General features: G+C 59.4%; 98 protein-coding genes, 1 tRNA gene and 1 pseudogene (2 of these 100 cut by a window edge). 36 read left to right on the forward strand and 64 right to left on the reverse strand.

Going from position 1 to position 114,558, the window contains the following annotated elements:
- Positions 1–500: the 5' portion of a phosphoserine phosphatase SerB gene (gene serB, locus B9Z33_RS10235; protein WP_108286866.1), read on the reverse strand. 223 nt of this gene lie to the left of the window's left edge; the window shows 500 of its 723 coding nt (coding positions 1–500); the start codon lies at positions 498–500; the stop codon falls past the left edge of the window.
- 32 nt (positions 501–532) lie between these two features.
- A complete protein-coding gene (mfd, locus tag B9Z33_RS10240) occupies positions 533–4,039 on the reverse strand; it encodes a transcription-repair coupling factor (RefSeq protein WP_108287102.1) in 3,507 nt (1,168 codons plus the stop codon).
- 358 nt (positions 4,040–4,397) lie between these two features.
- Between mfd and ispD the strand changes: the two genes are divergently transcribed.
- The gene (gene ispD / locus B9Z33_RS10245) at positions 4,398–5,120 is read left to right on the forward strand and encodes a 2-C-methyl-D-erythritol 4-phosphate cytidylyltransferase (protein WP_108286867.1); all 723 of its coding nucleotides are present in this window, start codon (positions 4,398–4,400) and stop codon (positions 5,118–5,120) included.
- Complete coding sequence (ispF, locus tag B9Z33_RS10250) at positions 5,117–5,596, forward strand: 2-C-methyl-D-erythritol 2,4-cyclodiphosphate synthase (RefSeq protein ID WP_108286868.1); 480 nt, start codon at positions 5,117–5,119, stop codon at positions 5,594–5,596. Before ispD ends, ispF begins: the two co-directional genes overlap by 4 nt.
- Before the next feature lie 134 nt (positions 5,597–5,730).
- Here the strand turns inward: ispF and B9Z33_RS10255 are convergent, their stop codons facing one another.
- The 3 genes from B9Z33_RS10255 to B9Z33_RS10265 are packed head-to-tail and all read right to left on the reverse strand — an operon-like array spanning position 5,731 to position 8,617.
- Positions 5,731–7,113: an ATP-binding protein gene (locus B9Z33_RS10255; protein WP_108286869.1), complete on the reverse strand. Its 1,383-nt coding sequence runs from the start codon at positions 7,111–7,113 to the stop codon at positions 5,731–5,733.
- Positions 7,110–7,841 (reverse strand): two-component system response regulator OmpR, encoded by a 732-nt coding sequence (gene ompR, locus B9Z33_RS10260; RefSeq protein ID WP_108286870.1) that lies wholly within the window; start codon positions 7,839–7,841, stop codon positions 7,110–7,112. Before ompR ends, B9Z33_RS10255 begins: the two co-directional genes overlap by 4 nt.
- A gap of 5 nt (positions 7,842–7,846) precedes the next feature.
- Positions 7,847–8,617, reverse strand: coding sequence for a 3-hydroxybutyrate dehydrogenase (locus B9Z33_RS10265; protein WP_108287103.1), 771 nt, complete (start codon positions 8,615–8,617; stop codon positions 7,847–7,849).
- 101 nt (positions 8,618–8,718) lie between these two features.
- Between B9Z33_RS10265 and B9Z33_RS10270 the strand changes: the two genes are divergently transcribed.
- The 3 genes from B9Z33_RS10270 (at position 8,719) to B9Z33_RS10280 (ending at position 12,056) form a co-directional block, all read left to right on the forward strand.
- Positions 8,719–9,648, forward strand: a complete 930-nt coding sequence (locus B9Z33_RS10270; RefSeq protein ID WP_108286871.1) for an alpha/beta fold hydrolase — start codon at positions 8,719–8,721, stop codon at positions 9,646–9,648.
- Between the two features lie 40 nt (positions 9,649–9,688).
- A complete protein-coding gene (locus B9Z33_RS10275) occupies positions 9,689–11,914 on the forward strand; it encodes a bifunctional (p)ppGpp synthetase/guanosine-3',5'-bis(diphosphate) 3'-pyrophosphohydrolase (RefSeq protein WP_108286872.1) in 2,226 nt (741 codons plus the stop codon).
- 65 nt (positions 11,915–11,979) lie between these two features.
- Positions 11,980–12,056: transfer RNA gene (locus tag B9Z33_RS10280), tRNA-Val, on the forward strand.
- 172 nt (positions 12,057–12,228) lie between these two features.
- On the opposite strand, the gene B9Z33_RS10285 is transcribed toward B9Z33_RS10280, so the two are convergent.
- From B9Z33_RS10285 to B9Z33_RS10305, 5 genes are all read right to left on the reverse strand, one after another.
- A complete protein-coding gene (locus B9Z33_RS10285; protein WP_108286873.1) occupies positions 12,229–12,612 on the reverse strand; it encodes a DUF2237 family protein in 384 nt (127 codons plus the stop codon).
- Positions 12,613–12,695: 83 nt separating this feature from the next.
- Positions 12,696–14,735, reverse strand: a complete 2,040-nt coding sequence (locus tag B9Z33_RS10290; protein ID WP_108286874.1) for a M3 family metallopeptidase — start codon at positions 14,733–14,735, stop codon at positions 12,696–12,698.
- 37 nt (positions 14,736–14,772) lie between these two features.
- Positions 14,773–15,624 (reverse strand): bifunctional methylenetetrahydrofolate dehydrogenase/methenyltetrahydrofolate cyclohydrolase FolD, encoded by an 852-nt coding sequence (gene folD, locus B9Z33_RS10295; protein ID WP_108286875.1) that lies wholly within the window; start codon positions 15,622–15,624, stop codon positions 14,773–14,775.
- 77 nt (positions 15,625–15,701) lie between these two features.
- Positions 15,702–16,328 carry a response regulator transcription factor gene (locus B9Z33_RS10300; protein ID WP_108286876.1) on the reverse strand — a complete coding sequence of 209 codons (627 nt, stop codon included), beginning with the start codon at positions 16,326–16,328 and terminating at the stop codon, positions 15,702–15,704.
- Positions 16,325–18,856 (reverse strand): PAS domain-containing sensor histidine kinase, encoded by a 2,532-nt coding sequence (locus B9Z33_RS10305; RefSeq protein ID WP_108286877.1) that lies wholly within the window; start codon positions 18,854–18,856, stop codon positions 16,325–16,327. Before B9Z33_RS10305 ends, B9Z33_RS10300 begins: the two co-directional genes overlap by 4 nt.
- A 173-nt stretch (positions 18,857–19,029) precedes the next feature.
- On the opposite strand from B9Z33_RS10305, the gene aceE reads away from it, so the two are divergent.
- The 4 genes and pseudogenes from aceE to B9Z33_RS15735 all read left to right on the forward strand — a co-directional run.
- Positions 19,030–21,747, forward strand: a complete 2,718-nt coding sequence (gene aceE / locus B9Z33_RS10310; protein ID WP_108286878.1) for a pyruvate dehydrogenase (acetyl-transferring), homodimeric type — start codon at positions 19,030–19,032, stop codon at positions 21,745–21,747.
- Positions 21,748–21,762: 15 nt separating this feature from the next.
- Positions 21,763–23,412: a dihydrolipoyllysine-residue acetyltransferase gene (gene aceF, locus B9Z33_RS10315; RefSeq protein WP_108286879.1), complete on the forward strand. Its 1,650-nt coding sequence runs from the start codon at positions 21,763–21,765 to the stop codon at positions 23,410–23,412.
- 9 nt (positions 23,413–23,421) lie between these two features.
- Entirely contained in the window at positions 23,422–25,266 is a 1,845-nt protein-coding gene (lpdA, locus tag B9Z33_RS10320; RefSeq protein ID WP_108286880.1) for a dihydrolipoyl dehydrogenase, read from the forward strand.
- A 286-nt stretch (positions 25,267–25,552) separates the two neighbouring features.
- Positions 25,553–25,645 (forward strand): annotated as a pseudogene (locus B9Z33_RS15735) (succinyl-CoA--3-ketoacid-CoA transferase); the annotation flags it as partial.
- A gap of 607 nt (positions 25,646–26,252) precedes the next feature.
- Here B9Z33_RS15735 and B9Z33_RS10335 read toward each other — a convergent pair.
- The gene (locus B9Z33_RS10335) at positions 26,253–27,152 is read right to left on the reverse strand and encodes a hypothetical protein (protein ID WP_108286882.1); all 900 of its coding nucleotides are present in this window, start codon (positions 27,150–27,152) and stop codon (positions 26,253–26,255) included.
- Positions 27,153–27,371: 219 nt separating this feature from the next.
- Here B9Z33_RS10335 and B9Z33_RS15445 point away from each other — a divergent pair, with 219 nt between their 5' ends.
- Positions 27,372–27,968, forward strand: a complete 597-nt coding sequence (locus tag B9Z33_RS15445; RefSeq protein WP_146183853.1) for a hypothetical protein — start codon at positions 27,372–27,374, stop codon at positions 27,966–27,968.
- A gap of 6 nt (positions 27,969–27,974) precedes the next feature.
- Here the strand turns inward: B9Z33_RS15445 and B9Z33_RS10345 are convergent, their stop codons facing one another.
- The 5 genes from B9Z33_RS10345 to B9Z33_RS10370 all read right to left on the reverse strand — a co-directional run bounded on the left by B9Z33_RS10345 (position 27,975) and on the right by B9Z33_RS10370 (position 31,883).
- On the reverse strand, positions 27,975–28,586 hold the full coding sequence (locus tag B9Z33_RS10345) for a 3'-5' exonuclease (protein WP_233252791.1): 612 nt from the start codon (positions 28,584–28,586) through the stop codon (positions 27,975–27,977).
- A 14-nt stretch (positions 28,587–28,600) separates the two neighbouring features.
- On the reverse strand, positions 28,601–29,527 hold the full coding sequence (gene ylqF / locus B9Z33_RS10350; protein ID WP_108286885.1) for a ribosome biogenesis GTPase YlqF: 927 nt from the start codon (positions 29,525–29,527) through the stop codon (positions 28,601–28,603).
- A 125-nt stretch (positions 29,528–29,652) separates the two neighbouring features.
- On the reverse strand, positions 29,653–30,234 hold the full coding sequence (locus B9Z33_RS15615; RefSeq protein ID WP_199220324.1) for a hypothetical protein: 582 nt from the start codon (positions 30,232–30,234) through the stop codon (positions 29,653–29,655).
- 176 nt (positions 30,235–30,410) lie between these two features.
- On the reverse strand, positions 30,411–30,692 hold the full coding sequence (locus tag B9Z33_RS10365; RefSeq protein WP_108286887.1) for an HU family DNA-binding protein: 282 nt from the start codon (positions 30,690–30,692) through the stop codon (positions 30,411–30,413).
- A gap of 291 nt (positions 30,693–30,983) precedes the next feature.
- Positions 30,984–31,883, reverse strand: coding sequence for a DNA-binding protein (locus B9Z33_RS10370; RefSeq protein WP_108286888.1), 900 nt, complete (start codon positions 31,881–31,883; stop codon positions 30,984–30,986).
- A 124-nt stretch (positions 31,884–32,007) separates the two neighbouring features.
- Here B9Z33_RS10370 and B9Z33_RS10375 point away from each other — a divergent pair, with 124 nt between their 5' ends.
- Together B9Z33_RS10375 and B9Z33_RS10380 are read left to right on the forward strand one after the other, a co-directional pair.
- Positions 32,008–33,081, forward strand: a complete 1,074-nt coding sequence (locus tag B9Z33_RS10375) for a tyrosine-type recombinase/integrase (protein ID WP_233252806.1) — start codon at positions 32,008–32,010, stop codon at positions 33,079–33,081.
- Positions 33,082–33,131: 50 nt separating this feature from the next.
- The gene (locus B9Z33_RS10380) at positions 33,132–33,449 is read left to right on the forward strand and encodes a YnfA family protein (protein ID WP_053176984.1); all 318 of its coding nucleotides are present in this window, start codon (positions 33,132–33,134) and stop codon (positions 33,447–33,449) included.
- Positions 33,450–33,555: 106 nt separating this feature from the next.
- Here the strand turns inward: B9Z33_RS10380 and cadR are convergent, their stop codons facing one another.
- Positions 33,556–34,005: a Cd(II)/Pb(II)-responsive transcriptional regulator gene (cadR, locus tag B9Z33_RS10385; protein WP_108287104.1), complete on the reverse strand. Its 450-nt coding sequence runs from the start codon at positions 34,003–34,005 to the stop codon at positions 33,556–33,558.
- A gap of 89 nt (positions 34,006–34,094) precedes the next feature.
- Between cadR and B9Z33_RS10390 the strand changes: the two genes are divergently transcribed.
- The 8 genes from B9Z33_RS10390 (at position 34,095) to B9Z33_RS15450 (ending at position 44,084) form a co-directional block, all read left to right on the forward strand.
- Complete coding sequence (locus tag B9Z33_RS10390; RefSeq protein WP_108286890.1) at positions 34,095–36,341, forward strand: cation-translocating P-type ATPase; 2,247 nt, start codon at positions 34,095–34,097, stop codon at positions 36,339–36,341.
- Between the two features lie 103 nt (positions 36,342–36,444).
- Positions 36,445–36,798 carry a hypothetical protein gene (locus B9Z33_RS10395; protein WP_108287105.1) on the forward strand — a complete coding sequence of 118 codons (354 nt, stop codon included), beginning with the start codon at positions 36,445–36,447 and terminating at the stop codon, positions 36,796–36,798.
- Between the two features lie 152 nt (positions 36,799–36,950).
- Entirely contained in the window at positions 36,951–38,231 is a 1,281-nt protein-coding gene (locus B9Z33_RS10400; RefSeq protein WP_108286891.1) for a TolC family protein, read from the forward strand.
- Positions 38,232–38,263: 32 nt separating this feature from the next.
- A complete protein-coding gene (locus B9Z33_RS10405; RefSeq protein ID WP_233252793.1) occupies positions 38,264–38,800 on the forward strand; it encodes a hypothetical protein in 537 nt (178 codons plus the stop codon).
- A gap of 11 nt (positions 38,801–38,811) precedes the next feature.
- Complete coding sequence (locus B9Z33_RS10410) at positions 38,812–39,942, forward strand: efflux RND transporter periplasmic adaptor subunit (RefSeq protein WP_108286893.1); 1,131 nt, start codon at positions 38,812–38,814, stop codon at positions 39,940–39,942.
- A gap of 12 nt (positions 39,943–39,954) precedes the next feature.
- Positions 39,955–43,074, forward strand: a complete 3,120-nt coding sequence (locus B9Z33_RS10415; RefSeq protein ID WP_053176211.1) for an efflux RND transporter permease subunit — start codon at positions 39,955–39,957, stop codon at positions 43,072–43,074.
- Between the two features lie 49 nt (positions 43,075–43,123).
- A complete protein-coding gene (locus B9Z33_RS10420) occupies positions 43,124–43,498 on the forward strand; it encodes a hypothetical protein (protein WP_053176209.1) in 375 nt (124 codons plus the stop codon).
- A gap of 16 nt (positions 43,499–43,514) precedes the next feature.
- On the forward strand, positions 43,515–44,084 hold the full coding sequence (locus B9Z33_RS15450; protein ID WP_146183854.1) for a hypothetical protein: 570 nt from the start codon (positions 43,515–43,517) through the stop codon (positions 44,082–44,084).
- Between the two features lie 223 nt (positions 44,085–44,307).
- On the opposite strand, the gene B9Z33_RS15455 is transcribed toward B9Z33_RS15450, so the two are convergent.
- The 9 genes from B9Z33_RS15455 to mltG all read right to left on the reverse strand — a co-directional run bounded on the left by B9Z33_RS15455 (position 44,308) and on the right by mltG (position 53,773).
- On the reverse strand, positions 44,308–46,161 hold the full coding sequence (locus B9Z33_RS15455; protein ID WP_146183855.1) for a hypothetical protein: 1,854 nt from the start codon (positions 46,159–46,161) through the stop codon (positions 44,308–44,310).
- A 4-nt stretch (positions 46,162–46,165) separates the two neighbouring features.
- Complete coding sequence (locus tag B9Z33_RS10435) at positions 46,166–47,179, reverse strand: ATP-binding protein (protein WP_108286895.1); 1,014 nt, start codon at positions 47,177–47,179, stop codon at positions 46,166–46,168.
- Positions 47,179–48,507, reverse strand: coding sequence for a hypothetical protein (locus tag B9Z33_RS10440; RefSeq protein WP_108286896.1), 1,329 nt, complete (start codon positions 48,505–48,507; stop codon positions 47,179–47,181). The genes B9Z33_RS10435 and B9Z33_RS10440 overlap by 1 nt, the downstream gene beginning before the upstream one ends.
- A 97-nt stretch (positions 48,508–48,604) precedes the next feature.
- Positions 48,605–49,249, reverse strand: a complete 645-nt coding sequence (locus B9Z33_RS10445; RefSeq protein ID WP_146183856.1) for a hypothetical protein — start codon at positions 49,247–49,249, stop codon at positions 48,605–48,607.
- Positions 49,250–49,415: 166 nt separating this feature from the next.
- Complete coding sequence (locus tag B9Z33_RS10450; protein WP_369916730.1) at positions 49,416–50,249, reverse strand: ankyrin repeat domain-containing protein; 834 nt, start codon at positions 50,247–50,249, stop codon at positions 49,416–49,418.
- A gap of 6 nt (positions 50,250–50,255) precedes the next feature.
- On the reverse strand, positions 50,256–51,062 hold the full coding sequence (locus tag B9Z33_RS10455; protein ID WP_108286898.1) for a TatD family hydrolase: 807 nt from the start codon (positions 51,060–51,062) through the stop codon (positions 50,256–50,258).
- Positions 51,063–51,065: 3 nt separating this feature from the next.
- A complete protein-coding gene (locus B9Z33_RS10460) occupies positions 51,066–52,070 on the reverse strand; it encodes a DNA polymerase III subunit delta' (protein WP_108286899.1) in 1,005 nt (334 codons plus the stop codon).
- Complete coding sequence (gene tmk, locus B9Z33_RS10465) at positions 52,067–52,708, reverse strand: dTMP kinase (RefSeq protein WP_108286900.1); 642 nt, start codon at positions 52,706–52,708, stop codon at positions 52,067–52,069. The genes B9Z33_RS10460 and tmk overlap by 4 nt, the downstream gene beginning before the upstream one ends.
- A gap of 48 nt (positions 52,709–52,756) precedes the next feature.
- Positions 52,757–53,773 carry an endolytic transglycosylase MltG gene (mltG, locus tag B9Z33_RS10470; protein ID WP_108286901.1) on the reverse strand — a complete coding sequence of 339 codons (1,017 nt, stop codon included), beginning with the start codon at positions 53,771–53,773 and terminating at the stop codon, positions 52,757–52,759.
- A 70-nt stretch (positions 53,774–53,843) separates the two neighbouring features.
- Here mltG and B9Z33_RS10475 point away from each other — a divergent pair, with 70 nt between their 5' ends.
- Positions 53,844–54,800: a folate-binding protein YgfZ gene (locus B9Z33_RS10475; RefSeq protein WP_108286902.1), complete on the forward strand. Its 957-nt coding sequence runs from the start codon at positions 53,844–53,846 to the stop codon at positions 54,798–54,800.
- A gap of 3 nt (positions 54,801–54,803) precedes the next feature.
- Here the strand turns inward: B9Z33_RS10475 and B9Z33_RS10480 are convergent, their stop codons facing one another.
- A complete protein-coding gene (locus tag B9Z33_RS10480) occupies positions 54,804–55,661 on the reverse strand; it encodes a YbgC/FadM family acyl-CoA thioesterase (protein WP_108286903.1) in 858 nt (285 codons plus the stop codon).
- 4 nt (positions 55,662–55,665) lie between these two features.
- Entirely contained in the window at positions 55,666–56,628 is a 963-nt protein-coding gene (locus B9Z33_RS10485; protein WP_108286904.1) for an alpha/beta hydrolase, read from the reverse strand.
- Between the two features lie 190 nt (positions 56,629–56,818).
- On the opposite strand from B9Z33_RS10485, the gene B9Z33_RS10490 reads away from it, so the two are divergent.
- Positions 56,819–57,955 carry an iron-containing alcohol dehydrogenase gene (locus tag B9Z33_RS10490; protein ID WP_108286905.1) on the forward strand — a complete coding sequence of 379 codons (1,137 nt, stop codon included), beginning with the start codon at positions 56,819–56,821 and terminating at the stop codon, positions 57,953–57,955.
- Positions 57,956–58,018: 63 nt separating this feature from the next.
- Here the strand turns inward: B9Z33_RS10490 and B9Z33_RS10495 are convergent, their stop codons facing one another.
- From B9Z33_RS10495 to B9Z33_RS10515, 5 genes are read right to left on the reverse strand one after another with little or no spacing between them, the layout of a single operon-like run.
- A complete protein-coding gene (locus tag B9Z33_RS10495) occupies positions 58,019–58,414 on the reverse strand; it encodes a TfoX/Sxy family protein (protein ID WP_108286906.1) in 396 nt (131 codons plus the stop codon).
- A gap of 25 nt (positions 58,415–58,439) precedes the next feature.
- The gene (locus tag B9Z33_RS10500) at positions 58,440–59,393 is read right to left on the reverse strand and encodes a rhodanese-related sulfurtransferase (RefSeq protein ID WP_108286907.1); all 954 of its coding nucleotides are present in this window, start codon (positions 59,391–59,393) and stop codon (positions 58,440–58,442) included.
- Positions 59,394–59,421: 28 nt separating this feature from the next.
- A complete protein-coding gene (locus B9Z33_RS10505) occupies positions 59,422–59,709 on the reverse strand; it encodes a DUF1330 domain-containing protein (protein WP_108286908.1) in 288 nt (95 codons plus the stop codon).
- 9 nt (positions 59,710–59,718) lie between these two features.
- A complete protein-coding gene (locus tag B9Z33_RS10510) occupies positions 59,719–60,804 on the reverse strand; it encodes a phospholipase (RefSeq protein WP_108286910.1) in 1,086 nt (361 codons plus the stop codon).
- 5 nt (positions 60,805–60,809) lie between these two features.
- A complete protein-coding gene (locus B9Z33_RS10515; protein WP_108286912.1) occupies positions 60,810–63,176 on the reverse strand; it encodes a Tex family protein in 2,367 nt (788 codons plus the stop codon).
- Positions 63,177–63,392: 216 nt separating this feature from the next.
- On the opposite strand from B9Z33_RS10515, the gene B9Z33_RS10520 reads away from it, so the two are divergent.
- Positions 63,393–63,782, forward strand: coding sequence for a hypothetical protein (locus B9Z33_RS10520; protein WP_233252794.1), 390 nt, complete (start codon positions 63,393–63,395; stop codon positions 63,780–63,782).
- Between the two features lie 50 nt (positions 63,783–63,832).
- On the opposite strand, the gene B9Z33_RS10525 is transcribed toward B9Z33_RS10520, so the two are convergent.
- The 16 genes from B9Z33_RS10525 to B9Z33_RS10600 all read right to left on the reverse strand — a co-directional run bounded on the left by B9Z33_RS10525 (position 63,833) and on the right by B9Z33_RS10600 (position 82,086).
- A complete protein-coding gene (locus B9Z33_RS10525) occupies positions 63,833–64,738 on the reverse strand; it encodes an SDR family oxidoreductase (RefSeq protein WP_108286913.1) in 906 nt (301 codons plus the stop codon).
- On the reverse strand, positions 64,735–65,670 hold the full coding sequence (locus B9Z33_RS10530; protein ID WP_108286914.1) for a glutathione S-transferase family protein: 936 nt from the start codon (positions 65,668–65,670) through the stop codon (positions 64,735–64,737). Before B9Z33_RS10530 ends, B9Z33_RS10525 begins: the two co-directional genes overlap by 4 nt.
- 10 nt (positions 65,671–65,680) lie before the next feature.
- Entirely contained in the window at positions 65,681–66,697 is a 1,017-nt protein-coding gene (locus B9Z33_RS10535; RefSeq protein WP_108286916.1) for an NADP-dependent oxidoreductase, read from the reverse strand.
- 26 nt (positions 66,698–66,723) lie between these two features.
- Complete coding sequence (locus B9Z33_RS10540; RefSeq protein WP_108286918.1) at positions 66,724–67,146, reverse strand: PaaI family thioesterase; 423 nt, start codon at positions 67,144–67,146, stop codon at positions 66,724–66,726.
- 17 nt (positions 67,147–67,163) lie between these two features.
- Complete coding sequence (locus B9Z33_RS10545; protein ID WP_108286920.1) at positions 67,164–67,955, reverse strand: SDR family oxidoreductase; 792 nt, start codon at positions 67,953–67,955, stop codon at positions 67,164–67,166.
- 11 nt (positions 67,956–67,966) lie between these two features.
- Complete coding sequence (locus B9Z33_RS10550) at positions 67,967–69,280, reverse strand: serine hydrolase (protein WP_108286921.1); 1,314 nt, start codon at positions 69,278–69,280, stop codon at positions 67,967–67,969.
- 40 nt (positions 69,281–69,320) lie between these two features.
- Entirely contained in the window at positions 69,321–69,623 is a 303-nt protein-coding gene (locus tag B9Z33_RS10555; protein WP_108286922.1) for a Dabb family protein, read from the reverse strand.
- Complete coding sequence (locus B9Z33_RS10560; protein ID WP_108286923.1) at positions 69,623–71,437, reverse strand: acyl-CoA dehydrogenase; 1,815 nt, start codon at positions 71,435–71,437, stop codon at positions 69,623–69,625. The genes B9Z33_RS10555 and B9Z33_RS10560 overlap by 1 nt, the downstream gene beginning before the upstream one ends.
- 149 nt (positions 71,438–71,586) lie before the next feature.
- Positions 71,587–72,762 carry an acetyl-CoA C-acyltransferase gene (locus tag B9Z33_RS10565; protein ID WP_108286924.1) on the reverse strand — a complete coding sequence of 392 codons (1,176 nt, stop codon included), beginning with the start codon at positions 72,760–72,762 and terminating at the stop codon, positions 71,587–71,589.
- Positions 72,763–72,821: 59 nt separating this feature from the next.
- Positions 72,822–74,933 carry a 3-hydroxyacyl-CoA dehydrogenase NAD-binding domain-containing protein gene (locus B9Z33_RS10570; protein WP_108286925.1) on the reverse strand — a complete coding sequence of 704 codons (2,112 nt, stop codon included), beginning with the start codon at positions 74,931–74,933 and terminating at the stop codon, positions 72,822–72,824.
- 120 nt (positions 74,934–75,053) lie between these two features.
- Positions 75,054–75,749, reverse strand: coding sequence for an ABC transporter ATP-binding protein (locus B9Z33_RS10575; RefSeq protein WP_108286926.1), 696 nt, complete (start codon positions 75,747–75,749; stop codon positions 75,054–75,056).
- The gene (locus B9Z33_RS10580) at positions 75,749–76,525 is read right to left on the reverse strand and encodes an ABC transporter ATP-binding protein (RefSeq protein ID WP_108286927.1); all 777 of its coding nucleotides are present in this window, start codon (positions 76,523–76,525) and stop codon (positions 75,749–75,751) included. The genes B9Z33_RS10575 and B9Z33_RS10580 overlap by 1 nt, the downstream gene beginning before the upstream one ends.
- Positions 76,522–77,814: a branched-chain amino acid ABC transporter permease gene (locus B9Z33_RS10585; protein ID WP_108286928.1), complete on the reverse strand. Its 1,293-nt coding sequence runs from the start codon at positions 77,812–77,814 to the stop codon at positions 76,522–76,524. The genes B9Z33_RS10580 and B9Z33_RS10585 overlap by 4 nt, the downstream gene beginning before the upstream one ends.
- 3 nt (positions 77,815–77,817) lie before the next feature.
- Complete coding sequence (locus B9Z33_RS10590; RefSeq protein WP_108286929.1) at positions 77,818–78,852, reverse strand: branched-chain amino acid ABC transporter permease; 1,035 nt, start codon at positions 78,850–78,852, stop codon at positions 77,818–77,820.
- A 246-nt stretch (positions 78,853–79,098) separates the two neighbouring features.
- A complete protein-coding gene (locus tag B9Z33_RS10595; protein WP_108286930.1) occupies positions 79,099–80,331 on the reverse strand; it encodes a branched-chain amino acid ABC transporter substrate-binding protein in 1,233 nt (410 codons plus the stop codon).
- Between the two features lie 126 nt (positions 80,332–80,457).
- The gene (locus tag B9Z33_RS10600; RefSeq protein ID WP_108286931.1) at positions 80,458–82,086 is read right to left on the reverse strand and encodes a 3-(methylthio)propionyl-CoA ligase; all 1,629 of its coding nucleotides are present in this window, start codon (positions 82,084–82,086) and stop codon (positions 80,458–80,460) included.
- Between the two features lie 121 nt (positions 82,087–82,207).
- Between B9Z33_RS10600 and B9Z33_RS10605 the strand changes: the two genes are divergently transcribed.
- The 6 genes from B9Z33_RS10605 (at position 82,208) to B9Z33_RS10630 (ending at position 88,262) form a co-directional block, all read left to right on the forward strand.
- A complete protein-coding gene (locus tag B9Z33_RS10605) occupies positions 82,208–83,755 on the forward strand; it encodes a YdiU family protein (protein WP_108286932.1) in 1,548 nt (515 codons plus the stop codon).
- Positions 83,752–84,159, forward strand: a complete 408-nt coding sequence (gene msrB / locus B9Z33_RS10610; protein WP_369916731.1) for a peptide-methionine (R)-S-oxide reductase MsrB — start codon at positions 83,752–83,754, stop codon at positions 84,157–84,159. Before B9Z33_RS10605 ends, msrB begins: the two co-directional genes overlap by 4 nt.
- 43 nt (positions 84,160–84,202) lie before the next feature.
- Positions 84,203–84,745: a septation protein A gene (locus B9Z33_RS10615; RefSeq protein ID WP_108286934.1), complete on the forward strand. Its 543-nt coding sequence runs from the start codon at positions 84,203–84,205 to the stop codon at positions 84,743–84,745.
- Complete coding sequence (locus B9Z33_RS10620; protein WP_108286935.1) at positions 84,742–85,014, forward strand: BolA family transcriptional regulator; 273 nt, start codon at positions 84,742–84,744, stop codon at positions 85,012–85,014. Before B9Z33_RS10615 ends, B9Z33_RS10620 begins: the two co-directional genes overlap by 4 nt.
- Before the next feature lie 83 nt (positions 85,015–85,097).
- Positions 85,098–85,871 carry a peptidylprolyl isomerase gene (locus B9Z33_RS10625; protein WP_108286936.1) on the forward strand — a complete coding sequence of 258 codons (774 nt, stop codon included), beginning with the start codon at positions 85,098–85,100 and terminating at the stop codon, positions 85,869–85,871.
- 420 nt (positions 85,872–86,291) lie between these two features.
- Positions 86,292–88,262: a U32 family peptidase gene (locus B9Z33_RS10630; RefSeq protein ID WP_108286937.1), complete on the forward strand. Its 1,971-nt coding sequence runs from the start codon at positions 86,292–86,294 to the stop codon at positions 88,260–88,262.
- A 37-nt stretch (positions 88,263–88,299) separates the two neighbouring features.
- On the opposite strand, the gene B9Z33_RS10635 is transcribed toward B9Z33_RS10630, so the two are convergent.
- From B9Z33_RS10635 to purL, 3 genes are read right to left on the reverse strand one after another with little or no spacing between them, the layout of a single operon-like run.
- On the reverse strand, positions 88,300–88,680 hold the full coding sequence (locus B9Z33_RS10635; RefSeq protein WP_108286938.1) for a cystatin domain-containing protein: 381 nt from the start codon (positions 88,678–88,680) through the stop codon (positions 88,300–88,302).
- A gap of 9 nt (positions 88,681–88,689) precedes the next feature.
- Positions 88,690–92,103: a DEAD/DEAH box helicase gene (locus tag B9Z33_RS10640; protein ID WP_108286939.1), complete on the reverse strand. Its 3,414-nt coding sequence runs from the start codon at positions 92,101–92,103 to the stop codon at positions 88,690–88,692.
- A gap of 27 nt (positions 92,104–92,130) precedes the next feature.
- Entirely contained in the window at positions 92,131–96,129 is a 3,999-nt protein-coding gene (purL, locus tag B9Z33_RS10645) for a phosphoribosylformylglycinamidine synthase (RefSeq protein WP_108286940.1), read from the reverse strand.
- A 136-nt stretch (positions 96,130–96,265) separates the two neighbouring features.
- On the opposite strand from purL, the gene map reads away from it, so the two are divergent.
- A complete protein-coding gene (map, locus tag B9Z33_RS10650) occupies positions 96,266–97,081 on the forward strand; it encodes a type I methionyl aminopeptidase (protein WP_108286941.1) in 816 nt (271 codons plus the stop codon).
- Position 97,082: 1 nt separating this feature from the next.
- On the forward strand, positions 97,083–99,722 hold the full coding sequence (locus tag B9Z33_RS10655; RefSeq protein ID WP_108286942.1) for a [protein-PII] uridylyltransferase: 2,640 nt from the start codon (positions 97,083–97,085) through the stop codon (positions 99,720–99,722).
- Positions 99,723–99,794: 72 nt separating this feature from the next.
- Here the strand turns inward: B9Z33_RS10655 and B9Z33_RS10660 are convergent, their stop codons facing one another.
- Positions 99,795–102,299, reverse strand: coding sequence for a YgiQ family radical SAM protein (locus B9Z33_RS10660; protein WP_108286943.1), 2,505 nt, complete (start codon positions 102,297–102,299; stop codon positions 99,795–99,797).
- 148 nt (positions 102,300–102,447) lie between these two features.
- Between B9Z33_RS10660 and B9Z33_RS10665 the strand changes: the two genes are divergently transcribed.
- Genes B9Z33_RS10665 through B9Z33_RS10675 form a run of 3 tightly spaced genes read left to right on the forward strand, consistent with a single transcriptional unit; the run spans position 102,448 to position 104,270 of the window.
- A complete protein-coding gene (locus tag B9Z33_RS10665; protein ID WP_108286944.1) occupies positions 102,448–103,047 on the forward strand; it encodes a YigZ family protein in 600 nt (199 codons plus the stop codon).
- An 18-nt stretch (positions 103,048–103,065) separates the two neighbouring features.
- Positions 103,066–103,671 (forward strand): chromate transporter, encoded by a 606-nt coding sequence (locus tag B9Z33_RS10670; protein ID WP_108286945.1) that lies wholly within the window; start codon positions 103,066–103,068, stop codon positions 103,669–103,671.
- Positions 103,668–104,270: a chromate transporter gene (locus B9Z33_RS10675; protein ID WP_108286946.1), complete on the forward strand. Its 603-nt coding sequence runs from the start codon at positions 103,668–103,670 to the stop codon at positions 104,268–104,270. Before B9Z33_RS10670 ends, B9Z33_RS10675 begins: the two co-directional genes overlap by 4 nt.
- Before the next feature lie 18 nt (positions 104,271–104,288).
- On the opposite strand, the gene B9Z33_RS10680 is transcribed toward B9Z33_RS10675, so the two are convergent.
- From B9Z33_RS10680 to B9Z33_RS10690, 3 genes are all read right to left on the reverse strand, one after another.
- The gene (locus B9Z33_RS10680; protein WP_108286947.1) at positions 104,289–104,639 is read right to left on the reverse strand and encodes a hypothetical protein; all 351 of its coding nucleotides are present in this window, start codon (positions 104,637–104,639) and stop codon (positions 104,289–104,291) included.
- A gap of 152 nt (positions 104,640–104,791) precedes the next feature.
- On the reverse strand, positions 104,792–105,526 hold the full coding sequence (gene rlmB, locus B9Z33_RS10685; protein WP_108286948.1) for a 23S rRNA (guanosine(2251)-2'-O)-methyltransferase RlmB: 735 nt from the start codon (positions 105,524–105,526) through the stop codon (positions 104,792–104,794).
- A gap of 62 nt (positions 105,527–105,588) precedes the next feature.
- Entirely contained in the window at positions 105,589–106,278 is a 690-nt protein-coding gene (locus tag B9Z33_RS10690) for an ABC transporter ATP-binding protein (RefSeq protein ID WP_108286949.1), read from the reverse strand.
- Between B9Z33_RS10690 and B9Z33_RS10695 the strand changes: the two genes are divergently transcribed.
- Both B9Z33_RS10695 and mnmH read left to right on the forward strand, forming a co-directional pair.
- The gene (locus B9Z33_RS10695; RefSeq protein WP_108286950.1) at positions 106,277–106,927 is read left to right on the forward strand and encodes an arylesterase; all 651 of its coding nucleotides are present in this window, start codon (positions 106,277–106,279) and stop codon (positions 106,925–106,927) included. The two genes, B9Z33_RS10690 and B9Z33_RS10695, sit on opposite strands and share 2 nt — an antisense overlap.
- The gene (gene mnmH / locus B9Z33_RS10700) at positions 106,924–107,985 is read left to right on the forward strand and encodes a tRNA 2-selenouridine(34) synthase MnmH (RefSeq protein ID WP_108286951.1); all 1,062 of its coding nucleotides are present in this window, start codon (positions 106,924–106,926) and stop codon (positions 107,983–107,985) included. The genes B9Z33_RS10695 and mnmH overlap by 4 nt, the downstream gene beginning before the upstream one ends.
- Positions 107,986–108,027: 42 nt before the next feature.
- Here the strand turns inward: mnmH and B9Z33_RS10705 are convergent, their stop codons facing one another.
- The 8 genes from B9Z33_RS10705 to hflC form a co-directional block, all read right to left on the reverse strand.
- Entirely contained in the window at positions 108,028–108,228 is a 201-nt protein-coding gene (locus B9Z33_RS10705) for a hypothetical protein (RefSeq protein WP_108286952.1), read from the reverse strand.
- Positions 108,229–108,238: 10 nt separating this feature from the next.
- Positions 108,239–109,114, reverse strand: a complete 876-nt coding sequence (locus B9Z33_RS10710) for a DUF2189 domain-containing protein (RefSeq protein WP_369916732.1) — start codon at positions 109,112–109,114, stop codon at positions 108,239–108,241.
- Between the two features lie 106 nt (positions 109,115–109,220).
- Positions 109,221–110,468 (reverse strand): PLP-dependent transferase, encoded by a 1,248-nt coding sequence (locus tag B9Z33_RS10715; RefSeq protein WP_108286953.1) that lies wholly within the window; start codon positions 110,466–110,468, stop codon positions 109,221–109,223.
- Positions 110,469–110,541: 73 nt separating this feature from the next.
- Positions 110,542–111,066, reverse strand: coding sequence for a phosphoribosyltransferase (locus B9Z33_RS10720; RefSeq protein WP_108286954.1), 525 nt, complete (start codon positions 111,064–111,066; stop codon positions 110,542–110,544).
- 61 nt (positions 111,067–111,127) lie between these two features.
- Positions 111,128–112,456 carry an adenylosuccinate synthase gene (locus tag B9Z33_RS10725; protein ID WP_108286955.1) on the reverse strand — a complete coding sequence of 443 codons (1,329 nt, stop codon included), beginning with the start codon at positions 112,454–112,456 and terminating at the stop codon, positions 111,128–111,130.
- A 17-nt stretch (positions 112,457–112,473) separates the two neighbouring features.
- Complete coding sequence (locus B9Z33_RS10730; protein WP_108286956.1) at positions 112,474–113,634, reverse strand: ATP phosphoribosyltransferase regulatory subunit; 1,161 nt, start codon at positions 113,632–113,634, stop codon at positions 112,474–112,476.
- Between the two features lie 66 nt (positions 113,635–113,700).
- Positions 113,701–113,886, reverse strand: coding sequence for a DUF2065 domain-containing protein (locus B9Z33_RS10735; RefSeq protein ID WP_108286957.1), 186 nt, complete (start codon positions 113,884–113,886; stop codon positions 113,701–113,703).
- Positions 113,887–113,889: 3 nt separating this feature from the next.
- On the reverse strand, positions 113,890–114,558 hold the 3' portion of the coding sequence (hflC, locus tag B9Z33_RS10740) for a protease modulator HflC (RefSeq protein ID WP_108286958.1). Its footprint extends 231 nt past the window's final position; 669 of the gene's 900 nt are visible here — the last part of the coding sequence; the start codon falls outside the window, past its right edge — the gene reads right to left on this strand; the stop codon is at positions 113,890–113,892.

Consider the following 114,558-nt stretch of genomic DNA (forward strand, 5'->3'; position numbering starts at 1 on the left):
CAAATGTCGCCCCAGCTTTGCATCACCAGGCCGCCTGTGAGTTCACCGTTGACCACCTCCAGCCGGTTGGAGCGGGCAAAGTCGATGTTCAGACGTGCTTTGACACGGTCGGCAAAGAAGGTGAAGCCACCTGACACCAACAGCACCTTCATGCCCACCTTCTGGCAAGCGGCGATCAGCTCGGCCGCGCCGGGATTGATCTTCATGCGCTCGGTGTACACGCGCTCCATGTCGGCCAGCATCACGCCTTTGAGCAGGGCCAAGCGGCGGCGTAGGCTCTCTTTGAAGTCGGTGATCTCGCCTCGCATGGCCGCTTCTGTGATGGCGGCCACCTCGGCCTTGCGGCCCACAGCGTCGGCGATCTCGTCGATGCACTCGATGCTGATGAGCGTGGAGTCCATGTCAAACGCGATGAGCTTGAACTGGGACAGCGAAAGAGGGGCGGTGAAGCCTTGGATGGCAAGGCCGGGGGCGAATTCGGTGGCGTTGGCGTTGGTCATGGGTCAGGATTATCGAAGATCGTTGAATGGACTCAGGCGATGGCTGTTTCGGTTTTGGGTTGACCCAATGAGCGCAAAACATCCCGCACCATCTGCGCCCGCGCCTTGGGGTCGGGCAGTTCGCGTTCGATGCGCAGCTTGTCGTTGCCTGCCAGCTTGATGTGTTTGTTCTTCTGGATCAGGTCGATGATGGCCATGGGGTCCACGGGCGGGTTTGGCTTGAAGGTGATCTGGATGACGCCCGGGGCGGCGTCGACCTTGATCACGCCATAGGGCTGGGTCAGCACGCGCAGACGGTGCACGTCCACCAGCGTTTGCGCTTGGGGGGGGAGTTTGCCAAAGCGGTCGACCAGCTCTTCGAGCAGGGCGTCGATCTGGTCGCTGGTTTTGGCGGTGGCCAGCTTCTTGTAAAACGACAAGCGCAGGTGCACGTCGCCGCAGTAGTCGTTGGGCAGCAGGGCGGGGGCGTGCAGGTTGATGTCGGTCGTGACCGACAGGGGGCTCAGCAAATCAGGCTCTTTGCCTGCTTTGAGGCTGCGCACCGCCTCGGACAGCATCTCGTTGTAGAGCTGGAAGCCCACTTCGAGCATGTTGCCGCTTTGGTTTTCGCCCAGCACCTCGCCCGCGCCGCGAATTTCCAGGTCGTGCATGGCGAGATAAAAGCCGCTGCCCAGTTCTTCCATCTGCTGAATGGCGTCTAGGCGCTGTGCGGCTTGCTTGGTGAGGCCCTCGATCTCGGGCACCATCAAATAGGCATAGGCCTGGTGGTGCGAGCGGCCCACGCGCCCGCGCAGCTGGTGCAGCTGGGCCAGGCCGAACTTGTCGGCACGGCTGATGACAATGGTGTTGGCCGTGGGCACGTCGATGCCGGTCTCGATGATGGTCGAGCACAGCAAGATGTTGTAGCGCTGGGCCACAAAGTCGCGCATGACCCGCTCCAGCTCGCGCTCGGGCATCTGGCCGTGGGCCACGGCGATGCGGGCTTCGGGCAGGATTTCTTCGAGCTTTTGGCGGCGGTTTTCAATCGTCTCGACCTCGTTGTGCAAAAAGTAGCACTGGCCGCCGCGCTTGAGCTCGCGCAGCACCGCCTCGCGGATCACGCCCGTGCCCTCATTGCGCACAAAGGTCTTGATGGCCAGACGGCGCTGCGGCGCGGTGGCGATCACGCTCAAGTCGCGCAGACCTTCGAGTGCCATGCCCATGGTGCGGGGGATGGGCGTGGCCGTGAGCGTCAGCACATCGACCTCGGCGCGCAGGGCTTTCATGGCCTCTTTGTGGCGCACGCCAAAGCGGTGTTCTTCGTCAATGATCAAGAGGCCCAGGTTCTTGAAGTGGGTCTTCTCGGACAGCAGCTTGTGCGTGCCGACCACGATGTCCACCGTGCCGTCCTCGATGCCTTTCATGGCCGCCGTGACTTCCTTGCCAGAGCGGAAGCGCGAGACCTCGGCCACCTTGACGGGCCATTTGGCAAAGCGGTCTTTGAGCGTCTGGTAATGCTGCTCGGCCAGCAGCGTGGTGGGCGCCAGCAGGGCGACCTGCTTGCCGCCCGTCACGGCCACAAAGGCGGCGCGCAGGGCGACTTCGGTTTTGCCAAAACCCACGTCGCCGCAGACCAGACGGTCCATGGGGCGGGGGCTGATCATGTCTTGAATGACGCAGTGGATGGCGGCCTTTTGGTCGGCGGTTTCCTCAAAGCCGAAGTCGTTGGCAAAGGTCTCGTAGTCCTGCGGGCTGTAGCGGAAGGCATGGCCCTCGCGTGCGGCGCGGCGGGCGTAGATGTTGAGCAACTCGGCGGCCGAGTCGCGCACCTGCTCTGCGGCTTTGCGTTTGGCTTTTTCCCACTGGCCAGAGCCCAGTTTGTGCAGAGGCGCTTCGTCGGCGCTCACGCCCGTGTAGCGGCCAATCAGTTGCAGCTGGCTCACGGGCACATAGAGGGTGGCTTTGTCAGCGTATTCGAGGTGCAGAAACTCTTGCAGCGCAGACGTCCCGTCTTCGTTTTTCTGGCCCATGTCCATGTTGATCAGGCCCCGGTAACGGCCAATGCCGTGCTGGCTGTGCACCACCGGGTCGCCCACGTTCAGCTCGCTGAGGTCTTTGATGAGCGCTTCAACGTCGCTGACCTGTTCCTGCTTTTTGCGGCGGCGCGTGGTGGGGCCCGCGGCAAAGAGCTCGGTTTCGGTGACCAGATCAATGCCATGCTCAAACCAATGGAAGCCGCTGACCAGCGCCGCCGTGGCCATGCCGACTTTTTCGTCGCTGGTCAAAAACTCTTCCAAGCTGTCAAACACGGGCGGCGTGAGGCCGCTGGAGCGCACGAAGTCGAGCAGGCTTTCGCGTCGTCCATCGCTTTCGGCCAGGATCAGCACGCGGTTTTTGCCGCTGTGGATGTGCGCTTGCAGCCGTGCCAGCGGGTCTTCGGCACCGCGCACCACCGTCAGTTCGGGCAGGGGCTGGACCAGGGCGTTGTTTTCAACATCATCGGTCCCTGGGCGCAAAGCCAGTTGCGCGTGGCCGTTGGTCAGGGTGTAGAACTGCTCGGCGCTCAAAAACAGCGCATCGGGCGGCAGCACGGGCCGCTCGGGGTCGCCTTGCACCAGGCGGTAGCGGTCGCGGGTGTCTTGCCAAAAGCGCTGGAAGGCCGGCTCCAGATCGCCGTGCAGCACCAAGGTGGCGGCATCGCTTTTGGACGAACCTTCGCCTGCACCCAGGTAGTCAAACACCGTGGCGGTTTCTTCAAAGAACAGCGGCAGGTAATACTCGATACCCGCCGTGGCCACACCGTTGCCCATGTCCTTGTAGATGCGGCTTTTGGTCGGGTCGCCTTCGAGCAGTTCGCGCCAGCGGCTGCGAAAGCGCGCACGGGCTGCCTCGTCCATCGGGAACTCGCGCCCGGGCAGCAGGCGCACTTCGGGCACGGGGTAGAGGCTGCGCTGGCTGTCGGGGTCAAAGGTGCGGATCGAGTCGATTTCGTCGTCAAACAGGTCCACGCGGTAAGGCACCAGCGAGCCCATGGGGAACAAATCGATCAGGCCGCCGCGCACCGCGTATTCGCCTGGGCTGACCACCTGGCTGACGTGCGAATAGCCTGCCAGCGTGAGCTGCGCCTTGAGCTGGGCTTCGTCGAGCTTTTGCTTGACCTTGAACTCGAAGGTGTAGCCCGCCAGAAAGGACGGCGGGGCCAAGCGGTAGAGCGCGGTGGTGGCGGGCACCAGCACCACATCGGCGCTCTCGGCATGGTTGCGCTGCTTGATGCGCCACAGGGTCGCCAAACGCTCGGAGATCAAGTCCTGGTGCGGCGAAAACGTGTCATACGGCAGGGTTTCCCAGTCCGGGAACATCACGCAGCGCAGGCCGGGCGCAAAAAACACCAGCTCGTCCATCAGGCGCTGCGCATCTGCCGCGTCGCTGGTCACGATGGCCGTGAGCTTGCCCGCCTTTTTCTCGCGCTCGGCCAGCTGGGCCAGCAACACGGCATCGGCCGAGCCGACAGGGCGGGGCAGGGTGAAACGTTTGCCGGTGATGAGGCTGGGCAGTTGCATGGTGGCGTTGGGCAAAGGCGATGAAAAAAGCAAAACACCCCCCGCCGGGAAGGAGGGGGGTGGGGAAATCATTGAACGCCTCGATTGTAGAAGCGAGACTGCATAGCCCAGGGGAGGTCGTGGGCATCCACGAATGCAGCCGCTCTGCTTGTGAGCCGCTGCTGCTGAATACGTGTCATGCCACCTCACACATTCGGCCGCAGGGGCAGCCTCCCGCAAAGTCAAAAAATGTGATCGACTGATCTTCGTAGGAGCGAGCCCCCGCTCGCGAATGCCTGCTGTGGCAAAAGAGGCATTGTGCTGCAGGGGCAGCCTCCCACAAAAATGGGGCAAGGGGCGAGCTCTACAATCAAACGCCATGTCATTGACTCCAGAATATTCCCGTTTTCACGCCCTGATTCCCTGTGCGGGCACAGGCAGCCGTGCGGGCACGGCACAACCCAAGCAATACCAACTTGTGGCCGGACAGCCCATGGTCATGCACACCTTGCAGGCGCTAGCTCGTGTGCCGCAACTGGCCAGCGGTTGGGTGATCCTGTCGCCGGGTGATGACTTTGCATGGCCACAAGATTCTTGGCCCGCACATTTCAGGCGAGAGGCCTGCGGAGGTGCCACCCGCGCCGAAAGCGTTTTCAACGGCCTCAAGGCAATGCTGGCCGCTGGCCTTGACCCGGAGGACTGGGTGCTGGTGCACGATGCAGCGCGTTGCCTGGTTTCACCCGAATCGGTGGTGGCGCTGATCGACGCTTGCCGCGATGACCCGGTGGGCGGTTTGCTGGCCTTGCCCTTGCCTGACACGCTCAAGACCCAGAAGCCTGGTGATGTGCCGCGTGTGGACGCCACCGTGCCGCGAGAGGGCAAATGGCTGGCCCAGACGCCGCAGATGTTTCGTCTCGGGGCCTTGCACGAGGCGCTTGCGCAGGTGGCGGGCACCGATTTTGCAGGCATCACCGACGAAGCCAGTGCCATGGAGCGGCAGGGCCTGTCGCCCCGGTTGGTGCCGGGTTCGGCAATGAATTTGAAAGTCACTTACCCGGCAGACTTTGCGTTTGCCGAGGCTGTTTTAAAGGCAAAGTCATGAACATCCGCATTGGCGAAGGCTGGGACGTGCACGCCCTGGTGCCGGGGCGCAAACTCATTTTGGGTGGCATTGAAATTCCCCACACGCTCGGCCTGCTCGGCCATTCAGACGCCGATGTGCTCTTGCACGCCATCACCGACGCGGTGTTGGGCGCAGCCGGTTTGGGCGACATCGGTCGGCATTTTCCGGACACGGATGCGCAGTTCAAAGGGGCCGATTCGTCGGTGCTGCTGGCCGAGGCCATGCGCCGCGCGCGCGACAAAGGCTGGGAGCTGGTGAACGTGGACAGCACTATCGTGGCGCAAGCGCCCAAGCTGGCCCCGCACATGGCGGCCATCAACGCATCGGTGGCCAAAGCGCTGGGTGTGCAGCCCGATCAGGTCAATGTGAAGGCCAAAACGGCCGAAAAGCTCGGCCCCGTAGGCATGGGCCAGAGCATGGAAGCACGGGCGGTGGTGTTGCTGAAAAAGGCTTGATGAGCAAAGCCGAGCCCTGACCTTGGTGTTCAGCGAACTTTCGCGAGCAGGGGCTCGCTCCTGCCGAATACAAATCTTGCCTCTTTGTGAGAGGCTGCCCCTGCAGCCGAATGTCTGCGTTGGCTAAAGCCTTTTCAAGTGGCTTCGGCCTGGCGAAATTTCATCAGCGCCATCAAACCACCGGCGCTGTTGTTGAACACCGAAAACGTGCCGCCCATGCGTTGCACCGAGCGCTCCACAATGGCCAAGCCCAACCCGGAGCCTGTGGCCGATGTTCTGGCAGCGTCGCCACGGAAAAACGGTTGCGTCAGGTTTTTCAGGGCTTCGTCAGACACGCCTGGGCCTTGGTCGCGCACGCGCAGCAGCACCCAGCCCTCGTGCACACGGGCCACAATTTCGACCCGAGTCACACCATCAGATGGGCTTTGGCCATAGCGGCGGGCGTTTTCAAGCAGGTTGGACAGCACGCGGCCCAGCTCAACAGTCTCGGCCTTGACGTGCAGGTCTTCGTCCACATCCACCGTGATTTCAAAGCGCTGGTTGTTGCGCCAAGGGCCGATGCTTCGGCTGATGACGCCCGACAACAAAACCGGCCCCAACTCGGTGGGCTCTGGTCTGGCGTAGTCCAAAAACTTGTCAATGATCGCGTCCAGTTGGGCGATGTCAGCGGCCATCAGATCGCGTGTTTCGAGGTCGGCCACACTCAGTTCGGTTTCAAGCCGCAAACGGGCCAATGGCGTGCGCAAGTCATGAGAGATGCCGGCCAGCATCAAGGCCCGCTCTTGTTCAATTTTGGCCAAACGCTCGGCCATGCGGTTGAAGCCGATGTTGACCTCGCGGATTTCGCTGGTGGCCGCGTCTTCGTCCAGGGTCGAGGTGTTGAAATGACCCTCGCGCACTTGGCTGGCGGCAAATGACAGACGCTTGAGCGGGCGGTTGATCAGTCCGGCCATCATGGCGGCGCCCCCCAAAGACAGCGCCAGCGTGATGCCCAACCAGGTCAGCCAAGCCGAACCACCCAAGGGACGCAGACGTTCGGGGTCCATTTGCAGCCAATAGCTGTCACGCTCGATCTGAAAACCCACCCACAGCCCTTCGGCATCGTTCACGCGCGAGGCGATCACGGTGCCCGGCCCCAAGCGCTTGACCATCTCTTCGATCAGTCGCTTTTCCATGCCAGAAGAACCGAACGGCACCACGCTGTCACCGGGTTCACGCGTTTTGATGCTGACGTCTTCTTCGTCCGCCAGCATTTTGAGAAGCGCCACCCGAGCGATGGCGTCGGAGTGCATGAGCGCCGTTTTGGTCAAATTGACCACGGTGGCAATTTGATGCGCATTGCGCAGAATGCGGGGCTCGTATTCCTGCGTGCGAAACATTTGCAGCCATGCTAGGCTGCTGCACAAAATCAACAAGGCCAGCAAAAAAAACGTGCGCCAAAACAGACTCACTTTGAGCCTGCGCGGCACCCGTTCAAACTCCGTACCTTGAGTAATACCGACGTCAGTGGTGCTCACGGTTGACCATCGGGAACGAACACATAACCCACCCCCCAGACCGTCTGGATGACTTTGGGCGATGCAGGATCGGTTTCGATCATTTTTCTCAGTCTCGAAATTTGCACATCCAGACTGCGGTCAAAAGGCTCGAAGTCGCGACCGCGCGCCAGTTGGGCCAGCTTGTCCCTTGTCAGGGGCTGCTTGGGGTGCCGTGCCAAGGCCTTGAGCATCGCAAATTCACCACTGGTCAGGGCGATGTCCTCGCCGTCTTTGGTCAAAGAACGTTTGCCAAGATCTAGGGAGAAGGCACCGAACACGATGACTTCGTTGTCAGCCGCTGACGGTGCACCGGGCACCTCGCCTTGCGGCCTGCGGCGCAAAACCGCATGAATGCGCGCCAGCAACTCGCGGGGGTTGAACGGTTTGCCCAGGTAATCGTCAGCCCCGATTTCAAGGCCAGTGATGCGGTCCACATCTTCGACTTTTGCGGTCAGCATGATGATGGGGGTCTTGACACCCGAGTGGCGAAGGCGACGGCAAATGCTGAGCCCATCTTCGCCGGGAAGCATCAAGTCCAACACCATCAGGTCAACGGTTTCCCGTTGCAAGATGCGGTCCAAAGCGCGGCCATCTTCGGCCAGCAAGACATCAAAACCTTCTTGCGACAGAAAACGGCGCAACAGGTCGCGGATGCGGGCGTCATCGTCAACGATGATGATTTTGTCTAAGCGTTGTGATGTAGTCATGGGTTTTACTGGGCTGTCCAACCGCCATCCATGTTCCAGGCCACGCCGCGCACGTTGTTGCCTGCAGGGGAGCAGAAGAACACGGCCAGATCGCCCAGTTCATCCGGTGTGGTGAATTGCATGGAGGGCTCTTTCTCCTGGAGCAAGACTTTTTTGGCTTCCTCGTTGGACAAACCCATGGCTGCAGCTTTGGCATCCACCTGCTTTTGCACCAGAGGGGTCAACACCCAGCCAGGGCAAATGGCGTTGCAGGTCACGCCGGTGGTGGCGTTTTCAAGGGCGGTGACTTTGGTCAGCCCTACCACCCCGTGCTTGGCGGCCACATAGGCCGATTTTTCAGCCGATCCCACCAAGCCGTGGATCGATGCCACGTTGATGATGCGTCCCCAGTTGGCCGCTTTCATGGCGGGCAGTGCCAGACGGGTGGCATGGAACGCACTGGTCAGGTTGATGGCGATGATCGCGTCCCAGCGCTCGACCGGGAAGTCTTCGATCTTGGCCACATGCTGGATGCCGGCGTTGTTGACCAGGATGTCCACACGGCCAAACGTGTCGGCCGCAAACTTCATCATGGCCTCGATCTCGCTGGCTTTGCTCATGTCGGCACCGTGGTAGGCCACCTTGACGCCCAGCGCAGCGATCTCGGCTTTGGGGCCTTCTGCATCGCCAAAACCGTTCAAGACAATGTTGGCACCTTGTTTGGCCAGTGACTTGGCAATGCCCAAACCGATACCGCTTGTTGAACCCGTGACCAACGCTGTTTTACCTTGCAACATGATTTCCACTCCGAAAGATGAATTAGGATGTTCAAAAGTCCATTATGGCGCTGCTCAAGGTCGGTTTTCACTGACAAGCGCCCAGATTGTTTCCTATTGTCATGACCTCAAAGCCAGCTCAACCTTTGCTCGAATACGTGTCTTGCCCCCACCCCGAGGGCCAACACCGCATGGCGTATTGGCGCTGGGGCGATTTGCAGGCGCGCCATGTGGTGGTGTGCGCCCACGGCTTGACGCGCCAAGGCCGCGACTTTGACCGACTTGCCCAAGCCCTGATCGAAAAAAGCTCCCAGCCCTTGCAAGTCATTTGCCCCGATGTGGTCGGACGTGGTCGCAGCGAGTGGCTGAGCCAGCCTGCCGGATATCAGATTCCTCAATATGCAGCAGACATGCTGGCCATGCTGGCTCAGGTGAATGCGCAATCGGGTGCTGAAAACGCCTTGCAAACGCTGGACTGGGTAGGCACCAGCATGGGGGGCTTGATTGGCATGGTGCTGGCTGGGCAAGCGGGCTTGCCTTTGCCTGCGCCCATCCGCCGCCTGATTTTGAACGACGTGGGGCCAGCGATCACCTGGAGTTCGGTTGAGCGCATGCAAACTTATGTCGGTCAATACGGCCAATACCGCGACCTGGATGAGGCCGAGGCCGCCATGCGGGCCTTGTCATCGGGCTTTGGCCCGGTGCCCGACGATGTCTGGCGCACCATGTCTGCCCACATGACACGGCCCGGCACCGACGGGGCCTTGACCCTGCATTACGACCCGGCCATTGGTGTGCCTGTGCGCGCCATGACGCCCGAGGCCGCCGCCGCTGGCGAAGCGGCACTTTGGGCTTTGTATGACCAAATTCAGGCCCAAACGCTGCTGATTCGTGGGCAAGACTCGGACCTGCTCACCGCAGAAACCGCCACCGCCATGACGCAGCGTGGCCCACATGCGCAACTGGAAACCTGGCCCGGCTTTGGCCATGCCCCCACTTTGACGGGTGATGACCAGATGGCCGTGGTGGCCCAATTCTTGTTGGGCGTCTGACACCATGGTCAGTCCCACCTCCAGCCATTCCGCGAGCCCGATGTCGCCATCGAGCCGCTTGCACGCCTCGCATCTTCCGCCCGTGATGCTGGCCACGGCCGATGCATCCGAACAGTCTGAAACCCTGGCCAAAGCCCGCGCCTTTGCCGAGCCCCTGATCGCTTGCGAAACGCTGGACACGGGCGAAAACATCCTGGCCCATGCCGACGCCGTGGCCGCGATCCTGGCCAGCATTGGCGGCTCGGTCGCCATGCAGGCGGCCAGTTACCTAGTTTACGCCTGTCCACACCTGAACAAGCCCGAAGAGGTGATGGCCAAGGCCTTTGGCCCGCATCTGGCGCAACTGGCCATGCAAACCAACCAGCTGGTGCATGTGCAGCGCTTGTCCCGAGCGGCCGAGCCCCACACGCAGGGGCCCGACAACACGCCACTGAGCCCCCGTTTGCAGACCGAAAACGTGCGCAAGATGCTGCTGGCTTTCAGCCGCGACTTGCGCGTGGTCATGCTGCGCCTGGCCTCGCGCCTGCAGACCCTGCGCAATTACGCGGCCACCAAATTGCCCGTACCCTCGGCATTGGCCAGCGAATCGCTGCAGGTGTTTGCGCCCTTGGCCAACCGCTTGGGCATCTGGCAAATCAAATGGGAGATGGAAGACCTGTCCTTCCGTTTTCTGGAGCCAGCCACCTACAAGGACATTGCGAAGCTGCTGGACGAAAAACGTGCTGAGCGCGAACGCTACATGGTGGCGCTGCGTGAGCGCCTGCAGCAAGCCTTGGCCAGTCAAGGCATTCAGGCCACGGTAGAGGGGCGTCCCAAGCATATTTACAGCATCGTCAAAAAGATGCGAGGCAAGTCCCTGCCGTTTGAGCGCGTGTTCGACGTCCGCGCACTGCGCGTCGTGGTGCCCAGCGTGGCCGATTGCTACCAGGTCCTGAGCTGGGTGCATGAGCATTTCACGCCGATCTCGGAAGAGTTTGACGACTACATCGCCAAGCCCAAAGCCAACGGCTACCAGTCGCTGCACACCGTGGTCCGCGATGCCGACGGCGGCCCGATCGAGGTGCAAATTCGGACACAGGCCATGCACGAACACGCCGAGCATGGCGTGGCAGCGCACTGGGCCTACAAGGAAGCAGGTGCCAAAGGCTATGCAGGGGTGTCGGCCAACAGCGATTACGACACCAAAATTGCCGTGCTGCGGCAATTGCTGGCCTGGGAACGCGATCTGTCGGGGGCCGCGCAGGGGCAGACCCAAGACAAAGGTCTGTTTGACGACCGCATCTATGTGCTCACGCCAGACGCCGCCGTGGTCGAGCTGCCGCAAGGCGCCACGCCCATTGACTTTGCTTACACGGTGCACACCAACTTGGGCCACCGGTGCCGAGGCGCCAAGGTCGACGGTGCCATGGTGCCGCTCAGCACCCAACTGGCCAACGGCCAAACGGTGGAAATCACCGCCGTCAAAGAGGGCGGGCCGTCTCGCGACTGGCTCAATCTCGAATTGGGCTATCTGGCGAGCCCGCGTGCGCGGTCCAAAGTACGTGCCTGGTTCAATGCGCAGATCAGCGAAGAAACCATTTCCCGAGGTCGCGAGGCGGTCGAAAAACTGCTGCAGCGATTGGGGCGAACCGCCATGCGTCTCGATGACCTGGCCAGCCAGCTGGGCTTCAAGTCGGCCGACGGTTTGTTTGAAGTGGTGGGCAAAGACGAATACTCCCTGCGCAACATCGAGGTGTTGCTCAATCCGCCCGAGCCTGCGCTGCAGCCCGACGACTACTTTCAAAAGAAGTTCAAGGGTGCTGTGGCCCGCAAATCACCCTCGGGCGTGCTGGTGGTGGGGGTCGATTCGTTGCTCACGCAACTCTCGCGCTGCTGCAAACCCGCGCCACCCGATGCGATCAGTGGCTTTGTCACACGCGGCAAGGGCGTCAGCATCCACCGCCAGGACTGCAGCAACTTGCGAGAACTGGCTTCGCGCCACGCTGAGCGCGTGATTGACGTGCGCTGGGGTGACCACAAAGGCCCCGATGCCTCGGTTTACCCGGTGGATGTGGCGGTGGAGGCTTTTGACCGGCAAGGCTTGCTGCGCGACATTTCCGAAGTATTTGCCAAGGAAAAGATGAACGTGATCGGTGTGCAAACCCAATCCGTCAAAGGCACAGCCTGGATGACCTTCACGGTCGAAATTGGCGATGCCGTCACCTTGAACAAGGTTTTGGGCAGCGTGCGCGGCGTGAAAGGGGTGAGGGCGGCGCGAAGGCGCTAAAACACGTGAAATTGGAAAGCGTCACGAAAAAGGTGTTTTTTGCCGCTATAATTTGAGGCTACAACAGGCGCGTAGCTCAGTTGGTTAGAGCACCACCTTGACATGGTGGGGGTCGCTAGTTCGAATCTAGTCGCGCCTACCAAATTTTTTGGTAGATAAATCAAGCACTTAGCGGAAACGCTCGGTGCTTTTTTTTCGTTTGCGCGTCTTTAAATGCCTTTTAAAGACACCGCTCCGTCATTTCTCCGCCACTCACCGCCCAGCACGCTTCGCCAATGAAGCCCGTGCAAGGGGTCATCCCATACCGATCGGCGTCAGGGCTTGTCCACGGGTTTGAACGCGCAGGACTGCAACTGCGCCAGTGTCACAAACTGCAGCGCGCGCTCGTGCGTGCATTCCAGAACCACGGGAGGCGCAGCGCCCGCGTTCAGCGCTTCTTTCCAGCGCATGGCGCACAGGCACCAACGGTCGCCCGCTTTCAAGCCGGCAAAGCGGTATTCGGCGCGTGGCGTAACGAGGTCGTTGCCGCGAGCCAGCGAAAAATCCAGAAACTCTTGCGTGACTTTCGCGCAGACCACATGGCTGCCTTGGTCATGGTCGTCCGTGTTGCAGCAGCCATCCCGGTAATACCCGGTCAAAGGGTCATAAGAGCAGGGGACCAGTTCCTCACCCAAGACGTTCAGTGCGTTTTCGCTCATTTTTTGACCTAGATAAAGCCGAATGACAGATCAGAACCCCAGACGCCGGGGTCTGGCGTCTGGGTTTGCATCGGGGTTGAGGTTCAAGCTGCAACCATGCCCTGATGGCGCAGCAAGGCGTCCAGGCTCGGCTCTCTGCCTCGGAAGGCCTTGAAAGATTCAATCGCTGGCCGGCTGCCGCCCGCTTCCAAAATGGCTTGCCGGTACAGGCGGCCGGTTTCCACGCTGGGCGTGCCGTCTGCGGCTGCAGTTTCTTCAAACGCGGCGTAAGCGTCTGCGCTCAGCACTTCGGCCCATTTGTAACTGTAATAACCGGCGGCGTAACCGCCAGCAAAGATGTGGCTGAAGGTGTGGGCCATGCGGTTGAAGGCGGGCGGCTGCATCACGGCGACTTCGTCACGCACTTGGCGCAGGAGCGGCATGAAGTCTTGCGCCGGGTCATGCTCAGAGTGAACCAGCATGTCGAACAATGAAAACTCGATTTGGCGCAGGGTTTGCAAGCCGCTTTGGAAGTTTTTGGCAGCCAGCATCTTGTCGAAGAGCGCGCGGGGCAGGGGCTCGCCGGTTTCCACATGGGCGGTCATGTGGCGCAGCACCGACCATTCCCAGCAGAAGTTTTCCATGAACTGGCTGGGCAGCTCGACCGCGTCCCACTCGACGCCGCTGATGCCCGAGACATCGCGCTCGCTCACCTGGGTGAGCATGTGGTGCAGGCCGTGGCCAAACTCGTGGAAAAGGGTGATCACATCGTCGTGCGTGAGCAAAGCGGGCTGGCCGTTCACGCCTTCGGCAAAGTTGCACACCAGGTGCGCCACGGGCGTTTGCAGCACGCCGGTGTCGGGGCGCTGCCAGCGGCCGCGCACATCGTCCATCCAAGCGCCGCCGCGCTTGCCTGCGCGGGCTGGGGGGTCGAGGTAGAACTGGCCAATCAGCTTGCCATCACGCTCAATACGGTAAAAACCAACGGCGGGGTGCCAGACCGGCGCTTGGTCGGCGCGAATATTCACCTCAAACAGGGTCTCGATGATCTTGAACAGACCCGCCAGCACCTTGGGCGCGGTGAAGTACTGTTTGACTTCTTGTTCGCTGAAGCTGTAGCGGGCTTCTTTGAGTTTTTCAGACAAATAAGGCACGTCCCAGGCATTCAGCGGGCCGGTGATGCCCAGTGCATTGGCGGCAAATTCGCGCAGATCGGCCAGGTCTTTTTCGGCAAACGGGCGGGCTTTGACCGCCAGGTCGCGCAAAAAGCCGATGACTTTTTCGGGGGATTCGGCCATCTTGGGCACCACCGACACTTGGGCGTAGTTGTCAAAGCCCAGCAGGCGGGCTTCTTCTTGGCGCAGGGCCAGGATTTCTTGCATCAAGGCGGTGTTGTCGAACTGCTGGGTCTCTTCCGGCGCTTGGTCCGAGGCTCGGGTGACGTGGGCTTTGTAGAGTTGTTCGCGCAAGGCGCTGCTGTCGGCAAACTGCATCACCGGCAGGTAAACCGGCATCTTGAGCGACAAGCGGTGGCCTTCTTGGCCTTCTTTTTGGGCGGCATCGCGCGTGGCTTGAACCACATCGGCAGGCACACCTTTGAGCTGGTCTTCGCTCACGTACAGCGCAAACTTGTCGGTTGCGTCCAGCGTGTTTTCGCTGAACTTTTGCGTGATTTCGGCCAAGCGCTCTTGGATGGCGGCGTAGCGTTCTTTGGCCGCGCCTTGCAGTTCGGCGCCGCCCAAGACAAAGCCGCGCAGGGCGTTTTTGCGGGCTTGTGTTTGCTCGGTGTTGAGGCTGGCCGCGTCAATGGCTTTGTATTTGGCATACAGGCGCTCGTCGCTGCCCAAGCGGGTCCAGAACTCGGTTACGCGGGGCAGGGCGGCGTTGTAGGCGGCACGCAGCTCGGGCGTGTCGGCCACGCTGTTGAGGTGACTCACCGCCCCCCAGGCCAGACCCAGTCGCTCTGTAGCCACGTCCAAGTTGCTGGCGATGGCTTTCCAGTCGGCCGGAAACTCAGCGGCGGTCACCGTTTCGAGTGCCTTGTCGGCTGCGGCCAGCAATTCGTCCATGGCCGGGGCCACATGTTCGGGCGCGATGCGGTCAAACAGGGGCAGGCCAGAGGTGTCGAGCAAGGGGTTGGTCATGGGCAGTTCCAGAGGGTCAAGTACGGGTGTGATGTTCTCACTTGGAGGCGCGTTCTGCAGCTTCAAGGGTATTGACCAGCAGCATGGTGATGGTCATGGGGCCGACGCCGCCGGGCACAGGGGTGATGTGGCTGGCGACCTCTTTCACGCCATCAAAGTCCACATCGCCACACAGCTTGCCTTCGTCGTTGCGGTTCATGCCCACGTCCAGCACCACCGCGCCAGGCTTGACCATGTCGGCCGTCAGTACGTTGCGCTTGCCCACGGCGGCCACGATCACGTCGGCTTGCAAAGTCAGAGCTTTGAGGTTTTGGGTGCGAGAGTGCGCCACCGTCACCGTGGCGTCTTTTTGCAGCAGCATCAGCGCCATGGGCTTGCCCACAATGTTGCTGCGGCCAATGACCACGGCGTGCTTGCCACGCAGGTCATAGCCGATGCTTTCCAGCATCTTCATGCAGCCATAGGGCGTGCAAGGCCAAAAGCCGGGCATGCCGGTCATCAGGGCGCCTGCGCTGGCGATGTGAAAGCCGTCCACGTCCTTGGCCGGGCTGATGGCTTCGATCACTTTTTGCGCGTCAATGTGGGCGGGCAGGGGCAGTTGAACCAGGATGCCGTGGATTGCCGGGTCGTTGTTCAGCGCTTCCACGCGGGCCAGCAAGTCCGCTTCGGTCATGGTGGCTTCGTATTTCTCAAGCACCGAATGCAGACCACTGTCTTCGCAGGCTTTGACCTTGTTGCGCACATAAACCTGGCTGGCCGGGTTGTCGCCCACCAGCACCACCGCCAAGCCTGGGGTGACGCCTTTGGCCTTGAGGGCTTGGGCGCGGGTGGCGACCTCGGTGCGCAGTTGTTTGGACAGGGCGTTGCCGTCGATGAGTTGTGCGGTCATGTTGGAAAACTCGAAAAGTCAGAGAAAAAATGCAAAACGCCCGGCGGGTGCGGGCGTTTCGGTCAGGGGTGGTTGGATCAGGCCTTGGGTGCGTTTTGCCCCAGCGCGATCTTGAGCAGGTCGGCCACGGTGTTGGCGTTGAGCTTTTCCATGATGTTGGCGCGGTGCGCCTCCACCGTCTTGATGCTGATGCCCAGATCGTCGGCGATTTGCTTGTTCAGGCGACCGGCGACGATGCGCTCGAGCACCTGAGCTTCGCGGCCCGTGAGCTTGGACAGCAGGGCGTCGCGGCTGGCGGCTTGTTGGTAACCCGCAAACGCTTCACGCGCTTCGTCGAGCATGCGCTCGACCAAACCCAGCAGCTCTTCTTCCTTGAAAGGCTTCTGGATAAAGTCCATCGCGCCTTTTTTCATGGTGTTCACGGCCATTGGCACGTCGCCGTGGCCGGTGATGAAAACGATGGGCAAGGGCGAACGGCGTTCGATCAGGCGGTCTTGCAACTCCAGACCGGTCATGCCACCCATGCGGATGTCGGCGATCAGGCAGGCCACTTCACGGGGGTCGTAGCGGCTGATGAAAGATTCGGCGCTGTCAAAGCAACGCACACGGTAGTCTTTGCCTTCGAGCAACCACTGCAGGGAGTCGCGCACCGCTTCGTCATCGTCAACGACGTAAACAGTGCCTTTTTTCGGAATCAAACTCATTCATTTACCCCGGTGGGTTGTTGTGTGGTCAAAGTGGTTTCGACCGGAATCCAGAAGGAGAACCGGCAACCGGTCACCTCGCCGGCATTGTAGAGGTTCTCGGCAGCGATCCTGCCCTGGTGCGACTCGATGATGCTGCGGCACAAATTGAGGCCAATGCCCATGCCCTCGACCTTGGTCGAGAAAAATGCTTCATAGACGCGTTCAATGTCTTCCGGGGGCAGGCCCTGACCCGTGTCCGTGACAGAAAACTCGACCACCGACTGGTTGTCGATCTGCTTGGGCACGATGCGCAATTCGACTTGGCGCTGCCCCGGAGCACGGTTGGCGTTGTCGATGGACTCGGCGGCGTTTTTCATCAGGTTGATCAGCACCTGCTCGATCAGGATGGGGTCGACCATGAGCTGCGGCAGCCGGGCAGCCACGTGGTGGGTCAGCCGCACATGGCGTCTGCGCATTTCGATTTCGGCCAGCTCCAGCGATTCACTGACCATGGCCGAGACATCCGACAAGGTCCGATTGGGCTCGCTGCGCTTCACAAAGCTGCGGATTCGCAAAATGATTTGCCCGGCCCGCTGGGCCTGCCGTGCGGTTTTGTCGAGGGCAAACAAGAGGTCTTCTTCTTTGACCTGTTTGGCCTTGATGCGCGAAATCATGCCGCTGCAGTAGTTGCTGATGGCCGTGAGCGGCTGGTTCAGCTCGTGCGCCACGCTGGAGGCCATCTCGCCCATGGTGATCAAGCGGCTGGCGGTCTGGGCGCGTTCGGCTTGCTGTGCGGCCAACTCTTCGGCCTGGCGGCGGGGCGTGATGTCGCTGGCAATCACCATTTGGGCCAGGCGACCATCGGCCCAGTTGATGTAGCGGGAGCGCACTTCCAGCCATTTGCCCAATTCAGAGACAAAGATTTCGGCGTTTTCCGAGGTGGCCACCGTCAGGCTCTCGGTGGGCAAGCCCACCATGTCGTCCACCTCATCCATTTGATCGGCCGCATTGCTGGCACCCGCTTGCTGAACCAAGCGCAAATGCCCCTGGGTGTTTTGCCCAAACCAGAGCCGATAAAGCTTGTTGGCAAACAGCAGCTCCTCGCTGCCCAAAGGGGCCACCGACACCGAAGCGTCCAGCGCTTCCAACACGATGGTGAACCGCTCGTGCGAACCGGCCAGCTGTTCCCGAATCCGGTTGGGCTCGGTGATGTCGGTCATCGACGTCATCCAGCCCGTTTGCTTGCCCGTCGCATCGATCAACGGCGACACGTACATGCGGGCATCGAACAACTGGCCGTTTTTGCGCTTCACACGCACCTGAAAGCCGCCCGCTGAGTGCTGACCGCTGATTTCTTCTTCGAGCCTGGTCATCAGCAGTTCCCGGTCCTGGTCGGGCCAGTAAGGGAAGGGCGCCACCGCGCCGACCAGATCGGATTCGCTCCAGCCGGTCATCTGGCAAAAAGCCGGGTTCACATAAGTGATGCGGCCGCGCAGGTCCAGGGCGCGCATGCCCGTGAGCATGGAGTTTTCCATCGCCCGGCGAAAGTTGGTTTCGGCCACCAAAGCTTTTTGCGCCTGAATGCGCCTGCGGGTGTGACGCCAGTTGCCAATCAGCATCCACGCAGTCATGACACTCAACACACCGACCAACCAAAACAAGCCGCCGCCCACCAAGCCTTGCGACGTGCGCCAAGCCTGAGCGCGCAAGATCAGGTCGTTGCCCACGGGGGACACCGGCACTTCGTAATCGTTGTTGGGTTTGTCACTGCCAGGCAGCAAACTCCAAAGCGCAATGCGCCCCGGAATGGTTTGCCCTGCCAGCAAATGGCCTTTGCCGTCTTGCAAAGCCACCGCGTACTTGGCCAGCACCTCGGTGGGAATGCCGTAACGCAGCAAGCCCTCCATGGTGTATTCGGCCAGGAGCACACCGCTGAACCGCCCTTGGTCGTTGCTCAAAGGGGAGTGCAGTTGCAGCACGGCCATTTGAGCGTCCCTGTCTGCATCGGCATCGACCTTGCCGTAGATCGGCTGCATCAGATCGCGCGCCAAGCTGAAGTGACTTTCTGTTTCGCCCACTTTGAGCACCGTTCCAGCCCGCAAGTGCTGGCTGGGTGAAATGCTGGAAACACTTTGGTTGGCGATGATGCGCCGACGGTCGTCAATCCAGGTCAGCGACATGAATTCCGGGTATTGCTGCACCAAGGCTTCGGCCCGCAACAGGAACTGGTCAGCCCGTATCTCCTTGTTGGAGACATCACGCGCCAAGCGCATGACCTGCTCTTGTCGCTCCAGCAAACGCAAGCGCAGGCGTTGCTGTGCATATTCGACATCGCGCTTGATGGCTTCTTGTTCGCGCTCGATTTCCTCGACACGCAAATACCAAAAAGCACTGGCAATGGCCGCCAGAAACAGCACCACAGCGGCCACGGGTGCCAGGTTGGCAAACCGGTCTTGCCTGTTGGGGGATTGGCGTTGCCACCATGTGCGCCACCACGCCCAAGGCCCGACTTTTTTCACAACCGACGCTGCTCTGTTCAATTCCATGCCGCCGAGTTTAGGTGACAACCCTTGCGTATTTGCCCTGAAGGGCTGTTTACGACACACCAGAATAGTCATCATATTTCACAATGCAAAACAGTTAAGCACAATTTGAAATTCATCAGAAAATATGTGAAAATTCGGGCATCATTTCTGAACAACATCAACAGGAGACAAACATGACCGCGGCAACACCTCAACAGCCGGCTCTGGACATGGACAGCCAAGAGACCCGTGAATGGATGGACGCACTGTCCGCCGTGATTGAAAAAGAAGGCGGCGAACGTGCGCACTTCTTGATCGAGCAACTGCTCGAACATGCCCGCGAAAACAGCATCGACATGCCGTTCTCGGCCAACACGGGTTATGTGAACACCATCGAGCCCAACCAAGAAGCCCGCTGTCCCGGCAACATCGAGATCGAAGAACGCCTGCGCGCCTACATGCGCTGGAACGCCATGGCCATGGTCGTCAAGGCCAACCGGCACAACCCTGAAGACGGTGGCGACTTGGGCGGTCACATCGGCTCATTCGCCTCGCTGGCCCACATGTTTGGTGCCGGTTTCAACCACTTCTGGCACGCAGAAAACGAAAACCACGGCGGCGACTGCCTCTACATCCAGGGCCACGTGTCGCCCGGCGTGTATGCCCGCGCTTATCTGGAAGGCCGCCTGACCGAAGAGCAGTTGCTCAACTTCCGCCAAGAAGTCGATGGCAAAGGTTTGTCCAGCTATCCACACCCCAAACTCATGCCCGAGTTCTGGCAGTTCCCCACCGTGTCGATGGGCCTGGGCCCATTGATGGCGATTTACCAAGCGCGCTTCTTGAAGTACTTGCACGCACGCGGCATTGCCAACACCGAAAACCGCAAGGTCTGGGTGTTCTGCGGTGACGGCGAGATGGACGAAGTCGAATCGCTGGGCGCGATCGGCCTGGCCGCACGCGAGAAGCTGGACAACCTGATCTTTGTCGTCAACTGCAACCTGCAACGTCTGGACGGCCCGGTGCGCGGCAACGGCAAGATCGTGCAAGAACTCGAAGGCGAATTCCGTGGTTCCGGCTGGAACGTGATCAAGCTCTTGTGGGGCAGCGAGTGGGACAAGCTGTTGGCCCGCGACAAGGATGGCGCTTTGCGCAAGCTGATGATGGACACGCTGGACGGCGACTACCAGGCCTTCAAAGCCAACGACGGTGCCTATGTGCGCAAGCATTTCTTTGGCCGCGACCCTCGCACGCTGGAGATGGTCGCGCACATGAGCGACGACGAAATCTGGAACCTCAAGCGCGGCGGCCATGACCCGCAAAAGGTGTATGCGGCCTACCACCAGGCCGTCAACACCACAGGTCAACCCACCGTGTTGCTGATCAAGACTGTCAAGGGTTTTGGCATGGGCAAAGCCGGTGAAGGCAAAAACAACGTCCACCAGACCAAAAAACTGACCGACGAAGACATCCGCTACATGCGTGACCGCTTCAACATCCCGGTGCCAGACAGCGAATTGGCCAATGTGCCGTTCTACAAGCCAGCGGACGACACCCCTGAAATGCGCTACCTGCACGAGCGCCGCAAGGCCTTGGGCGGCTACTTGCCGCACCGCCGCACGAAAGCCGAAGAAAGCTTCACCGTGCCGTCGCTCGACATCTTCAAATCGGTGATGGAGCCCACTGCCGAAGGCCGTGAAATCTCCACCACCCAGGCGTATGTCCGCTTCTTGACCCAACTGCTGCGCGACCAGGCCCTGGGCCCACGTGTGGTGCCCATTTTGGTGGACGAAGCCCGTACCTTTGGTATGGAAGGCCTGTTCCGCCAGATCGGCATTTACAACCCTGCGGGCCAGCAGTACACCCCGGTCGACAAAGACCAGGTCATGTACTACAAGGAAGACAAAGCCGGTCAGATTCTGCAAGAAGGCATCAACGAAGCCGGTGGCATGTCCAGCTGGATTGCTGCGGCCACCAGCTACAGCACCAGCAACCGCATCATGGTGCCGTTCTACGTGTACTACTCGATGTTCGGTTTCCAGCGCATTGGCGACTTGGCTTGGGCTGCGGGCGACATGCAAGCACGCGGCTTCTTGCTGGGTGGCACCTCGGGGCGGACAACGCTCAACGGCGAAGGCTTGCAGCACGAAGACGGTCACAGCCACATCATGGCCAACACCATCCCCAACTGCGTGTCTTATGACCCCACCTTCGCGCACGAAGTCGGCGTCATCCTGCACCACGGTTTGAAGCGCATGGTCGAGAAGCAAGACAACGTCTTTTATTACCTGACGCTGCTGAACGAAAACTACGCCATGCCCGGCCTCACGCCCGGCACAGAAGAGCAGATCATCAAAGGCATGTATTTGTGCAAGCCCGGCGTAGCATCGAGTGGCACCTCCGGCGCGGGCGAAAAGCGCGTGCAACTGCTGGGCTCGGGCACCATCCTGCGCGAATCCATTGCGGCGCAAACCCTGCTGGCCACCGACTGGGGCATCCAGGCCGACGTGTGGAGCTGCCCAAGCTTCAACGAGCTGACCCGCGACGGTCAAGACGCCGAGCGCTTCAACCTGCTGCACCCACTGGAAACACCTCGCGTGTCTTTCGTGGGCCAACAGTTGGCCAAGCACAACGGCCCCGTGGTTGCATCGACCGACTACATGAAGGCCTATGCCGAGCAAATCCGTCCTTTCATCCCGAAGGGTCGCACCTACAAAGTGCTGGGCACCGACGGCTTTGGCCGCTCCGACTTCCGCAGCAAGCTGCGCGAGCACTTCGAGATCAACCGCCACTACATCGTGGTCGCGGCCCTCAAGGCGCTGAGCGAAGACGGCACAGTGCCCGCCACGCAAGTGGCCGAGGCCATCAAGAAGTACGGCATCAACACCGACAAGATCAACCCGCTGTACGCATAAATCCGGGAGACACACATGGCATTGGTAGAAGTACAAGTCCCGGACATCGGGGATTTTGATGAAGTGACCGTCATTGAGTTGATGGTCAAAGTGGGCGACACCGTGAAAGCCGAGCAATCGCTGATCACGGTCGAGTCCGACAAAGCCTCGATGGAAATTCCGTCGAGCACGGCGGGCGTCGTCAAGGAAATGCGCGTCGCTTTAGGCGACAAGGTCAAGCAAGGCTCGGTCGTGCTGGTGGTGGAAGCCGCTGGTGCTGTCGCAGCTCCCGCCGCTGCCCCCGCAACTGCCGCGACACCTGCACCCGCCGCTGCCCCTGCGCCAGTGGCGGCACCTGTTGCCGCTGTGGCCTCTGGCCCTGTGGAAGTGCGCGTCCCTGACATCGGTGACTTCAAAGACGTCGCCGTCATCGAAGTCATGGTCAAGCCTGGCGACACCATCAAAGTAGAGCAATCGCTGATCACCGTCGAGTCCGACAAGGCCTCCATGGAAATCCCATCCTCGGCGGCTGGCGTGCTCAAAGAGCTCAAAGTCAAAGTGGGCGACAAGGTCAACATTGGCGACCTGCTGGCGATTCTGGAAGGCACCGCTTCAGCGGCTGCGCCCGTGGCTGTCGCTGCTGCCCCTGTGGCTGCATCCGTGGCTTCGGCACCTGCTGCTGCGCAACCCACCGTGGCGGCTGCTGCCGCTGCCGTGGCAGCGCCTGCCCACGCCCCCGGCGGCACCACGCTGGGCTTGCCCCATGCGTCGCCATCGGTGCGCAAGTTCGCCCGCGAGTTGGGCGTTCCGCTCGAAGAAGTCAAAGGCAACGGCCTCAAGGGCCGCATCACCCAAGACGATGTGCAAGCCTTCACCAAGGCCGTCATGTCGGGCGCTGCGCAAACCAAGGCGCAGGCCGCCAAAGCCCCTGCTGGCGGCGGTGGTGGCTCTGAGCTGGGCCTGATCCCCTGGCCCAAGGTCGACTTCGCCAAGTTCGGCCCCATCGAGCGCAAGGAGATGGGCCGCATCAAGAAGATCAGCGGTGCCAACCTGCTGCGCAACGCGATCATGATTCCGGCCGTCACCAACCACGATGACGCCGACATCACCGACCTCGAAGCCTTCCGCGTTTCCACCAACAAAGAGAACGAGAAGAGTGGCGTCAAAGTCACGATGCTGGCGTTCTTGATCAAGGCCTGCGTGGCCGCGCTCAAGAAATACCCAGAGTTCAACAGCTCGCTCGACGGCGATGCACTGGTCTACAAAAACTACTGGCATATCGGCTTTGCCGCTGACACGCCCAATGGTTTGATGGTTCCCGTCATCCGCGACTGCGACAAAAAAGGCGTCCTGCAGATTAGCCAGGAAATGGGCGAGCTGGCCAAGAAGGCGCGTGACGGCAAACTGGGTCCCGCAGAAATGACCGGCGCAACCTTCACCATCTCCAGCCTCGGCGGCATTGGTGGCAAGTACTTCACGCCCATCATCAACGCGCCCGAAGTGGCCATCTTGGGTGTGTGCAAGAGCACCATGGAACCCGTGTGGGACGGCAAGCAGTTTGTGCCCCGCCTGATGCTGCCTTTGTCTTTGACGTGGGACCACCGCGTCATCGACGGCGCCGCAGCGGCACGCTTCAACGCGTTCCTGGGTCAAATCCTCAGCGACTTCCGTCGCGTGTTGCTCTAAGGACTTGATATGGCACTGATTGATATTCAAGTCCCCGACATTGGTGACTTTGACGAAGTGGCCGTGATCGAGTTGCTGGTCAAACCCGGCGACACCGTCAAGCCCGAGCAATCGCTCATCACCGTGGAGTCCGACAAGGCCTCGATGGAAATCCCGTCCTCGCACGCTGGCGTGGTGAAGGAGCTCAAAGTCAAGCTGGGCGACAAGGTCAAGCAAGGCTCGGTGGTGTTGGTGCTGGAAGGCGAGGGCGCTGCGGCGGCCCCGGCTACCGCCACTGCTGCTCCAGCGGTTGCGCCTGCTGCTACCACTGCCGCACCCGTGGCCGTAGCCCCAGCCGTTGCAGCCCCCGCAGCCTCCAGCTTTGGCGGCTCTGCAGACATCGAGTGCGATGTGCTCGTGTTGGGCGGTGGCCCCGGCGGTTACTCGGCAGCGTTTCGTGCGGCTGACCTCGGCTTGAACGTGGTCATCGTTGAGCGCTACGCCACCTTGGGCGGCGTGTGTTTGAACGTGGGTTGCATTCCATCCAAAGCCTTGCTGCACGTCGCAGCCGTCATGGACGAAGTCAGCCACATGGCCGACCTTGGGGTTGACTTTGGCAAGCCGGTGGTCAACATCGACAAGCTGCGCGGCCACAAAGAAAAAGTCATTGGCAAACTCACAGGCGGCTTGGCGGCCATGGCAAAGATGCGCAAGGTCACCACCGTGCGCGGCTTGGGCCAGTTCGTGGGTGCCAACCACCTCGAAGTGAGCGAGACCAGTGGCACAGCGCAAGAGCAAACCGGCAGCAAAAAAGTGATCGCGTTCAAGCGCGCCATCATCGCTGCTGGCTCGCAAGCCGTGCGTTTGCCTTTCATGCCCAATGACCCACGCGTGGTCGACAGCACAGGTGCTTTGGAACTCAAAGAAGTGCCCAAGCGCATGTTGATTTTGGGCGGCGGCATCATCGGCCTAGAGATGGGCACCGTTTACAGCACGCTGGGCGCTCGCCTAGACGTGGTGGAGATGATGGACGGCCTCATGCAAGGCGCTGACCGCGACTTGGTCAAAGTCTGGCAAAAGATGAACGCCAAGCGCTTTGACAACATCATGCTCAAGACCAAGACCGTGTCCGCACGCGCCTTGCCCGAAGGCATTGAAGTCACATTTGCACCAGCAGAAGAGGGCGGCACAGCCCCCGCACCGCAGGTGTACGACCTGGTGTTGCAAGCCGTGGGCCGCACGCCCAACGGCAAAAAGCTCGCCGCTGAAAAAGCTGGCGTGGCTGTGACCGACCGCGGCTTCATCAACGTCGACATTCAAATGCGCACCAACGTGCCGCACATCTTCGCCATTGGCGACATCGTGGGCCAGCCCATGTTGGCGCACAAAGCGGTGCACGAAGCACACGTGGCGGCTGAGGTGATTGCGGGCGAACTGCAAGGCAACAAAGAGCTGGCAGCTGCTGCGTTCAACGCACGCGTCATCCCCAGCGTGGCCTACACCGACCCCGAAGTGGCATGGGTGGGCTTGACCGAAGACCAGGCCAAAGCCCAAGGCATCAAGGTGAAAAAGGGCTTGTTCCCCTGGACGGCGTCTGGCCGCGCCATTGCCAACGGCCGCGACGAAGGCGTGACCAAACTGCTGTTTGACGATTCACCCGAGGCCCACGGCCACGGCAAGATCTTGGGCGGCGGCATGGTGGGCACGCATGCGGGCGATATGATTGGCGAGATTGCTTTGGCCATCGAAATGGGCGCAGACGCTGTGGACATCGGCAAAACAATCCACCCACACCCCACGCTGGGCGAAAGCATCGGCATGGCGGCAGAAGTGGCGCACGGGTCTTGTACTGATTTACCGCCAGCAAAGAAGTAAACGACCTCGGCTCTCAAAGCATTAAAGCCCCTGACAGGAAACTGTCCGGGGCTTTTTAATCGGCATAACGGGATGTGGGTTGGAAAATATTGTGTATTTGAAAAGTATTTATGCCAGCAAAGGCCCTATTTAAAGGGCCGCTGTCGCTGGGCAACGTGCGCCCAACACGGGTCGAGCCTGCCAGACTATGAGATGGACAAGCGCGTCAATTGGTGATTTAGTGAGACGGCGATTTCAGCAGCTGCGGGGAGCAGCTGCGTGCGCGCCAGACCCAATCCATCCGGCAATGAATGTGACCAATGCGGGACTGAAGGTGATTGAGCTGGCCCCTGGCGTGACGCCTGAGCTTCTTCAAAGCAAGACGGGTGTGAGGATGATTTCTGACCTTGGCGAGGTGATTTTTTCGAAAAAGAGCCTCGAAAGAGGCCCTTTTGATTTATCGTGGTGTTTTTGATACTGGGGCTCACGATGAATCACTTTACCCGTGTCATTTCCAGTCTGATCACCAGCGCAGGGATTGCCTTGTCTCTGTTGCCGGCAACATCACATGCGCAGGCGCCGATTCGCATTCAATTTGCACCCGGAGCTATCAGCGGCGAATGGAAAGGCCAAATTTTCCAGGGTGCCCAGGACTTTGTCTTGCGTTTGGGCCGTGGCCAAACACTGTCTGTCAGCAGTCCTGACGTTTATACATGGACCCTCATGGGACCCGATGGCCAAACATTAGGTTGCAATGGTCAAAGTTATTGCCACGATGGCGAGGGTGTTTACTCGCTTCCAATGTCGGGGGATTACGTTGTCAGCACGGGATACCGGATGAGTAGTTGCTACAACTGCCCTGTTGCCAAGACGCGAAAAGTTAATCTGGTATTCATTGCGAAGTAGATCCGCTGGGACAAGCAATTGCACAAGAAGTAAACGCTTCGCTCTTTAAATGAAGAAGCCCGAACAGGAAACCGTTCGGGCTTCTTTGATTTCACTACATCTCAATGCGCCCCGAGGTAACACCCCTCAGCCCGTTCCCCATCCACCTCATCATCTTCTTCGCTGCACAGCGCCGCAATCAAGGCTTGGTCCACCACCTGGCCGGGTAGCAGCAGCTCTTCATTCGTCCAGCGCTTGACCAAGTGGCCGTTTGCCACGCCGCCCGTGTGTGGGGCCTGGTAGGCGCGGCGGTGTTGCATGGTGATGCCGCTGTTGGCGTTGGCAATGAAGCGGCTTTCGCCCAAGGCCCAGGGTTCAAAGTAGGCATTGGCGGCGGCGTCCACTTGGCGAAAGTAGCTGCGTGCGCCTTCGGCGTTGAGCTTTTTGCGCACGGTGCGGGTGATGAGGCCTTGCAAGTGCTCGAGCGCTTCATAGTCCATCTGGCTGATGGTGGCGTGGCTCATGTCAATTCCGGCCAGCGCAGGCGCAGCGGCCAAATCGGCGGGCAGCACTTGCACCATGGCTTTGACCACATCGTGTTGCGGCGCCACGGCGGTTGCCACACCGCGTGTTTGGGGCTGAATGGGGCAGCGGATTTCAACAAAGCGGGGTTTGACGGGGCCGGTGCAGCCGTCGTGGTGGTAATACTCGCCTTGGCTCAGCCGCCCTTTGCTGGAGCGCCCACGCACGTCGCGGTAGGTGGGGTGCTGGGTGTGCACATTCAGGCACACCACCAAGCCGGTGGCATCGACCAATTGGTAAAAGGCCTCGCGCCATTCAGGCAAGAGGAGTTTGTCGTGCAGGTAGTCGTTGGGCTCTTTAGCTTCTTGACCCACTTCGCCTTCGATGACCAACACAAAAGGGCGTGGCCTGCGAACGCGCCACAAGGCGTTGGCAAAGTTCAGCACCGAGCTGGTGGTTGCAGAATGTGTGTCGGCGCTGAGGGCCGTGCGTTCGGACATACAAAAGTTCATTGAGCGGTTGGACTGTGACTGCAAGCAGAAGCAGCGATCGATTTTAGGGCTTCGCAATCGTGGACGGACAACGCTCGTAAGGGGATTCAAGCTGGGGCGGTTGATCAATCGTCGGAGGTCTGAAAAAGATTGGATTTCTGACGGTTGAATAAAATAACAAAATCAACAATTAAACGGGTGATTTAGAAATCACTTCATGAGTCATGTATGAATACTTTTAAACGACCAGCATGGATAGCAATTTTTAGCACTTTGCTTGCTGGTTGTGCTGTTGAAACGGTGAAAGATTTGGGTGGCAATTACCGTTTTCGTGCAGAAGCTCGTCAAGGAAGCCACCGTGAAGCGGTCAACAAAGCCTATGAATTGGCCAACAAAAAATGTGAAAGCTTGGGTCGTGGCGCAGAAGAAATTAAGAGTCGTCCTTTGGAGGATTACTACGGCGGCGCTTACGAGGTAGATTTTCATTGTTACGATCTTTCTGTTCGCGCTGCACAAAAACGCAAAATAGAAGAGGACGCCAAAAGAGAAGCTGACAAGCGCAATGCAATAGCAGCGGAACAACAGCGCCAAGCTGATTTGCAACGCAAGAAGGACGCCGCTGAATGGGAGCGTGGACGCCCAGCTCGCGAAGCCCAAGCCCGTAGAGAACGAGCCGAATTGGAGGCGAAATTACGAGTTGTTTGCCCCATGTATTACGCTGCCCGTCAGAGCTGTGCCACTGCTGCGCACCCCAATTACTGCATGAACGTGCGCCTTAGCAACAATTATTCAGAATGGACAGACTCTCAATGCCGCAACCGCTGAGCTGATCTAAATCCCAGCCGTACCTAGCGCTTCCCAAACCCGAATCGCCGCATAAGCGTCATTGGCCGCGTAGACCAGTTGGGCCTCGCTCAAGCGGGCATTGGCCCAGTTGCTGGTGGCGGCTTTTTTGGACTTAATGAAGCGCTGCTTGAACAGCACCGCCACCGCACCTTTGACGCCCATGTCTTTGCGGTAGCCGCGTTGGTGGAACACGGTGTTGAGTTCCAGAATGCCTTGGGGCTCAATGCCCAGTTTGTGGATGATGCGTTTGCGGTCATCGCCCAGCCCGAAGCCGGCTTTGGCAATGCCCCCCAGAGCCAGCAAATCTGCGGCGACAGCCCGGCAATCGGGTTCGTGCAGCTGGAACACCCAAGCCCGCTCGGCCGTAGACAGCTGCAGGATGTGCGGCCCGTCTGACTGTTCACCAACCCTGAAAGTGGGTTTGGATTCGGTGTCAAAACCCCAAGCCCGCGCCTTGGTCAGTTGATCGTAGGCATGGCTGGCCTGGGAGCCTGTCCTCACCAATGTGATGCGGTCGAGTCCCAGCCGCTCAAACGGCGGGAGGAGGGCGATGGCGTCTTTGTCAGGCGTTGCGCGGTGCGTTGTTGCAGTTGGCATGGAGGAGCCGCTCGTCATTCGCGGGCCTGTTTTTTGGCTTTTTTGCTGCCTTCTTTGCGCAGGGTTCTTTCGGCATCGGCTTTTTTACCTTCTGCCAGCCAGAGTGCAAATTCAGCCGGGGTTTCGAGTGTCACGCGGCCCAAGGCTGCTGATCTGAAATCATGGATCACCAGCTCGGCTGCTTTGGTCGTGTTGACGCGCCCACCGCTTTGAATGGCACCGCGCTGGCGTGCGATGGCTTCGAGCATGGTCTCGTCGATGTGGCTGGGCACGTCTTTGATTTTGTAGCGGGCTTCCAGCGCCTCGGGGTAGTGCGCAATGAGGTAGTTCAACAGCTCGAGCGCAACTTCTTCTTCGTCGAACGCATTGACACCGATGGCGCCGCTGGCCGCCAGGTTGTAGCCACTTTGGGCCACGATGATGCGGGGCCAAAGCACACCAGGGGTGTCGTAAAGGTAAAAGTCATCGGCCAGCGTGATGCGCTGCTCCAGCTTGGTCACACCGGCTTCGTCGCCGGTCTTGGCGGCCCGCTTGCCTTTGAGGGTGTTGATGAGCGTGGATTTGCCAACGTTGGGAATGCCGCAAATGAGCACGCGCATGGGCTTGACCATGCCCCCGCGATGCGGGGCCAATTGCTGGCAGGCATCGATCAAGGCCTTGGCTGGCGAAACCATGCTGGTGTCCAGGCCCAAGGCCCGCACATCCGGCAAGGCGTTGTAGTGCGCAAGCCAAGCGGTGGTTTGCGCGGGATCGGCCAGGTCTTGCTTGCTCAAGATCTTGAGCCCCGGTTTGCCCTGAATCAGCTCGGCCAACATGGGGTTGGCGCTGGAGCCGGGCAGGCGGGCGTCCAGCATTTCAATGACGACGTCGATGTCTTTGATGCGCTCCCCAATCGCTTTGCGCGTGAGGTGCATGTGTCCGGGGAACCATTGAATCGCCATAAAAACCGCTGCCAACCGAAAGTCAAAGAGAGTGATTGTCGGTCACTTCAAGACGCCGGGTGGATTATTTGCAACGGCTTGCAGGTGAACAAGCCCTTGTGTCTGGCCATGCCAGTAATCCAGCTCTAACGAACGAGGTCTTCCATCGCATCAATCACCAAGCTGGTTCCGACGGCAATCAACAAAATATCGGAGGCCACACGCACATATTTGTAGCCCGCAGGGGGCACGCCAAAGCTCAACACGACAGCGCGTGGAACGTCGTAATAAATAACACCTGGTCGCAATGGTGCGCCTTTGCGCCATGGTTTGGCTTGGCCAGGCGGCAAGCAACCGGTGCCCTTTTTGGCCAAACCCGGTGGGCAAAAGCCCATGTTTTCCGGCCTGCCGTAATAGCTGCGGGCGGCTTCCAAATGCTGCTGCTGAAAATAGCCACCAATTGCAATTTGGCCTGCCGCAGAAGAGGGCGCAGACATGTGTGGCGGCTGCTGGGCGGGACGATGGGCGCGTTGGCGCTCCCTGCTTTCTTGCTGCATTTGCTGCATTTGCTGCATTTGCTGCGCATGGTGATCTTGCGGATGCTTGCCATGTTGCTGCCCTTTGTGTGGGGGCTCGTCGCCTGGTCTTTGTGCTTGCGCGCATTGTGGCAGCCACAGCGCATGCGTCAAGGCCAGCAATGCCGTGCAGACGTATCGGGTTGAAGTCATGGGGTGCTTTCAGTTGAGCTTGTCAAACAGTGAGACTGCACAACTTATCTGAGCGCGAAGACATGCGCTGTGCGCCAAGCCACATAAATTCAAGCTTTGCCCTGAATCGTTCACCCCCATGAAAAAAGGCAGCCAGGTGGATCACCATGGCTGCCTTTCGGCGGAAGCAAATGAAATTACTTCTTCTTGTTCACAGCGGCTTTGAAAGCGGCACCAGCGCTGAAGCGGGGCACAGTGGCAGCTGCAATTTTCAGCTTCTCGCCAGTGCGGGGGTTCTTGCCAACGCGTGCTGCACGCTTGGCGGCTTTGAAGGTACCAAAGCCAATCAGTTGCACGTCTTGTTTCTTGGCAACGGTCTTGGTGATGATTTCAACCAAAGCGCTCACGGCACGGCCGGCAGCTGCTTTGGACATGTCTGTTTCTTTGGCCAATGCTTCGATCAATTCTGCTTTGTTCATGATTTTCTCCAAATTAATAGAACGCCGGGATTTTGCCATGTAACGAAGGTGTTGGCTGATCGAATGCGCTGAATTTATACAACTTATTCAAATTTTCTTACTTAACATAATATACATCGTATGAATCATATGATGCATGAACACGTTTTTGAATTCAAGCCAAGGACGGTCACACAAGTAAAGTTGACGCTACTTTCCAAGTAAAGTTATAGCTACTCACATATTCCAAGTAAAGTTGACGCTATCAAGGACTGGTGATTTGGCAAGACCAAAACGTTGATGTGCTAACTTCTATCCGATTACGCTTCGTACGGCTTTGTTCTTTGCTGCAGATTTGAGTTTTTTGGGTTGCATGTCGTTGATGCGTGCAAGATAACCTGATGCGCGCTCTGATAGCTGCGTGTTTTGCATCCTCAGCTCGTGCAGTTGCTTGGTCAAATTTCCTGCCACTTCCAGAGCCTCACTTTGATGTCGTATCTGCTTCTTTTTTTCAATCTCCACCTCTGCCTGTAATTTTTTTACTTGTTGGCGCTCGCGATCAATCTCCGCCATCAGTCTTCGTTCTGAAGACACATACTGTGCCTGAAGCGCTTGGATTTCAGCGCTGTGAGCCAGCAGTTGCGCATCGTGACGGCGACGCTCCTCATTGCCTTGGGCAACTTGCTGTTGAAGCGCCAGACGCGATGATGTAAGTTCCTCATCCTTCTTGTTCACATGCATTTGAAGCTTATGCGCTTGACCTTGTGTTTCGGCATGCTTCAGTTCAAGCGCATCAAGGGCTTGCTTTAATTCTGATGCCTTCTGCGTGAACGCTCCACGCTCAGCTTCAATTTCAGCAAGCACCGTCGTCATTTGCTGTTCTTGCTGACTTGCTGTGTTCGCGAAATCTGCTTTTGATGCTTCAAAAGTACTGTGAGCCTCCTGCAAAGCGCTTTTCCAGAGGGTTTTCATGGCTACTTGCACAGTAGCTGGCAATTCGCTTGTTTTATCGGATTCACCCGTTGGTCCTCTCAAACGCTCTCCCAATGAAGAAAACCAGACCTCCAGCATCGGGCCCACGGTGTTGGGCGATCCACGGCCCAATTTCATGCGAACACGTTCGATGGTCGGTTTGAGTTGCTCACTGAGCAATTCGTCGGCTGCGCCGTTGACATCGGTTTGCTGAACACCCCTTGGACTTTTAACTTGCATCGCCCTGCTCCTTGCTGTAAATTTACCAACGATAAGAGATATTTATCGTGATTTAAAGGATAAAAAGATAAATAATCTTACATGCTATGTAATATTTCATCAAAGAAATAAGCCGCCCATGAACTTGCGCCTGCCCACGCTCAAAAATACACCCGCCCTGGAGCCAGAGGCCCTGAGCGAAGTCACCCAACGCGCCGTCGAAGATCTGCTGCGCGAAGGTGAATCAAAAAACACCCTCATCAGCTACCGCAGCGCCTTGCGCTACTGGGCCGCATGGTTTGGTGCACGCTACGGCCGACAAATACAGCTGCCCGTGCCCACCGCCTGTGTGCTCCAGTTTGTCGTCGACCACGCGGATCGAACCACCGACAAAGGCCTGGCGCACGAGCTGCCCATCGAGATCGATCAAGCCCTGGTGAAATCCGGCTTCAAAGGCAAACTCGGCGCACTCGCACACAACACCCTGATTCACCGAATTGCGGTCCTGTCCAAAGCCCACCAAATTGGCGAGTTCAAAAACCCTTGCCACGACCCCAAAGTGCGCGAGCTTCTCTCCCGCACCCGCAAGGCCTACGTCAAGCGGGGTGCCCTCCCCCGCAAAAAAGACGCCCTCACCAAAGAGCCTCTTCAAGCCATCTTGCAAACGTGCGATGACTCAGTCATCGGCATCCGCGATAGAGCACTGATCTTGTTCGCCTGGTCCAGTGGCGGGCGCAGGAGATCCGAGGTGGCCAGCGCAGACATGCAGTTTTTAAAACGCACCGGCCCCGATGCCTATCTCTACAACTTGGCGTTCTCCAAAACGAACCAAGCCGGCGCAGAACGCGCTGAAAACCACAAACCCATTTTTGGCCTCGCAGCGCAAGCCCTCTCGGCATGGCTCACCGTCAGCCACATCACCAGCGGGGCGATTTTCCGAAGAGTGCGCAAAGGCGGTCACATCGCTGAAGCGCTCTCCCCTGCCGCTGTCAAAGATATCGTTAAAAAGCGATGCTTGTTGGCAGGCATTGACGGCAACTATGCCGCCCACTCCCTGCGCTCAGGGTTCGTGACAGAGGCAGGCTTGCAAAACGTTCCCCTCGCTCAGACCATGGCCATGACGGGGCACCACAGCGTCTCCACCGTGTTGGGGTATTTCCGCATCACACAAGCGGCTGAGGTGACAGACCTTATGAGAGATGCGCGCCCCAACACTTGAAGCTCAACTGGGGTATGAACTTGTATGGAAAATCAGGCACAGGAGATCAAATGAAGACCATCACGCTCTATTTCGCAACCGCAATCGCTGAAATCGTGGGGTGCTACCTGCCCTGGCTCTGGCTCAAGCAAAACGGATCTCCATGGTTGCTGATACCCGCCGGAGTCAGTCTGGCGGCCTTCGCGTGGCTACTGACACTGCACGAAGCTGCCACCGGACGCGTCTACGCTGCTTACGGGGGTGTCTACATCTTTGCAGCTATTCTTTGGCTATGGGCCGTCGACGGCATCCGACCATCGAATTGGGATGTCGCGGGTGTTGCCGTGGCCCTGCTGGGTATGAGCATCATTGCCTTTCAACCGCGCTAGGAACAGATCCTCAATTTGGAGAATGCTTTGAAAAAAGCGCCTTGCTTGCGGATCTCGGAACAGTGTTTACGGGCGCTCAAAGGGACTCGTACTCCTTTGACGCAAATCAGTGCGCCCCATGCACATGGCGCGCGCCTCGCTTGCCCACCGACCCCACTTCCTTAGAGGCCTGAGCAATTCCGGAAAGCACACCGCACTCACTGACAGAGCCGTTTCCGGCACAACCGGTTCGCAACTCAACAAGTTGCCTTTGCAAGACCTTCAGCTCTCTGATTCGAACCGCCACATGCTTGATGTGCTCATCAACCAAGGCGTTGATGTCAGAACAGTCCTGTGGGGGGGAATCTTTCATGCGCAACAGCGCTCGAATCTCATCCAGGGCCATGTCCAAGCTTCGGCAGTACCGAATGAACGAAAGTCGTTCAACGTGCTCCGGTCCATAGACGCGGTAGTTGCCTTCTGTTCGCCCCGGCTGTGGCAACAAGGCCTCACGCTCGTAGTAGCGAATCGTCTCCACCTGTGTATCGGTGGCCTTGGCGAGCTCTCCAATCCTCATTGTGTCCTCCATCAGCGGTTGACCATATTTTAGGCGCTTGACTCTAAAGTGGCTACAGGGTTTCTAATCGCTGTAACGAGGAAGAAATCATGAGTACAAGTACATCTTGCGAAGGCGCAAAGCCACAGGTCCGCCCGACTGAGAACGGATGTTCAGCCGCTTCCTGCGTACCCTTGGTGCAATCTGAGCAGGACGTGGCGCATATGAACACAGACCAGTCACAGAAAAGGTTCCGTATCTCCAACATGGACTGCGCCTCAGAGGAGTCCGAGATTCGGCGCGCTGTGGATGGCATCCCGGAAATTGAAGACTTGCGATTCGATCTGGGGGCAAGCGTACTGACCATTTCTGCGAGCCAAGCTGCATTGCCAAACGCACTACAGGCGATTCGAAAGGCAGGGTTTAAGCCTGAGCCCATCGACGAAGCCGACAAAAAACCTTCCGGTACAACTAATGCGTCTGCGACCTTTTGGGACGTGTGGGGGAAACTTCTAGCGGCGCTCGGCTTGGCATTGGCAGCAGAGGCGATCGCGTACGCCTTCCCTGCGACGACCTGGATCAAAGCCATGGGCATGGGCATCGCTTTGGGTGCCATCTTCCTTTCAGGATTCGGCGTCTACGGAAAAGGCCTGGCTGCGCTGCGGCAAGGACGATTGAACATCAACGCCCTCATGGCAGTAGCCGTCACAGGCGCCTTCTTGATCGGCCAGTGGCCTGAGGCAGCCATGGTGATGGCGCTCTATGCCATTGCAGAGGCCATCGAAGCGCGGGCGGTCGACCGTGCGCGAGGCGCCATCAAAAGCCTTCTTGCCTTATCACCAGAGCAAGCCGAGGTACGCCAGGCCGACGGCGGCTGGCTTCGGATTGACGTCAAGTCTGTTGCATTGAACTCGGTGGTACGTATCTCTCCGGGTGAGCGTGTTCCGCTTGATGGCACCGTGCTGGCGGGTCAGAGCGCGGTGGATCAATCGCCTTTGACAGGCGAGAGCCTGCCCGTGGACAAAGGACCTGGTGATGAGGTGTTTGCCGGAACCATCAACCAGGCCTCTGCTTTGGAAGTCCGGGTCACATCGCCTGCCTCCGACAGCACGCTCAGCCGGATCATCAAAGCCGTCGAGGAAGCGCAAGCCTCTCGCGCACCGACGCAGCGTTTTGTTGACCAGTTCGCCGCCGTCTACACACCTGCGGTCTTTGCCCTTGCGGTGCTGGTTGCCGTCGTGATGCCCTGGGTGGCCGGGATCACGTGGCTCGAAGCGGTCTACAAGGCTTTGGTCCTGCTTGTGATTGCATGCCCTTGCGCCTTGGTCATCTCCACACCCGTCACGGTGGTGAGTGGTCTGGCGGCAGGGGCACGGCGGGGTATTTTGATCAAGGGAGGCGTTTACCTTGAAGAAGCCCGAAAGATCAAAGCCGTCGCTTTGGACAAAACCGGCACCATCACCGAAGGGAAGCCCAAATTAGTGGCGTTCGAGCCCATCGCGCCCGACGAGCCAGAGCAACGGGTAGAACTGCTCGCAAAGAGCCTGGCTGCGCGTTCAGACCACCCCGTCTCGAAAGCGATTGCTCGAGGCCTAGCGGTACAAGCCCAAGAAGTCGAAGCATTTGAAGCTGTCGCAGGTCGTGGCGTCCAGGGGGTGATCGATGGCCACCCCTACATCCTGGCCAATCACCGTTGGATCGAAGAGCGCGGCCAGTGTTCTGCGACATTGGAAGCACGCCTCGCAGTTCATGAAGAGGCAGGACGAACTGTGACCATTTTGGCCAATCGGGACCGGGTGATCGCGCTATTCGCTATAGCGGACACGATCAAACCGTCATCGATCGAGGCCATTTCCGAGATGAAGGCGCTGGGGGTCGTTCCCATCATGTTGACCGGTGATAACGCCGCCACGGCGCGCACCGTAGGACACTTGGCAGGCATTTCAGAAATCCGAGGCAACCTGCTGCCCGAGGACAAGCTCAAGGCGATTGAAGAGTTCCAAGGACGATACGGTGTGACGGCCATGACCGGTGACGGCATCAATGATGCCCCGGCACTTGCAAAGGCGAACATTGGCTTTGCGATGGGCGCTGCGGGCACTCACACGGCCATGGAAGCGGCCGACGTCGTCGTCATGAACGACGACCTGCGCCGCTTGCCCGAGACGATTCGCCTCTCCAAACGTACCCATGTCATTTTGTGGCAGAACATCACCCTGGCTCTGGGCATCAAGGCGGTGTTCCTGCTCATGGCCATCTTTGATGACGCGTCTATGTGGATGGCGGTCTTTGCCGACATGGGCGCAAGCTTGTTGGTGGTTTTCAACGGGCTTCGGCTTCTCAAGGCAGTCAAGTGATGGCTCCTTGGCAGCTGTAAACCTCTTCCATTTCCTCAGGATTACTGAGGCCAACGCCTCGTCCCGTGATCAAGCAAGCCTGAAGCGACTAAACTATCAACTTATGAAAAAGTTCTTGGCAATTTTCTTGCTGGTTCTGTTGCCCTTGCAATACAGCTGGGCAGCAATGGCAAGCTATTGCGAGCACGAAACCAGTGTAACTGCCAAGCACCCTGGTCACCACACCCATGACCATGCGTCAATTGACCAGCAAGAGTCCAGCAAAAATGCCCCTCAATCGGCGGGCATGGACCATGACTGTGCCACTTGTCATATGGGTTGCACCGCTGCCCTGGTCAGTGATCTGAGCAAGACCACATTAGCGGCCTCTGACGATCACCCACTTCACCTTCAGGTCATTGCTTCTCATATGGCAAGTGAACGTCCTGAACGGCCTCAATGGCCCGTGCTTGCCTGATCGGCGAGCCTCGGGTTTCTTTACCTTTCCCTCTTTTCGAATCCCCTGTGTGCGGATGCACATGACGCTTTGCGCGTTGTGCGTCATCGCCTAGCGACGTGTTGTCGCTGCTCGCTGATCTCCTTGGATGTTTTCACCATTGGAGATGAGCTATGAGTTTGTACAAAAAAAGACCGACACCGATTCGAATCGCGCTGTTGGTCATGACCCTGAGTGGCTTGGTGCTGACGGCCCAAGCACAAGGCACATCCGCCGCCGCGTTGAGTGGCTCGGTGTCCTTGAAAGATGTTTTCGAAACGGCGTGGCAAAGGCAACCCGAGGCGCACGCGCTTCAATCGCGTCGCGATGCCGCCCTGGCCCAGGCCAAAGCCGCGTCGATGCTGTCCCCCGAGCCGCCCTCGCTGGAGATAAGTCAGCGATCAGACCGGATGACAGGCAACAGCGGTGCGCGGGAAGCTGAGGTGGGTATCGCCGTTCCAATTTGGCTACCCGGACAACGCACAGCCAGTGCCGATCTGGCGCAAGCTGAAATATCGTTGGTTGAGCGCAAGCTGCTCGCCTCACAACTTCGGCTCGCTTCTTCCGTCAGGGATGCTTGGTGGGGCTGGTTGCGAGCTCGCGTAGATGCTGAACTGGCGAGCGAACAACTGGCCAATGCACAACGCCTCGCCGCTGATGTTGCCAAACGGACCAACGCGGGTGATCTGGCAAAGTCCGACCAGCATCAAGCCGAAGGCGCTGTCGCTGCGGCCCAAGCGCATGCCGCCCAAGCTCAAGCTGCATCTGCCGCAGCCTTGGCACAAGTGATGGCGCTGACAGGCAGGACGGCTCCGGCAGACTTGAAAGTCAACGCGGCGGTGGAGCCAACGCCAGATTCGACCCCACATACGGGTGCGTCAGTGGGGCATCCCTTGTTGGCTGAACTGGAGGATCGCATCACGATGGCCGAGCGGACGGCTCAGCTGATCAGCGCCCAGAGGCGATCCAACCCGGAACTCACGGTGGCCACAGCGCGCGGCCGTGGGGCATTTGGAGAACGCTATGGCCAGACTGTGCTGATTGGCATTCGCGTGCCCTTGGGTGCTGGCCCTAGGCATGACGCCCGTCTTGCGACTGCACAAGCCGAAGCGATAGAAGTGCAGTCACAACTGGTCCTCGAGCAGGCGCGCATTCAAGCCGACAAACAAGGCGCTGCAGCTCGTCTGGAGGCCGCACGCACTCAACTTGATGCTGCGCAGCGACGAGCCCAGCTGGCCAACGAGTCCCGCAGCTTTTTTGACAAGTCGTTCAGGCTGGGTGAGTCGGATCTGCCCACCCGCTTGCGCATTGAAGCAGAGGCTGCAGAGGCCGCGAGACAAGCCGCTCGAAGCCGAATTGACCTGGCCTCCGCCATTTCGGCATTGCGGCAGTCCTTGGGCCTGCTGCCTCAGTGATGCTGACACCCCTCAAAAATTCAAGGAACATCATGAAGATCATTCATTCAACAGTCGCCACCTTTATGGCGCTGATATTCACATTACTCAGTCCTATGGCCATTGCCGGTGCGGGTCACGACCATGGAGAAGCTGCTCCACAAGCGCATGGGACAGCACTGCCGCGTTTCGTCGCGGTTTCAGAGGATCTGGAAATGGTCGGCATTGTCAATGGCAAGCAGCTGACGATTTTCCTGGACCGTTTTACAGATAACAGTCCGGTTAATGACGCTCAAATTGACATTGACATCGAAGGCAGCAAATACAAAGCTGAAAAACACGGCGTAGGTGAATACGAAGTCATCCTCAAGGACACGCTCAAACCTGGCGTCATTGCCATCACCGCAACCATTCAGGCCGGTGAACTGAACGACCTGCTGACTGGCGAACTCGATTTGCACGAGGACGAAGATGAACCTGTCAGTGGTTCTTCTTGGAAAGGCATCGCCCTGTGGATCGGCGGGGGGTTATTGGCCCTGATGGCATTAGGCGCGATCGTTCGCTTTCGTCAACAAGCTCGTACGGCCTAAGGAGCCTCAGCATGAAAACAATCAACACTTCAAAAAAACGCCACTGGATGGCACTGGCCACTGCTTTGACCCTTGCAGGTGCTGCGCTGCCTACGTACGCGGGCGAAGGCCATGACCACGGCGCTGCGCCTGCGACGGCCAATGCCAATGGTCCACAGCGCATGGCCGATGGCAGCGTGTTTCTGCCCAAACCAGCCCAACGCCAACTGAATGTGCGCACGATGGTGGTGGAAACTGCTGAGGTGCCACGCGTCTTTGAACTCAATGGTCAGGTACTGATGGACCCCAACGCTGGGGGCAAAGTCCAGCCCATCAACGCCGGACGCATAGAACCCGGCCCCAATGGCTTGCCCAACGCAGGGCAAACCGTCAAGAAGGGTCAGGTATTGGCCTACGTGGTCCCTGCGGTCGCCCCCCTGGAGCGGGCCAGCCAGTTGACTCAATTGGCCGAATTTCGCGCTGCCAAAGCGCTTGCTGAAAAGCGTTTGGCACGTTTGCGCGAGTTATCAGATACCGTACCGCGCAAGGAAGTGGAAGCCGCAGAGAGTGATGTGCTCAGCCTGACCGACCGCATGTCGGCCGTTGGTGGCGGCCTCAGCAGCAAAGAAGCACTGGTCGCGCCCGTTTCTGGCGTGATTGCCTCGGCGCATGTCGTGGCAGGCCAAGTGGTGGACACGCGGGAATTGATTTTTGAAATTGTCGACCCGAAGCGGCTGCGCATTGAAGCCTTGGCTTTTGATATCTCAGTGGCCAACAACATCGGCGGTGCCACATTGGCTGTCGGCGACCAGCGCACGCCACTGGTTTTCATGGGTGCAGCGCGCAGTTTGCGCGAGCAAGCGCTGCCGCTGAACTTCCAAGTGCAAAGCCCGGAACTACTAGGTCTGGCCGTTGGACAGCCCGTCAAAGTCTATGTGCAGTCCAAGCAAAAGACACAGGGTATTGCGGTCCCCCAGTCGGCACTGATGAAAAACGCTGCTAATCAGAACGTTGTGTGGGTCAAGTCTGCAGCTGAGCAGTTTGAACCCCGCACGGTGACGTTCGAGCCCCTGGATGGAGCGCGTGTCACGGTGATCTCGGGCTTGAAGTCTGGCGATCGTGTGGCGACCCAAGGTGCCACGCTCATCAATCAAGTCCGGTAAAGGGGTCACGATATGTTCAAGTGGCTTCTCGAAAATAGCCTGACCAACCGGCTTCTGGTGTTGATAGCGGGTGCCGTATTGATGGCTTACGGGGCATTCACATTGTCTCGAACGCCAGTCGATGTCTTTCCCGACCTCAACAAACCTACTGTGACGATCATGACCGAGGCGGGTGGCATGGCGCCCGAAGAGGTCGAGCAACTGATTACCTTTCCTCTGGAGACGGCCATGAATGGCTTGCCTGGGGTCGAATCGGTTCGTTCTACTTCCTCTGCTGGCCTGTCCTTTTTGTATGTCACCTTCAACTGGGACACAGAGATTTTTCGGGCACGCCAACTGGTGTCTGAACGTCTCTCGTCCATGGAAGAAGGTTTGGCTGCCGGGGTGATACCCCGCATGGGACCGATCAGCTCCATCATGGGTGAGATCATGCAGATCGCTATTCCTGTCGATCCGCAGAAAATCTCCCCTATGGCGGTGCGTGAGTACGCCGACTGGGTGCTCCGGCCGCGACTCTTGTCCATACCGGGTGTCGCACAGATCATTCCCATTGGAGGCGAAGTGCGTCAGTTTCAGGTGCAGCCCAACACAGCGCGCCTGTCTGACTTGGGTATCTCCTTGGACCAGTTGGAGTCGGCGTTGCGCGGGTTTTCGGCCAACACCTCGGGGGGGTTTCTGGAACTCAACGGGCGCGAGTACCTGATTCGAAATCTTGGTCGCACTTCACGCCTGGAGGACTTGCGCAATCTGGCCATCACCGCCAAGAACGGTCAGCCCATCTTGTTGCGCCAGATCGCTGAGGTCACTTTTGCCGCAGCCATCAAACGTGGGGATGCAGGCTTTGAGGGCAAGCCCGCCGTGATTCTGGGCGTTCAAAAGCAACCCACCGCTGACACGACCCGTTTGACACAGTCGATTGAAGAAGCGATTACGGATCTCAAGGCATCCCTTCCTGAGGGGATGGAGGCACCCCGTGTGACCTTCCGGCAGGCCAGCTTCATTGAGGCGTCGATCTCGACGCTGCAAGGCAAGTTGATCGGTGCGTCGCTGTTTGTGGCCGCGATCCTTTTCTTCTTCTTGGGCACAGTTCGACCCACCATCATCGCGCTCACCGCCATCCCAGTGTCCATCTTCATCACGGCACTGGTGTTCAAGTATTTTGGCTTGTCGATCAACACCATGACGCTTGGAGGACTGGCGATTGCCATTGGCGGACTGGTGGACGATGCCGTGGTGGATGTGGAAAACATCTTGCGGCGCATGAAAGAAGACCGTGCCAAGGACCCCAGTCAGCGCCTGTCGCTGCTCGCGCTCGTGGCCAAGGCGTCCATGGAAGTCCGCTCGGCGATCCTCTATGCGACGGTGATCATCGTGCTGGTCTTCCTGCCGCTTTTTGCTTTGCCGGGCCTGGAAGGCAAGTTGTTTGTGCCGCTGGGCATTGCCTTCATCATCTCGACACTGGCCTCTTTGTTGGTGTCGGTAACGATGACGCCGGTGCTGAGCTACTACCTCTTGCCGGGCATGAAAAACCTGGACCATGGCGACACCAAAGTGCTGGCATGGCTCAAGCAAGGCTACAAAGGCAGTTTGCAAAAAGTGCTGGACAAGCCACGCGTGGCGATAACCAGTGCATGTGTGGCGGTGGTGTTGGCTGCGGCGGCTGTTCCGTTTTTTCCGACCACCTTCTTGCCTCCTTTTAATGAAGGCACCTTGCTGGTGGGCATACGGCTGAACCCGGGCGTGACCTTGACCGAGTCCTCTGACCTGGCGCGCCAGGCCGAAGTGCTGGTCAAGCAGGTGCCCGAAGTGCTGCATGTGGGCAGGCGCAGCGGACGTGCTGAACTGGATGAGCATGCCGAAGGTGTTCATGTCAGCGAATTGGACGTGGGCATCAAACCCTCAGGCGAGTTGACGCGCTCAATGGATGAGGTCCGTGCCGACATCCGTGCACGCTTGGTCAACCTGCCTGCTTCGATTGAGGTGGGGCAACCCATCTCACACCGCATCGACCACATGCTGTCTGGGGTGCGCTCCCAAATCGCCATCAAGATTTTTGGCGAAGACCTGGACGTGCTGCGCGGGCAAGCCGATGCGCTGCGCTCACGGCTGTCAGGTATCGAGGGCATAGCTGACCTGCAAATCGAAAAACAAGTTCTTGCACCCCAGATCAAGGTACGGTTGGACTATGCGGCAGCGGCGCAATACGGCCTGTCTGGCGCGCAAGTGCTTGCCACACTGCAGACCCTGGTGGAAGGTGAACGTGTCACGCAAATCATGGAGGGAGGTCGCCGCTTTGCGCTGGTTGTGCGTTTACCAGAATCCGCACGATCGCTGGAAGGCTTGGGCCAGGTGTTGATCGAAACACCCTCGGGCAGAATTCCGCTGTCCAAAATCGCAACGATTGAAGACGCCGACGGTCCCAACCAAATCAGTCGGGACAACGGCAAGCGGCGTATCGTGATTTCTGCCAACGCTTCGGGCCGCCCATTGTCAGAAGTTGTGGCCGACATACGCAAAGTGACGGCGGATTCACGATTGCCAGAGGGCTACTTCATCACCCTCGGAGGTCAGTTCCAGGCGCAAGAAGAAGCCTCACGCTTGATCTCTTTGCTCTCGGTGGTCTCTGTGGTGTTGATGTTTGTGGTGCTTTACAGCCGCTACAAGTCTGCCGTTTTGTCGGCCTTGATCATGGTGAACATTCCCTTGGCGCTCGTGGGAGCCGTGTTGGGTCTTTGGCTGTCAGGTCAGCCCTTGTCGGTGGCCGCCCTGGTCGGCTTCATTACGCTGGCTGGCATTTCGGTACGAAACGGTATTTTGAAAGTCAGCCATTACATCAACCTCATGCGCTTTGAAGGAGAGTCCTTCACCAAGCCCATGATCTTGCGCGGCTCGATGGAACGTTTGAGCCCGGTGTTGATGACGGCCTTGGTGACTGCCTTCGCATTGGCACCATTGCTCTTCGAGGCCGAACGCCCCGGCACCGAAATTTTGCACCCGGTCGCCGTGGTGATTTTCTCGGGCTTGATCAGCTCGACGCTGCTCGACACCTTTCTGACGCCTGCCATGTTTTGGCTCTTTGGCCGCAAACCTGCCGAGGCGCTTTTGCAAGACAAAGATGCTGAAGCATTCTGACCATTCATTCGTTTCTTCAACCTCAACCAAAACCTCAAAAGGACATCTCATGAAATTCCATACGCTCTTGATCACATCGTCGCTTTTTCTCAGCGGACTCGCATGGGCAGGGCCACACGATGCGGATCACAAACCCATGCAAGGTGGTGTTTTGACCACCGTCAAGGATGTTGACTACGAACTGGTCGCCAAACCTGATGTGCTGCAGTTGTTCGTGCGTGACCATGGCAAACCCGTTGACGTGAGTAAAACGACGGCAAAAGTCACACTGCTTTCTGGCGCTGACAAGCAAGAAGTTGAGTTGAAACCAACAGGCGACAAGCTTGAAGCCAAAGGTAGCTTCAAGGTAGCTCCTGGGACAAAGGTTGTTGCTCAATTCAGTTCAGCTGGGAAAACCACTTCTGCACGTTTTGTTCTGAAATGAGGCGTTTACAACTTACTTGTTTTTGCCACAAATGGTGGATCAATTTTGGGAAAATATTATGAAAACTTGGATTACTAAAACAATCGTCGTCTCAGCTTGCGTACTTGGCATCGCAGGCTGCGCTTCACCGGTTGATCGAATCGCTGAGAAGCCGCATTGCCATACGGATCGAGGCAGAAATGCTTACTGCACCAAAGATCCTGCACCCAGCATTGCCAAAGATGATGAAGCAAAGTTGTTTGCCTCAGTGCCTGAAGCTCTGACGGTTTACGTCGTGCGTTATTGGGGCGACGGACATCATCCGTTGGACATTTCTGTGGATGGTGGCGCAGCGATGGAGACTGTTCCAAACTCCATGATTCGCCTCCGATTAAAAGAGGGGACTCATCAAATCACCTTCAATGTTGGAGGCAAGACCTTTGATCGAACAATTTCAGGTACGAAGGGGGAAGTTCAGTTACTAGGGATTACGGGTACCGATTGGATCTGGGGCAACTCTTCACATTGGTGGACAGATGACTCAGTTGATCAACTCAAACGGCGCGCACTGCGTTCCCGTTTGATCAAAGACATCACTTTGCTTTGATGTTCTGGGGCCCCCGCCATGACTGTTTGTCATTGGCGGTGGGAGTGGCAGTGACGTTCATGGCGCAAACACTCAACACGCTTGGTTTCACAAACGCCTGCAATCAGCCTGAAGCTCAGGTTGATGCAATATCCTTATCGTCCGCTTATGGCCTCTACCTCACCCTCAAGGCAGTGATGGATGACCGGGTCTGAATTGGCCATATTTCAACGAAATCATTTCGCTATGAGACCAACCCGTTCAACCGAAAGGCTTCGATACGACGATCTGATGCGCAAAATCCATGCCGATCAATTTCACGTTCACATAAATATTTATATTGATCAAAACTCCTACATACCGGACTCGAAATAGCCTTCAAAGGGTGAGCAAAATTATGCTCATCGTTGGAGAGCGAGAGGTTGTTCATCTTGCAAAATTGAGCAAATTGCAGGCGCATAAAACCGAACAGGTCGGATGTTCGGACTGAAAAGACTTGAATTTTGTAGTCAACCAACCGTAGGTAAAAGTACCCTCCTGAGTAGACCAGGATTGATTTAATTCGTCGTCTGGGAGCGATGGACACATGGTGGATTTTCCAACCATCACAGAGTTCAACACTTGGCGCTGTGTGCCAACCATCACGCTCGGACCAAGTCAAACAAAGACCTGACCCACACTTTTCTTTCATCGCTTGGGCAAGGTTGTCATGATCCAAAACTCTTTGTGATTTGCTTCGTCCGATTTTTCGTGTCAATGCCAATGGCTCATCCACATAGCTTGTGAACTCCAGACTTCGTGCAGTAGGCCGGGTCACTGTGATCTGGAAAAGGTTCAATTGACGAATGTCATCGGTTGACCAAGTGCATCGTCCCTGTCCGATCTTGTATTCAACAAATCGCTCTGCTTCTTTCCAAACTGCCAGGCAGTAAAGGCCAAAGACGTGACTTTGGACCCATGATGAATATTCGGTTTTTGATGCTCTCTGAAGGTACTGCTCAAATCCAACGGACGCCTCGCCCAAGAACTCTGAAAATTTGCATCTGTACCACCCTACTTCTGGGGGGAATTTCTTACGTTCATCCCAGCGCCTTATGTCCACCGTCGGCTCAACGGTTCTGGCCCAAATCAGCTCTATGAATGCCAGACGGGCTTGCCGGTTGGATCGCAGCAGTGCCGCAATCGCCTCTGGCGTTATGCACTTTCTGAATTGCCACACCCAATAATCAGATCGCGGAACCACGTGCCGACGCAAATACCGCGCTACAGATTTGTAGACATCTGTTGGTACAAAACTCATTCTCCAAAAATCAGTGTGACCACCCTGCTCGAATCCCAGCCGAGGTTTATTTGGTAGCTCTCGAAATTCAATACTCTTAGTTCTGTAGGCGTAACGGTAATTAGGTGTTTCATATTTGATCAATGCATTCGGATATGCGATAGCTTGGATTTCACACAATTCTTTGAGTCGAATGAGCCATTCTTCCTCGTGCAAAGCATCAAATTTTCTGTTCATGTACGAGGCCACATAAATGGCGCTCAACGACGTCAACCAATCGGCAAGAGGCTTGAGTTTTTCGGTGTCGATCAAACGATGATCGTTTCCGTGCAAGCGCGCTGGATCGAAATACTTCAGGCTTGAACATTGGCAGGTATTTGGATAAGCAAGAGACATGGCATCAACACGCTCTCCATCGTTCTTCATGCACGAACATTCGACGTGCAGAGGCTCCTCGTGGATCGGGCACTTATTGAGCAATTTCAGTGAAAAGAGCCTGGTGTGATATCCCAACTCCAAGCACTTTGGGCAGTAGCCGTTTTGGGGTGTGAACAAGAATTGCCAGCAGTATGGAATGAATCGATGATCACAAAATGAAAAAAATTGAACTGGCTCACCCATCAGTCGAGCCAAAACCCGAAGATCAACATTTTGAACCGAACGGCTTTGACTCTGCGCACGTTTCGCCCTGGGTGAAAAATCTTCACTCAGTGGAAAGTCAGAAATTCTGAGTTTGTTCAAGTGGGCCAGTTTTCTCAATGTCAGCCAAAGTGACGTGTAGGGCAACAGCGTGCCTGGCTTCCATGTCAGAGTTGTCATGCGCTTACCCCTTTGGTGTTCGTCCCCTTGGTGCCCCCGCTGAAATAATCGCCATCAGGGCACCATGGCCAGAATGCTCGACGATTTCACTGATGGATTTTTTTGACAGCACATCTGACTCCGCTCGTCCAGACGCCAGCAAAAGGAGAATCCGTCTGCACACCACAGAGATGGTTTTCATTGGAATTTCATGCGGCCCGTCATAGCGATGCGGCAATTGGTTGATGAACTCTTCCCAAAGTGGTGCCGCATAACTGGCAAGGCGAAATCCATTGCTCCAAAGCTCAGGGATGATGCTGGCAGTAAAAGAAATGCCCGATCCAACAGGCCATTCAGAGCCTTCGTCATACCCGGACATCACGTACCCCAATTGCGCCTCATCGCAAATGCCATGAAACCTGGCAGCGGTAAGCAAGAACCTCGCAGCGACATGTGCACCGCCAGCCATGGCGAGATTGATCGGGTCATCCCGAAATTGAACAGAAGCGATGGAAATCACACACAACCGAATCCTCTTTTTCTCCAGCATGCTGTGCAGCTCGACAAGCCACAACCACTCGCGCATCGTCATGCCTTGTGCTTCGTCAATCACAAGTACAACAAAACGTCCGCCCGCCTGTGCTGACAATTGTTCAAAACGGTCCACGAGCATTCCCAAGCGTTCCGTTGGGCTACGGGTTGATCTGGCCAACCGATGCTTGGCTGCTTCCAGCAAATTTGCATAAAACCGCCCGGATGCGCTGGCACCGCCCGATTCGGTATGACTCCAGATCACCATCGGTATGAATCCTCCATACCTGGCAGCAAGCAAGCCTTCGAGCCAGTTATCCACAGCGCTAGATTTACCCAGTCGAGAGGCCCCATAAATGGTGGCACCATCAAATTGATCGTCCAGCCATCGTCCGATGGTGCTCACCATTTTTTCAATGGCGGGGGTGAACAACGAGTAATCTCTCGTGACCAGGGGATGGTCTTTGGGGATGTGCTCTGGAACGAGCTGAAAGTCTGAGTTTTCCATCACCAGGTCTTTGCCATGCGCATCTTGGGAAGTGGAGCGCTCTGGCTTGCAGATTTGGGTTTCGGCTCAGGTGGCGGTGAGGTGCCCTTCGTTTTCTTGGATGCTCCGGAGACCTTGGTCAGCTCTTCGGGCATGGCCTGACGGTTGATTTCACCCATGACGTCTGGCACCGAAAAGTTCGGCTCTTTCATTTCATCCAGCGCTTGAGTGCTTGTCATCATGATTCGTCGCGCCTGCAGATAGGCCGGATGAACAGGTAGCTTTTTATTGGCATGTATCTCAGCGTATTCAATTAACGCCTGGACGGGATCCCTATTGCCGGTCAGAAATAACAATCGCTTTGTCGCAAGTGCCCGAATGGCTTGCCGCATGTAAAGGGTGTGGGGTGATCGGTGCCACGGCGGTTGAACATGGACGGTTCCGTAGATCAGACCATTTGAATCGGAGACTGTGGCCCAGCGTGCGTCTGTTTCGTCATCCAGTTGAAGCCATAGTTTTTTACCGAGAAGATCCGGACGTTGAACCAGCCACTCGGAGGTGTATTTGGCGTTCTCAAAGTTGAAATACGGTCTTTTGCCCGTGTATTCACCGCCAAGCAATGTGCAGACCTTTCTGCTTCCCGCCATTCTTTTAACGAGCTCTGGGTCAGCGTGACGAATGCGATTTTTTGTTTTGGAAGACAAGAAGTCCATTTGAGCTAGAGGACTGCGATAGCCCAGACCTGTATGTGGCGTGGCGTTGTAGTTCGCGATGGTGACATCCAGCAACTCCTCAGCATAGTCAAGTTGGAACTGGACCTCCGCAGCAATTTTTTCTGGATCTCGTCCTTTCTTATCTTCGTGACTGCTGCCTGTGCTCGGAGAGAGTCGGTGCATGGTGCCAGAGGCCAAAACCCTGAAAAACGACTCAATGAATGGCCGATCATCTTTGCTGCGCCTTGAACTGTAAGACGTAGGGTCTTGGGGTTTGATGACCTTGGCGCCAACAATATGCAGCAATGGCTCCTCGACTCTGGGGCAAACGTTGGCCAATGCGCCATCAACGCTGAACTCATTCCAGCAAGCTGACAAATAGACTTCAGAGTGTGCGGATGGCAAGGCCGCGCCTTCTGCGTACCCATCCTCACAAAACGTCAAGGTTCTTGGGGCCCACTTGGATAAAGCATTTTTGATGGTGATCAGAACGTCGAGCGCACTGCATTCGCGTCGCAAGCTGATGTGATACCCCAGAACTGCACGGGATCTGACGTCAATGATCACGATGATCCAGATGCGGCGGATTTTTCTGGGTTCATAACCGCCGTGAGGAGACGGCACCATGACCACCATTCGGCAGTCCAATTTGTGGGCATCACACTCGACCCGATCAAACAGCTTGAAATCAGGTCGTCGGGTTCCATCGGAGGCTTTGGCTTTTGCAATTGCGTCAGGCCCCCCCCATTTTTGACATGGCTAAAAAAGGATGCTCTGCCAAAACCTTCTTGATGTACAGACGAACTGACTCATAGCCGAGCGACTCTGAATTGAATGGCCAGGCTTTCTGATCTTCCAAGCCAGCTTTTCTTAGCTCGTCAATGAACCATCGAAAGATCGTTTGAACATTGATCTTAGGGTGTGCAAGAGAATCGGCGTTATTGAGGATTCGTTTGTGAAAACGATCTTTCAAATCTTTGAACTGTGGACGTTCAAGTAGCCACTTCAACGCGCCGGTTGCTCCAGCCCCATTTTCGTGAACAACAGGTGCAGTTTGACGCTCGTAAGCGGTCACACGGAAATGTGGAAGTGCTCCTCGCCAACCAAAAATATCCCCATCTGAGTGCCTTTGAAGGCATCGGTTTGTGATGATTCGGTAGATATTGGATCGTTTTTCACCCGTTTTCTTCTGCAAAACTGCATCGGTAGCACCCTTGAGATACAGCTCAATGGCTTTTTTTCGGGCTAAAAATTTAGTTTTGCGAGCAGCTGACAAGCTGTTCTCATCCACCATAGGCCAATTGCCAAGGTCAATGCTCTGGCTCGATAGCTCAGAATTCGGAGTTGAGCGATATCCAATTCGTCCCGATAAAGCCATAGAACCTCCTAGTTAAAGGTCTATCCAAGACTCATTAAAAAGGAAGAATCACTTAACGTCAACTTTACTTGGAATTCGTAGCATCAACTTTACTTGGAAAGAGACACCCTCCAGAGGGAAGATCCAGCTGTTCGTAGCATCAAATTTACTTGTGTGAACGAAGGAATCACCAACCTGTTTTGACAGGTTTGGATGCTGGCTCAGATGCGGCCGGGGCTGGCGGCAACACTGGCGCTAAAACTGCCGGTGCGCCGACTGGGGGCTTGGGATCGGCTGGCGCAGCTGGTGCCGTGGCTTCCGATGGCGTTGTTGGCACAACGCTCGTCGCCTGAGCCTTGGCTGCACGCGCAGCTTGGCGCTGCAAGCCTGTTTCAATCAACTCCTTGGCGTTTTGGCGGTTGCCACGCACAGCAAAATCAAGCGCCGTGAGGCCTAACTGGTTTTTGATGTTCAGATCAGCACCCGCCTGGATCAAGACTTTGACCGCTTCGGGGCTGCCATACATGGCGGCCATCATCAAGGGCGTGCTGCCGTTGGGCGATTCGGCATCGATGTAAGCGCTGTTCTCCAGCAAAAATTCGATCACGGCCACCTGACCCGTGGATGCGGCGTAATGCAAAGGCGTCCAGCCGGGTTTGTTCACATCGGCATCGTTTTCAACCAATTGTTTGACCAAGGGCAAATAGCCCTTGAGCGCAGCCAGCATCAAAACGCTTTCGTCCTTGTCGTTACGCACCTCGGTCTTGACCTTGGGCCAGCTGGCCAGCAGCTGCGCCACCTTGAGCGATGGCTCTCGCACCGCGATCATCAAACCCGGCACACCCTTTGGGCTGACGGTGTTGGGGTCGAAGCCGCGCTGAAGCAAAGCCTGAACAGTCTTCACATCGTCAAACTGAACCGCTTTGAAGAAGTCTTCGTACGAGCCCGCCAACGAGATCAGCTGTGCGGATAAAAGTCCAATAAAAACAATGGACTTTTTAATGTATTGAATGTATTGCATGAGCAATCAAGCGGCCGTTTTGGCGAACAATTTCAGGAAATTTCGCGTGGTCAACTCGCCAATGGCCTCCGAACTGCAGCCACGCAATTCACCCAAGAGCTTGGCCACAAGGGGCACATAAGACGGGTTATTGAGCTTGCCACGGTAAGGCACAGGGGCCAAATACGGGCTGTCGGTCTCGATCAACAAGCGGTCATCGGGCACGAATTTGGCCACTTCCCGCAGATCGGCGGCGGTCTTGAAGGTCAAAATGCCCGACAGGGAGATGTAAAAACCCAGGTCCAAGGCCGCTCTGGCGACCTCTTGGCTTTCGGTGAAGCAGTGAAAAACACCGCCGGCCGAACCCGCATTGCCCAACTCGCCCTCTTCTTTCAGGATGGCGATCGTGTCGTCTGACGCCTGCCGGGTGTGGATCACCAGCGGCAAACCCGTCTGGCGCGCGGCACGGATGTGGGTGCGAAAACGCTCGCGCTGCCATTCCATGTCCGCGATGGTGCGCCCGCCTTTGCGCTCGTCCATCTGGTAATAGTCCAGGCCCGTCTCGCCAATGGCGACCACTTTGGGACGCGCTGCGCCGTCCAGCAAATCCTGCAAGCTGGGCTCGCGCAGGCCCTCGTTGTCGGGATGCACGCCCACCGTGGCCCACATGTTGTCGTGCGCCATGGCCAGGTTGTGCACTTCGTCAAACTTTTCCATCGTGGTGCAAATGACCATGGCTCGGGTCACTTGGGCAGCCACCATGGCCTGCTGGATGCTGTCCAGCTGACTCATCAGCTCGGGGAAATTCAAATGGCAATGGGAATCGGTGTACATGGCTCAGCCCTTGGACAGCAGGGTTTGTTGGGCATCGGCGGTCAGGGCTTCCAGCATCAGACCGGCATTGAAGGGGTGCTCGGCCGTGCGCGCCGACTGCATCAGGCGCTTGAACCAATCGGTCAGCACCGACACGGACGCGTTGCTCGCAGGCAATTGGGTGGCATCAAAAAAGCGCGGCGCGGCACCCGATTGGCGCAGCACCAGGTCGTGGCAAAGCTTTTGCAGCGCGTCGATGGCTTGTGCGGGGCTCAGGTCGGCCAGGTGGCGGGCATCGCCTTGGCGCATGGCCTTGGGCAACGCGGCCCACCAGTCAGGAAACAAACCCGCTTCGGCTTGGCGCAGCACATCGGTTGGGCGGCCACCTGCGCTGCGCAGCAAAGCCTGCGCCACAGGGGCGGGCACGCCCTGCCCGCTCAGCCAGGTTAAAGCTTCGTCGGCCTCAGGCCACTTCATGGTGTGGGCTAAGCAGCGGCTGCGAATGGTGGGCAGCAGCATGTGCGCCGCCTCGGTGGCCAGCACAAAGCGCACATCGCCCGGCGGCTCTTCCAGGGTTTTGAGCAAAGCGTTGGCCGTGATGGTGTTCATGCGCTCGGCCGGGAACACCAGCACCGCCTTGCCGCGCCCGCGTGCATCGGTGCGCTGTGAAAACTCGACCGCGTCCCTCATTGCATCGACCCGGATTTCTTTGCTGGGCTTGCGGGTTTTCTTGTCGATCTCGTCCTGCGCTTTTTCCGACAAAGGCCAACCCAGCTCGATCATCACGGTCTCGGGCATCAGCACGGCCAGGTCGGCATGCGTGTGCACGGCCACCGCATGGCAGCTTGGGCAGTCGCCGCAAGCGCCTTGCGCCGTGGGCTGTTCGCACAACCAGGCCGAGGCCATGGCCAGCGCCAATTCGTATTGACCCAGACCCGACGGGCCTTGCAGCAACCAGGCGTGACCGCGCTGGGCCAGCAAATCAGTGGCCTGGCGTGCAATCCAAGGGGCGTTCAAAACGGCGCTCATGCGGCGGCCCGCTTCAGCCAATCGCCCACCATGCGGCCCACGTCAGCGCCCACGGCTTCCATGCTTTGGGCGGCGTCGACGCGTGCAAAACGGGTGGGCATTTCGGCCTGGCGCTTGGCGTAGCCTGCGCGAACGGCGGCAAAAAAGTTGACTGGCTGAGACTCAAATTTGTCCGGCACGCGGGCCGAGGCCAAGCGCTGCGCGGCGATTTGCGGGTCCAGATCAAACCAGATGGTCAGCTCGGGCTGGCGCAAACCGCCATCGGGCAAAGCTTGCACCATGCGCTCCAGCTGGGACAGCACCTGCCAGTCAAACCCACGCCCACCGCCTTGGTACGCAAAAGTAGCGTCGGTGAAGCGGTCGCACAGCACCACATCACCCCGGGCCAGCGCGGGCTCGATCACCTGCACCAAATGCTCGCGCCGCGCCGCGAACATCAGCAGCGCCTCGGTCAGCGCATCCATGGGTTCGTGCAACACCAGCTCGCGCAGCTTTTCAGACAGAGGCGTGCCGCCGGGCTCGCGAGTCAGCACGACCGCCCTGCCCGCTTCGCGGAACAACTGGGCCACGCGCTCAATGTGCGTGGACTTGCCCGCACCGTCGATGCCTTCAAAACTGATGAACAAACCGCGTGTCATGGTGTGTGAAATTGGGAAAACCCGATTGTCGCAGGCTCTCGCCTGCCCTCAATCCTTGGCCGTTTGGATGCCACGCTGGTAACGGTTGACCGCACGGTTGTGCTCGTCCAGCGAGGCGCTGAAGTGGCTGCTGCCGTCGCCTTTGGCCACAAAGTACAGCGCCTGCGTCTTGGCGGGTTGCACCGCAGCCAGCAAAGCGGCCTTGCCCGGCATGGCAATCGGCGTGGGCGGCAAGCCGCCACGGGTGTAGGTGTTCCAGGGGGTGTCGGACTGCAGGTGGATGCGGCGCAAGTTGCCGTCAAAGGCCTCACCCAAGCCATAAATCACCGTCGGATCGGTCTGCAAACGCATGCCGATGCGCAGACGGTTGTTGAACACCCCCGAAATCATGGGCCGGTCGGCGCCTTTGCCGGTTTCTTTTTCCACAATGCTCGCCAGAATCAAGGCCTCTTCAGGTGATTTGACCGAAACACCGGGCTGACGGGCCTCCCAAGCCTGCTGCACATGCTTGTCCATGGCCTTCATGGCCCGCTTCAGGACCGCCAGGTCGCTGGAGCCTTTGGCATACGAATACGTGTCCGGGTAAAAACGCCCTTCCGGGGCCACGCCGGGGCGGCCCAGCTGCGCCATCAAGGCCTCGTCGGGCAAAGCACGGCTGTCGGGCTTGAGGTGTTCGGCCTTGGCCAGCGCCTGGCGCACTTGCCGCCAGTTCCAGCCCTCCACAATCGTCACGGTGCGCAGGCTCTCCTCGCCCCGCACCAGCATGTTCAGCAACTGTTGGGGCGATGTGCCGGGGGCAATTTCATAGCTTCCGGCCCGCATCAGGCGCGACTGGCCCGACAGGCGAAACCAAGCGTAAAGCAAAGTGGGTGAAGTCTGAGCCCCCGCATCGGCCACGGCCTGGGCAATGGCTTTGGGCGAAGTGCCGGGCTCAATGGCCAAATCAAGCGCATTGCGGCCCGTGTCCATCGGCTGGTTCACCCACCAGAACGCCGCCCCCCCCATCAGCAAGGCGGCCAGCAGCAGGCTTGTCAGCAACTTCATCAAGCCTTTGAGCACGGCCATGTCCTTGTTCGAGTGTTGAAAACGTGGAGGGGATGATAATTCACGCCTCGCCCGAAGACAGAGCCGCCCCATGAACACCCCTGCAGAACTCAGCCCTCAAATCAACACCCTTTTGAACGGCGTCAGCCCCCTGCCCCATCTGGGCGTGATTCAGGCCCAAGGCGTAGACGCGGCCAACTTTTTGCACAACCAGCTGAGCAACGACGTGCTGCTCTTGCCCGTGGGCCAGTCCCGCCTGGCGGCTTTTTGCTCGGCCAAGGGCCGCATGCAGGCCAGCTTCTTGGTCATCAAAACTGCGCCTGACACCGTGCTGCTGGTCATGAGCCTCGACTTGCTGGCCCAAACGCTCAAGCGTTTGTCCATGTTTGTGTTGCGGGCCAAAGTCAAAATGAGCGACGTCACGGACCAATGGCAGCTGCACGGCTTATTGGGCGGCAGCGCCCGTGCCGTTTTGGGTGAAGCCATGCCTTGGCAAACCGCCAGCGCCGACGGGGCCCACGCCGTGGCGCTTTACCCCGCCGTGCTGGGTGAGACCCAAGTGCCACGGGCCTTGTGGCTGGGCGCTGCAGCCCAAGCACTGCCCGCTGGGGCCAAAGTTTCAACCGAAGTTTGGGCCTGGGCCGAAGTCATGAGCGGTGTGACGCTGGTCACCCAGCCGCTGTTTGAGGCCTTTGTGCCCCAAATGCTGAACTACGAATCAGTGGGCGGTGTGAACTTCAAAAAAGGCTGCTACCCGGGCCAAGAAGTCGTGGCCCGCAGCCAGTTTCGCGGCACCTTGAAGCGCCGCACAGCACTGGTGCACAGCCCGGTGGCCTTAATGGCTGGACAAGACGTGTTCACCCCTGCCGACCCCGAGCAGCCTTGCGCGACCGTGGTGCTGTGCGCGGCGATGCCTGATGGTCAGGGTTTTGACGCCCTGGTCAGTGGGACGCTGGAGAGCCAGCAGGCAGGTTGGCATGCGGGCAGCGCCCAAGGCGAAGTGCTGCAACTGCAGCCCCTGCCCTACGAACTGCTGGCCGACATTTGATTCTCAGAGCTTGCGCACCATCTCGATGTGCGCAATGCCCGCTTCTTCAAAAATGGCCCCATGCGGCTCAAAGCCTGAGCGTTTGTAAAAACCTTCGGCGCTGCATTGGGCGTGCAGGATGACTTGGGTATCGCCCCGGTTTTGGGCAGCGTCCATCAGCGCATGCAGCACCCGGCGGCCCAAATCGCTGCCGCGCATCTGCTTTTTCACGGCCATGCGGCCGATGCGTGCCACACCGGGGGCGTGTTGCAGCAGGCGGCCCGTGGCCAGGGGCATGCCCATGCGGTTGAGCGCCACCGCGTGCAAGGCGGTTTCGTCATCATGGTCCCACTCCATCTCGGCGGGCACTTTTTGCTCGTGCACAAACACCTCGGTGCGCAGCGGGCTGGCCAGTTTTTGAAAGTCGTGCCACGAACCCACATGCACTTGCACCATGTCTTCGCCGCGCTCAAAGCCTTCGAGCAGGTCGCGCAGTGGCGGAGGAATGGGCTGGCTCTTTTTGGCCACAGGGTCGGCGTAGACATACACCAGCTCGCTGGTGATCAGCAGCTCATCGCCCCTAAAAATCGCACCTGCAAAGGTCATGGACGAATTGCCCACGCGGTCGCAGCGCATACACACATCCAAGTAATCATCCATCTCGGCGCTGGCGTGGTACTCGACGCTGGCCTTTTTGACAAACAAGTCGCCACCCAGCTGGTGCATGGTCTCGGCATAGGGCATGGCCAGGTTGCGCCAGTAATCGGTCACGGCGGTGTCGAAGTACATGAGGTAGTGGCCGTTGAAGACGATTTTCTGCATGTCCACTTCGACCCAGCGCACGCGCATGCGGTGAGAAAAACGGAAGTCCTGGCGTTTCATGGGTTCAACTTTCAAAAGCGTGTTTCAGGGCCCTGCCCGCATCGGCGTGGGCTTGCAGGGCGTCGGGAATAGCGCGGCCCATGGTGATGAAACCATGCACCACGCCTTTGTAGATTTCCAGATCGACCGGCACGCCCGCCATGCGCAAGGTGTCGGCGTAACGCACGCCCTCGTCCACCAGCGGGTCGCATTCGGCCAAACCGATCCAGGCCGGGGCCAAGCCGCTGTGGTCGGGGGCGTTGCCGGGGGCAAAGCGCCAGTCGTCGCGGTCGGCTTGGTCGATGTAGCCGTCAAAAAACCAGTCGATGGTCTCTTTGTCGAGCATGAAACCCTCGGCAAAGGTGTGGTGCGAGGCGGTGTCTTGCCGCCCGCCGCAACCGGGGTAAAACAGCAGCTGCAAAGCCAGTTTCAAGCCCGCATCGCGCGCCATCAAGGCGCACACGGCGCTGAGCGTGCCGCCCGCACTGTCGCCGCCCACCGCCAAACGGCTGGTGTCCAGTCCCAAGGTCGGCGCATGCTGGTGCAGCCAGTTCAGCGCGTCCCAGCTGTCGTGCACGGCGGTCGGAAAGCGGTGCTCCGGTGCCAGGCGGTAGTCCAGCGACACCACCGCGCAATGGCCTTGGCGTGAGAGCTGACGGCACAGCACATCGTGCGTGGTGAGGCTGCCCACGGTGAACCCGCCGCCGTGGATGTAGAGCAGCACGGGCAAGGGCTTGTCGCTTTGGGGTGCGTACAAGCGGGCGGGCATGGCGTGTCCGTCGCGTGCGGGGATGGTGATGTCCTCAACCCGGTCAACATGGGGCGCAGGCTGCAGGTCCAGGATGGGGCCGCCGATGTCGTAAAACTCGCGGGCTTGGACAGGTGTCATGGCCGCCATGGGTGGGCGGCCAGCGCGCTGCACGCGTTCAATCAGGCTGCGCGTGGCGTCGTTCAACAGTGATCGGGGGTTGGTGTGGTGGCTGCTCATGGGGCGCTGGAAAGGTCACAGGGTGTTGCGTTAGGTGTTGCCAACGTGACGTACAACGGGGCTTGCAGGGTGGCCAAAGACGAATCCTGCATCAAAATGGGCTTTGATCGTACAACGCCCTACACGGTGGGTCTGTCACCTGTTGCGCATCACCTGTTCCCGTTCAGCCACTTCAGTTTGGAGTTCTTGCATGTCTTTCATCAATTACGTCACCCAGATCCAGATCGACTTTGGCGCAGTCAAATTGCTCCAGGCCGAATGCGAGCGCGTGGGCATCCACAAACCACTGATCGTGACCGATGCGGGCGTCAAAGCCGCAGGCGTGCTGCAAAAAGCCCTCGACGCCCTGCCCAGCCTGCCCGTCACCGTGTTTGACCAAACCCCCTCAAACCCGACCGAGTCGGCCGTGCGCGCTGCAGCGGCCATGTACAAAGCCCACGGCTGCGACGGCCTGATCGCGGTGGGCGGCGGCTCAGCGATTGATTGCGCCAAAGGCGTGGCGATTGCCGTCAGCCATGAAGGCCCGCTCAAGACCTACGCCACCATCGAAGGCGGCTCGCTCAAGATCACCGACCGGGTGGCCCCGATCATCGCGGTGCCCACCACCAGCGGCACCGGCAGCGAAGTGGCCCGGGGGGCGATTTTGATTCTGGACGACGGCCGTAAAGTCGGCTTTCACAGCTGGTTCATCGTGCCCAAAGCGGCCATTTGCGACCCCGAACTGACCTTTGGCCTACCGCCCATGCTCACAGCGGCCACCGGCATGGACGCCATCGCGCACTGCATGGAAACCTTCATGGCCGCGCCCTTCAATCCGCCTGCAGACGGCATTGCGTTGGATGGTTTGGCCCGGGGCTGGGCAAACATCGAGCGTGCCACCACCAACGGCCAGGACCGCGAAGCGCGCCTGAACATGATGAGCGCCAGCATGCAGGGGGCCATGGCCTTCCAAAAAGGCCTGGGTTGCGTGCATTCACTCAGCCACAGCCTGGGGGGCGTGAACCCGCGCCTGCACCATGGGACTTTGAACGCCATGTTTTTGCCTGCTGTGGTGAAATTCAACGCCGTTGCCGAAACCGTGCAAAAAGAAAACCGCCTGAACCGCATGGCCCAAGCCATGGGCCTGCAAAGCGGCTCGGACATCCCCGACGCCATCAAAGACATGAGTGCGCGCCTGGGACTGCCTGCCGGTTTAGGGGCAATGGGCGTGACCGAAAGCCTGTTTGACGCGGTGATCACTGGCGCGCTGGCCGACCATTGCCACAAAACCAACCCGCGCATTGCTTCAGCAGACGAATACCGGGACATGCTGCTGACCAGCATGTAAGACTGGCTGAAAGCCTGTTTTTGAAGGCGCTCACCCCTGTGAGCGAATGTCAGCCTGTCAATATCAGCCCACTGAGCGTGTGGGCGCAGGACGCTTTTTCAAACGGGCTTTGGCCCTCTCGCGTGCCTGCGCTTTGGCCACATGCCCGCGCAAAGCGGCGTCCCACGCCGACCAGGCCCAGCGCACGGCCTCGGCGGGCTCGTCAAAGATCGAGTCTGGAGCCAACCAGTAAGACAAAGCCACTTCCCTGCCCTTCATGGGGTAGGTAAAGGGGGTGAGACCGAGGGCCTCAAAGTCGGGGCGGTTTTGCTCGTCCACCTTCAGGTACAGCTGCTGGTTCATGACGATGGCGAACATCAGGCCTTCGTGGTAAAGGCCGTGGCCACCAAACATCGGGCGGGCCGAAACCGACCCCAAACCTTCCAGCAGTTCCTGCACAAAGGGAATGAAGTCGCTCATGCCGCAGTCGTGAGGGCTTGGGCGTTCAGGGTGCGTCGTGCGAGGGCATTTTGGCACCCACATGCACCTCGCCCCGCGCTTCGGCCAGCTCCACTTGGCGTTGGCGTTCGGCCAGTTTTTCTTTTTGCTCGGGCGTGCGCTGGTCGTGGCAGTGGGCGCAGCTCACGCCCAACACGTAATGCGGCGACTGCTTGTCCTGTTCGCTCAGCGGCCAGCGGCAAGAGCGGCACAGGTCGTGGTGGCCAACACCCAGGCCGTGGCCCACGCTCACGCGCTCGTCGAACACAAAACAGTCGCCTTCCCAGGTGCTTTGCTCGGGCGGGATTTCTTCAAGGTACTTCAGGATGCCGCCTTCGAGGTGATAGACCTCTTCAAAGCCGCGCATTTTCATGAGCGCCGTGGATTTTTCGCAGCGGATGCCGCCTGTGCAGAACATGGCCACTTTGGTTTTTTTGGCGGCCTCGCCTTGCAGGTTCTCCTGCGCGTCCAGCCAGGCGGGCAGCTGCACAAAGGTCTTGATGTTCGGGTTGATCGCGCCCTTGAAGGTGCCAATCGCCACCTCGTAATCGTTGCGCGTGTCGATCACCACCACATCCGGGTCGGCCAGCAAAGCGTTCCAGTCGGCGGGCTTAACGTATTGGCCCACGGTCTTGTTCGGGTCCAGCTCGGGCACGTGCAAGGTCACGATCTCTTTTTTCAGCTTGACCTTCATGCGGGTGAACGGCGGCTTGGGGCTCCAGGATTCTTTGTGTTGCAAGGTGGCCAGGCGCGGATCGGCATGCAAAAACGCCAGCACAGCGCGGATGCCCGACTCGGGCCCGGCAATCGTGCCGTTGATGCCCTCGTGCGCCAGCAGCAGCGTGCCTTTGACGTCATTGGCCTCGCAACAGGCTTGCAAAGGCGCTTGCAGATCAACGAAGTCGGGCAGATCGACGAATTTGTAGAGGGCGGCGGTGAGGTACTGGGCGGCAGATTGCATGGGGTGATTATCCCTTCTGTGCGAGGGGTCAGGCCTCATAAGTCAACAACACCACATCAGCGGCTTCCTGGCGCAAGGCAATGAGTGCCTGATACGCCGGCGAGCTGTGCCAACCGTCTGCATCGGCCAGTGAGGGAAAACGAATCACCACGATGTCGGCATGCGGGCATTCCCCGGAGAGCGCTTTGACCTGATTGCCGCGAAACACCAGCTCGCCACGCCAGGGCGTCAGGGTCGCGAGCACCTGGCCCCGGTATTGGGCCCATTTTTCTGGATTTTTGACGGTCATTTGACCCACAACGTAGGCATGAGACATGGCAGCTCCTTATAAGGCTTGAACCTTCAGCAGGCTGGGTGCAGCCAGCCATTGAGAAAACTCATCCGCCAATTGCGCACTGGCTTGCACCGCAGCCTGCCAAACCTTCACCCGACCTGCAAAGTCGTGTTCATAGCGCATGAAGTCGTTGCGATCGGGCAATTTGCCATTCGGCAAGGTTTTGACCCATTCGGGGTTGGGCGCGAGGACGATGGTGTTGTCCAAAAACGATGTTGCGCCGTGCCGCCACTTGAGGGCTTTGTCCAGCCAGCCGGGCACCACGTTTTGCTGAAAGTGCGGGTACAGCACGATGGCGCGTTCGGGGCCTTGGCTGGGGGCGGTCCAGTTCAGGTGCAGGTGGTAGTCGGTGATGCCGCCGTCCCAATATGCACCAGCAGGTGCGCCGGGGATATCGTGCACGGCTTTCAGCGCAAACGGGATCGAACAGCTGGCTTGCAGCGCGGGCATGAAGTTGCCCTCGGTCAGTGCCACCTGCCGGGTGCGAAAGTCGCTCGCATCAAAGGGCAGCGGATGCTCTTCGCCTGAAAAAACCACACGCTCCAGCCAGCCACCCAAAGCACGTCGGTGCAGGGCATTGCTCAAAAAAGCGCCTGCGTAGCCCAAGGGCGTGGCCACCGGGTGTTCGCGGCGCAGCATGTGCCGCCCGTGCGATGTGACGATGTGAAGCCGATAGCGTGGATGGCTCAAAACCTGATCGATGCGCCCGCCATAAAAGCTGGTCAGATTGGCCCCAAACGCATCGCTCACTTGCTGCGCCGTGACCTTTTTTTGACCGGGCAAGACCGCGTAATGCTGCTGAGTGTAGGCGTGCTCCAGTTCTTCAAAGGCCGTGACCGGGTCGTTCAGGCAGGCCGTGGCCATGCGCCACGCGCCAATCGACGCGCCCACCAGGTCCACGGGTTGGCTGCTTTGCGCCAGCCACTCGCCAAAAATGAAACGGTCCAGCGGCCCGAGAATCAGCCCTTTGGGCCCACCTGCCGCCCCCGGAATCACGCCAATGTGCTCAGGCCGCAGGCCGTGTTCACGGATGTGGGCCAGGGCTTTGGGGCCAGCGTGGATGTGGAGGGCTTGCATGGGTTTTACTTCTTGAGGCCCTGCAGCTTGGCAAACGCGCTGGCCATGGCCGAGCCAGCGGCTGCGGACGGCGAGGTGTAACCCCCACCCGATCCCCCGCCGCGCTGACGGTTGCCTGGCCCTGCCCCTTCAAACTTGTTGTCGCGAGGGCCATCGCGCCTGGCGGGCGCAGCGTCCAGCTTCATGGTCAGGCTGATGCGCTTGCGGGCCACATCGACTTCGAGCACCTTCACTTTGACGATGTCACCGGTCTTGACCACCTCGCGGGCGTCGGTCACAAACTTGTTGGCCAGCTGGCTCACATGCACCAGGCCATCCTGGTGCACGCCCAAATCGACAAACGCGCCGAACTGGGCCACGTTGCTCACAGTGCCCTCCAAGGTCATGCCTTCTTTCAGGTCCTTGATGTCTTCTACACCATCGGCCAGGCGGGCCACTTTGAAGTCGGGGCGTGGATCACGGCCGGGTTTTTCCAGCTCGCCCAGGATGTCCTTGATGGTGATCGCACCGAACTTGTCGTTGGCAAACAACTCGGGTTTCAAGGTTTTGAGCACATCGCTGCGGCCCATGATGTCCTGAACCGGCTTGCCGGTTTTGACAATGATTTGCTCGACCACGGGATAGGTTTCAGGGTGCACGCCCGTCATGTCGAGTGGGTTGTCACCGCCACGGATGCGCAAAAAGCCCGCACTTTGCTCGAAGGTTTTGGCCCCAAGACCGGTCACTTTGAGCAGGTCTTGTCGTGTTTTGAACACGCCATTGGCATCGCGCCAGCGCACCACGGCCTTGGCCACGCTGCCCGACAGGCCCGACACGCGGGTCAGCAGCGGCACGCTGGCGGTGTTCAGGTCCACGCCCACCGAGTTCACGCAGTCTTCGACCACGGCATCCAGGGTTTTGGCCAGCTCGCTCTGGTTCACGTCGTGCTGGTATTGGCCCACACCGATCGCTTTGGGGTCGATCTTGACCAGCTCGGACAGAGGGTCTTGCAAACGGCGGGCAATGGAGGCCGCGCCGCGCAGGCTCACGTCCACATCGGGCATTTCCTGGCTGGCAAATTCACTGGCGCTGTACACCGAAGCGCCCGCTTCGCTGACCACCACTTTTTGAATCTCAACACCGTCACGAAGGCGGGCCAGTTGTTTGATCAGGTCACCGGCCAGCTTGTCGGTCTCGCGGCTGGCCGTGCCGTTGCCAATGGCAATCAGATTGACGTTGTGCTTTTCGCACAACTTGGCGAGGGTGAAGAGCGAGCCTTCCCAGTCCTTGCGCGGCTCATGAGGGTAGACGGTGGAGGTGTCGACCAGCTTGCCGGTGGCATCCACCACGGCCACTTTCACGCCGGTGCGGATGCCCGGGTCCAGGCCCATGACCACACGGGGGCCGGCGGGGGCGGCCAGCAGCAGGTCGCGCAGGTTGTCACTGAACACCTTGATGGCCACTTTTTCGGCTTCTTCGCGCAGGCGTGCAAACAAATCGCGCTCGGTGGACAGGCTCAGTTTCACGCGCCAGGTCCAGGCCACGCACTTGCGGATCAGGTCGTCCGAGGGCCGGGCCGCGTGGCTCCAGCCCAGGTGCATGGCGATCTTGCCTTCAGCGATGCTGGGCTTGCCGGGCTCGGGTTCCACGGGCAGCACCAGCTTGGCGTCCAGCATCTCCAAAGCACGGCCACGGAACACGGCCAGCGCACGGTGCGAAGGCACCCGGCCAATCGGCTCGTCGTAGTCAAAGTAATCGCGGAACTTGGACACATCGGCGTTGTTTTCGTCCTTGCCGTCGGCCAGCTTGCTTTTGAAGAGGCCCTCGTTCCACAGCCATTCGCGCAGTGTCTGCACCAAAGACGCATCTTCGGCCCAGCGCTCGCTGAGCAAATCACGCACACCGTCCAGCACGGCGGCGGTGGTCGTGAAGTCGGCCCCTTCGATCGCACCTGCGGCCAGCACATAGGCTTGCGCTTCGGCGTGCGGGCCGAGCGTGGGGTCGGCAAACAGTTTGTCGGCCAGCGGCTCCAGCCCGGCTTCGCGGGCAATCATGCCCTTGGTGCGGCGCTTGGGCTTGAAGGGCAAATACAAATCTTCCAACTCTTGCTTGGTGGGCGCGGCGTCGATGGCGGCCAGCAAGTCGGGCGTCATCTTGCCCTGCTCGGTGATGCTTTTGATCACGGCGGCGCGGCGGTCTTCCAGTTCACGCAGGTAGCCCAGGCGCGACTCCAGCTCGCGCAGCTGGATGTCGTCCAGCCCACCGGTCACTTCCTTGCGGTAACGGGCAATGAAAGGGACGGTGGCTCCACCGTCCAGCAATTCCACAGCGGTTTTGACCTGCTCAGGGCGGATCCGGATTTCTGCGGCCAGTTGGGCCAGGATTTTGGGCATGTCTCAGGTCACATCTTTAGGGGGAAAGCGGGCGAGTTTGCCACAAGCAGGAAGCACCAATCCTGCACAAGACGCAAACTGACAATTCACAGTTTTAGTGTTAAATAATCTTAAAAACAAAAAACAATCCCATAATTTCACAAATTTATAGACATCAAACCATCAAAACTGTAAACTAGCCTCAAACTAACAAAACAGTCAATTGAGGGAGTGATCATGAATTTGACAATTCAAAACGGTATCGGTGTCACCAAACGGTTGGGCATGATGGTCTTGGTCTGTTTGTCCATGGTCTTGACAGGATGCCAAACCATGGGTGGCGGCGTGATCCCGAGTGCTGAATACGAAAAGTTCACGCCCAAACCCACAGAAAAGCGGATCATGAAAGAGGTCAACTTGCGCTGGGAAGTTCGCGATGATGTGGCCCAATATTGCGCCAAGTCCATCGGCATGGGTCGGGAGCAGGCTTACATCACCCCACCAGTGGCTTGTGCGGTTTGGCATGTCCAGCGCCAAGAATGCGTGATCGTGACGGGCAAAGAAACCTCTCATGTGGCTTTGGGCCACGAAGTTCGCCACTGTTTTGAAGGCCACTTCCACAAATAAACCACCGAGACCGAGCGCATTTGCGCTCAGTCCCTGGGGGTTTTTGTGCTTTAGATGCTGCGCAAGGCTTTGCGCAAGCCCTCCCCCACTTCGGGCCTGGCGGCAAAGGGGTCCGGTGGGTTGGTACCCTGAACAATCGCCTCCATCCGGCTTTGCACGTTGCCCAAAGCGTGTGGGTGGCTGTAAATATAGAACTGCCCTGAGGCCACGGCATCAAACACCTTCTGCGCCACATCGGCCGCAGACACCTTGCCACTTCCAACAGCTTTATCAGTTTGAGCCTGCCCAATCAACTGGCTGGCGGTCGGTTTGTCGGCAGCCAATGCGGCCGGGCGATTGCGTTCGCTGTGACTGATGCCGGTGGCCACGAAATACGGGCACAACACACTGGCACTGACTTGGTCACTGACCAGCTGCAAGTCCTGGTACAAGGTTTCAGTCAGTGACACCACGGCGTGCTTGCTGACGTTGTAAATGCCCATGTTCGGCGGGGTGAGCAAGCCGGCCATGCTGGCGGTGTTGACGATGTGACCCTGAAAGCTCGGATCGGCCTTGGCGGCTTCGAGCATCATGGGGGTGAACAGGCGTACGCCGTGCACCACGCCCCAAAGGTTGACGCCCAGCACCCATTCCCAGTCGGCCACCGAGTTTTCCCAGACCAACCCCCCTGCCCCCACACCCGCGTTGTTGAACACGAAATTCGGCGCACCAAAGCGCGCCTTCACATCAGCAGCCAGTTGTTCCATGGCCTGGGCGTTTGACACATCGACCTTGCGGGCCAGCACCTGAGCGCCTTGGGCTTTCATTTCGGCTTCGGCTTTGTCCAAAGCGTCCTGCTGCACATCGACCAGCACCAGGTTCATGCCGAGTTTGGCCCCGATGCGGGCGCATTCCAGGCCAAAACCAGAACCGGCGCCGGTCAGGACGGCTGTTTTGCCTTTGAAGTTGTTGATCATGGGGAAACCTTTTTCAATGTGAAGCCCACACGGGGGAAGTGAACATGGACCGTGCCCGCCCGCTCGTCGCTGCGGCGCAAGGTGTAGCGGGTGCGGGTGGCCGCGACCAGTTCACCCTCGGTCGGCTCCAAGCCAAAGTTGTCTGCGGCGATCACGACTTGGCTGCCCAGCGCGATGCCGTGCTCGTCCTGGAAGACCTCGCCCTGCACTGCCGCAGGCGTTGAACTGCGGGCGGTTTGCAAGGCTTCTTCGGCGCTGCATTTGCCGGGTGTGCCGTGGCCGATGGCCTTCATGCGGGCCATCCAGCTTTGGACTTCAGGCGTTGCATCCAAAATGCCCGCCAGGCCGGGTGTGCGTTCTTGCGTGAACCACAGCGGGTGGTAGACCGCAAAGTCGGCCACGCAAGGCTGTGCGCCGAACAAAAAGTCTTGCCCGTGCAGCATGCTGGCAATGCGGCGCAGGTAGCTTTTGTAAGTGGCCCCTGCATCGGCAGATGACATGCGTGCGCCGCCACTGCGCATGGCGGCTCGGTCGGCCACAAAAGCCTGCACGCCTTCGGCGGGCGCACCCGCAAAGACCTGTGCCACACCAGCGGGCTGAAAGTTATACGCCATGGCGGCGATGAACAAGGCGCTGTCGGCCCACTGCGCCACGATGCGCGCCGCGCCTTTGACAGCTTCGGGGTAGATCGTGGGTGTCGGTGCACGGTGCTCCAGCACGTCGCAAATGAGCGCGGTGTCGCAATAAATGTCCGCGCCGATCTGGAGCACCGGGGTTTTGCGGTAACCGCCCGTGAGCGCCGTCAGATCGGGCTTGGGCATGATCATCGGGATGAACACGCTCTTCCAGGCCAGTTGCTTGTGGCCCAGAATCAGCCGGACCTTTTCTGCAAAAGGCGAGGTCGGGTAATGGTGGAGGATCAGCTCGGACATGCGACCCGCCTCAGATCAGCTTGACCAGTTGCTTGCCGAAGTTCTTGCCTTTGAGCAAGCCCAAAAAGGCTTCGGGCGCAGCGGCCAGGCCTTGCGCCACCGACTCGCGGGGACGCAATTTACCTGTGCCCACCAGTGCGCCGAGTTCGCTCAAGGCCTCAGGCCAGACTTCCATGTGCTCGCTGACGATGAAGCCTTCGATCTTCATGCGGTTCACCAAAATCAGGGCCGGGTTGCTCATGGGCAGCGGCGCGCCGTCGTACCCGGCGATCATGCCGCACACCGCAATGCGCGCAAACGCGTTGGTGCGCAGCATCACGGCGTCGAGCACCATGCCACCCACGTTTTCAAAGTGGCCGTCGATGCCGTTGGGGCAGGCTTCGCGCAGCGCTTTGGACAGGCTGATGTAGTCCTTGTGCTCTTTGTAGTCGATGCAGGCGTCAAAGCCCAGCTCCTTGACCACGTAATCGCACTTGTCTTTGCCACCGGCAATGCCCACCACGCGGCAACCACGGGCTTTGGCCAAGGCACCATAAGCGCTGCCCACCGCGCCGCTGGCCGCGCTCACAGTCACCGTTTCGCCTGCTTTGGGGTTGATGATCTTGACCAGGCCGTACCAAGCGGTCACGCCGGGCATGCCCACCGCACCCAGGTAATGCGACAGCGGCACATGGGTGGTGTCGACCTTGCGCAAAGCGCCGATCACGTTGGCATCGACCACGCTGAATTCCTGCCAGCCGCCCATGCCGACCACTTGGTCACCGGCCTTGAATTTGGGGTGGCGGCTGTCCACCACCTCACCCACGGTGCCGCCAATCATGACTTCGCCCAAAGGCTGGGGCACAGCGTAGCTCTTGCTCTCGTTCATGCGGCCACGCATATAGGGGTCAAGGCTCAGGTAATGGTGGCAAACCAGCACTTCCCCGTCTTTCAGCTCGGGCAATGGCAACTCGACCATTTTGAAATTGTTGACGGTGGCTTCGCCCTGCGGGCGGTTGTCCAGAACGATGCGGTGATTGATGGGCATGTGTGTCTCCAGTGAATTTGAAAGCGTTAATCGGTGGAAGGCGAAGGGGATTCGCGGCGGCTCACGTATTTGAAGGTGCCGGTGGCGTGCGCGCACAGCTGACCTTGGGCATCGAACACGCTGCCTTCGGTGAATGCCATGCTGCGTGTGCGGTGTTGCAAGTGGCCTTTGCCGACCAGCGCTTGTCCGGCGGGCACTTTGGCGGGGCGCATGAAGGTGGTTTTCATTTCGATGGTGACCACGCCCATTTCCGGGTCTACGCTGCGCGCAGCGGTGGCCATGATCACATCCAGAAAAGTCATGACCGCGCCGCCGTGCGTGACATCGAAAGAGTTGAAGTGTTCGGGCTGTGGTGCGAAATGCAGCTCGGACTCGCCGCCTTCAAACTTCTCCAGGGTGAACCCCAGATGGTCAACGAAAGGGATCTTGGCGCCGAAAGGGATGCTCATGCTCAAGGACTTTCGCATCAGCCGCCGATGATGGCGCTCACGCCACCATCCACCGCCATCCATTGGCCGGTGATGTGCTTGCCTGCGTCACAGGCGAACAGCAGAGCCAGACCTTTGAGGTCTTCGTCATCGCCCAAACGGCGCAGCGGTGCACCTTGGGCCATCTTGTCAGCGCCCAATTTTTCCAGAAGGCCATAGGTCATCTTGCTGGGGAAAAAGCCGGGGCAAATCGCGTTGACAGTGATGCCATGCTCGCCCCACTCACCTGCCAGTGCTCGGGTGAAGTTGACCACCGCACCTTTGGAGGTGTTGTACGCAATCGTCTTCATTTCCGAAGGATTGCCAGCCAGTCCGGCAATCGAGGCGATGTTGACGATGCGACCTTTGCCACGCGGGATCATGCTCAGCTTGGCCACCTCTTGTGACAGGATGAAATAGCCGCGCACGTTGAGGTTCATCACCTTGTCCCAAGCTTCGACCGGGTGGTCTTCGGCGGGCGCGCCCCAAGTGGCACCGGCGTTGTTGACCAGGATGTCAATCGGGCCCATGCGCTCAATCGTCTCTGCGGCCAGACGGCGGATGTCTTCTTCTTTGCCGCAATCGGCTGCGATCCAGCGGGCATCGATGCCAGCGGCTTGCAACTCGGCTGCGGCTTCTTCCAGATCGGCGGCTTTGCGCGAGCTGAGCATGATCTTGGCGCCGGCTTCGCCCAAGGCATGGGCCATTTGCAGACCCAGGCCACGAGAGCCACCAGTGACCAAGGCCACTTGCCCGGTCAGGTCAAAAAGTTGTTGAACAGTGCGTGCCATGTAAATCTCCTTTACTTCATCAAGTGCTTGGCCAACGCCATGTAGGCGGGCAGCGAGGTGGGGTCATTGAACGGGTTGTTGGGCATAGGGAAAGAGGCAAAACGGGCGATCACCATCTCTGCCTTGGGATCGATGTAAATGGCTTGCCCGTGGATGCCACGGGCCGAGTAAGCCCCGTGCTCATTGTTGGACACCCACCACATGTTGCGGTAGGACCAACCAGGCAAAGTCGGGAACGAGGCTTGCGGGAAGGCACCCTTGTCACCGCCTTTGGCGATGTCCTGCACAACCGAGGCGGGAATGATCTGCTGCCCATTGAACTTGCCTTGATTGCGCATCATCTCGCCAAAGCGGGCCATGTCGCGCAGGCTGGCATTCAGGCCCCCCCCGGCAAACTCGGTGCCCAGTGAGTCCACTGCAAAGTAGGCATCCTTGTCCATGCCCATCTTGCTCCAGATGCGCTCGGTCAGATTCTGGCCGACGCTCTTGCCAGTGACTCGGCTGATGACCCAGCCGAGCACATCGGTGTTGATCGTCTTGTACGCAAACTCACCGCCGTGCTCACCCTGCTTTTTGACTGTGGGCATGTAGGCGTAAAAGTTGTCTGGTCCCTGATAGCCTGGTGGACGAGGCAAGGCACGCCCGGCAAACATGTGGGTCCAGAACTCGGATTTGGGATCGAGATAGGCCTCGCTGTACTGGATGCCGGTGCGCATGTCCAAAAGATTGCGGATGGTGGCATCGCCAAAGCCACTGTCCTTGAGTTCAGGCACGTACTGCGCCACCTTGGCGTTTTCGTCGAGTTTGCCTTCGGCCACCAGGATGGCACCAATCAGCCCAAAGAAGGACTTGGTCACCGACATGGACATGTGCTGCTTCTCGGCACTCAGTGCTCCGGCGTAGCGCTCGTACACCACTTTGCCCTTGTGCATCACCAGCACACCATCGGTGTAGTTGGCGTCAAAGGCCTGACTCCAGGTCATGGGCTCTGTTTTACCCAGCGGCGTGAAGCTCACAGCATCCAGGTCTTTGCGCTCGGCACGCGTCAAGGCCACAGCAGCATCGGCCCCCCGGCTCACGGTGGTGGTTGGAGCGAGCTGGCGGTAATTGGAGAAGCTCCAGCGGAACTGAGGAAATTTGTAAAACGAGCCATCATGGAACTGGATGACCTTGTTCGCAGGCGGGGGCGAGCCCGCCATCCAGCCCAAAGTCACGGGATCGGTCTGAGCTGCGGTCGGCAGCGCTGGCGCTTGGGCCATCAAGCCTGAGCTGATGACCAACAAAGTCAACGCTGTTGCGCTGTACCGCAAAGTAATTCTTTTCATGCTTTGTCTCCAGTGAATAGGGAGGTCTTGTGACCTTCTTTTACAAGCTGTAATCCATGCAGCGTCGTTCTTTGACAACCGACTTCATGAAAGGCTTGATGGCCACATGATCAGGGTGATTCTGGTAAGCCGCTAGCACCTGCGCGTCATCGACCAGCATGTGCAGGACCAGGTCGTTGGTGCAGTCCATACCGGGGGTCGCGGTGGCGACTTCAAAGCTGCGGATACCCGGCACCACGTTGGCACAAGACAAGAGCAAGGCTTTGGCTTTTTCGAGATTGTTGGCCTTGTCGGCCCCTTCAGCCTGCTCGTGCAGGTTCCACATCACGATGTGTCGGATCATCAAAAGGCCTCCTCGGGCAAGTCGGCGCAAGTCGGGTCGCGGCTTTTGACCACGTTCAGCCAGGCACCGATCTTGGGCAATTCATAGCGGAAGAAATAACGGCAGGCGGCGCGGCGGCCCTGTGCGGCGGGGGTGTTGTTGCCGTCCAAGCTGGCTGCGACATCGAGCCAGATCCACGCAATCACAGTGTGGCCAAAGGCCTGCAGGTAGGGCACGGCATTGGCCAGGGCCTGCGCGGGTTCGGCACCGTCCCAAGCCTGTTGTGTGGCCAGGCCGACTTGATTCAGGGCATCACGCAACGCTGCGGCTTCAGGAGCCCAGCTGGCTTCGGCTTTGGCGGCTGTGGCCAGCATGCGCTGTGCCAGCAGTTGCAGACCCCGGCCGTTTTCCATCAGCACCTTGCGGCCCAACAGGTCCATGGCCTGGATGCCGTGCGTGCCTTCGTGGATCATGTTTAGGCGGTTGTCGCGCCAATATTGCTCCACCGGGAAGTCGCGGGTGTAGCCATAGCCGCCGTGGATCTGGATGGCGAGGCTGTTGGCCTCCAGACACCATTCGCTGGGGAAGCTCTTGACGATGGGCGTGAGCACTTCCAGAAGCAAACGCGCCACATCGGCGTCTTCGGGCGTGCCGGTGTGCTGCTCGTCCACCAGCCGTGCGCTGTACAAGGCCAGCGCCAAAGCGCCTTCGCTGTAGGCCTTTTGCGCCAGCAGCATGCGCTTGATGTCAGCGTGTTCGATGATGCGCACCTGAGGCTTGCTCGCGTCTTTGCCCCCTGCACCGCTGGGTCGGCCTTGCGGGCGGTTTTTGGCGTAATCGAGGCTGGCGTAGTAACCGGCCATGCCCAGCATGGTGGCGGCCATGCCCACGCCGATGCGGGCCTCGTTCATCATGTGGAACATGCACTTGAGGCCTTCGCCGGGCTTGCCGACGAGATAGCCCACGGCCCCGGCTTCACCCCTGACGGGGTATTTGCCCTCACCAAAGTTCAGCAGCGTGTTGGTCGTGCCGCGCCAGCCGCATTTGTGGTTCAGGCCCGCCAGCGCCACGTCATTGCGCTCGCCGGTCAGCTGGCCATTGGTGTCCACCAGCTTTTTAGGAACGATGAACAGCGAGATGCCCTTGACGCCTGGCACCAGCAGGCCATTCGCGTCAGGAATCTTGGCCAGCACCAGGTGAATGATGTTTTCACTCAACTCGTGTTCACCTGACGAAATCCACATCTTGTTGCCGCGCAGGCGGTAACGGGCACCGAGGGCATCGGATTCGAAGTCAGCGCCATCGGGCATGGCACGGGTCATCACGTCGCTCAGCGACGAGCCCGCTTGCGGCTCACTCAGGCACATGGTGCCCGAGAAGCGGCCGCTGAATTCGTTGGCGGCAAACACCTGTTTTTGCAGATCGGTGCCATGCACCATCAGCAAATTGGCGTTGCCGCTGGTGAGCATGCCCGAGCCGATGCTGACCGAGGCCATGGCAAAAAACGCGTTGGCAGCGGCCTCGACCGTGTAGGGCAGCTGCATCCCCCCGACTTCGTAATCTTGCGCGGCACTCAACATGCCCGACTCGGCATAGGCCTTGTACGCGTCGTGCGTGGCCTGCGGCAAGATGACTTTTTCGCCATCGAAGTGCGGCTCTTGCGTGTCCACCGTGCGGTTGAACGGCGTATATTTCTCGCGGGCGATGCGCTCGCAGGTGTCGAGCACCGCATCAAAAGTTTCCCGGCTGTGGTCGGCAAAGCGCTCGCGGCTTTGCAGGCTTTCCACTTTCAGCCAGTCGTGGAGCAGGAAATCAACGGTGGGACGCAGGCTCATCGGATCGGTCTTTCTTGGCAATGCACTTATGGGAGCGAGCCCCTGCTCGCGAAGCATTCGGCCACAGGGGTGGCCTCCCACATAAAAAAAGGGCAGAAGACATCATGCCCTCTGCCCTCTTGTGGATCAGCCATCCACGCGACAGTTCATCACAGCACTTCAAAAATGCCGCAAGCGCCCATGCCGCCGCCAATGCACATGGTTACCGCCACGCGCTTGGCGCCACGGCGCTTGCCTTCGATCAGGGCGTGGCCTGTCAGGCGCTGGCCCGACACGCCGTAGGGGTGACCCACAGCGATCGCACCACCGTTGACGTTCAGGCGGTCGGCCGGGATGCCCAGCTTGTCGCGGCAGTACAGCACCTGCACCGCAAACGCTTCGTTGAGTTCCCACAGGTCAATGTCATTGACGGTGAGGCCCAAACGCGCCAGTGCTTTGGGCACGGCGTACACGGGTCCAATGCCCATTTCGTCAGGCTCGCAACCGGCCACGGCAAAGCCCAGGAATCGGCCCAGAGGCTTCATGCCGCGTTGCTCGGCCAGCTTTTCGTCCATCAGCACGCAAGCGCCTGCACCGTCCGAGAACTGGCTGGCGTTGCCAGCAGTGACCAGGCCACCGGGTAAAGCCGAGCGCAGGCCGCTGATGGCTTCCACCGTGGTGCCTTCGCGCAGACCTTCGTCTTTGCTCACGGTCACTTGTTTGGTGGTCATGCCCATGACTTTGTCGATCACACCTTGCGTGACCGTGATGGGTGCGATTTCGGCGTCAAACAAACCAGCGGCTTGTGCAGCGCAGGCTTTTTGCTGGCTGGCCGCACCGTAAGCGTCCATCACATCGCGGCCGATCTTGTAGCGTTTGGCTACTTGCTCGGCGGTTTGCAGCATGTTCCAGTAGATCTCGGGCTTTTGTTTGGCCAGCGACAGGTCTTGCAGCATGTGGGTGTTCATCTCTTGCTGGACGCAAGAGATGCTTTCGACGCCACCGGCCACATAAACCTGGCCTTCGCCCGCGATGATGCGTTGCGCCGCCAGAGCAATGGTTTGCAGACCCGAAGAACAAAAACGGTTCACAGTCATGCCCGAGACCGAAATCGGCAGACCGGCCTTGAGCGCGATCTGACGCGCGATGTTGGCGCCTGTGGCACCTTCGGGCGTGGCACAACCCATGATCACGTCTTCGACTTCGGCGGCATCAATGCCTGCGCGGGCCACAGCGTGTTGCACGGCGTGACCGCCCAGCGTCGCGCCGTGGGTCATGTTGAAAGCACCTTTCCAGCTCTTGGCCAGAGGGGTGCGTGCGGTGGATACGATGACTACATTCGTCATGATGAAAACCTTTCGTGTGAGGGACGAACACAAGGTCCGTCCGCTCAAAAATTAAAAAATCAGTTGAATGTCTTGCCTTCGGCCACCAAACGCGCCAGCAAAGGTGCGGGTTGCCAGAACTGGGCGTCGTCATGCGGATTTTTGGCAAAGCGCTTCATGGCTTCGGCCACATTGAACAGGCCCAAAGTGTCGGCGTAGTTCATGGGGCCACCGCGCCAGAACGGGAAGCCATAGCCGGTGATGTACACCATGTCGATGTCGCTGGCCTTGCTGGCAATGCCCTCTTCCAGAATGTGCGCGGCTTCATTCACCAGAGAGAACACCAAGCGCTGCACGATTTCTTCGTCGGAAATCTTTCGGGGTGTGATGCCCATGGCGGCACGGTGCTTTTCGATCATTTCGACCACCACGGCGCTCGGAATCGCATCCCGCTTACCGGCTTGGTAGTCGTACCAGCCTGCGCCGGTTTTTTGACCATAACGGCCCATCTCGCAGAGCAGGTCAGCGGTTTTGCTGTACTTGAGGTTTGGTTTTTCGGTGTAACGGCGCTTGCGGATCGCCCAGCCAATGTCGTTGCCAGCCAAGTCGCCCATGCGGAATGGCCCCATGGCGAAGCCGAACTTCTCGACGGCCTTGTCCACTTGGGCTGGTGTGCAACCTTCTTCGATCAGGAAACCGGCTTGGCGGCTGTACTGCTCGATCATGCGGTTACCGATGAAACCATCGCAGACGCCTGAGACGACCGAGGTCTTCTTGATCTTTTTGCCGATGGCCATCACCGTGGCCAACACATCTTTGCCGGTTTGCGCACCGCGCACGACTTCGAGCAGCTTCATCACGTTGGCGGGGCTGAAGAAGTGCATACCGATCACATCTTGTGGGCGCTTGGTGAACGAGGCGATTTTATTGACGTCGAGTGTCGAGGTGTTGGAGGCCAGGATCGCGCCGGGCTTCATGACTTCATCGAGCTTCTTGAAGACAGCTTCTTTCACGCCCATTTCTTCGAACACGGCTTCAATGACCAAGTCGGCCTGGCCGATGTCGTCATAGCTCAGCGTGGTGGACAACAGTGCCATGCGCTCGTCGTATTTTTCCTGCTTGAGCTTGCCTTTTTTGACTTGCGCTTCGTAGTTCTTGCGGATGGTGGCCACGCCACGGTCCAGCGCGTCTTGTTTCATTTCCAGCATCTTTACGGGGATGCCTGCGTTCAGGAAGTTCATCGAGATGCCGCCGCCCATGGTGCCAGCCCCGATGACCGCGACCGACTTGATCTCGCGCTTGGGGGTGTCTTCTGGCACATCCGGAATCTTGGATGCTGCACGGTCGGCCATGAAAATGTGGCGCAGTGCACGGCACTCGGGCGTCATCATCAAGTTCATGAAGATTTCGCGCTCGAAGACCATGCCGTCTTCAAACTTTTTCTTGGTGGCCGCTTCGACGGCGTCCACGCACTTGACAGGCGCTGGCAGGTTTTTGGCCATGCCTTTGACCATATTGCGTGCAAACTGGAAATAAGAGTCGCCTTGCGGGTGCTTGCAAGGCAGGTTTTTCACCAAGGGCAGTGGCGAGCCATCGGCATGCGCTGCGGCCACTTTGCGTGCGAGAGCCAAAGCTTCTTCAGGCAGGCTTTCGGCTGATTTGGCCATCGCGTCAAACAGCTTTTGGCCTGGCAACATGGCCAGCATTTCGCTCTTGATGGCTTCGCCGCTGACGATCATGTTCAGGGCCGCTTCGACGCCAATCACGCGGGGCAGACGCTGTGTGCCACCGGCACCAGGGATCAGGCCCAGCTTGACTTCGGGCAGCGCAATGCTGGCACCAGGCGCGGCGATGCGGTAGTGGCAACCCAGCGCCAACTCCAGACCACCGCCCATGGCCACCGAGTGAATGGCGGCGACAACAGGCTTGGCCGAATTCTCGCAAGCGCGGATGACGCTCAGCAAATTGGGTTCCTGAATCGCTTTGGGCGAACCAAACTCACGGATGTCTGCACCGCCCGAAAAGGCTTTACCACCGCCAGTGATGACGATCGCTTTGACAGCCGAATCGTTGTTGGCTTTTTCCAGGCCATCGGTGATGCCTATGCGGGTCGACAGACCCAAACCGTTGACGGGCGGGTTCATCAAGGTGATGACCGCGACATCTCCGTGGACTTTGTATTCAGCTGTCATGCTGCACTTCCTTTGCGTGAAATAAAGCTGGGGACAAAAAAGAACGACCGTTCGTTTTTGAAAGATTGTAGTGGCTAGATGGCTAAAAGACAGCCCAAACTGTCTCGACCGGGACGAATTTCAGACCTCCAGCCACTCTTTGCGGATGTAAGTGTTCTCGCGCAGCGCTTGGGGCGTCCCTTCGAACACGATGCTGCCATGGCCCATGACCAGGGCACGGTCCGAAATTTTCATGGCGATGGTGAGTTTTTGCTCGATCAGCAGCACCGAAATGCCCCGGCTCTTGAGTTCTTCGAGGTACTGCCCCACCAACTCGACAATCTTCGGGGCCAAGCCCTCGGTGGGTTCGTCGATGATGATGAGATCAGGGTCACCCATGAGCGTGCGGCACAAGGTCAGCATTTGCTGCTCGCCGCCCGACAAAACGCCAGCCTCGGTGTGCTCGCGCTCCTTCAAACGGGGAAACATGGCATACATGTCGTCAAAAGACCATCGTCCATTTTTGCCGCTGCGCTTTTGACCCAGTTGCAGGTTTTGGTGCACCGTCAACTTGGGGAAAATGTCCCGGTTTTCCGGCACATAGCCAACGCCCAGATGGGCTATTTCATAAGCTTTTTTGCCTTGAATATTTTGGCCCTTCCAGTCAATGCGGCCCTGGCAATCCACCAGGCCCATGATGGCCTTGGCCGTGGTGGAGCGGCCCGAACCGTTGCGTCCCAGCAAGGCCACGATTTCGCCCTGGCCCACGCCAAAGCTCACGCCATGCAGCACATGGCTTTTGCCGTAATAGGCGTGAAGGTTTTCTACTTGCAACATCAATGGCCTCCCGCTTGGCTGTCTGCGACAGATGAGCCCAGATAGGCCTCTTGCACTTTGGCATTGGCACGCACGGCTTCTGGCGTATCAAATGCGATGACTTCGCCATAGACCACCACCGCAATCTTGTCGGCCAAGCCAAACACCACGCCCATGTCGTGCTCCACCGTCAGCAAGGTTTTGCCCACGGTGACTTCCTTGATCAGATGAATGAAGCGCGAAGTTTCGCTCTTGCTCATGCCCGCCGTCGGTTCGTCAAGCAGGATCACATCGGCCCCTCCGGCAATCGTCACGCCAATTTCCAGGGCGCGCTGTTCGGCGTAGGTCAGATTCACCGCCAGCACATCGCGCTTTTTGTCCAGACGGATCATCTCCAGCAACTGGTCTGCGCGCTCGTTGGCGTCTTTCAGACCCGACAGGAACTTGAAGAAGGTGTACTTGTAGCCAAGGCTCCAAAGCACCGCGCACCGCAGGTTTTCAAAAACACTCAACTTCGGGAATATGTTGGTGATCTGGAAACTTCGTGCCAAGCCCATGCGGTTGATTTCGTAAGGGGTCTTGTGCTGAATGCGCTGACCATTGAGCAAAATATCACCGCTGGTGGGGCCAAAGCGGCCGCTGATCAGGTTGAACAGCGTGGACTTGCCCGCGCCGTTCGGGCCGATCACGGCCACCCGCTCGCCGGGCTCAACGGCCAGGTTCACGCCACGGATGATTTCGGTCTTGCCGAAATTCTTGCGAACGTCTTTCAGTTCCAATGCGTAGGTCGTACTCATACTGCAGTCTCCCGGCGCTTGATTTCTTTTTCGATCTCGGTCTGGATATCACCCCACTCGATCATGTATTGACGGCGGCACAACTCAAACAAACCCAGGCCCGTCAACATGACAAAGACGCAGCCAAACCAGCTGTCCAGTCCTTTGGCGTTGAGCGTGGCCCCCATGAATTTGACCGTGTCACCCAAAGCCGAATTGAGCTGCAGGTGATAAACCATTTCGATCATCGCACCCGCCCCCGCCAACATGACGAAGGCGGTCAAGGCCAAACCGAGGTAACTGGTCCAGATCTGACGCAGCTTGCCAAACTTGGCCACCCGCAGGTTCATCATGATCAGGCTGGCAATGCCACCCGGTGCATACATGACCATGAACAGGAAGATGAGGCCCAGGTAAAGCAACCAGGCCTTGGTCAGCTCTGACAACAGGACAAAGGCAATGACCATCAGGATGGCACCAATGATCGGCCCGAAGAAGAATGTGGCACCACCCAAAAAGGTGAACAGCAAATAAGCACCGGAGCGCCCCGCCCCCACCACCTCGGCGGTGACAATCTCGAAGTTGAGTGCACCCAGGCCACCTGCAATGCCCGCAAAAAAGCCGGCAATGATGAAGGCGATGTAACGCACACGCTGCGTGTTGTAACCAATGAACTCCACGCGCTCGGGGTTGTCGCGCACGGCGTTCAAAATGCGGCCCAGGGGGGTTTGGGTGAAGGCGAACATCAAAGCCACACAGACAAAGGTGTAGGCCGCGATCAGGTAGTACACCTGAATTTGTGGGCCGTAGTTGATGCCAAAGAAGGCCTCACCCGCAACCCGGTTGCCCGAAACGCCCGCCTCGCCCCCGAAGAACTCGGAGAACATCAGCGACATGGCGAACACCAGCTCGGCCACACCCAGTGTGATCATGGCAAACGGCGTGCCCGATTTGCGGGTCGTGACCCAGCCCAGCAAGATGGCAAAGCACATGCCTGCCACGCCACCCACCATGGGCAACAGACTGACCGGGATGTGCCATTTGCCGGCACTGACTGCGTTCAAGGCATGGATGGCCAGATAAGAACCCAGGCCTGTGTAAACCGCATGCCCAAAGCTGAGCATGCCGCCTTGCCCCAACAAGATGTTGTAGGACAGGCAGGCGATGATCGCAATGCCCATCTGGGCCAGCATGGTGGTCGACAGGTTGCTGGTGAACACCAGCGGTGCCATCAGCAAAACCAGTGCAAACAGGCTCCAGATGACCCAGCGGCCAACGTTGTAAGGTTTGAATTTGTAAACAGCAGCCATGTCTTAACCCTCGCGTGTACCCAAAAGACCCTTGGGCCGGAAGATGAGGATCAGCACCAGGAACAAATACGGCAGGATGGGTGCCACTTGCGACAGCGTGAGCTTGGCAAACGAGTTGTCTTGTGTGGCGGCAGACAAGGCCCAGCCCATGTCCTTGGCCAATGTCAAGAAGGAGTAGTCAATGGCCACCGCAAAGGTCTGGATCACACCGATCAAGACCGACGCCAGGAAAGCCCCGGACAACGAGCCCATGCCCCCGACGACAACGACCACAAAGATGACGGAGCCCACGGTGGCGGCCATGGCAGGTTCCGTCACAAACGTGCTGCCACCGATCACACCAGCCAAGCCCGCCAAACCAGTGCCAGCGCCAAACACGAGCATGAAGACGCGCGGCACGTTGTGCCCGAGAGACTCGGCCATTTCAGGATGCGTCAACGCGGCCTGAATCACCAAACCGATGCGCGTGCGGGTCAGCAAGAGCCACAAGGACACCAGCATCAACAGCGCCACCAGCATCATGAAAGCACGGGTGGCCGGGAACGGTGAACACACCACCCGGATGGCGGCATCGGCGGCAGAGCACACTTCAGCCGGTGCGGCACCCCAGACCAGGCTCAGGCCGTTGGCCGAGTGGTTGATCAAGGTGAATGCAGCACTGCGCAGGATTTCGGGTGGTGCAAACTCAACGGCAGTTCGGCCCCAGACCAACTGCACCAGTTCGAGCACCACATAAGACAGACCGAAGGTGACCAGCAATTCGGGCACATGGCCAAACGGGTGCACCTTTCGCAAGGTCACGCGCTCAAACAGCGCGCCACAGGCCCCCACAAAAAGAGGTGCCAACACCAGTGCTGGCCAAAAACCGATCCACCCCGACAGGGTGTAGCCAAAATAGGCACCGATCATGTAAAAACTGGCGTGCGCAAAGTTGAGCACACCCATCATGCTGAAAATCAGCGTCAGCCCGGAGCTGAGCATGAAGAGCAACAGCCCGTAACTGAGACCGTTGAGCATGGAGATGATAAAAAACTCCATAAATACTGCCACTTTCCAGGCTCTGAATGAGCCTTACTTCGTTACCGAAAGTGGGTTGCAATGATCAACCCGAGACATCAAGGGCGCTGACACCCAAAAGAAAGGCCCGACAACTTGCATGTTCATCGGGCCACGGAACCCTTGGGCTCATCAGGCCTGAACCCTGGGGTTCATGAGACCAAGCTTGGCACTGTCAAAACCATCAGGCCCACCAAGCATCGCCTGGTTGGCCTGATTGGCTGCAACTTAGCCAGGACGTTTCATCTGGCAGCTGGTAGGCGTGCTCGAAACGTACGAAGGGAATTCTTTGACTGGCGCCAAAGTCATGCCCGTGTTTTCAGGGCTGTAAGGGTACTTCTTGTCCGCCTTTTGCCACACGGTCATGTACAGCGGTTGCTGCAGCTGGTGGTCGGCCTTGCGGATTTCGACTTCGCCGTGGTAGCTCTTGTACTTGAGGCCTTCCAACGCCGCAGCCACCTTGACAGGATCGGTCGACTTGGCTTTGGCCATGGCTTCACCCAGTGCGCTGTAGATCGAGATCACAGAGCCCGTGTAGAAGTCGTCGTTGAACTTGGTCTTGAACTCGGCCATCCACTTGCCAATGTCACCGCCCATGTTGTAGTGGTTGTAGGCGATCTGGTAGACGCGCCCTGCACCGCCTTGACCCAGCGCAGTGGGCGTGCCGGAGACGCCGGTGTAGTAGGTGTAGAACTTGCCGTTGTAGCCGCCTTCATTGGCCGCCTTGACCAGCAAAGCCAGGTCAGAACCCCAGTTGCCGGTGATCACGGTGTCGGCACCCGAGGCCTTGATCTTGGCGATGTAAGGAGAGAAGTCGCGCACTTGAGCCAAGGGGTGCAGGTCTTCACCCACGATTTGCACGTCAGGACGCTTGCGAGCCAGGTTTTCCTTGGCGAACTTGGCGACCTGATGGCCGTGCGAGTAGTTCTGGTTGAACAGGTAGACCTTCTTGATGGACTGGTCGTCTTTCATGAAGGTGGTCATGGCCTCGATCTTCATCGATGTATCAGCATCGAAACGGAAGTGCCAGTAGCTGCACTTGCTGTTGGTGAAGTCAGGGTCAACAGCGGAGTGGTTCAGGAAAATGATTTCCTTGCCGGGGTTGCGCTCGTTGTGCTTGTTGATCGCTTCGATCAAAGCACCCGCCACCGATGAGCCATTGCCCTGCGTGATGTAGCGAACGCCTTGGTCCATGGCGGCCTTGAGGGCGTTCAAGCTTTCAGCAGGGCTCAACTTGTTGTCGATGCCAATGACTTCGAATTTGACGCCCGCAGGATTGGTCTTGCTGAATTTCTCGGCAAAGAACTGGAAGCTCTTGAGCTGGTTGCTGCCCACGGGTGCCATCAGGCCCGAAAGTGGATCGATCCAGGCAATCTTGACGGTCTCGCCCTTTTGAGCAAAAGCGCCCATGGAGCAAGCGGCCAAGGCGGCGGCAGCGATCAAGCGGGTGGTGATTTTCATTCAAAGTCTCCTGCGTTATGAATCAGAACAGTGCCAGCGTAACCTGTGAAAACACAAATGTGCTCGGGGTTTGCCCCTAAGCCTTATCACCCGCGCGACTTTGAGATCACGCGGGTTTGTTTTGGATCAAAGACCCGGCAAAACGTAGTCCGCCAACTGCTCGCGCAAACGGGTCTTGAGCATCTTGCCGGTTCCGCCCAAGGGGATGGCATCGACAAACACCACGTCGTCCGGGATTTGCCATTTGGCGGTCTTGCCATCGTAGAAAGCAATCAGTTCATCGCGGCTGACTTCTGCGCCTGGTTTCTTGACCACGCACACAATCGGGCGCTCATCCCACTTGGGGTGGCGCATGCCGATGCAGGCGGCCATGGCCACGGCGGGGTGCGCCATCGCAATGTTCTCCACATCGATCGAACTGATCCACTCGCCACCGGACTTGATCACGTCCTTGCTGCGGTCGGTGATTTGCATGAAGCCGTCAGCATCAATGGTGGCCACATCACCCGTAGGGAACCAGCCGCCCACCAAAGGACTGCCGCCTTCTTGTTTGAAATAAGAGGCGATGACCCAGGGGCCTTTGACCAACAGGTCACCTGCAGCCTTGCCGTCATGGGGCAAGCTGTTGCCGTGTTCATCGACGATCTTCATGTCGATGCCAAAAATGCAACGGCCTTGCTTCAGACGCAACTTCATCTGCGCTTCGGCGGGCAGGCTCAGGTGTTTGTTTTTCAGGGTGCACACCGTGCCCAAGGGGCTCAGCTCGGTCATGCCCCAAGCGTGCAGCACGTCCACGCCATAGTCTTGGCGGAAGGCGTCGATCATGGCGGGCGGGCAAGCCGAGCCACCGATCACGGTGCGGTTGAGTTTGCTGAACTTCAGGCCTGCCGGTTTCATGTGGCCCAGCAACATTTGCCAAACGGTGGGCACACCGGCAGCAAAGGTCACGCCTTCGGCTTCGATCAACTCATACACCGATTTGCCATCAAGTGCGGGGCCTGGAAAAACCAGCTTGGCACCGGTCATGGCCGCGCTGTAGGGAATGCCCCAAGCGTTGACGTGGAACATGGGCACCACGGGCAAGATCGAGTCGCGCGCCGAAATGCACATCGAATCGGGCAAGGCTGCCGCGTAGGCGTGCAACACAGTGGAGCGGTGGCTGTACAAGGCGCCCTTGGGGTTGCCTGTGGTGCCGCTGGTGTAGCACAAGCTGCAGGCCGCGTTTTCGTCCAGCTGTGGCCACGCGTAGGTTGCGGGCTGCTGGCCCATCCAGGCTTCGTAGCTGACCAAACCCGGGATACCGGTATCGGCAGGCAGCTTGTCGGCATCGCACAGCGCCACATATTGTTGGATGGTGCTGCATTGGGCATGCACCGCCTGCACCAAAGGCAAGAACGACATGTCAAAGCACAAAATCTGGTCTTCGGCGTGGTTGGCGATCCAGGCGATCTGCTCTGGGTGCAGGCGGGGGTTGATGGTGTGCAGCACACGGCCCGAGCCGCTCACGCCAAAGTACAACTCCAGATGGCGGTAACCGTTCCAAGCCAGCGTGGCGATGCGTGCACCTTGCGGCAATTTGAGCGCATCGAGGGCATTGGCCACCTGACGCGAGCGGCGGCCCACATCGGCCCAGGTGTAGCGGTGGATGTCCCCTTCCACCCGGCGCGAAACGACCTCGCCGTCACCGTGGTGCTTTTCAGCAAATTCGATCATTGAAGAAATCAGCAGCGATTGCTGTTGCATCAGTCCCAGCATGGGTATCTCCTGTCATGGGGGTTGTTCTCAAGCAAATCATTGTGCACCCGGGTGAACGCGCCTTGGCTGATAAAACCCGCCAAACCCGGGGTACTTGTCAAGGGCGTGACAATCAAGGCCTATGCATTCAGCCCACTTGAACCCGCCAAGCCCTGCCGACGATGCGCCATCCGTGCTGGCATGGACCCACCGCCTGACGCAATTGGGCCCGCAGTTTTTCACCCGCCTGCAGCCCACGCCCTTGGCCGCCCCCCGGTGGGCCGCCCGCAACCAAGCCTTGCGCGCCGAACTCGGCTGGCCTGCCGAAATCTTTGATGACGATCACCTGCAAGCCCTGGCGGGCAATGCGCGGATGGTGGGCTCGGACCCACTGGCCACGGTCTACAGCGGCCACCAATTCGGCCAATGGGCGGGGCAACTGGGTGATGGCCGAGCCATCTGGCTCGGTGAGGCCGCTTCCAAGCAAGGTCCGCAAGAAATCCAGCTCAAGGGCGCGGGCCGCACCCCGTATTCACGCGGCGGCGATGGGCGGGCCGTGCTGCGCTCCAGCATCCGAGAATATTTGTGCAGCGAAGCCATGCACGGTCTTGGCATTCCCACCACCCGGGCCCTGAGCTTGGTGGCTTCGCCCGAGCCGGTGCGCCGCGAAGAGATCGAAACCGCCGCTGTGGTGGCCCGCGTGGCCCCCAGCTTTTTGCGCTTCGGTCACTTCGAGCACTTTTCGGCCCAAGGCGACACCGACAGCCTGCGCACCCTGGCCGACCACGCTGTGGCCCACCACCTGCCCGAATGCCGCGAACGCGCCGCGCTGTGGCAAGGCAATGTGTACGCCGCCCTGCTTGACGAAGTGCAAGAACGCACCGCCAAGCTCTTGGCGCAGTGGCAAGCGGTGGGGTTTTGCCACGGGGTGATGAACACCGACAACATGAGCCTCTTGGGCCTGACCATCGACTACGGCCCCTTTCAGTTCATGGACGGCTTTGACCCCGCTCACATTTGCAACCACTCGGACCACCAAGGCCGCTACGCCTATGGCCGCCAGCCCAACGTGGCGTACTGGAATCTGTATTGCCTGGCCCAGGCCCTGGCGCCCTTGATAGACGACCACGACATGACCTTGCAGGTGCTGGAGGGTTACAAAACCCTGTTCCCCCGCTACCTGGGCGACGCGATGCGGGCCAAACTGGGCTTGGTGGGCGACCTGCCCCCCGAATCCGAGCGCGAAGCCGACTGGACGCTGGTGGAAGACCTGATGCAGTTCATGGCCTCGGAAAAAGTGGACTTCACCCTGTTCTGGCGTGAGCTGAGCCAGGCGGTGGCGCAGCCATCGCCCACAGACGTCGCAGCGCCTGCGCGCTGGAGCCGCATCACCGATCTGGTGCTGGACCGCCCTCGCCTGCTGGACTGGCTGGCGCGCTACACCACCCGCGCAGGAGCTGACAACCTGCCCGCCATGGGCAAGCACATGCTGCGCACCAACCCCAAGTTTGTGCTGCGCAACCACCTGGCTGAAGTGGCGATCCGCCAAGCCAAGGCCGGTGATTTTTCTGAAATCGGCACCTTGTACAACTTGCTACAGTCACCCTACGACGAGCACCCGGGCTTTGAAGCCTATGCCGCCCTGCCGCCCGACTGGGCGGGCCAACTGGAAATCAGCTGTTCATCATGAGCCAAATCACCAAAACCGAACAAGCGTGGCGCGAGCTGCTGGCCGCCAAAGGCGCCGAGCCCGTGGCCTATGCCGTGACCCGCCAGGCCGCCACCGAGCGGCCCTTCACCGGCAAATACGAAGGCCACTGGGCCAGCGGCATTTACCGCTGCATCTGCTGCGACGCCGAATTGTTCAAATCCGACACCAAGTTTGACGCTGGCTGCGGCTGGCCCAGCTTCTCGCAAGCCTCGGCCGACGGGGCCATTGAAGAGCGGGTCGACACCAGCCACGGCATGCGCCGGGTCGAAACCGTGTGCGCCCAATGCGGCGCGCACTTGGGCCATGTGTTTGAAGACGGGCCAGCGCCCACGGGCTTGCGTTATTGCATGAACTCCGCTTCGTTAGACTTCGAGCCTTCCTGACCGAACACGGCTGCGCCTTCCAAGCAGCCAACTGACCCATTCCATGAAATTCATCCTCGACTTTTTCCCCATCCTGCTGTTTTTTGGCGCGTACAAGATGGTCGAAATCTACACCGCCACAGCGGTGCTGATGGCGGCGACCGTGCTGCAAACGGCGATCATCTACAAGATGGATGGCAAGCTGCAAGCCATGCACAAAATCACGCTGGTGCTGGTGTTGGGCTTTGGTGCCCTGACGCTGGGCCTGCACGACGAGCGCTTCATCAAATGGAAGCCCACCCTGCTGTACTCGGGCCTGGCCATTGCCCTGGCCGTGGCGCACTGGTTCATGAAGAAAAACTTTTTGCACATGCTGCTGGGTACGCAACTGCAGCTGCCGCACGCCGTTTGGAACAGGCTCAACCTGTCCTGGATGCTGTATTGCATTTTCATGGCGTCGATCAACGGCTATGTGGCCGCATATTTCAGCACCGAAGATTGGGTCAATTTCAAGCTCTGGGGTTATGTGTTTCCTGTGGTCTTCATCCTGGGCCAAGGCCTGTACATCTCGCGCTATTTGCCCAAAGACGAAGGCGAACAGAAATGAGCACCGCCGCCTTGCCTTTGAGTGAGCAAATCCACGCCCGCCTGACCGAGCGGCTGCAACCCACCGCGCTGCGGGTGATCGACGAAAGCGCCCAGCATGCCGGTCACATGGGTGCCAACGACAGCGGTCAAGGCACGCACATGCGTGTGTGCATTGCTTCACCTTTGTTTACACCGCTCAACCGTGTTCAGCGTCATCGCCTTGTGTATGATGCGCTGCAAGATTTCATTGACCAAGGCCTGCACGCCCTGGCCATCGAGCTGATCTGAACCCGGGCCGTCACCGAATGGTGACCGCCCCTTTTTTTGAACCCTTGATTCAACCCTGACACAACGTCATTGAGGAAAACAGAATGAAAAAGCAAATGCTCAGCGCCGCCCTGGTGGCCTTGCTGGCGGTTCCCGCCCTGGCGCAAAACCTGGCCGTGGTCAACGGCAAGCCCGTGCCCTCTTCGCGCGTCAATGCGCTCAAGCAGCAAGTCGAAGCTTCTGGCCGCCCTGTGACGCCCGAGGTCTTGGCCCAGATCAAAGAAGAGCTGATCGCCCGCGAAATCTTCATGCAAGAAGCCAAAAAGCAAGGTCTGGACGCCTCTGACGAGTACAAAACCCAGATCGAACTGGCCCGCCAAACCATCCTGATCCGTCAGTTGTTTGCCGATTTCCAGAAGAAAAACCCGGTGACTGACGCCAACATCAAGGCCGAATACGACAAATTTGTCGCAGCCAACGGTGGCAAGGAATACCGCGCCCGCCACATCCTGGTGGAAAAAGAAGACGAAGCCAAAGCCCTGATCGCCGACATCAAAAAAGGCGCCAAGTTTGAAGACTTGGCCAAGAAGGCTTCCAAAGATCCAGGCTCCGGTGCCAACGGTGGTGACCTGGACTGGGCTGCAGCTGGCAGCTATGTGCCTGAGTTCTCGGGTGCCATGGTCAAGCTGGAAAAAGGCCAGATGACCGATACGCCCGTGAAGAGCCAGTTCGGCTTCCACATCATTCGTGTGGACGACGTGCGCGAAGCCCAGTTGCCCAAGCTGGAGGAAGTCAAACCCCAGATTGCCCAGCAATTGCAACAGCAAAAACTGAGCACTTACCAAGAGAGCCTGCGCAGCAAAGCCAAGATCCAGTGATCTGAATCTGCTTGTCTTGAAAAACGCGACTTCAGTCGCGTTTTTTGTTGGTGCGGTGGTCGGATGTGGGGCCTTCAGAGGGGCCACTTGGCGCAGTTGGGCAAAAGGCTTGGGCGCGGGCTGGGGTTCAGAGGCGCTTCGCTTTGCCACATCACCCCAACCCGCACCCAAGCCTTTTGTGGGGCGTCTCTGGAGAGCTCACCCCAAACTGTCGGAGCCCTCAGGCCCGGCTTGGCTGACAACCACCCGAAGGCAGCGCTGAGAATCACGCCTGCAATAGAACCACGAACGCCCATGCCCTGAATCGGTGGGCACTGGCTAGGGCGATGTGGCAAAGCGAAGCGCCTCTGAGCCCCGGCCAGTGCCCGCCGCTTCAGGGCTCCCCAACTCACAACAAGCAAGCTGGGATAATCCAACCCCATGCAGCCTCACCAACTCGAACTCCTCGCCCCCGCCCGCACCTTCGACATCGGCATCGAAGCCATCAACCATGGTGCCGATGCGGTCTACATTGGCGGCCCGTCATTTGGGGCGCGATCCACGGCGGACAACTCGATTCAGGACATTGCCAAGCTGGTGCAATACGCGCACCGCTTTCACAGCCGCATTTTTGTCACGCTCAACACCATCTTGCGCGACGATGAATTGGAAGGCGCTCGCAAAATGGCTTGGCAGCTGTACGACGCGGGTGTGGACGCGTTGATCGTTCAGGACATGGGTCTGCTGGAGATCGACATGCCGCCGATCCAGCTGCACGCCAGCACCCAGACCGATATCCGCACGCCCGAAAAAGCCAAGTTCCTGCAAGACGCCGGTTTGAGCCAGATCGTGCTGGCCCGCGAACTCACGCTGCCGCAGATCAGCGCGATCCGCGATGTGATCGACACTGAGCGCACGGTGATCGAGTTCTTTGTGCACGGCGCTTTGTGCGTGGCCTACAGCGGCCAGTGCTTCATCAGCCACGCCCATACCGGCCGCAGTGCCAACCGGGGCGATTGCTCGCAGGCTTGCCGCCTACCTTATGAAGTGAAAGACGCGCAAGGCCGCATCGTGGCGCACGACAAGCATGTGCTCAGCATGAAGGACAACAACCAGAGCGAGAACCTGCGCGATCTGGTGGACGCGGGCATTCGCAGCTTCAAGATCGAAGGCCGCTACAAGGATATGGCCTATGTGAAAAACATCACGGCCCATTACCGCAAGCTCTTTGACGAAGTGCTGACCGAACGCCCCGAATTGGCTGCCGCTTCGCATGGCCGCACCACCTTCAGCTTCGAGCCCGATCCGAACCAGAACTTCAACCGCGAGTTCACCGACTACTTTGTGCAAGGCCGCAAGGAAGACATTGGCGCGTTTGACACCCCCAAAAACCCCGGTCAAACCATCGGTTGGGTCAGCAAAGTGACCGCTGAGCACATCGAGCTCACCACCGACAACCCGGCCACCGAGCTGCACAACGGCGATGGGCTTTGTTATTACGACCTGCAAAAAGAACTGGTGGGCTTGCAGATCAACCGCGCTGAGGCTCAAAAAGCCAAGGGTGTTTGGCGTCTGTTTCCCAAAGACCCGATGGACGGCTTCAAGGACTTGCGCCAAGGCGTGCAGGTCAACCGCAACCGCGACATGAGCTGGGTGCGCACGCTGGACAAAAAGTCTGCTGAACGGCGCATGGGCGTGTGGATGCAACTGGCCGAAACAAGCAGCGGTCTGCAACTGACCCTGACCGACGAAGCGGGCCACACCGGCACAGCGCAAATGGCCATCGCCTGGCAAGCCCCCAAAGACAGCGCTCAAGCCGAGGACAAACTCAAAACCGCTTTGGGCAAACTGGGCGACACCCTATTTGAACCGCTGGATGTGCAAGTGGCCCTGCCACGCCCCTGGTTTGTGCCGCCCTCACAGCTCAATGCTCTGCGCCGCGATGCCGTGCAGGCACTGGAAACAGCACGCGCGCAAGGTCTGCACCGCCTGCCGCGTGCAGTGCCGGTGGAGCCGCCCGTGGCTTACCCCGAAGACACACTCACCTATCTGGCCAATGTGTTCAACCAAAAAGCCCGCGACTTTTACGCCAAGCACGACGTGAAGGTCATTGATGCGGCCTATGAAAGCCAGGAAGAGTTGGGCGAAGTCAGCCTGATGATCACCAAGCACTGCGTGCGTTTCAGTTTGAGCCTGTGCCCCAAACAAGCCAAAGGCGTAACGGGCGTGCAAGGCACGGTGAAGGCCGAGCCCATGCAGTTGATCAACGGCAAAGAAAAGCTCACCCTGCGCTTTGACTGCAAACCCTGCGAAATGCATGTGGTGGGCAAGATCAAGAAGTCGGTGCTCAATGCCGTGCCCGAAAGCCCTGTGCAGTTCTACAAGAGCAGGCCCGTGCAAGGCATGCACTGATCGGTCAACCCTTGAACAGGGTTGTCAATCGCTTCCCTTAACGGGCCTGCCACATCCATTCTGTGAGTTCATAACGTCCATCCAGCTTGCGCCAGACTTTGGTTTGCGCGATGCGCGCTGCGCCGTCCTGCGTCACCTGGAGCTGCAGCTGGTAGTTCAGCCCGGCCACTACCTGCTGACGCGCTTGCGTCACGTCTTTGAAGAGGACGCGGCTTTTGCTTTGAACAGCAAAAGTTTGGACGGCAAATCTCGCAGCCTCCTGCACATCCGGGCTCATTGCATCGGCTTGCGACCATTCCCCAGCTTGTTGCGTTGACGCGGCCTGCACGGCTGCTTCCGAAGGTGTTTTCACGTCAGGCGAGCACGCCACGAGTACGCCAACGGCCATGACGGAGGACAAAGTCCAATTGAGCTTCATCCGAGACTTTCAACCCAAAGGCTTGAGCAATTCATTCAGATCGGACTCGCCAAACAGCGGTTCCTTGCGCTGCACGGCACCTTCGTACATGTCTTGCGCCAGCTGGGCTTTGCGCTCTTGCAGGGCCAGCATGCGCTCTTCGATGGTGCCTTGTGCCACCAGCTTGACCACCCACACATTTTTTGTCTGGCCGATGCGGTGGGCGCGATCCGTGGCCTGGTTTTCCACGGCGGGGTTCCACCAAGGGTCATAGTGGATAACGGTGTCGGCCTGCGGCAGGTTCAGTCCCACACCGCCGGCCTTCAGGCTGATCAGGAACAGGGGCACCTCGCCGCTGGTGAACTTGTCAATGATGGCATCGCGGTTTTTACTTTGGCCTGTGAGCTTGACCCACGGGATGCCCAAACCGGGCAAGGCTTCTTCGATCAGGCCCAGCATTTCGGTGAACTGCGAGAACAGCAAAATCTTGCGGCCCTCGGCCACCATCTCGGGCAGCATGTCCAAGAGCTGGGTCAGCTTGGCCGATTCGCGCACTTGGGCTGCGGCGCTCAATTTGAGCAGGCGCGGGTCGCAACAGACCTGGCGCAACTTGAGCAGCGCATCGAGGATGGTGATTTGCGATTTGCCCAGGCCTTGGGTGCTCAAAGCCTCGCGCACGGTTTTTTCCATGCCCAGACGGATGGTTTCGTACAGGTCGGCTTGCTGGCCTTCCAGCGGCACAGGCATCAAGGTTTCGATCTTGGGCGGCAATTCGCTGGCCACCAGGTCTTTGGTCCGGCGCAGCATGAAGGGCGTGATGCGGGCGCGCAGTTGGGCCATTTTTTCGGTGCTGCCCTGGCGCTCGATCGGGTTGCGGAAGAGCTCCGTAAAGCGCCGCTGGCTGCCCAGAAAGCCGGGCATCAAAAAGTGAAACTGGCTCCACAACTCACCCAAGTGGTTTTCAATGGGCGTGCCCGACAGGCACAGCCGGTGCACCGCCGGGATTTCGGAGACCACTTGCGCGGCGTTGGTGTTGGCGTTTTTGATGTTCTGGGCTTCGTCGAGCACCAGCAGGTGCCAGGGCACTTCCAGCCACATTTCGCGATCTCGCGAGAGCAGCGAATAGGCGGTGATGACGACATCAAAGCGGCAGAGTTCTTGCGCCGTTTCGTGGCGCGACAGGCCGTGGTGAATGTGGGTGGTCAGGTCAGGACAAAAGCGGGCCGCTTCGCGCTGCCAGTTGCCCAACAGGCTGACCGGGGCCACGATGAGCGCCGGTTGCGTCAGGCGTCCGGCTTGCTTTTCGGTCAGGATGTGGGCCAGCGTTTGCAGCGTCTTGCCCAGGCCCATGTCATCGGCCAGGATACCCGCCAGGTGGTGCTCTCGCAAAAACTGCAGCCAGTTCAAGCCCTGCTGCTGGTAAGGGCGCAGGGTGGCTTGCAGGCCTACAGGCAGCGGCACTTCGGCAAGCGCTGTCGCGCCTCGCATCTGCTGCACCAAAGCCAACAGGTTGTGGGCCCCTTGCCAGACCGCACCTTCCCCCAATGAGGCTGCAGTGCGCAAAGCGTCCAGACGCGACAGGCGCAGCGAGTCACCATCCCAATCGTGGCCGCGCTCGCCGTGCAACTCCATCAGCATGCTCAGCCAGGGCTTGATCTTGGCGGTCGGCAGCTTCACATACCCAGGCCCTTGCAAGTCGGGCAGGTACAAATGGTCGGGTACACGGTCCGCTTGTTCACCGTCCAGGGCCGTCACCGACAGACCGGACCGGGCCAAGGCTTTGAGGATCTCGGGCACCCAGGGCAAGATATTCACCCGCTGTCCATCAATGTCCATGCCCAACGACAAATCAAACCAGGGCGATGTGTCTTCGACGCCCTCTTCAGCACCCTGTCCGCTCATGCGCACATGCACATCGTCGGCCAGGCGCAGCCAGTGGTTCAGGCCTTCGCGGCTGTGGACATCGAAGCCGGCATCGCGCAAGGGCGCAAAGTCCGATTCGAGCCAGTCCAGCCACAGGGCTTGCCCATCGGGGCCGGGCATGCCCAACAGGTTGTCGTCCCACAGTTGAAAGCCCAGATCGTCCAGCAGGTCCCAAATCTCGCGCTCGGCATCCAGATCGCGCAACACCATGCGCGCCTGGGCACCTTGCCCAACCACCACACGTGGTTGGTGGTGCGACCAATACCCGACGCAGTCGGCATACTGAAACTTCAATTCGGCCTGAAACAGCCCTTGCTCGCTGCGCAAGTGCATGGGCAAGGCGCTGATGTGCAACACGCCCACTGGGGCGATGCCACGAATTTCGGGCATTTTTTCGATCATGGGCGGCAAGGGCAAAGGGCCCATCGCATCCATCAACTGCTGCTGAAACTTCACCGCCACGCGCTCAGGCAAGACCGGTGCCTGCGTCAGCAGCAAGACCTGCTCGGCGCTCAGGCCTTGCGTGTCCAGCAACCCACACGTGCCCTGCTCGGGATCGACAAACAAGGGGGGCTCATTCAAGCCATGCACCACACCTGCCTGCGCCGACTGCATGTGCAGCCTCCAGCCCTCGGGGCTGTTGTCTTGCGCGGGCACGGCCTGCCAGTTGCCGCTGAACACCACCGGCTGATCGCTCCAAACCAGAGGCAGCAGGTTTTTGCCGTCCTCCCACATCAGGCGGCCCGTGCTGCTGCACAGGCGCAGCAGCAACTCGGCGGCCGCGCCTTGCAACTTGACCGCACTTTGAAAACCGTAAGAGCTGAAACTGTTGGTGGCCGGGCAAGCCTTCATCAGGTCAAAAATGCCCTGCTCACCTGGCTCACACGTGCGCCAGATCGGGTCACTGGGCAACGGCTGGCTGGTGAACCTTTTGGGTTTGGTCCACGCTCCGTTGGGCTTGGACACCGCCTGCTTGATGCTCAGATGGAAAACAGGCCTCTGGCCCGTGGTGGCCGCAGACAGGCAATACAAAAAATGTTCATGGGCTTTGCCGGGCAGCGAAAAACCGGTCTGTGCATCGGCCGCTTGCAAGCGGGCCAGCCAGTCACGCACCTGGTATTCGGATTGTTGCAAGGCCCGTTGCTGACGCACCTGGATCTGCTGCTCCGAGTTTTCGGCGTCATCGCCAGCCTGTGCCAAAGGGTCGCGCAGGGACACGCCCTGCATGGCGACAAGAATGCCCAAGGCCGCGCCGTGCTTGCACATGCGACCCACAGGGCAAGTGCAGGTGGCACGCCAACCTTGCAGGTTGCCCCCCTCGGACACGCGCAAATGCGCAGTCACTCGGTACGGCTCCTGAGACGAGCCCTCAACTTCGGCGTCAACGCGCCAGTCGTCACCCTCAGGCGTCAGCTGTGCCGACAGCACCTCGTTCTTGAGGTAGAGCGCAGTGCCTTTGGCCCAAGAGTTGGAGTCAAAGTAAAACGCCAGCTGAGAGGGCGGAAACCATTGCTCAGACATCGCGAAACACGCATGCGCAGACCATCATCAACCCACCCACTTGCGGGCGTTTTGCCACACGCGCAGCCAGGGGCTGGTGGATGAGATGTCGCCACCTTTGCTCAAGTCTGTCCAGCTCATCTGCACATTGCGGAACACGCGCTCGGGGTGCGGCATCATGGCCGTGAAGCGCCCGTCGGCGGTGGTCACGGCCGTGAGGCCCCCCGCGCTGCCGTTGGGGTTAAAGGGGTACTGTTCAGTCGCCTGACCGTGGTTGTCCACAAAGCGCATCGCGCCAAGGGCCTGCGCCGCGTTGCCCCGGTGCTTGAAGTTGGCAAAGCCCTCGCCGTGCGCCACGGCAATCGGCAGGCGGCTGCCCGCCATGCCTTGCAAAAACAAGCTGGGGGAATCGAGCACTTCAACCATCGAGAGACGGGCTTCAAAGCGCTCGCTCTGGTTGGTGGTGAAACGCGGCCAGTCTTGCGCGCCGGGGATGATGTCGGCGAGTTCGGCAAACATCTGGCAGCCATTGCAAACACCCAGACCAAAGGTGTCGGTGCGGCCAAAGAAGCCTTTGAACTGATCGGCCAGCGCCGGGTTGAAGGTGATGCTGCGCGCCCAGCCGATGCCTGCGCCCAGCGTGTCGCCGTAGCTGAAGCCACCACAAGCCACCAGGCCCTGGAAGTCGGCCAAGTTGGCGCGGCCCGATTGCAGATCGGTCATGTGCACGTCGTGCGACTCAAAGCCCGCTTTGTGGAAGGCGTAGGCCATTTCCACATGCGAGTTAACGCCCTGCTCGCGCAGGATCGCCACCTTGGGGCGCGACAAATTCAGGAATGGTGCGGCCACGTTCTCGGCCGGGTCAAAGCTCAGCGCCACATGCATGCCGGGGTCGCTGGCCTGGCCTGCGGCGGCGTGTTCTGCGTCGGCGCAAGCGGGGTTGTCGCGTTGCTGGCAAATCTTCCAGCTCACACTGTCCCAGACCTGATGCAGGTCTTCGAGTTTGGCGGCAAACACCTCTTTGGTGTCGCGCCAGATGCTGAGTTCGCCCACGCCTTTTTGAATGGTGGATTGCACAGGACGGGTCTTGCCGATCACATGCGTGTGCTTGGACAGACCGTGCTCGCGCAGGGTTTGCAGCACCGCATTGCGGTCAGCCGTGCGCACCTGCAGCACCACACCCAATTCTTCGTTGAACAGGGCTTTGAGCGTGAGTTCTTCGCGGCGGGCGCTGACCTGCCCCGCCCAGTTTTTGGCGTCGCCGTGGTCGGCGCGGCTGTCAGAAATGCCGTCGCCCTCGGTGACCAGCATGTCCACATTGAGGGCCACACCCACATGGCCTGCAAACGCCATCTCGGCCACAGCGGCCAGCAAGCCGCCGTCGCTGCGGTCGTGGTAGGCCAGGATCTGGCCCTTGGCGCGCAAGGCGTTCACGGCCTTGACCAGGCTGACCAAGGTTTGCGGGTCTTCCAGATCGGGCACGCTGTCACCAAACTGGTCCAACACCTGGCCCAGCACGCTGCCGCCCATGCGGTTGCGGCCTTGGCCCAGGTCGATCAGCAGCAAGCTGGTGTCGTCGGTCTGAGCATCGAGTTGCGGCGTGAGCGTGCCGCGCACGTCGGGCAAGCTGGCGAAGGCGGTGATGATCAGACTGACAGGCGAGGTGACCTTGCGGGTTTCACCGTCAGCCTGCCACTGCGTGCGCATCGACAAGCTGTCTTTGCCCACGGGGATCGAGATGTCGAGTGCGGGGCACAGTTCCATGCCCACAGCCTTGACGGTTTCATACAAAGCGGCATCTTCGCCCGGCTCGCCGCAAGCGGCCATCCAGTTGGCCGACATCTTGACGCGGGGCAGCTCAATCGGCGCGGCCAGCAAATTGGTGATGGCCTCGGCCACGGCCATGCGGCCCGAGGCTGCGGCGTTGAGCGAAGCCAGCGGTGTGCGCTCGCCCATGCTCATGGCTTCACCGGCAAAGCCTTGGTAGTCGGCCAGGGTAACGGCCACATCGGCCACAGGCACTTGCCATGGGCCAACCATCTGGTCGCGGTGCGTCAGGCCGCCCACGGCGCGGTCGCCGATGGTGATCAAAAAGCGCTTGGACGCCACAGTGGGGTGGCTCAGCACGTCGATCACAGCTTTTTGCAAACTCACACCTGTGAGGTTCATGGCGGGCGACTGGCGCACCACGGTGCTTACATCGCGGTGCATTTTGGGCGGCTTGCCCAGCAGCACGTCCATGGGCATGTCGACAGGTGATTCCTGGCCTTTGTCTTCCAGCACCAGTTGACGCTCGTCGGTCGCCACACCGATCACCGCAAACGGGCAACGCTCGCGCTCGCAAAAAGCGGTGAACTGGTCCAGCGATTCGGGCGCGATCGCCATCACATAGCGTTCCTGGCTCTCGTTGGACCAAATTTCTTTGGGTGACAGGCCCGATTCTTCGAGCTTGACCGCCCGCAGGTCAAAACGTGCGCCCCGACCGGCATCGTTGGTCAGCTCAGGGAAGGCGTTGGACAAGCCGCCTGCGCCCACGTCGTGGATCGCCAAAATTGGGTTGGCAGCACCTTGCGCCCAGCAGTGGTTGATGACCTCTTGCGCACGGCGCTCGATCTCGGGGTTGCCGCGCTGCACCGAATCAAAGTCCAGATCAGCGGCGTTGGTACCGGTGGCCATGGAGCTGGCCGCACTGCCACCCATGCCAATGCGCATGCCGGGGCCGCCCAGCTGGATCAGCAAGCTGCCCGCCGGGAATTCAATTTTTTGGGTTTGTTCGGCGTCAATCTGGCCCAGACCGCCCGCGATCATGATCGGCTTGTGGTAACCGCGCACCACACCGTCCACGGTCTGTTCGTATTCGCGGAAATAGCCCAGCAAATTGGGACGGCCAAACTCATTGTTGAACGCCGCGCCACCCAGTGGGCCTTCGGTCATGATTTGCAAAGGGCTGGCGATGTGCTCGGGCTTGCCGCCCGGCTGGTCGCTCAAACCGCCCCAGAGTTTGGACACAGTGAAGCCCGACAAACCCGCCTTGGGCTTGGAGCCGCGACCGGTGGCGCCCTCGTCGCGGATCTCGCCGCCTGCGCCCGTGGATGCGCCAGGGAATGGCGAAATCGCTGTCGGGTGGTTGTGGGTCTCGACCTTCATCAGCACATGGTGCAAGGCTTGTTCGCTCTGATAAGCCGCGCCCTGCCCTGAAGTTCTGGCCACAAAACGCTCCACCGTGTGGCCTTCCATCACCGAAGCATTGTCCGAATAGGCCACCACCGTGTGCTGGGGGCTCAGCTGGTGCGTGTTGCGGATCATGCCAAACAGGCTCTTGGGCTGGGCCACGCCATCGATCGTGAACTCGGCGTTGAAAATCTTGTGGCGGCAGTGTTCGCTGTTGGCCTGCGCGAACATCATCAACTCCACATCGGTGGGGTTGCGCTGCAAGCCCGTGAAGGCTTTGACCAAATAGTCAATTTCGTCTTCGGCCAGGGCCAGTCCCCAGGTCTTGTTGGCCGCTTCAAGTGCAGCGCGGCCACCGCCCAGCACATCCACATGGTCCATGGGTGCAGGGTCGAGTGCGGTGAACAAGGCCGCCGCCTCATCGCGGTTGGGCATGGCCGATTCGGTCATGCGGTCGTGCAGCACAGCGGCCACTTGGCCCAATTGCTCGGCGCTCAGTTTGGCGGTGCTGAGCAATCCAGACTTCATCGTCAGGCGGTATTCCGTCAGGCGTTCCACCCGGCGCACCTCAAAACCGCAGTTGTGGGCAATGTCGGTGGCCTTGGATGCCCACGGCGACACGGTGCCCAAGCGGGGGCTGACCACAATCACGGGGCCGTCAACTGGGCCAGCATAAGGCTCGCCATAGCTCAAGAGCGCCGACAAAGTCTGCTTTTGGGCATCAGCCAAAGGCGCGGTCGTGGCCACCAAATGCACAAAACGTGCAGAAATACCCTGGATTTGCGGCGAAATATCGGCCAAACGTGGCAAAAGCTGGGCAATGCGAAAGTCGCTGAGGGCGTTGCCGCCTTCGAAAGTCGTGATGTGCAGGGACACGGGGTGGCCTTGTAGAAAGAGACGGAAAACCGTAGCGCCGGGGCCGCTGACTGGGGCTGACCGGCAAAGGCATTATTTTAGCCGGGGAAACCCTGCCCCACGATCGTTTTCACGCCGAATGGGATAATCCAAGACTATGACCATCACCATCAAAACCGCCGAAGACATTGAAGGCATGCGCGTCGCTTGCCGACTGGCTGCCGAAGTCCTCGACTACATCGGGCCCTTCATCAAGCCGGGCATCACCACCAACGAAATTGACAAGCTGTGCCACGACTACATGGTCGATGTGCAAGGCTGCATCCCCGCCCCGCTCAACTACGCGCCGGGCGGCTACAAGCCCTACCCCAAGTCGATCTGCACCTCCATCAACCACCAGGTCTGCCACGGCATTCCGAACGACAAGCCCCTCAAAAAAGGTGACTCGCTCAACATCGACATCACCACCATCAAGGATGGCTGGCATGGCGACACCAGCCGCATGTTCCATGTGGGCGAAGCGTCGATTGCCGCCAAACGGCTGGCCAGCCTGACCTATGACGCCATGTGGAAAGGCATTGAGCAGGTCAAGCCCGGTGCTCATTTGGGTGACATTGGCCACGCGATTCAGAAATTTGCCGAGGGCCATGGCTTCTCGGTGGTGCGTGAGTTTTGTGGCCACGGCATTGGCCGAGGGTTTCACGAAGAGCCGCAAGTGCTGCACTACGGCAAGCCCGGCACCCTGGTGGAGCTGGTGCCCGGCATGATTTTCACCATCGAGCCCATGATCAATGCGGGCAAGCGCGACATCAAGGAAATGGGCGATGGCTGGACCATCGTGACCAAAGACCATTCCTTGTCGGCCCAGTGGGAACACACCGTGGTGGTCACCGAGACCGGCTACGAAGTCCTGACCTTGTCTGCGGGTGGCCCAGCCATTCCTGCCTTCATCACAGAAAAAGCTGCTGCCTGAGATGAATCCTCAGGCCCCATCTGCGGAATTGGCCGATCTGGCCCTGCTGCGTGAGACCTACAAGCACGACAAAGCGGCGGTTTTGCACACGCTGGCCAACAGCGGCGCGCTCACCCGGGGCTTGAAGCAAACCCTCAGGCAGTTGTCCATCCTGGCCGATGGACTGCTCATTCAGTTGTGGCAAAAGGCGGGCTTTGCGCCAGAGCTGTGTCTGGTTGCGGTGGGCGGTTTTGGCCGAGCCGAACTTTTTCCGTCCTCCGATGTGGACGTGCTGGTGCTTTTGCCCAACGGGCAGTCGCCAGAAAACACCCCTGAATTGCAGGCCCAGCTGGAACGCTTCATTGGCAGCTGCTGGGACACGGGCCTCGAGATCGGCTCCAGCGTGCGCACCCTGAGCGAGTGCCTGGCCGAATCGGCCAAAGACATCACGGTGCAAACCTCGCTGCTGGAGTCGCGCCGCGTGACGGGCAACACTCGCTTGTTCACCGAGTTCCAAAAGCAATACCAGGCGGCCATGGATCCGCAGGCTTTTTTGGTGGCCAAAACCCTGGAAATGCGCCAACGTCACACCAAGTTTGAAGACACCCCCTATGCGCTGGAACCCAACTGCAAAGAGTCGCCCGGCGGCCTGCGCGATCTGCAAATGATTTTGTGGGTGGCCCGAGCCGCAGGCTTGGGCCACAGCTGGGACGAGTTGGCCCGCAAAGGCTTGGCCACGCCGCTCGAAGCCCGACAAATCAAACGCAACGAAGCCCTGCTGGGCCTGATCCGCGCCCGGCTGCACTTACAGGCCAAGCGGCGAGAAGACCGGCTGGTGTTTGACCTGCAAACCAATGTGGCGGAGTCTTTTGGATATGCCTCGGATGTCACGCCCGAGGGCCGCTTGGCCTTGCGCGCCAGCGAAAAGCTGATGCGCCAATACTATTGGGCTGCCAAGGCCGTGACCCAGCTCAACCAGATTTTGCTGCTCAACATCGAAGACCGGCTGAAAGCAGACCGGGGCGAAATCGTCAGCGATTTCCGGCCCTTGAACGAGCGCTTTTTTGAGAAAGCGGGCTTGATCGAAGTGGCTAGCGACGACCTGTACCAAAAGCACCCGCACGCCATTTTGGAGACCTTTTTGCTCTACCAGGCCACGCCGGGCGTGAAAGGTTTTTCGGCCAGAACCCTGCGTGCGCTGTACAACGTGCGGGCCGTGATGAACGGACGCTTTCGTGCCGATCCAGTCAACCGCACCACTTTTTTACAAATTCTGCAGCAACCGCAGGGCATCACGCACGCCATGCGCCTGATGAACGAAACCTCGGTGCTGGGCCGTTATTTGTGGGTGTTTCGCCGCATTGTGGGCCAGATGCAGCACGACCTGTTTCACGCCTACACGGTGGACCAGCACATCTTGATGGTGCTGCGCAATGTGCGGCGTTTTTTCATGGCCGAGCACACACACGAATACCCGTTTTGCTCGCAGTTGGCGGGCGGCTGGGACAAGCCCTGGATTTTGTACACCGCCGCCCTGTTCCACGACATCGCCAAGGGCCGTGGCGGTGACCACTCCAAACTGGGCTGCGCCGAGGTTCGCTCTTTTTGCCGCCAGCACCAAATCGACAAGGAAGACGCTCAACTGATCGAGTTTTTGGTGAGCGAGCACCTGACCATGAGCCATGTGGCCCAAAAAGAAGACCTGAGCGACGCCGAAGTCATTGGCCGCTTTGCCCAGCGCGTGGGCAACGAGCGGCGGCTCACTGCCCTGTATTTGCTGACGGTGGCCGACATCCGTGGCACCAGCCCCAAAGTGTGGAACGCCTGGAAAGGCAAACTGCTGGAAGACCTGTACAAGTCGACCCTGCGCGTCTTGGGCGGCCGTGCACCAGATGCCAACGCCGAGGTGGAGGCGCGCAAGCGCGAAGCCCTGATCGAGCTGGCCCGCCAAGCGCAACCGCACGAAGGCCACAAGGCCCTGTGGGACACGCTGGATGTGAGCTATTTCATGCGCCACGATGCGTCTGACATCGCCTGGCACGCACGCCAACTGTCGCGCCATGTGGCCCTGCCCGCCCCCGATCAGCCTCGCACCATCGTGCGCGCTCGGCCATCACCTGTGGGCGAAGGTTTGCAAGTGCTGGTGTTCACACCCGACCAACCCGACCTGTTTGCCCGCATTTGCGGCCACTTTGACCAATCGGGCTTCAGCATCTTGGACGCAAAAATCCACACCACCCGCACCGGCTGGGCGCTGGACACTTTCCAGATCGTCACCACCATGCTGCCCGAGCACTACCGTGAGCTGATGACCATGGTCGAGTCGGGCCTGACTCAAACGCTGGAACGCCAAGGCCCCTTGCCCACACCAACCAAAGGCCGGGTTTCGCGCCGCGTGAAAAGCTTTCCGGTCACGCCAAGGGTCACCCTCAAACCGGATGAAAAGGCGCAAAACTGGCTGCTCAGCATTTCGGCCAGCGACCGCAACGGCCTGCTTTACAGCATCGCCCGCGTGCTGGCCCAGCACGGCATCGACTTGCAACTGGCCAAGATCAGCACCTTGGGCGAGCGCGTCGAAGACACCTTCTTGATCAGCGGTGCCGAACTGCAGCAAAACAAGGCGCAGATCGAGATCGAGACGGAGTTGCTGGCGGTGTTGTAAGCAACTTGAAGCCCCCGAAGCCCGCAGACCACACGCCCAGAGCGCGCAGCCAGAGACACTGTAGCTTGCGGCTCAGCCCTTCTTGCGTGGCGGCAAACCCGTGTGCTGGGTCAGCAATTGACCTTTTTTAGGTTGCCCCAGGCGCTTGGGTGCGGTAGACAGGGCCACTGATGACTTCTCGCCCGCGCCGGTGCTGTTCTTGCGCCGGGCGCTTTTGTAGCCGTCTTCGGCCAGCGGCTGCCAGTTCGGGATCAAATGGTGTTTGCCGTTGCCGATCAAATCCGATCGGCCCATGGCCTTGAGTGCTTCGCGCAGCAGCGGCCAGTTGTTGGCGTCGTGGTAGCGCAAAAAAGCTTTGTGCAGGCGGCGGCGTTTGTCGCCTTTGACCACGTCCACCTTTTCGCTGTCGCGGGTGATTTTGCGCAGCGGGTTACGGGTGGAGTGGTACATGGCCGTGGCGGTGGCCATGGGGCTGGGGTAGAAGGTTTGCACCTGGTCGGCCCTGAAGCCGTTCTTTTTGAGCCAGATAGCCAAGTTCATCATGTCTTCGTCGCTGGTGCCGGGGTGGGCGGCGATGAAATACGGAATGAGGAACTGCTTTTTACCGGCCTCTTCGCTGTACTTGTCGAACATCGACTTGAAGCGGTCGTAGGTGCCGATGCCCGGCTTCATCATCTTGGACAGCGGGCCGCCCTCGGTGTGCTCGGGCGCGATCTTCAGGTAGCCGCCCACATGGTGCTGTACCAGCTCTTTCACATATTCGGGCGACTGCACGGCCAGGTCGTAACGCAGGCCGGAGCCAATCAGGATTTTCTTGATGCCCTTGAGGGTGCGCGCCCGGCGGTACATGTTGATCAGCGGGCCGTGGTCGGTGGTCAGGTTCTGGCAGATGCCGGGGAACACGCAGCTCGGTTTGCGGCAGGCCGATTCGATCTCGGGGCTCTTGCAGCCCAGGCGGTACATATTGGCCGTGGGGCCACCCAGGTCAGAGATGACGCCCGTAAAGCCTTTGACTTTGTCACGGATGTCTTCCACCTCGCGGATGATCGATTCTTCGGACCGGCTCTGGATGATACGGCCTTCGTGCTCGGTGATGGAGCAAAAGGTGCAGCCGCCAAAGCAACCGCGCATGATGTTGACCGAGAAGCGGATCATTTCCCAGGCGGGGATCTTGGTCGCGTGGTCGTGGCTGCCGTTCTCGTCGGCATAGCGCGGGTGCGGGCTGCGGGCGTACGGCAGGTCGAACACATGGTCCATCTCGGCCGTAGTCAGCGGGATGGGCGGCGGCGTGATCCACACGTCACGCGCAGTGTGACCTTCGCCGTGCGCTTGCACCAGACAGCGGGCGTTGCCGGGGTTGGTTTCCAAGTGCAGCACGCGGTTGGCGTGGGCGTAGAGCACCGCGTCAGACTTGACCTGCTCGTAGCTGGGCAGGCGGATCACGCTCTTGTCGCGCGGGGGCACTTTGTGCGTGCCTTTGCCGCGCAGGGGGCTTGGGGAAGCCGGAATACCTTCGCGAGCAGGGGCTCGCTCCCACGAAGAATCTGTTGCCTCGCTAGAGGCCAGCGGTGCAACAGCGATTGCTGACTGACCAGTGGAAGCTTGCGCTGAAGCAGTGGAAGCGCCACCCCCTGTGGGAGCTTGCCCCTGCAAGCGAGTGCTCGAACGGGCAGCACCCGTGGCATTGGGCACAAACTTCAGAGGCTGCGTCTTCTGGTTTTCACCATCGGCCACGGCCTGAGCTTCTTCTTCACGGGCGCAAGTGGCGCCCTGCTCGCGAGCCTGGTCCGAAATCATCAAATACGGGTTGATGTGCGCTTCCACATGGCCGGGGGTGTCCACACTGGTGGAGTCGATCTCGAACCAGCCTTCTGGCGTTTCCCGGCGCACAAAGGCGGTACCGCGCACGTCGGTGATCTGCTGCACCGGCTCGCGGGCAGCCAGGCGGTGGGCGATCTCGACAATCGCCCGCTCGGCGTTGCCATACAAAAGCAGGTCGCATTTGCTGTCCACCACAATCGAGCGGCGGACTTTGTCAGACCAGTAGTCGTAATGCGCGATGCGGCGCAAGCTGCCTTCGATGCCGCCCAGCACGATGGGCGTCTCAGGAAAAGCCTCGCGGCAGCGCTGGCTGTAGACGATGGCGGCGCGGTCAGGCCGCTTGCCGCCCACGTCGCCGGGGGTGTAGGCGTCGTCGCTGCGGATTTTGCGGTCCGCCGTGTAGCGGTTGATCATGGAGTCCATGTTGCCGCTGGTCACGCCCCAAAACAGATTCGGTTTGCCCAGTTCTTTGAAGGCCTCGGCGCTGGTCCAGTCCGGCTGGGCGATGATGCCGACCCGAAAACCCTGGTTTTCCAGCATGCGGCCGATCACGGCCATGCCGAAACTGGGGTGATCAACGTACGCGTCGCCCGTCACCAGCACGATGTCGCAGCTGTCCCAGCCCAGTTGGGTCATTTCGGCGCGGCTCATCGGCAAAAACGGGGCCGTGCCAAAGCGCTGCGCCCAGTACTTGCGGTAACTGGTCAGTGGTTTGGCGTCGCGCGGGAAAAAAGAGACGTCGGTGAAGGCGTTCATGGGCTCGGTATCAGGGGTAACCCGCTAGTGTAGGGGTTTGGGGGTGGGCTTGAGAAACCAGCGGGTATTACAGATCATGTGCCCGAATGCGCCCTGCCCCCGGTGCATGAATCGGCCAACGCGCCGCAGCTTGCCCGACAATCCCGGCATGCCGTTTTCTCTCGCCGCCCCTGCCCACCACGAATTGGTCATCAAAAAGAGCCGTTTCATCGCCTGCATCGAGCCCGTAGCCGGGCGCGAAGAAGCGCAGGCCCGGGTGGCCCAGCTCAAAGCCGAGCACCCCGATGCGGCCCACGTGTGCTGGGCGCTGCTGGCGGGTGGCCAGTCGGCCGCCAACGACGATGGCGAGCCCGGCGGCACCGCTGGACGCCCCATGCTGGACGTGTTGCGACACCAGGATTTGCAAGGGGTGATGGCCTCGGTGGTGCGCTATTTTGGGGGCGTCAAGCTGGGTGCAGGCGGGCTGGTGCGGGCTTACACCGATGCGGTGGCGCAGGCCCTGCTAACGGCAGAAAAAATCCCGCTGATCAAGCAAGCGCAGCTGGCCTGCAGCGTGCCCTATGCCCTAGAAGGGCTGGTGCGCCGAGAGGTCGAGTTGGCGCAAGCCCAGCTTCAGGACGTGGTGCACGGCAGCGTGGTGACCTTGCACTTTGCGCTGCCACAAACGCAGGCGGCAGACCTGATGGCGCGCCTGAGTGAAAGCGGTCGCGGCCAGCTGGTCTGGTTGGACACAGACATGGCCGAATAAGAAAACCGAACAAGGATAATGCCGCCCATGCCAGAAAATGCGCCCCTGAACCAACCTAGGTCCAAAACCGATCTGTTTGTCTCCTTCACCGTCTTGGCCTTGCAGGGTTTTGGGGGCGTGCTGGCGGTGGTGCAACGCGAACTGGTTGAGAAAAAGCGCTGGATGACGCGTGAACAGTTTGTCGAGGACTGGGCCGTGGCCCAGATCATGCCCGGCCCCAATGTGGTCAATCTGTCGCTCATGATTGGCGGTCGGTACTTCGGCTTGCCCGGTGCATTGGCAGGCCTGGCCGGCATGCTGGCGGCGCCCATGGTGGTGGTGCTGTTGCTGGCGGTGGCCTTTGGCGGCGTGTCGGACGCCCCTTGGGCACAAGGCGCCTTGCGCGGCATGGGCGCTGTGTCGGCAGGGCTCATTGCCGCCGTCGGCCTCAAACTGATCAGCGCCTTGCGCAGCAACCCGATGGGCATGCCGGTGTGCATCGCGCTGGCTGCGGCCAGCTTTGCGGGGGTGGGTCTGTTGCGCTGGCCCCTGGCCTACGTTTTACTGGGCACTGGCTTGCTTGCCTGCGGCTGGGCTTATTGGCAGCTGGCCCAACAAGCCAGCCGGGCCGCAGACGCGCCATGAACCCGGTGCTGCACCTGTCGGCACAGGATTGGCTGAGCCTGTTCAACCACTTTGCTTCGCTGTCGCTGTTGGCGGTGGGTGGCGCCATCACCACCGCACCTGACATGCACCGCTATTTGGTGGACGAAACGCATTGGCTGAGCGATGCGCAATTCACCTCGTCCATCGCGCTGGCGCAAGCCGCACCTGGCCCCAACATCTTGTTTGTGGCCCTGATGGGCTGGAACGTGGGACTGAACGCCGGGGCCGGCTTGGGCGGCGGTTGGGCGAGTCTGGGCTTGGCCAGTATGGGCGTTTTGGTCACCATGCTGGGCATCATGCTGCCCTCTTCCGTGCTGACCTACATGGCCACGCGCTGGGCGCATCAGCACCGCGAAAAAATCGGCATTCGGGCGTTCAAGTCAGGCATGGCGCCCATCGTGATCGCCCTGCTGCTGGCCACCGCATGGCTTTTGACCATGAGCCACCAGCAGCCTGCCAAAGACTGGCCACTTTATGTGCTGACAGCCCTGACCACCTTGGTGGTGTGGCGGACCAAGGTCCACATGCTGTGGCTGATTGGCGCGGGCGCCCTGCTGGGCGGCTTGGGTTGGGTCTGAGCCCGCGATCGGCCCGCTTCAGCGCGGGTTCTCGAAGAACACGGTGTTCGAGTAATCGCTGACCTCGAAATAGACCTTCTTCTCGCCGGGGTCGACCTGCATGTTCAGGTTTTCATCGAGGACGCCATAGCCGTAGCGGTAAGAGCGTGGCATTTTGTCGTCGGTGCCCAAAGCGGTGCTGACCTTGTCCACCTTCAAAAAGCGTCGCACCACCTTGTCGCCGGCATAGACCTCCATCACGCCATTGGTGCCTGTCCAGTTCTGGATGTCACGGCTGATCTTGTTTTGCTGCTCCTGGGTGCAGGCGAGCAAAAAAAAGGTCGGCAGCACTGCGGCGATCAGCGTGATGCGGGTGGTCGTTGGTTTCATGGTGCAACTCCTAGGTCAATGATCAGGATGGCTGTTTTGGGCGCGAGCCCCTGCTCGCGAATATGAGGTCTGGTGCAGGTGGTCAGTTAACCCCCATTCGGCCGCAGGGGCGGCCTTGCACAGAAACTGAAATACCTGCCAAAAAGGCTGGCTCAGCTGCGCTGGCGCAGCGCTTCGTACAAGCACACGCCACTGGCCACCGACACGTTCAGGCTTTCCACTGCGCCGCGCATCGGAATGCTCACCAGCTCGTCGCAGTTCTTGCGGGTCAACTGGCGCATGCCTGCGCCTTCGGCACCGAGCACCAAGGCGGTGGGCACTTTCAGGTCGGCCTGGTAAATCGTGCGCGGCGCGTCGTCGCTGGTGCCAACGATCCAGATGCTGCGCTCCTTGAGTTCGCCCAAGGTGCGCGCCAGGTTGGTGACCATGAAATAAGGCATGGTTTCGGCTGCGCCGCTGGCCACTTTGGCCACGGTGGCGTTGATGCCTGCCGCATGGTCTTTGGGGGCGATGACCGCGTGCGCGCCTGCGCCATCGGCCACGCGCAAACAGGCACCCAAGTTGTGCGGATCGGTCACGCCGTCCAGCACCAAGAGCAAAGGCGGGCCTTCAACGGTGTCCAGCAGATCGTCCAGCGAGTGGTTCTGGGGAATTGGCGCAACCATGGCCACCACGCCTTGGTGGCCGTGGCCCCCGGCCAGTTTGGCCAGGCGCTCACCGTCCGATTCGATCAGGCGCATGCCCGAATCGCGGGCCTTGTCGATGAACTGGCGCATCCGCGCATCGCGGCGGGTGACCTCGTAATGGATTTCAACAACGGATTGGGGGGCGATCTTGAGGCGAACGCCCACGGCATGAAAGCCGAACAGCACTTTATGGGATGACATGGCTTGATTATCGTTGGTCCGCCGCACGCCGCTTTCAGGACGGCGGCGAAGGGCGCTGGGTTTCAGGCCCGGGCGTCCGTCGCTTCGGACAGGCGACCGGCCTGGATCACCAGGCTGCGCTCGCAGCGGGCAGCCAACTGGCGGTCGTGCGTGACCAGTACCAAGGTCGTGCCTTGTTCGCGGTTGAGCGCGAACATCAAATCCATGATGGCTTCGCCCGTGGCGTGGTCCAGGCTGCCTGTGGGTTCGTCGGCCAGCAGCAAATCGGGTTGCACCACAAAGGCACGGGCCAAGGCCACGCGCTGCTGCTCCCCGCCACTGAGCACTTTGGGCAGGTGTTTCAGGCGCTCGCCCAGACCCACGCGTTGCAGCATGACCGTGGCGGTGCTGCGGGCATCGGGGCGGTCCGCCAACTCCAGCGGCAGCATGACGTTTTCAAGTGCCGTGAGGTTGGGCATGAGCTGAAAGCTCTGGAACACAAAACCCACATGCTGGGCCCGCACTGCGGCGCGTTCGTCTTCGGTCAAATCAAACAGCGATTGCCCTGCCAACACGACCTGCCCGGTGCTGGGTGTGTCCAATCCCGCCAAAATGGCCAGCAAAGTGCTTTTGCCCGAACCGGAAGCACCGACAATAGAGGCTGTTTCGCCCGCGTTCAAGGAGAAATCGATATCGCGCAAAATGTCCAGTTGCCCACTGGCATCCTGCACACTTTTCGAGACGCCACGCACGGCAATGATGGATTCAGGCATGCACAAACCTTTGTTAAGACGACGTCACTTTAACTGGACCCTGCTGGCCCTTGCCGGCTGGGGCTTTGTGGCACCTGCGCAGGCGGCAACGCCTCAGCGCATTTTGGTGGTGGGTGACTCACTGAGCGCCGAGTACGGCCTGGCCCGTGGCACGGGCTGGGTGGCCTTGCTGCAAAAACAGCTGGCCCGCGACAAGCCCGGCGTGCAGGTCATCAACGCCAGCATCAGCGGCGACACCACCTCGGGCGGGCGTTCGCGCCTGCCTGCCCTGCTGCAAAAACACCAGCCCAGCCATGTGATCATCGAGCTGGGGGGCAACGACGCCTTGCGTGGCCTGCCCCTGAACATGACGCAAGACAACTTGCAGGCCATGACCCGCCAGGCCCAAGCCGCTGGCGCGCAGGTCATTTTGCTGGGCATGCAGATGCCACCGAACTATGGCCCCGACATGGCCAAGCAATTTGAAGCGGCCTATGCCCAAGTGGCCAAAAGCCAAAAAGCGGCGCTGGTGCCTTTTTTCCTGAAAGGCATTGGCGATGACCCGGACCCGCTCAAATGGTTCCAGGCCGACCGCATCCACCCCAACGAAGCCGCGCAGCCGCGCATGCTGGCCAACATCTGGCCCACTTTGAAGAAACAACTGAAATGAGCGTTCACCTGATCTCGGCCGCAGAGGCCATGGCCCAACTGAACCAGTTTGATGCCATCCTGGACGCGCGTTCTGAAGGCGAACACGCCGAAGACCACCTGCCCGGGGCCCTGAGCTGGCCCTCGCTGAACAACGAAGAACGCATCAAGGTGGGCACGCTGTACAAACAGGTCAACCCCTTTGAGGCACAAAAAGTGGGCGCCGCCCTGGTGGCCAAAAACATTGCCCGCCACATCGAAACCCATGTGATGGACAAGCCCCGCAACTGGCAGCCGCTGGTGTATTGCTGGCGTGGGGGCAAGCGCAGCAACTCGCTGGCGCTGATCCTCGGCCAAATCGGCTTCAAGGTGCACCTGATCGAAGGCGGCTACAAGGCGTTTCGCAAAGAGGTGATGGAAGACACCCCACGCCAGGCGCAGCGCCTGCAGTTTCAGGTGTTGTGCGGCCCCACCGGCTCGGGCAAAACCCGCTTGCTGCAGGCTTTGGCGCAAGAAGGCGCGCAGGTGCTGGACCTGGAAGCCATTGCCTGCCACCGCAGCTCCGTGTTGGGCTTGATTCCGGGCACGCCACAACCCACGCAAAAAGCCTTTGACACGCAGGTGTGGGATGCGCTGCGCGGTTTCAGCGCGGACCGCCCGGTGTATGTCGAGGCCGAGAGCAAAAAAGTGGGCAACCTCACGGTGCCTGCCGAGCTGATGGTCGCCATGCGGGCCAGCCCCTGCCAGAGGGTGGACCTGTCGCTGGAAAACCGGGTGAACTTGCTGCTCGAAGACTATGCGTTTTTCACACAAGACCGCGCCCTGTTTGCCGACCGCCTGGAGCGGCTGGTGGCACTGCGCGGCAAAGCCGTGGTGGAAGGCTGGCAAGAAAGAATCGAACGGGGAGAGATGCGCGAGGTGGTCACAGAGCTGCTGTCAGGCCACTACGACCCGGGCTACGAGACCTCGACGGGGAACAACTTTGTGCATTACGCCAAAGCCCCCTTGATCACGCCTGCCAGCCACAGCATGGCCCACATGCTGGCACTGGCCCGTGAACTGCTTGCAAACGCCGCCTGAAAGGCGTGCATATGCTTTCAGTCAGCGGTCGCTTGAGGCCACTCAGGCCGGTGGCGTTTGTGCGTCGGCAGCATCGGGTGCTGCCACGGCGTTGTCTGCGTCGTCTGCAGCGTCCGGATCGGACCCGTCTTCAGGCAAGAGGCCTGATTTGCGGTCGGACTTGGCTTTGAGCTTGTCTTCTTTTTTGCGTTTTTTGGCCAGTTCTTTCTGGCGCTTTTCGAATCCGTAGTTGGGTGTGGCCAAGATGGCTCCTTTAATTTGAGCTGCCCAATGTAACAGCTTCCGAAGCGCTTTCTTCCCACTCGACGCTGCCACGGTAAGCATGCCAGCTGGCATGACCCAGCCATGGCCCCACCACGATGATGCCCAAGGCCCATGGCCACAGGGCTGCCAGCACCAGCACGCTGAGCAACAAGCCCCACAAGAGCATCACACCAGGATTGGAAAAAACCACCCGCATGCTGGTGATCACCGCCGAAATCGCATCGGTGTCGCGGTCCAAAATCATGGGAATGGACACGACAGACAGCCCATAGACCAAAGCAGCAAACACACCGCCCACGCCCAGATAGACCAACAAGAACTCGATGTTTTGCGGGTTGAAAACCGCCTCGATCACACCCGTGGTCGACGGCATGCCGGTGTTGAAGAACACCGCAAACACCACCAACGACGCCCTGCCCCACAGCAGCTCCAACACCATGAGCACCAGAATCAGCATGGCCATGCTGCGAATGTGCCTGTCCCAACACATGAGTGATGTGGCCATGTCAGGCACTTCGCCGCGTTCCCTTTTGCGGCTGACTTCGTACAAGCCCATGGCCAAAAACGGGCCGACCAACAAACAGCCTGAGACCAGCGACAAGGTGTATTCGGGCTTGTGTTTGAACACCAAGGCCAACACCTGCGCCATGAACCAAAAGCACAGGCCATAAAACAGGGCAATACCGGGGTGACGCGTCAGGTCTTGCCAGCCCCGCAACAGCCATCGGAAGGGGTCCGAAAAACCCAAAGGCCGCATGCGCGATTGCGGGCCTTCGGGAGCCGGTGGCACATACGGTGCGGCCATGGTGGGCAAATCAGCGCTTTCGGTTGCGGCTGGGGCAATGGACTTGGCGTCAGCGGTCATGGCAATCAGGTCTTCGGTGAAATGCCCAGATTACCCCCGCCGTTGCCCCCTGAACAGTCAGGAAAATACCAATCCGGTCCACAAAGAACCGGTATCGAGGCTGTTTTCAGCTGATCCACGGCAAATGGGCTTGCGTGGCTTGAATCAGGTCATGCATCAGGTCTTCGGCAGACTCCAAGCCTGTCGAAAAACGCACCAGCGTGCCGCGCTTCAAGTGCGCAGGCCAGCCCTGGCGCATCGAGCCCAGCTCATAAGGCACGACCAGGCTGACCGGGCCACCCCAGCTGTAGCCAATCTTGAAGAGTTTCAGGTTGTCGCAAAACGCGTCCACCTGCGTCTGGCTGTAGCGTGGATCGATCATCACGCTGAACAAACCCGCCGCCAAGCCAGTGCCGGGCGTGCGTTCACACACCGCCTGCCAGTGCGCATGGCCCGGTGAACCATCGAAAGCCGGGTGAAGTAACTGCGCGCATTGCGGCTGAGCCTGCCACCAGGCGGCCAAGGCGCGTGCGGTCTGGTCGTGTGCCTTGTAACGCAAATCGATGCTGGGCAAGGAGCGCAGCACCGTTTCGGCATCGTTGGCCGCCACGCCCAAACCCAAACGCATGTGGCAGAGTTTGATTTTCAAATGCAGGGCCGGGTCCTGCGTGATGATGCTGCCCATCAGCACGTCGCCACCGCCGCTGGGGTATTTGGTGAGCGCATGGGCGCTGATGTCCACCGCCAGACTGCCGCGCTGGCCAGTGGCTGGCGCGTCACCCAGCAAATCGAAAGGCTTGAAGGCCAAGCCCGCGCCCCAGGTGTTGTCCAGTGCACACAAAACGCCTTGGGCCTGGCACAGGCGCACCATCTCGGGCAGATCCGGAAACTCCATGCTGACCGACCCGGGGGCCTCCAGCCACACCAGGCGGGTGCGCGGGCTGATCTTGCTGGCCAGGTCTTGCGGACTCATCGGGTCGTAAAACTGATGGCTGATGCCGTAATGGCGCAACTCGCCTTCGGCCAGCGCCTTGTTGGGGCCGTAGGCATTGTCGGGCAGCAGCACTTCATCGCCGCTGTGCAACACCGCCAAAGCCACGGTGGCCAAAGCGGCCAACCCACTGGGCACCAGCACGCACTGGGCACCGCCTTCGAGGGTGCACAAACGCTCTTCGAGCGTGTAGGTGGTGGGTGTGCCGTGCAGGCCGTAGGTGTAAGCCGATTTGTCTTTCCATTCGCGCTGGCGCATATCGGCCACGGTCGGAAAGTACACCGTTGACGCCTTGAACACCCCCTGTTGCGGGGCCTCAAAGCCGGCGGGCGGCGTATACAGATGGTGGATCAGGGCGGTGATGTCTCTTGGTGTTTTGCTCATGGCAACATCCTAATGCAAACGGCCTCCCGAAGGAGGCCGTTTGCAGGTCGAGAGAGGTCGTTTTAGACGGCGCTCAGACGCTCCACTTTTCGATCAGCTTCTCGGGTCGCATGTTGTCATACGGCTCGAAAGGCTGGTGAATCCAGGGGTTGGTCGGCAAGTCGTCCACCGAATAATCGGGCTTGAAAGTCGACACACCCTTGGTCCAGATCACGGCGGTGCGCAATTCGGTCACAGGTTTGTAGTTGTTCTTGAGCTGGTCCACCACCGCGCGCAGGGTGTGACCGGTGTCGGCCAGATCGTCGACCAACAGCACTTTGCCAGCGATCTCGCCTTTGGGGGTGGTGATGTAACGGGCGATGTCCAGGTGACCTTGCACGGTGCCGGCTTCGGCGCGGTAAGAGCTGGTGGACATGATGGCCAGGGGCTTGTCGAAAATGCGCGACAAGATGTCACCGGGGCGCATGCCGCCACGGGCCAGGCACAGAATGTTGTCGAATTCCCAGCCAGATTGGTGGATTTTGATGGCGAGTTTTTCGATGAGGTTGTGGTACTCGTCGTAGCTCACGTACAGGTGCTTGCCGTCTTCGGTCAACATGGGATAACTCCAGAAAAGTCAGGGATGAATGAGGTCAATGTTGGCGTGTTCAACCCGGTGCTCAGGCGGCAAAGGGGTTGTGCAACAAGATGGTGTGGTCGCGGTCAGGGCTGGTGGACACCACGTGCACGGGCACGCCCGTGACTTCGGCAATGCGCTCGAGGTAACGGCGGGCGGTGGCGGGCAGTTTGTCCATTTGGGTCACGCCCACGGTGGTTTCGGTCCATCCGGGAATGACTTCGTAAATCGGCTTGCAGCGGGCAATTTCGTCAGCGCCCATGGGCAGGATGTCGATGGTCTCGCCGTCCAGCTCATAGCCGGTGCACAGCAGCAACTCTTTGAGGCCATCCAGCACATCCAGCTTGGTGATGCACAAGCCCGACAGGCCGTTGACCTGCGCGCTGCGCTTGAGCAAAGCGGCATCAAACCAGCCGCAGCGCCGCGAACGGCCCGTGGTCACGCCTTTTTCGGCCCCCACAGTCGACATGTGGTAGCCGGGCGTGCCGGGCGTTTCCCAGTCGAGTTCGGTTGGGAATGGGCCGCCGCCCACGCGGGTGCAGTACGCCTTGGTGATGCCCAAAATGTAGTGCAGCATGCCGGGGCCGACGCCAGAACCGGCAGCGGCATTGCCCGCCACGCAGTTGCTCGATGTCACAAAGGGGTAAGTGCCGTGGTCCACGTCGAGCAAGGTGCCCTGCGCGCCTTCAAACAGCAAGTTGGCCCCGGCCTTGTGGGCGTCGTTCAGTTCGCGTGACACGTCGGCCACCATGGGCAGCAGCTCTTTGGCGTAGGCCATGGCTTCGTTGTAGGTCGCGTCAAAATCCACAGGCGCTGCGCCCAGGATGTTGACCAGAATTTCGTTGTGCAACGCCAGGTTGTCGCGCAACTTGGTGGCAAAACGCTCAGGGTATTTCAGGTCTTGCACGCGCAGCGCACGGCGGGCCACTTTGTCTTCGTAAGCGGGACCGATGCCACGGCCAGTGGTCCCGATCTTGGCGGTACCGGCTTTTTCCTTGGCGGCTTCGCGGCCCACATCCAGCGCCACGTGGTAGGGCAAGATCAGCGGGCAGGCTTCGCTCACACGCAGGCGTGAACGCACCTCGACACCGGCTTTTTCAAGACCGGCAATTTCTTCGAGCAATTTGGGCACCGACAAGACCACACCGTTGCCGATGTAGCACTTGACGCCTGCACGCATGATGCCGCTGGGAATCAGGTGCAAAGCGGTTTTGACACCGTTGATCACCAAGGTGTGACCCGCGTTGTGGCCTCCCTGGAAACGCACCACGCCTTGGGCGCTTTCGGTCAACCAGTCCACCAGTTTGCCTTTGCCTTCATCGCCCCATTGGGTACCGACGACGACCACGTTACGGCCTTGCTTCATGTTCATGCTTGAAATGTTCTTTCTCAAAGAGCCTGTACCAACCACTGCCCTGCCGCGTCAACCAGCTCGCGGTCGCAATGGAATTCATCAACTTCGCTTTCGTGTCCGGGCAAGACGCAAACCACGGTTTCGCCCTGGCTGCGCAAGGCGGCAATGGCAGAGCGCAAGCTGGCCGAGTTGCCCCAAGGGGCACGGATCGCTGCGCGCAGCGCCAAAGGTGTCACGGCCGACACCAATTCTTTCAAATCGAGGCTGAAACCCACAGCGGGGCGATCGCGGTCGATGCGGTGGCCAAACACAGCCCCCACACCGTCGTAGCGGCCACCCCGGGCCAGCGCATCGGCTGCGCCTTTGGCGTAGATGGCAAAGCGCATGCCGCTGTAATAGGCGTAGCCACGCGAATCACCCAAGTCAAAGCTGATGGCGGCACCCGAAATTTGGGCGGCCAGCCAGCGCAGCTGGCTCAGGGCTTCGGTGATGACAGGCGTCTGGGGCAGGCACTGGGCCGCCTTTTCCAGCACGCTGGCATCACCGTACAAATTGACCAAGGCGCGCAAACCATCGCGGTTGGCGGGTGCAAAGCCGGCTGTCAGACGGGCAATGGCGCTGCCATCTTTGGTGGCCAAGGCGGCGTGGATGTCGTGACGCAAAGCTTCAGAAATGTCCTCGGCCTGCAGCAGGCTGTTGACAATGCGGGCATCGGCCAAGTCCACCTGCAAGTCACCCACACGGGCGGCATGCAGGCTGTCCAGCGCCAACTGCAAAATTTCCAGGTCGGCCTCGGGGCCAGCGTGACCGTAAATTTCGGCCCCCAGCTGCAAGGGTTCACGGGTGGCGTGCGGACGTGCGGGACGGGTGTGCAGCACAGGGCCGCAATAGCAAAGACGCGTCAGGCCAGCGCGGCCCAGCAAATGCGCATCGATCCGGGCCACTTGGGGCGTGGTGTCGGCACGCAAACCCAAAGTGCGGCCAGACAGCTGGTCCACCAGTTTGAAGGTCTGCAAATCAAGCGCTTCGCCCGTGCCGGTGAGCAGGGACTCCAAATGCTCCAGCAGCGGCGGCATGACCAACTCGTAGCCATAGCCACGGGCGGTATCAAGCAGTTCGCGACGGAGTTCTTCGATGTGGCGTGCCTCGGAAGGCAAGACATCGGCAATGTGATCCGGAAGGACCCAAGCAGACATGTGAATGGAGGGGGACTGTTAAAAACGAGATTTTACCGGCTTGCAAGCCTGTTTCCGGGATTCGGTTCAGGAAACAAGCCAGAACAGCAGCAATCCCGAAATGACCATGAACATGCCGAAGAAGCGGATTTGCCCTTCTTCGAGTTTCAAAAGCTGCTCAAACAGACTGCGCCACCGGGATGGCGCGATCATGGGCATCAAGCCCTCCAGGATGAGCATCAGGCCCACCGCCAACAGGAGGGTTTCGAGCAAAACTTACTTTCGGGCAGGCGTGCTGCCCGCCGAACCGCGCATGCCTTTGAAAAACTCGGAGCTGCCCGGATCGAGCACCATCACATCGCTCTTGCTGTTGAAGCTGGACTTGTAGGCCTCCAGGCTGCGGTAAAACTGCGCAAACTGGGGATCACGGCCAAACGACTCGGCATACAGACGTGCCGCTTGCGCATCGCCCTGTCCTTTGATCTTCTGGGCTTCGCGGTAAGCATTGGCCACCGTCACCTCGCGTTGACGGTCGGCATCGGCGCGAATTTTTTCACCCTCTGCGCCACCGGTCGAACGCAATTCGTTGGCCACACGCTTACGCTCGGCCTCCATTCGGCGGTAAACCGATTCGGTGATGGTGTCCACATAGTCAGCTCGGGTGATGCGCACATCCACCACGTCAACGCCCCAAGGCTTGCTGCCCTTGACAACCAGCAACACAGCGGCCTTGACGTCGTCCATCAGCTCTTCACGCTTGAGGGACAAGAGCTCTTTCACGGTGCGCTTGTTGATTTCTTCCTGGAAGGCATTGCGCACCACACGGTTGAGCTGGCTGGTGCCTGCTTTTTCATCCAGACCCACGTTGCGGATGTAGGCTTGTGGATCGGCGATGCGCCAGCGCACATACCAGTCGATCACCACGCGCTGCTTTTCAGCCGTCAG

This window comes from Limnohabitans sp. T6-20 (genome assembly GCF_003063505.1).
In the GTDB taxonomy this organism is placed as follows: domain Bacteria; phylum Pseudomonadota; class Gammaproteobacteria; order Burkholderiales; family Burkholderiaceae_C; genus Limnohabitans_A.

Excerpts from the sequence above, each read along its gene's own strand:
- mfd (WP_108287102.1), bottom strand. The coding sequence starts at position 4,039 with ATGCAACTGCCCAGCCTCATCACCGGCAAACGTTTCACCCTGCCCCGC.
- ispD (WP_108286867.1), top strand. The coding sequence starts at position 4,398 with ATGTCATTGACTCCAGAATATTCCCGTTTTCACGCCCTGATTCCCTGT.
- ispF (WP_108286868.1), top strand. The coding sequence starts at position 5,117 with ATGAACATCCGCATTGGCGAAGGCTGGGACGTGCACGCCCTGGTGCCG.
- ompR (WP_108286870.1), bottom strand. The coding sequence starts at position 7,841 with ATGACTACATCACAACGCTTAGACAAAATCATCATCGTTGACGATGAC.
- B9Z33_RS10265 (WP_108287103.1), bottom strand. The coding sequence starts at position 8,617 with ATGTTGCAAGGTAAAACAGCGTTGGTCACGGGTTCAACAAGCGGTATC.
- B9Z33_RS10270 (WP_108286871.1), top strand. The coding sequence starts at position 8,719 with ATGACCTCAAAGCCAGCTCAACCTTTGCTCGAATACGTGTCTTGCCCC.
- B9Z33_RS10275 (WP_108286872.1), top strand. The coding sequence starts at position 9,689 with ATGTCGCCATCGAGCCGCTTGCACGCCTCGCATCTTCCGCCCGTGATG.
- B9Z33_RS10285 (WP_108286873.1), bottom strand. The coding sequence starts at position 12,612 with ATGAGCGAAAACGCACTGAACGTCTTGGGTGAGGAACTGGTCCCCTGC.
- B9Z33_RS10290 (WP_108286874.1), bottom strand. The coding sequence starts at position 14,735 with ATGACCAACCCCTTGCTCGACACCTCTGGCCTGCCCCTGTTTGACCGC.
- folD (WP_108286875.1), bottom strand. The coding sequence starts at position 15,624 with ATGACCGCACAACTCATCGACGGCAACGCCCTGTCCAAACAACTGCGC.
- B9Z33_RS10300 (WP_108286876.1), bottom strand. The coding sequence starts at position 16,328 with ATGAGTTTGATTCCGAAAAAAGGCACTGTTTACGTCGTTGACGATGAC.
- B9Z33_RS10305 (WP_108286877.1), bottom strand. The coding sequence starts at position 18,856 with ATGGAATTGAACAGAGCAGCGTCGGTTGTGAAAAAAGTCGGGCCTTGG.
- aceE (WP_108286878.1), top strand. The coding sequence starts at position 19,030 with ATGACCGCGGCAACACCTCAACAGCCGGCTCTGGACATGGACAGCCAA.
- aceF (WP_108286879.1), top strand. The coding sequence starts at position 21,763 with ATGGCATTGGTAGAAGTACAAGTCCCGGACATCGGGGATTTTGATGAA.
- lpdA (WP_108286880.1), top strand. The coding sequence starts at position 23,422 with ATGGCACTGATTGATATTCAAGTCCCCGACATTGGTGACTTTGACGAA.
- B9Z33_RS10335 (WP_108286882.1), bottom strand. The coding sequence starts at position 27,152 with ATGTCCGAACGCACGGCCCTCAGCGCCGACACACATTCTGCAACCACC.
- B9Z33_RS15445 (WP_146183853.1), top strand. The coding sequence starts at position 27,372 with ATGAATACTTTTAAACGACCAGCATGGATAGCAATTTTTAGCACTTTG.
- B9Z33_RS10345 (WP_233252791.1), bottom strand. The coding sequence starts at position 28,586 with ATGCCAACTGCAACAACGCACCGCGCAACGCCTGACAAAGACGCCATC.
- ylqF (WP_108286885.1), bottom strand. The coding sequence starts at position 29,527 with ATGGCGATTCAATGGTTCCCCGGACACATGCACCTCACGCGCAAAGCG.
- B9Z33_RS15615 (WP_199220324.1), bottom strand. The coding sequence starts at position 30,234 with ATGACTTCAACCCGATACGTCTGCACGGCATTGCTGGCCTTGACGCAT.
- B9Z33_RS10365 (WP_108286887.1), bottom strand. The coding sequence starts at position 30,692 with ATGAACAAAGCAGAATTGATCGAAGCATTGGCCAAAGAAACAGACATG.
- B9Z33_RS10370 (WP_108286888.1), bottom strand. The coding sequence starts at position 31,883 with ATGCAAGTTAAAAGTCCAAGGGGTGTTCAGCAAACCGATGTCAACGGC.
- B9Z33_RS10380 (WP_053176984.1), top strand. The coding sequence starts at position 33,132 with ATGAAGACCATCACGCTCTATTTCGCAACCGCAATCGCTGAAATCGTG.
- cadR (WP_108287104.1), bottom strand. The coding sequence starts at position 34,005 with ATGAGGATTGGAGAGCTCGCCAAGGCCACCGATACACAGGTGGAGACG.
- B9Z33_RS10390 (WP_108286890.1), top strand. The coding sequence starts at position 34,095 with ATGAGTACAAGTACATCTTGCGAAGGCGCAAAGCCACAGGTCCGCCCG.
- B9Z33_RS10395 (WP_108287105.1), top strand. The coding sequence starts at position 36,445 with ATGAAAAAGTTCTTGGCAATTTTCTTGCTGGTTCTGTTGCCCTTGCAA.
- B9Z33_RS10400 (WP_108286891.1), top strand. The coding sequence starts at position 36,951 with ATGAGTTTGTACAAAAAAAGACCGACACCGATTCGAATCGCGCTGTTG.
- B9Z33_RS10405 (WP_233252793.1), top strand. The coding sequence starts at position 38,264 with ATGAAGATCATTCATTCAACAGTCGCCACCTTTATGGCGCTGATATTC.
- B9Z33_RS10410 (WP_108286893.1), top strand. The coding sequence starts at position 38,812 with ATGAAAACAATCAACACTTCAAAAAAACGCCACTGGATGGCACTGGCC.
- B9Z33_RS10415 (WP_053176211.1), top strand. The coding sequence starts at position 39,955 with ATGTTCAAGTGGCTTCTCGAAAATAGCCTGACCAACCGGCTTCTGGTG.
- B9Z33_RS10420 (WP_053176209.1), top strand. The coding sequence starts at position 43,124 with ATGAAATTCCATACGCTCTTGATCACATCGTCGCTTTTTCTCAGCGGA.
- B9Z33_RS15455 (WP_146183855.1), bottom strand. The coding sequence starts at position 46,161 with ATGACAACTCTGACATGGAAGCCAGGCACGCTGTTGCCCTACACGTCA.
- B9Z33_RS10435 (WP_108286895.1), bottom strand. The coding sequence starts at position 47,179 with ATGGAAAACTCAGACTTTCAGCTCGTTCCAGAGCACATCCCCAAAGAC.
- B9Z33_RS10440 (WP_108286896.1), bottom strand. The coding sequence starts at position 48,507 with ATGGTGGTCATGGTGCCGTCTCCTCACGGCGGTTATGAACCCAGAAAA.
- B9Z33_RS10445 (WP_146183856.1), bottom strand. The coding sequence starts at position 49,249 with ATGGCTTTATCGGGACGAATTGGATATCGCTCAACTCCGAATTCTGAG.
- B9Z33_RS10450 (WP_369916730.1), bottom strand. The coding sequence starts at position 50,249 with ATGCAATACATTCAATACATTAAAAAGTCCATTGTTTTTATTGGACTT.
- B9Z33_RS10455 (WP_108286898.1), bottom strand. The coding sequence starts at position 51,062 with ATGTACACCGATTCCCATTGCCATTTGAATTTCCCCGAGCTGATGAGT.
- B9Z33_RS10460 (WP_108286899.1), bottom strand. The coding sequence starts at position 52,070 with ATGAGCGCCGTTTTGAACGCCCCTTGGATTGCACGCCAGGCCACTGAT.
- tmk (WP_108286900.1), bottom strand. The coding sequence starts at position 52,708 with ATGACACGCGGTTTGTTCATCAGTTTTGAAGGCATCGACGGTGCGGGC.
- mltG (WP_108286901.1), bottom strand. The coding sequence starts at position 53,773 with ATGGCCGTGCTCAAAGGCTTGATGAAGTTGCTGACAAGCCTGCTGCTG.
- B9Z33_RS10475 (WP_108286902.1), top strand. The coding sequence starts at position 53,844 with ATGAACACCCCTGCAGAACTCAGCCCTCAAATCAACACCCTTTTGAAC.
- B9Z33_RS10480 (WP_108286903.1), bottom strand. The coding sequence starts at position 55,661 with ATGAAACGCCAGGACTTCCGTTTTTCTCACCGCATGCGCGTGCGCTGG.
- B9Z33_RS10485 (WP_108286904.1), bottom strand. The coding sequence starts at position 56,628 with ATGAGCAGCCACCACACCAACCCCCGATCACTGTTGAACGACGCCACG.
- B9Z33_RS10490 (WP_108286905.1), top strand. The coding sequence starts at position 56,819 with ATGTCTTTCATCAATTACGTCACCCAGATCCAGATCGACTTTGGCGCA.
- B9Z33_RS10495 (WP_108286906.1), bottom strand. The coding sequence starts at position 58,414 with ATGAGCGACTTCATTCCCTTTGTGCAGGAACTGCTGGAAGGTTTGGGG.
- B9Z33_RS10500 (WP_108286907.1), bottom strand. The coding sequence starts at position 59,393 with ATGCAATCTGCCGCCCAGTACCTCACCGCCGCCCTCTACAAATTCGTC.
- B9Z33_RS10505 (WP_108286908.1), bottom strand. The coding sequence starts at position 59,709 with ATGTCTCATGCCTACGTTGTGGGTCAAATGACCGTCAAAAATCCAGAA.
- B9Z33_RS10510 (WP_108286910.1), bottom strand. The coding sequence starts at position 60,804 with ATGCAAGCCCTCCACATCCACGCTGGCCCCAAAGCCCTGGCCCACATC.
- B9Z33_RS10515 (WP_108286912.1), bottom strand. The coding sequence starts at position 63,176 with ATGCCCAAAATCCTGGCCCAACTGGCCGCAGAAATCCGGATCCGCCCT.
- B9Z33_RS10520 (WP_233252794.1), top strand. The coding sequence starts at position 63,393 with ATGAATTTGACAATTCAAAACGGTATCGGTGTCACCAAACGGTTGGGC.
- B9Z33_RS10525 (WP_108286913.1), bottom strand. The coding sequence starts at position 64,738 with ATGATCAACAACTTCAAAGGCAAAACAGCCGTCCTGACCGGCGCCGGT.
- B9Z33_RS10530 (WP_108286914.1), bottom strand. The coding sequence starts at position 65,670 with ATGTCCGAGCTGATCCTCCACCATTACCCGACCTCGCCTTTTGCAGAA.
- B9Z33_RS10535 (WP_108286916.1), bottom strand. The coding sequence starts at position 66,697 with ATGCCCATCAATCACCGCATCGTTCTGGACAACCGCCCGCAGGGCGAA.
- B9Z33_RS10540 (WP_108286918.1), bottom strand. The coding sequence starts at position 67,146 with ATGAGCATCCCTTTCGGCGCCAAGATCCCTTTCGTTGACCATCTGGGG.
- B9Z33_RS10545 (WP_108286920.1), bottom strand. The coding sequence starts at position 67,955 with ATGGCACGCACTGTTCAACAACTTTTTGACCTGACCGGGCAAGTGGCC.
- B9Z33_RS10550 (WP_108286921.1), bottom strand. The coding sequence starts at position 69,280 with ATGAAAAGAATTACTTTGCGGTACAGCGCAACAGCGTTGACTTTGTTG.
- B9Z33_RS10555 (WP_108286922.1), bottom strand. The coding sequence starts at position 69,623 with ATGATCCGACACATCGTGATGTGGAACCTGCACGAGCAGGCTGAAGGG.
- B9Z33_RS10560 (WP_108286923.1), bottom strand. The coding sequence starts at position 71,437 with ATGAGCCTGCGTCCCACCGTTGATTTCCTGCTCCACGACTGGCTGAAA.
- B9Z33_RS10565 (WP_108286924.1), bottom strand. The coding sequence starts at position 72,762 with ATGACGAATGTAGTCATCGTATCCACCGCACGCACCCCTCTGGCCAAG.
- B9Z33_RS10570 (WP_108286925.1), bottom strand. The coding sequence starts at position 74,933 with ATGACAGCTGAATACAAAGTCCACGGAGATGTCGCGGTCATCACCTTG.
- B9Z33_RS10575 (WP_108286926.1), bottom strand. The coding sequence starts at position 75,749 with ATGTTGCAAGTAGAAAACCTTCACGCCTATTACGGCAAAAGCCATGTG.
- B9Z33_RS10580 (WP_108286927.1), bottom strand. The coding sequence starts at position 76,525 with ATGAGTACGACCTACGCATTGGAACTGAAAGACGTTCGCAAGAATTTC.
- B9Z33_RS10585 (WP_108286928.1), bottom strand. The coding sequence starts at position 77,814 with ATGGCTGCTGTTTACAAATTCAAACCTTACAACGTTGGCCGCTGGGTC.
- B9Z33_RS10590 (WP_108286929.1), bottom strand. The coding sequence starts at position 78,852 with ATGGAGTTTTTTATCATCTCCATGCTCAACGGTCTCAGTTACGGGCTG.
- B9Z33_RS10595 (WP_108286930.1), bottom strand. The coding sequence starts at position 80,331 with ATGAAAATCACCACCCGCTTGATCGCTGCCGCCGCCTTGGCCGCTTGC.
- B9Z33_RS10600 (WP_108286931.1), bottom strand. The coding sequence starts at position 82,086 with ATGCTGGGACTGATGCAACAGCAATCGCTGCTGATTTCTTCAATGATC.
- B9Z33_RS10605 (WP_108286932.1), top strand. The coding sequence starts at position 82,208 with ATGCATTCAGCCCACTTGAACCCGCCAAGCCCTGCCGACGATGCGCCA.
- msrB (WP_369916731.1), top strand. The coding sequence starts at position 83,752 with ATGAGCCAAATCACCAAAACCGAACAAGCGTGGCGCGAGCTGCTGGCC.
- B9Z33_RS10615 (WP_108286934.1), top strand. The coding sequence starts at position 84,203 with ATGAAATTCATCCTCGACTTTTTCCCCATCCTGCTGTTTTTTGGCGCG.
- B9Z33_RS10620 (WP_108286935.1), top strand. The coding sequence starts at position 84,742 with ATGAGCACCGCCGCCTTGCCTTTGAGTGAGCAAATCCACGCCCGCCTG.
- B9Z33_RS10625 (WP_108286936.1), top strand. The coding sequence starts at position 85,098 with ATGAAAAAGCAAATGCTCAGCGCCGCCCTGGTGGCCTTGCTGGCGGTT.
- B9Z33_RS10630 (WP_108286937.1), top strand. The coding sequence starts at position 86,292 with ATGCAGCCTCACCAACTCGAACTCCTCGCCCCCGCCCGCACCTTCGAC.
- B9Z33_RS10635 (WP_108286938.1), bottom strand. The coding sequence starts at position 88,680 with ATGAAGCTCAATTGGACTTTGTCCTCCGTCATGGCCGTTGGCGTACTC.
- B9Z33_RS10640 (WP_108286939.1), bottom strand. The coding sequence starts at position 92,103 with ATGTCTGAGCAATGGTTTCCGCCCTCTCAGCTGGCGTTTTACTTTGAC.
- map (WP_108286941.1), top strand. The coding sequence starts at position 96,266 with ATGACCATCACCATCAAAACCGCCGAAGACATTGAAGGCATGCGCGTC.
- B9Z33_RS10655 (WP_108286942.1), top strand. The coding sequence starts at position 97,083 with ATGAATCCTCAGGCCCCATCTGCGGAATTGGCCGATCTGGCCCTGCTG.
- B9Z33_RS10660 (WP_108286943.1), bottom strand. The coding sequence starts at position 102,299 with ATGAACGCCTTCACCGACGTCTCTTTTTTCCCGCGCGACGCCAAACCA.
- B9Z33_RS10665 (WP_108286944.1), top strand. The coding sequence starts at position 102,448 with ATGCCGTTTTCTCTCGCCGCCCCTGCCCACCACGAATTGGTCATCAAA.
- B9Z33_RS10670 (WP_108286945.1), top strand. The coding sequence starts at position 103,066 with ATGCCGCCCATGCCAGAAAATGCGCCCCTGAACCAACCTAGGTCCAAA.
- B9Z33_RS10675 (WP_108286946.1), top strand. The coding sequence starts at position 103,668 with ATGAACCCGGTGCTGCACCTGTCGGCACAGGATTGGCTGAGCCTGTTC.
- B9Z33_RS10680 (WP_108286947.1), bottom strand. The coding sequence starts at position 104,639 with ATGAAACCAACGACCACCCGCATCACGCTGATCGCCGCAGTGCTGCCG.
- rlmB (WP_108286948.1), bottom strand. The coding sequence starts at position 105,526 with ATGTCATCCCATAAAGTGCTGTTCGGCTTTCATGCCGTGGGCGTTCGC.
- B9Z33_RS10695 (WP_108286950.1), top strand. The coding sequence starts at position 106,277 with ATGCACAAACCTTTGTTAAGACGACGTCACTTTAACTGGACCCTGCTG.
- B9Z33_RS10690 (WP_108286949.1), bottom strand. The coding sequence starts at position 106,278 with ATGCCTGAATCCATCATTGCCGTGCGTGGCGTCTCGAAAAGTGTGCAG.
- mnmH (WP_108286951.1), top strand. The coding sequence starts at position 106,924 with ATGAGCGTTCACCTGATCTCGGCCGCAGAGGCCATGGCCCAACTGAAC.
- B9Z33_RS10710 (WP_369916732.1), bottom strand. The coding sequence starts at position 109,114 with ATGACCGCTGACGCCAAGTCCATTGCCCCAGCCGCAACCGAAAGCGCT.
- B9Z33_RS10715 (WP_108286953.1), bottom strand. The coding sequence starts at position 110,468 with ATGAGCAAAACACCAAGAGACATCACCGCCCTGATCCACCATCTGTAT.
- B9Z33_RS10720 (WP_108286954.1), bottom strand. The coding sequence starts at position 111,066 with ATGTTGACCGAAGACGGCAAGCACCTGTACGTGAGCTACGACGAGTAC.
- B9Z33_RS10725 (WP_108286955.1), bottom strand. The coding sequence starts at position 112,456 with ATGAACATGAAGCAAGGCCGTAACGTGGTCGTCGTCGGTACCCAATGG.
- B9Z33_RS10730 (WP_108286956.1), bottom strand. The coding sequence starts at position 113,634 with ATGTCTGCTTGGGTCCTTCCGGATCACATTGCCGATGTCTTGCCTTCC.